Below are 110,107 nucleotides of genomic sequence, written 5' to 3' on the forward strand. Positions count from 1 at the left end.
CGGCGAGGGAGCGGGCGCCGGCTTGGCGCGATCGGTGCCGGCCACGTCGGGCAGGATCGAGGCGACATGGGCGGAGGGAATGCAGAAGCGCGCCTCCAGCCCTGCCAGCCGATAATTGACCTCCGCCCGTCCATCCAGATCATAGGGAATGGAACGCTCGATCACGGTCGAGCCGAAGCCCCGGCGCGAGGGCGCGACGACCGCCGGGCCGCCGCTTTCCAGCCAGTGGAGCAGCAGGCTGCCCTCGGCATCGACATGCCAGTCGATCGCCACCGATCCATTGTCGGACAGTGCGCCATATTTGGCGGCATTGGTCAGCAGTTCGTGAATGACGAGCGCCAGCACGGTGAAGGCGGCGGGGGTCAGCAGCACATTGGGACCGGTCAGCTTCACCCGGTCACGCCGGTCGCCGAGATAGGCGCCAGCCTCCACCTCGATCAGGTCATAGAGGCGCGCGGGCGCCCAGCGATCGGCGGTGATCTGGTCATGGGCGCGGGCCAGCGCATGGACGCGGCTTTCCAGCGTGCCGATGAACTGATCGACCGACATGGCGCTGTCGCGGGTCTGGGAAATCAGACCACGGATCAGCGCGAGAATATTGCGGACGCGGTGGTTGAGTTCCGCGATCAGCAATTCCTGCTTTTCATGCGCGCGTTGCCGTTCCTCGTCAGCGGAATCGGACAGGCGCAGGATCACTTCGAGCAGCGCCGTGCGCAGCGCTTCGGCGACACGCAGTTCGGCCGGCATGAAGGCGACGGCCGTGCCCTTCACCAGTTCCGACCATTCCTCGAAACTCTTGCGCGGGGTCAGGCGCGGGCCGTTGGGGCCATATTCGATATGCTTGTCCTGCTTGCCGGCCCAGCGGACCGAACGCAGCTGTTCGGCACGGAACAGCACGACATAGTCGCGCGGCCGGCGCGAGATCGGAATGGCGAGCAGGCCGGCGGCGCGATCGGCATGGGCCAGCGCTTCCGGCATGATGCGGGCGATGCTGTCGGTGGTATAGACCTGGCTGGCGGCGGTGCGGTTGAGCATCGAAACGATCGCGGCGAAGGACGGCTCGTCCGGGGTCAGGCCCGACAGGGTCATCTGCCCGTCGATATAGATGCCCACGCCATCGGCGGGAATCGTGTCAAAGATGATGTCACCCAGCCAGCGGGCGTTGGACATCAGGTCATGATCCTGCGCGACGGCGGAGAGCAGCCGGTCGGCGACCTGACGCGCCTTGCCCTCATAGCTGGCAGTCTCTGCCCGCTCGCGCCCTTCCAGCATCATCGAGAAGATCTGGCCGAACAGTTCGGCGGCGCTGCGCTGCGCGAAGCTGGGCAGGCGCGGCGCATAATGATGACAGGCGAACAGGCCCCACAGCTTGCCATCGACGATGATCGAGATGGAGAGCGAGGCCCCCACCCCCATGTTGCGCAGATATTCGATATGGATCGGCGACACCGCGCGGGTGACGCAGAGCGACATGTCGAGCGCGGCGCCGGCGGGATCGAGCGCCGGGATGACCGGCACCGGCGGCGCATTGATGTCGGCGATCACCCGGAAGATGTTGCGCATGTAGAGCGCGCGCGCCTGCGCCGGGATGTCGGAGGCCGGATAATGCAGGCCGAAGAAGCTGTCGATGCCGGGACGCAGCGCCTCCGCAACCACCTCGCCATCGCCATTGTCGGCAAAGCGATAGACCATCACCCGGTCGAAGCCGGTGAGCGCCCGGACCTGGCGCGCGCCATCGCGCAGGAAGGCGGTCATGCTGTCCGCCTGCGCCAGCCGCGCAACCATCGAGCGGACCATGGAACTGGCCTCCATCTCGTCGGGCACGGCGGGTTCCGCCTCGATCACCACCAGTTGGCCGGAGAAATGGACGGCCACGTCGAAGGGCGCACCGCCCTCCACCAGCGGCAGCGAGAAGACACGCTCCACCGAATCGGGGCCACGCAGCAGGGTGATGCGGTTGCGCAGCGTGTGGATCGCATCGGCGGAGAAGAGCGCGCTGATCGGCTGGCCCAGCATCTCGTCCGGCGCCAGGCCGATATGGTCGGCGCTGTTGGTCGAGACGCGCGACACCAGCCAGTCGGCCGTCAGGGCGACAAGAAAGCCGAACGGCTGGACCGTGCCAAGCACATGGATCGGCTCGCGATCGCAATTATTGATGTCGACGGTAAAGCCCTGGGCTTCCGGGCTGGTCACATCAGTCACAGGCGACCTCCCGCTCGGCGCGCGCGCCGGCTTCGAACAGGGTGAAGGCCGTCCGGGCGCCAGCGATCGCATCGTCCAGCCAGTCCTGATCGCCCTTAGCCGCTGCGTCATCGAGTTGCTGCTGGAAGGCGACCCAGCCGCCCTTGCCATGAACGGCGGAAAGATAGGTGCGGGGCAGATCCTGGGCGACCTGGCGCGCGAGCATCGCGCCGCCCAGACGCGATCCTTCGAGCGCATAGAGCAGGCCCCAGCGGAAGCCGTCGCCGCCCGTGGACGGCATCGACAGCGGCGCAGGCATAGCCTCCCCCAAGGCCGCCAGATCCTGCGCCATCAGCGCGAGGCGCGGCGAATCGGGCTGGGCGACCGGCTCCAGCGCGGCGATCGCGCGGGCATGAGCACGCAGGAACGCCCGGTAATCGGGCGCGGAAGCGAGCGAAAAATGGGAAAACAGGTCATCGACCCGTTGATGGCTCTCCATCGTCGCGGCGCGCAGGGCCTGTCTTATGCGGCCGGCATCGGCGGTTCTTATCACCCGTTGGTCCTAATGGTTGTTTGTCGGCACTGCACTGATCTGGATCAGCTTTGCGCCGAACAGCCCATTTACCGGGCTTTTCCGATGCAAGATGGTGGGATGGATGGAATGATCGAGATTGTCCATTGTTCCGGGACAGAATCTTTCAAATCGCTGACAGAAGAGTTCAGCATCGCGACATCGCCATCCGCGTAGAGATGCGGCATGAAGGGAACAGATGGTTCCCGCACGAGGAATCGGAACGATGCTTAGGAAATGGATGCTGGCCGGCCTGATGGGTGCGACGCTGCTGAGCGGCGTGGCACCGGCCTATGCGCAGCGGAACGACAATGGCGGCGACATGCGCGGCGCGCAAGGCAGCACGCGCTGGCAGGGTGGCGGCGATCGCGGCGGTAGTGACCGTGGCGGGCGCCCGCAAATGGCAGCGCCCGCACAGCGCTGGCAAGGCGGCCCCGAGCGCGTCAGCCGGCCGGACCAGCGGCCCGATCAGCGCGCTGATCGCCCCAATGGCAATTGGCAGCGCCCCGGCAATCCGAACCCCGGCATGCAGCCGACCGATCGTCCCGATGGGCGCGGCGATGGGCGCAGGGTAGACGCGCGACCGGATAGTCGCGCCGACTGGAATCGGCAGGTCTGGGACCGCAATCGCGACGGGAACGACCGGGATCGCAACGGCCGTGACTGGAATGATCGCAATCGCGATGGTCGCCCCGACGATCGGCGGTGGAGCGACAATGACCGGCGCGGCGATCGTCCCGGCTATCCCGGCAACTGGAACAATGGTGGCCGCCGCTATGACGATCGCACCCGTTGGGCCGACCAGCGCCGCTGGGACAATGGCTGGCGCCAGGACCGGCGCTATGACTGGTATGGCTATCGCAGCCGCTATGGCGACCGCTATCGCATGGGCCGCTATTATGCGCCGTCGGGCTGGAATTATGGCTATCGCAGCTTCTCGATCGGCGTGTTCCTGTCGGGTCCGCTCTATGGCAGCAATTACTGGCTGAACGATCCCTATTATTACCGCCTGCCGCCGGCCTACGGCACGATGCGCTGGATCCGCTATTATGACGATGCGCTGCTGGTCGATATCCGCGACGGCTATGTCGTCGATGTGATCCGCAACTTCTTCTGGTGACAGCCTCCTGAACTGGCCTTCAGGACACTGGGTCCGGTGCGACACCGCACCGGACCCTTTTTCATTGCGTGGCGCCGGCCGGAAATGGCAGGGAGGCGGCATGAACGAGATAGTGGATGATGGCGGCACCGCGTCGCCCGCCCGCGCCGCGATCGGCGATCGGGTGCGCGAGAAACTGAACCGCAACCCGCTGGTCAGCCGCATCGACAGCCCCCATCTGGAAATCTATGGGCGGCAGGATTTCCTGGGCGCCGAAGAATGCGCGGTGATGCGCGCGATCATCGATGCCGGCGCCCAGCCATCGACTTTGTTCACCGGGCGGGAAAATGCCGATTATCGCACCAGCCACAGCTGCAATCTCGACCGGGAAGACCCGCTGGTCCATGCAATCAGCGCCCGCATCTGCGCGATGACCGGGCTGGAGCCCGACCATGGCGAGACATTGCAGGGGCAGCGTTACACCCAGGGCCAGGAATATAAGGTCCATTGCGACTATTTCCCGGTCAATGCCAGCTATTGGCCCGAGATGCGCAAGACCGGTGGCCAGCGCAACTGGACGGCGATGATCTATCTGTCGCCGGTCGAGGGCGGAGGCGAGACCCATTTTCCGCGCTGCGAATTCATGGTGCCGCCGATCGAGGGGATGATCCTGATCTGGAACAACCTGAAGCCCGACGGTGCGCCCAACCCCTATAGCCTGCACGCCGCCCGGCCGGTGGCTCAGGGCACCAAATATGTCGTCACCAAATGGTTTCGCGAACGCCCCTGGGTTCGCTGACCCGAAACGTCGCGCGCCATTACACTTTGCGACATAAATGACTGGTTCCTGACAGCGCCGTTCCCGGACGGTTCAGCGAATCCACTCCATATTCAACATGTTGGTAAGGGAACCTGCCCCGCTTGAAGCGGTTGGAAGCGTCCCCGAGCCTCCAGATTGATGGGAGTAGAAATATGCGCAAGATCATCATCCTTGGCCTTCTTGCGGCCACCGTCGTCCCCAGCGTCGCTTCCGCCCAGTCCTATGGCGAGGCCCGCCGCAGCGAGCAGCGGCTGCGCGAAGACCAGCGCGACCTGCGCGCGGCCCAGCGCTATGGCGATCGCCGCGATGTCCGCGAAGCCCGTCGCGATGTCCGCGACTCCCGCCAGGAAGCGCGGGAAGACTGGCAGGATTATCGCCGCAGCCACCGCGACGTCTATCGCGCCGGCAACTGGAATGCACCCTTCCGCTATTCGCGCTGGAATGCCGGCGCCCAGCTTCGCCCCGCCTATTATAGCTCGCGCTATTATATCGCCGACCCCTATCGCTATCGCCTGCCCCGTCCGGCCGCCAATCAGCGTTGGGTCCGCCACTATAATGACGTGATGCTGGTGAATGTGCGCACCGGCCGGGTCATGACCGTCCATCGCGGCTTCTTCTGGTAAGCCGATCGAAACAGGAAAGGCCCCGGACAGCGATGTCCGGGGCCTTTCCTTACCCCCTTGGCCGCGCCCCCCGTTTCCGGGCGGGCGCGGCCGATGCCGTGCCAGGCACGCCATCAGTCCGAAAGGGGGGTGGACCGTTCGCGAAACGCCCTGCGCGCGCGATGGTTCCCCCGCTTCGTTCCGATCAGGCGGCCAGCGCCTGCGCAATCAGCTTGCGGCTGTTGTCGATGCCATAGAGCGCGATGAAGCTGCCCATACGCGGCCCCTGATCGGCGCCCAGCAGCGTCTGGTAGAGCGCCTTGAACCAGTCGCGCAGTTCGGCGAAGCCAAAGGCTTCATCCTTGCCGATGGCATAGACGATATTCTGGATATCCTCCGCGCTGGCATCGGCCGGCAAGGCGGCCAGTTCTTCGTCCAGTTGGCGCAGTGCGGCGGCTTCGTTGGCGTGCGGCGCGCGGCGCTGGAGCGTCGGCGCGACGAAATCGCGATGATAGGCCAGTGCATGGCCGATCAGCGCGTCCAGTTCCGGATAGGTTTCCGCACTAGCGCCGGGGACATAATTTTGGAGATAGCTCCACACCTGTTCACGGCTGGCATCGCCCATCACGCCGACCAGATTGAGCAGCAGGCCGAAGGTCACCGGCAGCTCGCCCTGCGGCAGCTTGCCATCATGGATATGATGGACCGGATTGCCCAGCTGCTGCTCGATCGCCTGCTTGGGATAATTGCCGCGGAACTGCCAATATTCGTCGACCGCACGCGGGATCACGCCCATGTGCAGCTGCTTCGCCTTCTTGGGCTCACGATAGGCGTAGAAAGCCAGGCTTTCCTGCGGGCCATAGGTCAGCCATTGTTCGAGGCTGAGGCCATTGCCCTTGGACTTGGAGATCTTCTCGCCCTTTTCGTCGAGGAACATCTCGTAATTGAAGCCTTCGGGCGGGCGGCCACCGAGCGCGCGGCAGATCTTCGACGACTGGGTGACCGAGTCGATCAGATCCTTGCCCGCCATTTCATAGTCGACGCCCAGCGCATACCAGCGCATCGCCCAGTCGACCTTCCATTGCAGCTTGGCGCCGCCGCCCAGGATCGACTGTTCGATCGTCTCGCCTTCGTCGACGAAGCGGACGATACCGGCCTCGGCGTCGACCACCTCGACCGGAACCTGCAGCACGATGCCGCTCTTGGGGCTGATCGGCAGCACCGGCGAATAGGTGGCCTGCCGTTCCTTGCGCAGGGTCGGCAGCATGATGTCCATGATCGCCTGATAGCGGCGCAGCACCTGGCGCAGCGCTTCGTCGAAGGCGCCTGCCCGATATTGCTCGGTCGCGGACACGAATTCATAGTCGAAGCCGAAGCTGTCGAGAAATTCGCGCAGCATCGCATTATTGTGATGTGCGAAGCTTTCATATTTCTCGAACGGATCGGGCACCTGGGTCAGCGGCTTGCCCAGATAGTCGGCCAGCATCGCCTGGTTCGGCACATTGTCCGGTACCTTGCGGAAGCCGTCCAGATCGTCGCTGAACGCCACCAGCCGGGTCGGGATGTCCGACAGCGCGTGGAAGGCGTTGCGGACCATGGTGGTGCGCAGCACTTCGTTGAAGGTGCCGATATGCGGCAGGCCCGACGGGCCATAGCCGGTCTCGAACAGGATATGGCCTTTCTCCGGCGCGCCATTGGGGTAACGCTTGAGAAGCTTGCGCGCCTCCTCATAGGGCCAGGCCTTGGACGCGTTCGCGGCGGTGCGGAGAATGTCGGATATGGTCATGATGCCAAAGCCCCTACCGCCGCGAAGGGCGAAAGGGAACGGCTTTTGGAGGCAAAAACGCGTTAAACCGGGCTTCATATTTAGATTTTGTTCACCCTGTTCCTCCATGGTCTGGTCATATGGAGGCTCCCATGCAGACACCCCGCAGCCGCGAACGGATTCCCGTCGACATCGCGATCACCATCACGACCGTGCTCGACAGCCTGGAAGGGACGATCGTCGACTTGAGCGCGGGCGGCGCGCAGGTCGTCGGCTGTTCGCTGCCGACCGGAAGCCAGTGTCAGCTGGATATTGACGGCTATAGCGTGTTCGGCACGGTGCGCTGGTCGGAAGAGGACCGGATGGGCATCCGTTTCCCCTATATCCTGACCGAAGGGCCGTTGTTCGAACAACTGGAAATGGCGCGCCTGGCTCGCCGCGCGCCGGTGGCGTTCCAGCCCCGACCGGCGGCGCCCGCCTTCACCTATTCCGGCCCCATGGGTTTTGGCCGCCGGACCAATTGATCGGCGCATTTCGGTTTCCCTTTTGTTCGCCTTGCCCTAAGCCGGGCGGGTGATCGATCCTGCTGCCCTGCCCGCCCTCCATGCCAGCCATGGCGGCATCTGGCTGCGCGAAGGCAGCCGCACCATGGGCGTCGCCAAGGGGCAGGCCATTGCCCGCACCGCCGAGACGCCGACGCTGCTGCTCAATGCACCGCTGACCGGCCAGCGGCTGGGCTATCCCGATCTCAATGGCCTCGACCTGCTGGAACTCTGGGCCTTCGTCCATCCCGCGCGTTTCCTGGTGCCCACGCCCAAGGGGCTGGCCGAGGTGCTGGACCTGCCGCAGCCGGCACAGGAAGGCGATATCCCGGCCCTGTTGCAGATGGCGGCGCGCGCCCTGCTCGACCGGCTCGATTCCCCGGAATGGAAAGAAAGAGAAGGCGGCTGGACCGCAGCGCAAGCGCTGCACCGGCTGCGCTGGCCCTGGTCGCCGCTGGTCGCGCCGCGCATCAGCCGCCCGGCCGAGGCGGAACGCTGGCTCTTTTCCAAGCTGCCCGAATGGGAGGAGGCTGCGCCCCGCCCTGCCCCGCGCACCGTAGCGATGGAGGAGGAGGACGTGCTGGCGCGGCTCGACAGCCTGACCGGACCGGGCGCCGAACCCCGTCCCGGCCAGCGCGCCTATGCCGCCGCCGCGATGGAGGCCTTTCGCCCGCGCACGCATCGCGACCAGCCCAATATGCTGCTGGCGGAAGCCGGCACCGGCATCGGCAAGACGCTGGGCTATCTCGCGCCCGCCTCGCTCTGGGCCGCGCAGGCGCAGGGCACGGTGTGGATATCCACCTATACCAAGGCGCTGCAACGCCAGCTCGACCGGGAATCGCTGCGCCTCTTCCCCGATCCGGCGACCGCCGCGCGACGCGTGGTGGTGCGCAAGGGGCGGGAAAATTATCTCTGCCTGCTCAATCTGGAAGATGCGTTGCAGGGCGGTTTTGCCGGCCGCGCCGCCATATTGGCGCAACTGGTCGCGCGCTGGGCCGCCTTCTCCAAGGATGGCGACATGGTGGGCGGCGACCTGCCCGGCTGGCTGCCCATCCTGTTCCGGCGCAACGGCTCCACCGCGCTGACCGACCGGCGCGGCGAGTGCATCTATGCCGGCTGCCCCCATTATCGGAAATGCTTCATCGAACGGTCGGCGCGGGCATCGGCCGAGGCGGACATCGTCATCGCCAATCATGCGCTGGTGATGATCAACGCCGCGCGCGGCCGCGAGACCGGGCAGCGCCCGCAGCGCATCGTCTTCGACGAGGGCCATCACCTGTTCGACGCCGCCGATTCGACCTTTTCGGTCGCGCTGTCGGGGCAGGAGGCGATCGAACTGCGGCGCTGGGTGATGGGACCGGAAGGCGGATCGCGCGGCCGCCGCCGGGGCCTGGCCGCGCGCCTGTCCGACCTTGCCAGCTATGACGAGGAAGGGGGCGAGGCGATCCGCACGGCGGTCGAAGCCGCGCGCGCTTTGCCCGCCGACGACTGGCTGAAGCGAATCGTGGCGGGCGAGCCTTTCGGTCCGCTGGAGGAATTGCTCGCCACGGTGCGCGGCACCGTCTTCGCGCGTGCCGCCGACAGTGGCGAGGCGGATGCTGGCTATGGGCTGGAGACCGAACTGGCCGAACCCGATGGCCCGCTGGTCGAGGCGGCACAGGAAGCGGCGATCGCCCTCGATGCGTTGCTGAAACCGCTTGTCCGCCTGTCGAAGCGGCTGGAAGCGGTGCTGGAGGATGCGCCCGACTGGCTCGACGGCGCGGCGCGGGCGCGGATCGAAGGGGCGATCGGATCGCTCGGCTGGCGCCGCGACCTGATCAGCGCCTGGCTGGCGCTGCTGGCGCGGATCGGCGGCCCGGCCGACCCCGATTTCGTCGACTGGATGACCGTCGACCGGGTCGAGGGGCGCGAATATGATATCGGGCTGCACCGCCACTGGCTCGACCCGACCCGGCCGCTGGCCGAGGCGGTGTTGCAACCCGCGCAGGGCGTGATCGTCACCTCCGCCACGCTGAAGGGCGGCGGCGACTGGTCCAATGCCGAGGCGCGCAGCGGCGTCACCCACCTGCCCCACAGCGCCGAACGGTTCGAGGCGGCGAGCCCGTTCGACTATCCCGATCGCGCCGAAGTGCTGATCGTCACCGACATCAAGCGCGGCGACATCGCTGCCATGTCGGGCGCCTATGCCCGGCTGATCGAGGCATCGGGTGGCGGCACGCTGGGCCTGTTCACCGCGATCCGGCGGCTGCGGGCGGTGCATGCGCGCATCGCCGACCGGCTCGCCCGCGCCGGCCTGCCGCTCTATGCCCAGCATGTCGATCCGATGGATACCGGCACGTTGGTCGATATCTTCCGCGACGATCCGCGCGCGTCGCTGTTGGGGACCGATGCGTTGCGGGATGGCGTCGACGTGCCCGGCCATTCGCTGCGACTGGTGGTGATGGAGGGCGTGCCCTGGTCCAAGCCGACCGTGCTGCATGCCGCCCGGCGTCTGGCGGGCGGCGGCAGCGCCTATGACGACCGGCTGATCCGAGCGCGTCTGGCGCAGGCGTTCGGCCGGCTGATCCGCCGCGCCGAGGACAAGGGCAGTTTCGTGATCCTGTCCGCCGCCATGCCGAGCCGGCTGCTGAGCGCCTTCCCGCCCGGCACGCCGATCCGCCGGCTGACGCTGGACGAGGCGATCATCGCCGTCAGCGCAAAGATGCAGGCGCGGGACATGCAGGACGCTGGTCTTGGCGACCGAACAACGTTAGGGCATCAGGGAAGCGAACCCGGCATGCGGTGACCCGACAGGGCACGGCGCCTTTGTTTTCTGCGTTTTTGCGAGTCGGCAGGAAATATTCCGCCGCGACAAGGCGCGAGGAGCTGGAGCGAGAATGAAGCGGTTGACCCTGTTGCGCCATGCCAAGTCCGATTGGGACGATCCGGTCGCGCGGGATTTCGACCGGCCGCTCAACCGCCGGGGGGAAAAGGCCGCGCTGTTGATGGGCCAGTTCGCCGCGCGCAAGGATATGCGGTTCGACCTGCTGGTCGCCTCCCCCGCTGCCCGCGTCGTGCAGACGCTCGATACCTTCTTCACCGGCTATGGCGAAACGCTGGACGCGCGCTGGGACCGGCGCATCTATCTGGCCTCTGCCCCGACCCTGATCGACGTGCTGCGCGATTTGCCGGACGAGGCGGACAGCGTGCTGATGGCAGGGCATAATCCCGGTTTCGAGGAACTGATCCTGAGCCTGGTCCCCGATGATGGCGCCAATCCGCTGCGCGAGGATGTGGAGATCAAATTTCCGACCGCCAGCATTGCGGTGATGGATCTCGCCATCGACCAGTGGGACGCGACGACGGACAAGTGCGGCACATTGCTGAGCTTCACCCGTCCCCGCGACCTGGACCCGGCCCTGGGTCCGGGATCGCGCTGAGCTTGACCACGCCGATTCACTGGCGGCCGGCCGTCGCCTCCGACGCCGCCGCATTGGCGATATTGGGCGGCGCCACCTTCCTTGCCAGCTTTGCCCATGACCATCCCGGCGAGGCGCTGGTCACCCATATCCGCAAGGCGCATGGCGAGGACTATTATCGTGCAGCCCTCGCCGATCCGGCCCAGACGATCCTTATCGGCGAGACGCCATTGGGCGCTCCGGTGGGCTATGCACTGATCACGCCGCCCGACCTGCCGGTACCGACCGACGACCGAACGGATGTGGAACTCAAGCGCATCTATCTGCTGAGCGGGTGGCAGGGTGGCGGCAATGGCGACGCGCTGATGGCGCTGGTGCTGGCGGAAGCCCGGCAACGCGGCGCACGTCGGCTACTGCTGGCCGTCTATCCACAGAATGATCGGGCGCGGCGCTTCTATGCCCGGCATGATTTTGTCGAGATCGGCGAACTGACCTTCATGGTCGGGGACGTGCCGTTCCGCGACCTTGTCTATGCCCGGACGCTCTGAGCGGGATCAGCGGCCCAAGGCGCGCGCCAGATCGGCCCGGATGGCTTCGAGCCGGGCGATCAGGTCCGGTTCCGGCGTCGCGGCGGGCAGCGGATCCACCGCTATATCGTCCGTGCCATCGGCCAGCGCCTTCTGCGCGCCCTTGACCGTGAAGCCCTCGACATTGAGCAACTGGTTGATGCGCCGTGCCAGCGCCACATCGGCAGGACGATAGTAGCGCCGGTTGCCCGATCGCTGGAGCGGACGCAATTGCGGAAAGCGGGTTTCCCAATAGCGCAAAATATGTTGGGCAAGACCCAGCTCTGTCGCCAGTTCGCTGATGGTCAGAAATGCGCCCTCGGCCTTTTCCATGGGCGCAATGTTGCACCCATAGTCCCGTAAAGGTCAACTACGGTAAATATACGCCAATATTACAAAAGCTGACCGAATTGCCTCAGGTCGAGGCAACGCGGTCCCGCATCGTCTGGCTCGCGCGGAATGTGAGCACCCGGCGCGGCTCGATCGGCACCTCGATCCCGGTCTTCGGGTTGCGCCCCATGCGCTCATTCTTGTCGCGCAGGACGAAGGTACCGAAACTCGAAATTTTCACATTTTCGCCGCGCTCCAGCGCAGTCGACATATGTTCCAGGATCGATTCGACCAGTGCCGCCGCTTCCGCGCGGGACAAGCCAATGTGACGATTGACGCTCTCCGCCAGATCAGCGCGGGTCAGTGTGCCAGTGCCGGTCATCGCAAATCCCCAATGTGCCCCCCTGCATCATCTGCCAGGGCAAATGATTGCGACACAAATGTGATGCATGTTGGGTGATTCGGCAAGCAGGTCAGATACGTAGGGGCGATCGTTTCGCCGCCGTATCAGACCCGCAGGACGCAGGCGCCCCAGGTGAAGCCACCGCCCATCGCTTCCAGCACGATCAGATCGCCGGCCTTGATCCGACCATCGCGGGTCGCCGCATCCAGCGCCAGCGGCACCGAGGCGGCCGAGGTGTTGGCATGCTGGTCGACGGTGACGACGACCTTGTCCGGGGACAGCTTGAGCTTGCGCGCGGTCGCGTCGAGAATCCGGGCATTGGCCTGGTGCGGCACCAGCCAGTCGATGTCGGCGGGCGTCATTTCCGCCATCGCCATCACTTCCTTGAGCACGGTGGCGAGATTCACCACCGCATGGCGGAAGACTTCCTGCCCCTTCATGCGGACCTTGCCCACGGTCTGGGTGGTCGAAGGACCGCCATCGACATAGAGAAGCTGGTTGTGGCGGCCATCGGCATGCAGCTTGGCGGCGAGGATGCCACGCTGGCCGTCCGCGCTTTCCTCCGCGCCGAGCACGACGGCGCCGGCGCCGTCGCCGAACAGCACGCAGGTCGCACGATCTTCCCAATCGAGGATGCGGCTGAAAGTCTCCGCGCCGATCACCAGCGCGCGCTGGGCCGCGCCCGAGCGGATCATCGAATCGGCGACGGTCATCGCATAGAGGAAGCCCGAGCAGACGGCGGCGACGTCGAAGGCGACGCAGTCATCGATGCCGAGCGCGGCCTGCACCAGCGTGGCGCTGGCCGGGAAAGTCTGGTCCGGGGTGGCGGTCGCCAGGATGATGAGGTCGATATCCTGCGCGGCGAGACCGGCCGCCTCCAGCGCGCGCTTGGCGGCATCGGTCGCCAGCGTGGTCGTGGTCTCACCCTCGCCGGCGATGTAGCGGGTGCGAATGCCGGTCCGCTCGACGATCCATTCGTCGCTGGTGTCGACGGTCTGCGCCAGTTCCGCATTGGTGACGACGCGTGCGGGCAGGGTCGAGCCCGTGCCCAGGAGAACGGATCGACGCATCACTTGACGGGCAGCTCCAATTTGGACGCGACGGCGGACAGATCCTGCACCCCGGCCATGTCGGCGGCGATGCGTCGCGTGATATCCTCTTCCAGCAGGCGGGCGGCGACATGCACCGCATTGGCCACGCCCTTGGCATCGGCGCTGCCATGGCTCTTCACCACGACCCCGTTGAGCCCGAGGAAGACGGCGCCATTATGATTGTTGGGATCGAGATGATGCTTGAGCAGGTGCATCGCCGGCTTCGAGATCAGGAAGCCGATCTTGGACCGCAGCGAGCTGGAGAAGGCGCGGCGCAGCAGGTCGGCGACGAAGCGGGCGGTGCCCTCGGCCGTCTTGAGCGCGACATTGCCCGAAAAGCCGTCGCACACGATCACGTCGGTTTCGCCGCGGCCGATCTTGTCGCCTTCGGTAAAGCCGTCGAACGAGAATGGCAGGGTATCGGCCGCGCGCAGCACGGCGGCGGCGTCACGAATCTCATCCGTGCCCTTGAGCTCTTCGGTGCCGATGTTGAGCAGGCGGACGCGCGGCCGCTCCAGATCGAGGGCGATACGGGCATAGGCCGCACCCATCACCGCGAACTGGACGAGATTGCGCGCATCGCACTCGGTATTGGCACCAAGGTCGAGCATGACGACATCATTGTCGCCAAGGGTCGGCAGCATCGCTGCCAGCGCAGGCCGATCGACGCCGGGCATGGTGCGCAGCGCCAGCTTCGCCATCGCCATGAGCGCACCGGTATTGCCGGCGGAAACCGCCGCACCTGCATCACCCGACTTCACGGCGTTGATCGCCATGCTCATCGAGCTGCTCTTCTTGCGAATCGCGACGCTGGGCTTGTCCGTGCCCTCGACGATCGTGTCGGAATGCACGACTTCCGACGCCGCCCGCAAATTGGGGTGGTTGTCGAGAGCCGCCTTGATCCGGGTCTCGTCGCCGAAAAGGGTGAAGCGGAGTCCTTCGTGCCGGCGACGGGCAAGCGCAACGCCCGCCATCATCACCCGCACGCCTTCATCCCCGCCCATCGCGTCAATTGCGATTCGCGGTTGGCTGGACACTGAGATCACCCCTTTGCGGAGATCGAAAAAGTCTTACGCCCCGACGGCGATGACTTCGCGGCCGTTATAATGGCCGCACGCGTCGCACAGATTGTGGGGACGCTTCAGTTCACCGCAGTTCGAGCATTCCTGGAATGCTTCGACGCGCAGCGAATCGTGGCTGCGACGCATGCCACGCTTGGACGGGGAAGTTTTCCTTTTGGGGACAGCCATGTCGGCACCTGTTTCCGTAATTAAATCTGGTTATGCGACTGGCCGGTTTCCAAATGAGACGCCGACGGCACGGGTGCCGCAGACCATGCGGCCCGGTTGATCGCGAAGCCCTGCGCCTATAGCCGTTTTTGCAGATGGTGCAAGTCCTTCCTTGCCCGCCGGCCCGCCGCGCCTATGGTGGCGGCCCGTCGAATAGGGGGATGCCCATGTTGTTGCCGATCACGCTTACACTGGCTGCGGCCTGTGCGCTCATCAATTTCTGGCTGGCGGTGCGCTGTGCGCGAATCCGCGTGGGTGCGAAGCTTTTGCACGGCGACTCGGGGAATATGTTGCTGGCACGGCGGATGCGCGCGCATGCCAATTTCATCGAATATACGCCAATCGTGCTGATTCTCTTCGGCCTGATCGAAATGGCGATCGGCGCGCCGCTATGGCTGTGGATCGGGGCGATGATCTATGCGCTGGCGCGAATCGCCCATGGCTTTGGCATGGACGCCGACAAGCCGACGGTCTGGCGCGCGGGTGGCGCGCTGCTCACCTGGATCGTGATGCTCGGCCTGGCGGTGGCGGCGCTCTATGTCGCCTATGGCGCGACTCGCGCCGTGCCTGCCCCGCCGGCGATGGCACGCGTTTAACCGAGAACGGAGTCGGCCACATAGGGATTGGTCCGCCGTTCATAGGCGAAATTGCTCATCTCGCCATGGCCGGGGACGAAGGCGGTCTGGCCGCCGAGCGGCCAGAGCTTGCCGGTGATCGCGTCGATCAGGTCCTGATGATTGCCGCGCGGGAAGTCGGTGCGGCCGATCGAGCCCTTGAACAGCACGTCGCCCACGATCGCGAGCTGGCTCGGCGCATGGTGGAAGACGACATGGCCCGGCGTGTGGCCAGGGCAATGATAGACGTCGAAGGTCAGATTCCCGACCGTCACCTGGTCGCCATCGACCAGCCAGCGATCCGGCTCGAAGCTCTCGCCGGGAATGCCCCAGCGTTCGCCATCCTGCGGCAGGCGGTCGATCCAGAAGCGATCCTCCTCATGCGGCCCTTCGATCGGGACGTCGAGGTCGCGGGCCAGTACGCCGGCCTGGCCGCAATGGTCGATATGGCCATGGGTGACGAGAATCTTCTCGATCGTGACGCCATGCTGTTCCGCCGCCTTCTTCAGCACCGGCAGGTCGCCGCCCGGATCGACAAAGGCGCCGCGCATCGTTTCCGTACACCAGAAGAGGGTGCAGTTCTGCTGCAGCGGGGTAACGGGGATCAGGGCGGCTTTGAGCGGCGGCGTGGTCATGCTGCCGATGTGGCGAAGCGGCGGGGCGAGCGCAAGGGCGTCGACACGCCTGCGCCTGCGGCGCCCTACCCCAGCCCCTCGGCCGCGAAGGGTTCGGCGAGGCTGATGCTGTCGAGCACCTTGGCGGTTTCGTCGCGGACGCGCAGCATCACCCGGTGGAGGCGGCATTCGCTTTCGGGCAGGCAGTTGGTGCAGCTTTCATGGGCGAAGCGGCTGGCGCAGGGGGTGAGCGCAAGCGAGCCGCGGGTCAGGCGCACGATGTCGCCATAGCTGATGTCGACCGGCGCCAAGGCCAGCCAATAGCCGCCGTCACGGCCGCGCTGGGTCGCCACCAGCCCTTCGCGCGACAATTCGGACAGGATCACCGTCAGGAATTTCGCCGGGATATTCTGGCGCGTCGCAATCTCGTTGAGGGGCACGGGCCCCTGGCGATAGCGGTCGGCAAGATGCTGGAGCGCGCGGATGGCGTAACGGGTCTTCTGGGACAGCATGGTCTGTTCGTTATTCGCCTGCGGCCCGGCTTTGGCAAGTCGAGCCGCAGGGTAGAGAAGGGAAAATCCGCTTTAATTTATGCGATGTTGCCGATCAGGGCTGCGTGCTGCTCAGAGCGTCGCGCGCCTGCCTGGGGAAATCGCTGAAAATGCCATCGACGCCGGTCGCGGCCATCGCCTGGACATAGCCGGCAAAGTCGCCCCGCCCCTGCGGATCGTCCGGTCGCTTATACTGGTCGGGCAGGAAGCTGTTTTCCATCCGCAGCGTCCAGATATGGACCTGAAGCCCGGCATCATGGGCACGGCCGACCAAAGCGGTCGCCCCTTCGGGCGCCAGTACCATGGCGGCCGACGGGCCGAGGCCGGTGGCATAGCCAGCGATCGCCTCCAGCCCGGAGACGCTCATCATGTCGGCATAGGTCGTGCCGGGTTCATCGGCGGGGCCGCCTTCGGCATCGACGAGCTGGATGAGGCGCAGCCGGGTCGCTTCATGCAGGGCCTTAAGATTGCCGACCTCGAACGACTGGATGAAGACCGGATCGTCGGCATTGGTGTAGCCATATTTGCCGAGCAGATCGAGCAGCGCCTGCTGGTGCGGCAGGCCGATGCCGGCGAAATAGCTGGGATGCTTGGTTTCGGGATAGAGGCCGATGCGACGATGCTGCTCCGCTTCCTTGGCGCGGACCAGCTTCAATATCTCCTCGAAGGTCGGGATGAGATAGAGATCGTTGAAGCGGACATTGGCCGGGCGCAGATCGGGCAGGCGCTCGCGGGCCCGCAAGGTGTGCAGTTCGGCGAGGGTGAAATCCTCGGTGAACCAGCCGGTCATTGCGATGCCGTCGATCGTCTTCGTCGTCTTGCGATCGGCAAATTCGGGATGGTCGGCGACGTCGGTGGTGCCGCCAATCTCATTCTCGTGCCGGGCGACCAGCACGCCATCCCTGGTCAGGACCAGATCAGGCTCGATATAGTCGGCGCCCTGATCGATCGCCCGCTCATAGCTGGCGAGCGTATGTTCGGGCCGCTCTCCGCTGGCACCGCGATGCGCGATGATCAGCGGGTCGGCGGCCCGGACGGCGGAAAGGGGGAGCAGGCCCATCATCAGCAATGCCCCGATGCCCAGCAGCCCCCGTCCGATCACGCCATCACGCCTTTCAGCGCATTTTCATAGGTCGTCGCCTTGAAACCGACGACCGTGCCCTTGCCGGTGTCGAGGATCGGGCGCTTGATCATCGAGGGGTTGGTGATCATCAGCAGGATCGCCTTGTCCGCGTCGATATGCGCCTTGTCCCCCGCGTCGAGCGCCTTGAAGGTGGTGCCGGAACGGTTGAGGATGGTTTCCCAACCATGTTCCATCACCCATTCCTCCAGCTTTTCCTTGTCGACGCCGGCGACCTTATAGTCGTGGAAATTATAGGCGACGCGCTCATTGTCCAGCCAGTTGCGGGCCTTCTTGATCGTGTCGCAATTCTTGATGCCGTACATGGTAATCATGATGATGTGTCCCTGTTACCCTTTGAAGGCGGTGACTTCGATTTCGATCTTCATCTCCGGCTTGATGAGGCCAGCGACGACGCAGCTGGCGGCCGGGCGGATCTCGCCAAAGATGGGCGCGGTGGCCTTGCCCAGATCGTCCCAATAGGCAGGGTCGGTGATATAATAGGTGACGCGGACGACATCGGCAAAGGAGAAGCCGGCGTCTTCGAGCGCCTTGCCGATCACCTTGAGCGCGTTGACGCCCTGATCGACCACGCTTTCGGGCATGATCTTGGTTTCGGGATCGGTGCCGGTGGTGCCGGCGACGAAGCACCAGTCGCCCTGGACGACGGCGCGCGAATAGCCGACCTGCGCCTCGAAGGGCGAGCCGGAGGAAATGAGCTGGCGGGACATGGAGGGATTCCTGTTGCGATGCGAAAAGGATCGGGGCGAAAAGGATCGCGACGGCCTTTGCCCCCTTGGTTCCGCCCTGTCCAGTGCGTTTCCGGACGCGCTTGCGCGGAACGGGAAAATGGGGTGATCGTTGGAGGGGGACATGCCCCTGCAAGGAGACGCGCCATGACGATGTCCGACAATCGCCCCTTCCCCGACGAGAGTGAGGAGAATAGCGAACAGGCCGATGCCGGCACCCAGGCGAACGACGTCGCCGACGATGCGCTGGGCCGGACCAGCGACCTGAGCGAAGAGAGCGAGCATGGCGGGCGGAGCAACCCGGCGCAGATCATCCCCGACGATGTCCCCGACCTGGTCGACAAGATGAACGAGATGGACCGGTCCGGCTGGATCGACGAGGGCGCGTTCGACGGCGAGCCGCGCATGGACGACGAGGATGATGGTGAGGAGGACGAAATCCTCAACGAGGATGACGTCTAGCCGCTAGGCGGGGTGCGCCTGCGCCGGCGCGAGGCCGAAATTGATCATGCCGCGCGCCATATGGCCGAGTGCTTCCGCCATGGCGTCGGCAATGTCGGGGTCGAGATCCTCCTGCAGGGCGATGGCGCAGGCGGCCGCGGTCGCCCATTGATCGGCCAGTTGCGGCGTGATCGGAAAGGCGCGGTGCAGCGACATGATGCAGGTGCCGCGTTGAAACCAGTCGCGCGGGCCGCCCAGCCAGCCGCACAGGAAGCGGGTGAGGCCATGACGCACCACGGACAGGTCGGCAGCATGGATGGCGCGCAGCTCGACATAGGCCGGGTCGCTTTCCAGCAGGTCATAGAAGCGATTCGCAATGGCGCGGACGACCGGTTCGCCGCCGATGCGGACATAGGGGCTGGGCGGCGCGGCGGCGTTCATGCGGCAATCTCCATGGGCTAAGGCCGGCGCACCCTGCGCATCCCCTGCGCTTGCCACATTGATCCCGATCAAACGCCGGTTCGCCCCGAAATGGCGACAAGCCGGATCAGATTTAACCCTCTGTTTTTCCTGAACCTGCTAGGGGCGCGCCATGTCCAGACGCCCCGACCGATTCACCCCCGACCGCATCGACACACTCTGGCGCCGGGAGGCGGCGCGTGCCGGACAAGCGCGCTTTCGTCGCCCCGCGCCCCAGCGCAGCGGCTTCAGTGGCAAGACGCTTGGATTGGTGCTGGCGCTGGGGATGATGATCGGCTGGCAGGCGCCCGACTGGTGGGCGCGGCTGGCGCCCGAGATCGCGATGCCGACGGCGTCGACCGGCACCGCGCCGTCGAGCGCCAGCGCCAGCGCCAGCGCCAGCGCCAGCGCCGACCAGCTATCGGCCGATTTCGGCTATTGCCATAGCGGCGGCGGGACCAATTGCGTCGTCGATGGCGACACTTTCTGGTTCCGGGGCGAGAAATATCGGATCGCCGACATCGACACGCCCGAAACCCATGGGCCGCGCTGCCCGGAGGAAGGCGCGCTGGGCGCGCGGGCAACCAGCCGGTTGCAGCAATTGATGAATGCCGGCCCCTTCTCGCTGGAGATCGACGGACGGGCGACCGACAAATATGGCCGGGCGCTGCGGATCGTGACGCGTGATGGTCAGTCGATCGGCCAGCAGCTGGTGGACGAAGGGCTGGCCCGGACCTGGGACGGACGCCGCCACCCCTGGTGCTGAAAAAAGGGGGCGTCCTAGCCCCCTTTTTCCGATCAGCGGCAGCTGAGGCTGCCGCGGTCGATCTCGCGGCCGAGCAGGGCGCCGGCGCCGCCGCCGATCAATATGCCCGCCGTGTTGGAATAGCCGCGATCGAGTTGGCCACCGATCAGCGCACCGATCGCGCCGCCGATGATGAGGCCGGTGGTCCCATCCGAACGGCGGCAATAATAGCGGTCGTCATAGCCGCGATAGATGCGCATGCTGCGGTCGACCCGGATCGGCGCATAGCCGCCGCGATAATAGCGGTCGGGGCGATAGCGGCCGCCATAGCGCGGATCGGGCCGGTTCCAGTCATAGGCGTAGACCGGCGGGCCGGGCCGGCGATAATTGCCACGGGGCGGCGGCGGGCGATGGTTGCCGGGACGGCCATATTGGGGCGGACGACCATTGCCGGGCCGGCCCGGCTGGGGCGGGCGGCCTGCCCCCGGCCGGCCGGGCTGGGGCGGACGCTGGGCACCGGGGCGACCACCCTGGGGCGGTCGCTGGGCATGATTGCCGCCATGGCTGGGCGGCCGATGCGCGTTGGAACCGCCGGGACGGCCATGCTGGCTGCCACCGGGGCGATGATCGTTCGGCCGATGCTGGGCAGCAGCAGGCAGAGTGGAAATGGCCATCGCCCCAAGGGCGAGCGTGGCGATCATGGCCTTCAGGGCATTGGGCATCGCATCGGTCCTCCACTTTCCGCATCGACGGGATGCGGGTCAGAACTGTTTGCCGGGAACAATGTTGCATGATCGAAACAGAATGACGAGACCAAGCGCAGCCCCCCTCTCCCGAAATAGGAAATGCTGCGCTTAACTTCGCATATTTCCCGCACATTCTGACATTTAATTTCCAACACTTGTCATTTTGGAACAAGTGAGCGTCAAAGACAGGCCCGACGCCGGACGGCAATATAGGCCGGCGAGAAGGAATAGGACAGCGCGCCCGCGACGCCCGCCCAGCACCTTTCAGAGCGCGTTGGCGATGATGGCGCGCTGGCTGTTGTCGAGGCCGTCCAGCGCCGCAGTCGCGGTCTGATCCGCGCCGGTCTGATCACCGCCATCGCTGCCCACGAACTGGATCGCGCTCAGCAGCACCAATATCGCCCAGAGCAGGGCCATCCAGCGGCTGGTGAAGAGGGAGCGGAGTCGGACGCCGAACATGGCGACCGGTCTGGCATGGCGGCGGTTAAGGAAGCGTCACGCCCGCTACGTCGATCAGCCCGGCGCGGGCGGGAAGGCCGGGGCGCGGGACGGCAAGCCGGACGGCGGGCTGGTCAGCAGCAGCCGGTCGAGCTGCGCATAGCCCAGGCAGCGATGGCAATAGGCAAAGTCGAAGGCCGTGTTGAGAATCCAGGCCTGGGTCGCGACGTCCCAGGCCGCCCAGGCTTCGCGCGTAACCTGATCGCTGCCGCAGACATTGCAGACGAAGACGTAGCATGGCGGAGATGGAGGATCGACGGGGCTGGTCATGACCGGACCATAGCCCAGGGCATCGCCATTCCGGCGCGAGACTGGTCCGTTATGGACGCGATGCGGGGGGCTGCAGCGGCGCACAAAAAAGGGGAGGCGCTCCCCGCGCCTCCCCTCCCCTCGACTTGGTCGGAGCCCTTTGCAAACTGCCGTGATGCTGACGCATCAGCAGCCTGAAACGCTCCAGCGCCGCGCGGGCTTGATCAAAGCGCGACGCGCATGACACGTCGCGCTTTGATCTTACTCCGCCGCGATGCCGGCGGCCTTGAACATGTCCGGATCGCTTTCGTCGACATTGGCCGCTTCAGCGCCCTTGAGCTTCTTGCGGCGGTCGAACGCGTCCCAGACGTCGTTCCACTGGCCACGGGTCGCGCCCTTCGAATATTCGGTCGCGCGGGTTTCGAAGAAATTGGCATGCTCCACGCCGTTGAGCAGCGGGGTCAGCCAGGGCAGCGGATGCTCGTCAATCATGTAGATGGGCTTGAGGCCCAGCTGGCCCAGGCGCCAGTCGGCGATGTAGCGGACATATTTCTTGATGTCCTTGGGCGTCATGCCGGGCACCGGCCCCATTTCGAAGACGAGATCGACGAACGCGTCCTCGATCCGGACGGTCTTCTGGCACATGTCCATGATGTCGTCCTTGACCGACGCGGTCAGGCAGTCGCGTTCCTTCACGAAGCTGTGGAACAGCTTGATGATGCCTTCGCAATGCAGGGTTTCGTCGCGGACCGACCAGGTGACGATCTGGCCCATGCCCTTCATCTTGTTGAAGCGCGGGAAGTTCATCAGCATCGCGAAGGAGGCGAAGAGCTGGAGGCCTTCGGTGAAGCCGCCGAACATCGCCAGCGTCTTGGCGATATCCTCGTCCGTGTCGACGCCGAACTGGGCGAGATAGTCATGCTTGTCCTTCATCTCCTTATATTGGAGGAAGGCCGAATATTCGCTTTCGGGCATGCCGATCGTGTCGAGCAGATGCGAGTAGGCGGCGATATGGACCGTTTCCATGTTGCTGAACGCGGTCAGCATCATCTTGATCTCGGTCGGCTTGAACACGCGGCCGTACTTCTCGTGGTAGCAATCCTGCACTTCCACGTCGGCCTGGGTGAAGAAGCGGAAAATCTGGGTCAGCAGGTTGCGTTCATGGTCGCTGAGCTTCTGCGCCCAGTCACGGCAATCCTCGCCCAGAGGCACTTCCTCGGGCAGCCAGTGGAGCTGCTGCTGGCGCTTCCAAAATTCATAGGCCCAGGGATATTCGAAGGGCTTGTAGACCTTGGAGGCTTGAAGAAGGGGCATATGGGTTACTCCGCGAAATCTTTTCTTCCCCTCTCCCATCGGGAGAGGGAGGGGCCCGCGCCGTCAGGCGTGGGAGGGTGAGGGCGAGAGACGCGCCGCGATGACCGCTACGACGCCTTCGGTATTTTCCATGACTTCATGGTTCCAGAAACGCAGGACGTGATAACCCTGCGCTTCGAAATAGCGGGTGCGGGCGGCGTCCTGTTCGATACTTTCCGCGTGGGTCGCGCCGTCAACTTCGACAATCAGCTTACCAGCAAAGCAGAGAAAGTCCGCGACGTAGGGACCATATGGCACCTGACGGCGGAATTTCACGCCGGGCAGCTTGTCGCGCAATGCGGTCCAGAGGCGCTTTTCCGCTTCTGGAGCATTGCGGCGGAGGGCCTTGGCTTTGTCGAGGGCACCGGAAGGAAGACCTTCATAATGGCGGCGGCTCGTCATCACCCTCACCCTTCCGCCGCTACGCGGCTCCCTCCCTCTCCCGATGGGAGAGGGATTCAAGTCACTGGCAGGCGAGGCACTCGTCATAGTCGGTGGTCTCGCCGATCTCGAACTTGGGGGCGTCGATCGTGTTGTCCGCTTCCACGCCACCGGCAAAGCCAGCGCGCTGCACCGACTTGGAGCGCAGATAATAGAGCGACTTGATGCCCAGTTCCCAGGCGCGGAAGTGGAGCATCAGCAGATCCCACTTCTCGACATCGGCCGGGATGAACAGGTTCAGCGACTGGGCCTGATCGATATAGGGGGTGCGATCGGCCGCCAGTTCGAGCAGCCAGCGCTGGTCGATCTCGAAGCTGGTCTTGTACACATCCTTTTCTTCCTGGGTGAGGAAGTCGAGATGCTGGACCGAACCGCCGCGTTCCAGGATCGAGTTCCATACAGCGCTCGAATCCTTGGCCTTTTCGACCAGCAGCTTTTCCAGATAGGGATTCTTCACCGCAAAGCTGCCCGAGAGCGTCTTGTGGGTGTAGATGTTCGCCGGGATCGGCTCGATACAGGCCGAGGTGCCGCCACAGATGATCGAGATCGACGCGGTCGGCGCGATCGCCATCTTGCAGCTGAACCGTTCCATCACGCCCTGATCGGCGGCGTCGGGGCACGGCCCGCGCTCCTGCGCCAGCATCATCGACGCCTCGTTCACCTTGGCATTGATATGCTTGAAGATGCGCAGGTTCCACGACTTGGCCATGGCGCCTTCGAACGGGATGCCGCGTGCCTGCAGGAAGCTGTGGAAGCCCATGACGCCCAGGCCGACCGAGCGTTCGCGGCTGGCACTATATTTGGCGCGGGCCATTTCCGGAGGGGCCCGGTCGATATAGTCCTGCAGCACATTGTCGAGGAAGCGCATGATGTCTTCCGCGAAGGTCGGATGATCCTTCCACTGATCCCAGGTTTCCAGGTTCATCGAGGAGAGGCAGCAGACCGCCGTGCGATCCTGGCCGAGATGGTCGCGACCCGTCGGCAGGGTGATTTCCGAGCAGAGGTTCGACGTCGAGACCTTGAGCCCCAGGTCGCGGTGATGCTTGGGCATCATCCGGTTCACCGTGTCGGAGAAGACGATATAGGGTTCGCCGGTGGCAAGGCGGACCTCGACCAGCTTCTGGAACAGCGCGCGGGCATTGACGGTGCCGCGCACCGACTGGTCCTTGGGGCTGCGCAGGTTGAAATCACTGCCGTCGCGCACCGCTTCCATGAACTCGTCGGTCAGCAGCACGCCATGGTGCAGGTTGAGCGCCTTGCGGTTGAAGTCGCCGCTCGTCTTGCGGATTTCAAGGAACTCCTCGATCTCCGGGTGGGAGACGTCGAGATAGCAGGCGGCCGAGCCGCGACGCAGCGAACCCTGGCTGATCGCCAAGGTCAGCGAATCCATCACGCGGACGAAGGGGATGATGCCGCTGGTCTTGCCATTGAGGCCGACCGGCTCACCGATGCCGCGCACACTGCCCCAATAGGTGCCGATGCCGCCGCCGCGCGAGGCGAGCCAGACATTCTCGTTCCAGGTGTTGACGATGCCTTCCAGGCTGTCGTCGACCGAGTTCAGATAGCAGCTGATCGGCAGGCCGCGGCCGGTGCCGCCGTTCGACAGCACGGGCGTCGCCGGCATGAACCAGAGCTTGGAGATATAGTCATAGACGCGCTGCGCATGATCGGCATCGTCCGAATAGGCGGCGGCGACGCGGGCGAACAGATCCTGATAGCTCTCGCCGGGCAGCAGATAGCGATCGTTCAGCGTGTCCTTGCCGAATTCGGTCAGCAGCGCATCGCGCGACGAATCCGTCACGACATGAAAGCGACGCTCATGAATCTTGGACGACGCGGACTCGGTCGCCTTGCCCTTGGCAGCCTTGGGCTCGGCCTTGTCCACCAGATCCTCGATACGCTCGTCCATTACCGTCGCCACGTCGCCGTTTCCACCTTGTTCACTATCTCGAAAGTCCATGCGAGCCCCCGATTGTTCCTGTTCCGTTCGATTCGGTCCAGCGATGCCGGGGCGCACCCAGACATCATAGCATGAACCCGATCGGGCCGGGACAGAAATGGGGTCAACCGATCCGATCGCAAGGACAAAAGCCCCATATCGCCGGAAGCAGGTCCGGCAATGCAATCACAATCTATTGGGTGACCCCCTTGGTCCCGATACCACAGATAGTGCCACAGCCCCGCCGGCACGCAAGAGGGTAAATGACAGTTCGGGGACTCGGTTCATCGACGCCTGGATTCGTTTCGTCGCTGACACGCCACCCCATAGCGCAGCGACGCGCGGACTTCCAAGGGCCTTGGAAAAGACAAGGGGGGCCCATGAAATTAAAAAATAAATTTGCCTTGCCACGCAAATGCGCGCGTCGCGCGATTGGCGACAAAATCATGGCATGGGGGCAGAGGCACGAACACGACCACAATCTGTTGAATCGCTGCCTTTATCGTCCCTGCATATCGCCGCGCGATACGCTATGATGATGGGAAGGCTGGCGAATCCATCCGCAGCGATCGGGAGGCAGGCATGATCCTCTATTACCATCCCCTCTCCTCCTATTGCTGGAAGGTGCTGATCGCCTTTCATGAAAATGGCACGCCCTTCACCCCGCGCATCCTGGAGGACGCGGCGGCGCTGGCCGAATGGCAGGCGCTCTGGCCGCTCGGCAAATTCCCCGTGCTGCATGACCCGGTGCGCGGCGCGACGATTGCGGAGGCGAGCATCATCGTCGAATATCTGGGCCGGCACGAACCCGGCACCTTCCGCCCCATCCCGGTCGATGGCGACGCGGCGATCGAGGTGCGGCTGATGGACCGGTTGTTCGACAATTATGTGATGGGGCCGATGCAGGCGCTGGTCGCCGACCGGTTGCGCCCCGAGGAGGCGCGCGATCCCCATGGCGTGGCGGCCAATGTGGCGGCGCTGCGCAGCATCTATGCGGTGCTGGAGGATCGGCTGGCCGGGCGGAGCTGGGCGGCGGGCGATCATCTGTCGCTGGCCGACTGCGCGGCGGCGCCCTCGCTTTATTATGCCGACAGGATCGTGCCGCTGCGCGCCGGCCATCCGGTGCTGGGCGCCTATCTGAACCGGCTGGAGACGCGGCCGAGCTTTGCGCGGGTGCTGCGCGAGATGCAGCCCTGGTGGCAGAATTTTCCCTTTGCCGACGGGCCGCTTGCGTCCTGAACCGCAACCCTCTTCTGGACTCATCGTCTCAAAGGCCTATAGCCCCGCCTTGCAGGGACCTGCCGTGCAGAGGCGGGCCGCAAGAATAGGGACCAGGGTAGATGACCGTCATCAAGACCGCCGACCTCATCGAGAGCGTCGCCGACGCACTCCAGTTCATTTCCTACTATCACCCGATGGATTATATCCGGGCACTGGGTAAGGCCTATGAGGCCGAAGCCAATCCGGCGGCGAAGGACGCCATCGCCCAGATCCTGACCAACAGCCGCATGTGCGCCGAAGGCCACCGCCCGATCTGCCAGGACACCGGCATCGTCAATGTCTTCGTGAAGTGGGGCATGGAGTGCCGGCTGGACGATAATAGCCGGTCGATGCAGGAGGTGATCGACGAGGGCGTGCGCCGCGCTTACCTCAACCCGGAAAACCGCCTGCGCGCCTCGATCCTGAAGGATCCCGCCTTCAGCCGCCAGAACACCAAGGACAACACGCCCTGCGTGCTGAACGTGGAAATGGTGCCGGGCAACAAGGTGACGATCGACGTCGCGGCCAAGGGCGGCGGCTCGGAAAACAAGACCAAGTTCAAGATGATGAACCCCAGCGATTCGATCGTCGACTGGGTGCTGGAAATGGTGCCGCAGATGGGCGCGGGCTGGTGCCCGCCGGGCATGCTGGGCATCGGCATCGGCGGCACGGCGGAAAAGGCCGTGGCGCTGGCCAAGGAAAGCCTGATGGACCCGATCGACATGGGCGAACTCAAGGCACGCGGTCCGCAGAACAAGATCGAGGAACTGCGCATCGAGCTGTTCGACAAGGTCAATGCGCTGGGCATCGGCGCGCAGGGCCTGGGTGGCCTGGCCACCGTGCTCGACATCAAGATCCACGACTATCCCTGCCATGCAGCGGGCAAGCCGGTGGCGATGATCCCCAACTGCGCCGCGACCCGCCACGCGCATTTCACCCTCGACGGTTCCGGCCCGGCCTATCTGGAAGCGCCCAAGCTCAGCGAATGGCCGCAGGTCGACTGGAAGCCGAGCAAGGAAGCGATCCGCGTCGATCTCGACAATCTGACGCCGGAACAGGTGCAGGGCTGGAAGCATGGCGACCGCCTGCTGCTGAACGGCAAGATGCTGACCGGCCGCGACGCCGCGCACAAGCGGATCGCCGACATGCTGGAGAAGGGCGAGACCCTGCCGGTCGATTTCAAGGGCCGCGTGATTTACTATGTCGGCCCGGTCGATCCGGTGCGCGACGAAGTGGTCGGCCCGGCAGGCCCGACCACTGCGACGCGCATGGACAAGTTCATGGACATGATGCTGGAACAGGGGCTGGCCGCCTGCGTCGGCAAGGCCGAGCGCGGCCCGGCCGCCACCGACAGCATCGCCAAGCACAAGAGCGCCTATCTGATGGCGGTCGGCGGCGCGGCCTATCTGGTCGCCCGCGCGATCAAGGAAGCCAAGGTCGTGGGCTTCGAGGATCTGGGCATGGAAGCGATCTACGAGTTCACGGTGGAGGACATGCCCGTCACCGTCGCCGTCGATAGCGAAGGCCAGAATGTCCACCGCCTCGCCCCGCTGGTGTGGCAGGAAAAGATCAGACAAGAAAAGCTGCTCGAAGGGGCGTAAGACCGCCCGTCAGCAACTATCCTATTGATACGGATCAAGGCGGCGCGCGAGACGGGAACCCCGTTTCGCGCGCCGCATTATGTCCGGCACCCAAAGCCGGAGTTCATCCATGTCCTTCACGCAGCTCGAACCGCCCTTGCCCGTCATGATCGAAGGCAAGGGCAAAGGCTATGCCTTCCCCGTCATCGACTATGGGCAGGAGCATAATCTGATCTGGGTGACGGGCCTCAGCGACAGCGGAGAAATCTGGTGTGCGCCCAACCCGCTGGTGCGACTGCAGAGCAACTGGACAATGGGGCGCGAGCCGCATCATGAGCCCGACTGGAAGAATGTCACGCTCGCGCCGATCAAGCCGAGCTGACGAAAAAAGGCACGCCATTCCATCGGATGACGCGCCTTTTTCTTTGGCCCCTCCCCATGCTGGGCATGGGGAGGATTAACCTTAGTCTTACAGCTTGCCGCTCAAGGACACGCCGATGATGCGCGGTTCGTTGAACACCGGCGCCATGTAGTTTTCGATCACGCCCTTCATATTCTTCTCGCCCGTGATGTTGCGGGCGAAGGCGGCGATCTCGTACTTGCCGTCCGGCGCGGTGTAGCCGATCTTCAGGCCACCTTCGAAGTCACCCTTCGAGTAGAACTCCTTCGTCTTGTAGAGGACGAAGTTGGTGTAGCCCTGGATGTTCCAGTCGGTCGCCGCGAAGATCTTGCCCCCATTGCCCAGCGGCACGTCATAACGAGCCGCGATATTGGCGGTGTATTTCGGCGCGTTGGGAAGCGGGTTGCCGTCGATCTGGGCAAAGACGCTGCGCGCGTTGGTGACGGTCGGGTCTTCCACGGTGCAGACGACCACGCCGTTCAACGTGCAGACCTGCGCATAGACATTCTTGTCGTTGATCTCGCTGTGCAGCAGGCTGAGGCCGGCCGACAAAGTGAGATTGTCGAACGGACGCGCTTCCAGATCGGCTTCCAGGCCATAGGCCTTGGCCGCGTCGGCGTTGAACAACACGCCATTGCCGTTCACGTCATTGCCGTTGAGCTGGATGTCCTTCACCTTCCAGGCGAAGCCCGACAGGTTGAAGCGCAGGCGGTTGCCCAGCAGGTTGGTCTTGATGCCGCCTTCGTACGACATGATCGTTTCCGAATCCGCCGTGGTGAAGTCGCTGTTGAACACGGCCGAGCGGCCCTGGATGGTCGGGCCACGGAAGCCGCGCGCGACGCGGGCGTAGAGGCTGACTTCGGGGGTCACTTCATAGAGGGCGCTGACGTCCCAGCTCGGTTCCTTGCCGGTCAGCTTCACATAGCGACGGCCGGCATAGGTCGAAACGCCGGCCGCATTGGCGGTCGCCTTGACCAGACGGGTTTCCTTCGTGTCCTTGGTGTAGCGGCCGCCAGCGGTGATGGTCAGGCCCGGCACGACTTCGTAGCTCGCCTGGCCGAACAGGCCCCAGCTTTCATTCTTGTTGCGCAGACGCACCCAGTTGTTGGGATTGTTGGCGGTGCCGGTCAGGAAATAGGCGCGCTGGTAGAAATCGGTGGTGTCGCGGCTGTCGAAATACATGCCGCCGACCTGCCATTTGAAGGCGCTGTCGCCATTGCTGGCAAGGCGGACTTCCTGGGTCAGCTGGTCAAGATCGCGGACATTGCCCTGGCTCTGGCCGAAGCCGTTGGCCACGCCGTTCACCGGATAGTCGGCGCCCGCGCCGCCATCGGTGTCGCCACGGCTGTAACCCGAGGTGGTTTCATAGGCGGTGATCGAGGTCAGGGTAACGGGGCCCATGTCGATCGCGATATTTTCCGACGCGCCATAGGTCTTGTAGGCCTGCGGGTTGTTCATCGCTTCGTCGAGGGCGATCTTCGAGCGGGGTTCGCCCGACACGCTGTTGCTGCCCTTGGTGAGGCCGGCGCGGTGGAAGATGGTCGAGGTGCCATCATAGTCGCGCGCATGGACGCTGGTCAGCATCGAGACATTTTCGGTCGGCGTCATCAGCAGCTGAAGGCGCACGTCCTTCTCATTATAGCCGCCCATCGCGTCCTTCTTGGGGGACACGGTGCCGTCGGCGCTGGGGCCGGTGTATGTATTGTCGACCCAGTCGTCGCGATGCTGGTAGAGGGCCGAGACGCGGAAGGCGAGCTTGTCCGCGACGATCGGGCCGCCGATGCCGCCGTCGAAGGTGACGGTGTTATAGCTGCCATAGCTGGCCTGGGCGCGACCTTCCCAATCCATCGACGGACGGATGGTGTCGAACTTGATGATGCCCGCCGTGGTGTTGCGGCCGAACAGCGAACCCTGCGGGCCGCGCAGCACTTCCACCTGGTTGACGTCGAACACCGGGTTCGACTTCAGCACGACATGTTCCAGCACGACATCGTCCTGGATGATCGACACCGGCTGCGACGCACCCAGATAGAAGTCGATATTGCCCAGGCCGCGGATGTAGAAGCGCGGGAAGATGCGGCCGGTGGTGGTTTCGGCATAGAGGCCGGGCACGCGGGCGGCGAGTTCGAGAATGTCGCCGCCGCCGGCGGTCAGGTTGCGCAGCGCATCGCCCTGCACGACGCCGACCGAGACGGGCACCTTCTGCAGATTTTCCGAGCGGCGCTCGGCGGTCACGACGATCTCGTCGAGCTGGCCGGCGTCAGCGCCCGCTTCCTGCGCATGGGCGGCGCCACCAAGGGCGAGCGCACCGAAGGCCGAGGTCAGCAGCAGCGCCGACCGTGCGAAAGTGAATTTCGACAAGGTTATTCCCCGATAATATTGCTTTTGCGTCCGGGACAGCGGCGCCCCTGCGCCTGCCGTCCGGGATGCCATCGCCGCTAGGCGCGATTTGTGGCGGGACGGTGACGCTCGCCCTGTCGATCTCGCCTACATGTCGGAATGTTGCCGAGCGTTGTAACAATGCAACACAATGCGATCCACGCGCCAAGGTGACTGGCAAGCGTCATACACCCTTGTTATCCTCCCCGCCCATGACAGGGGAAATCGAAGCAGCGGGTGACGCGATCACCGGGGGCATGCTGGCACGGGCGGTCGAGCCAGGCCATGGGGAAGCCCATGAAGCGGGCCATGGCGCCTGCCTGAATTGCGGCACGGCGGTGACGGGCAATTATTGCCCCGAATGCGGCCAGGCCGCGCATCTGCACCACAGCTTTGCCGCGATCGGCCATGACCTGGCCCATGGCGTGCTGCATTTCGAGGGCAAGATCTTCACCACCCTGCCCGAGTTGGCGCTGCGCCCCGGACAATTGACGCGCCGCTATATCCATGGCGAGCGGGCCAAGTTCGTATCGCCCTTTGCCCTGTTCCTGTTCAGCGCCTTCCTGATGTACGCGATCTTCTCGCTGACCAGCCATCATGGGCCGGAAGGCGCGCGCAACCAGGTGAAGATGAACAGCGAGGCAATCGCCGAGCTGAAGAAGGAAGAGGAAAAGGCCGATGCCCGCATCGCCAAGGTGCAGGCGCAACTGGCCGAGCCGGGGATCAGCGCGAGCCGGCGCGAGACGTTGCAGGAAAAGCTGAAGGACGCGCAGGACGAGCGGAAGGGCCTGTCGCTGGCGAGCGGCCTGACCGACTCGCTGACCGGCGAAGGCGTCAACAAGAACGTCGCCGATACGGTCGGCAAGGCGATCAGCGCGGCGGCCAAGGATCCCGAATTCGCCTATTACAAGCTCAAGGCCAATGCCTATAAATTCTCCTGGCTGCTGATCGTCATATCGCTGCCTTTCCTGTGGCTGCTGTTCCCGTTCAGCCGCCGGTTCAAGATCTATGACCATGCGATCTATGTGACCTATTCGATCGCCTTCATGTCGCTGCTCTTCTCGCTGTCGATGATCCTGACGGCGGTCGGCATCACCCATGGGCTGGTGACGGTCGTGCTGCTGCTGTTCGCGGCCTGGCACATGTATCGCCAGTTCAAGGATGCCTATCAGCTTTCGCGCAGCGGCACCTTGCTGCGGCTGCCGCTGCTGTACGGCTTTGCCTGTGCATCGCTGTCGCTGTTCTTCGCCTTCCTGATGATGATGGGGTGACGGGTCGCGTCCCTATTGTATAGGGCGCGCATGATTACGTCCCCGATCTGGTTGCCCGCCACCCTGATGGCCGGGGCCACGCAGGCCTGGCGCACCGCGGTGCAGCGGCGCGTGGGCAAGACGCTGTCGATCAATGCGGCGGGCCTGGTCCGCTATCTTTACGGCATTCCCTTCGCGCTGATCCTGCTTGGCGGCTATCAGCTGCTCTTCCCCGTGCCCTTCCCCGTGCTGGGGCGGCTGTTCCTGCCCTTCTGCCTGGCCGGCGGGCTGGCCCAGATCATCGCCACCAATTTGCTGATCATGGCCTTTGGCCATCGCAATTTCGTCGTCGGCACAGCCTATTCCAAGACCGAGGCGGTGCAGGGCGCGATCCTGTCCTTCCTGCTGATGGGCGAGCGGCTGAGCGCGCTGACCTGCGCCGGCATCGGCTGCGGCGTCGCCGGCGTGATGCTGCTGTCGACCGGCGGCAAGCGGATGGGGCCGATGGATTTCCTGCGCGCGCTGGGCCAGCCGGCGGCGATCACCGGCATTGCATCGGGATTCTTCTTCGCACTGACCGCGATCGGCATCCGCCGCGCGACGCAGCAAGTAGGCGGCGGCGATCCGATCCATGCCGCGCTGATCGTGCTGAGCGTCACGGTGCTGCTGCAGACGCTGTTGCAGGGCGGCTATCTGGCGCTGCGCGAGCCGTGCGAGATGCGCAAGGTGTTCACCAGCTGGCGCGTGTCGGGCCAGGTCGGCTTCCTGTCGGCGATGGGATCGGCCTGCTGGTTCACCGGCTTTGCCACCGCGCCGGTCGCGCTGGTGCGGATCGTCGGCCAGATCGAGGTCGCCTTCACCATGGCGTTCGGCCATTTCTACCTGGGCGAACGCATGGCGCGCAGCGAGGCGATGGGGCTGATGCTGGTGGCCTGTGGTGTGGTGCTGGCGCTGCTGGGCGCGCTTTAGGGGTGTGGGCCGGTGCGGAGGCATCATTCTGACGAAGCTGACATCCGTGTCAGTATGATAACCGATATTTTACCATCCATGGCTAGCCAGTTGCCGTGGGCACAGAAACGCAATCGGGAACCGTCGCACGAGCGGTAATGAAGGTCGCCAAATTATCCGGCGACCTGGGTATCCGTACGCTCGACCTTCAGGCAGACATCAGCGAACTCGCGGACCGGGTGACGCAGCAGGCGCGCACGATCGAGGCGATCAGCGGCGCCGCGTCGCAATTGTCGCGCGATGGCGAAAGCGTGTCGCTGGTCGGCCAGGACGCGCGCGAGAAGGCGGTCGCCGCCCGCGCCATCATCGATGATTCGGGACGGCAGCTGTCGACCGCGAACGGCAATTTCGTCGACCTGATCGAACAGGTGAGCCGCATCCATGCGCGCCTCGACGGCTTTGGCGAAGCGCTCAAGACCGTCGCCCATGTCACCAGCGTGATCAGCGGCATCGCCAGCCAGACCAATTTGCTTGCGCTCAACGCGACCATCGAGGCGGCACGGGCCGGCGACGCGGGGCGCGGCTTTGCCGTGGTTGCGGCCGAAGTGAAGAAGCTGGCGCAGGAAACGGCAAGCGCGACCCAGACGATCGAGCGGTCGATCGGCGCGCTGACCAGCGAGGCCGGCGGCATGCTGGACAGCATCACCCATGGCGCGCAGACCGCGCGCACGGCGCTGTCCGACACCAAGAATATCGAGGCGCTGGTCGACCGGCTGGGGTCGCTGATGCAGGGCCTGTCGAGCAACAGCGAGGCGGTGGCCGAGCGGATCGCGTCGATGGTCGGTTCCGCCAGCGAGATCCGCACCGGCCTGTCGGCGCTGTCGAGCACGTCGGGCGACAATGCCGACGGCCTGCAACGGCTGTCTGGCCGGGTGTCGATCGCCAGCGACGACACCAACATGCTGCTGCAATATCTGGCGGAAAGCGGCGTCGACATTCCCGATTCGCCCTATATCCGCTTCAGCCTGACCGCCGCACAGGCGGTGGGCCATGCGATCGAGCAGGCGCTGGATGACGGCCGTATCAGCGAGGACGATGTGTTCAGCGAATATTATGCGCCGATCCGCGGTACCAATCCGCCGCAATTCACCCATCCGATCCAGCCGATCATGCAGGCCGAGGCGCGCGCGCAGCAGGAAGTGGCGCGCGGCTACAAGGGCTTGTTCGGCATGACCTTTACCGATCGCAACAGCTTCGGCGCGATCGCCATGCCGGAACGCGCGCTGCCCCAGCGGCCGGGCGACGAGAAATGGAATGCGGAATTTTCGCGCCAGGGTGTGGTGTTCGATTTCCCCGACACGCGCGAACAGTGCAAGATCACCGAACCCTTCTGCATCAAGGCCTATCGTCGCCTGACCGCCGAGGGCGAGGTCATCCTGCTGAAGCAGGTGATCGCCTCCATCCACGTGCGCGGGCGCCACTGGGGCATCTTGCAAATGGCCTACAAGGATCAGGGCTGATCCGCGCCGCCCGGCGCGTCCGTTTCCTCCTATAAAAGAGGCTGCCCCGCAGCGACCATGGCCGCCCGCCCGATAGAGCAGGGCGGCCATTTTCCTGCCGATGGGGAGGCACGGATGAAGCGCATCGTGGTCTGTTGCGACGGCACCTGGAACGAGCCCGACCATAATGAGCAGGGCAAGCCCTGCCCGACCAATGTGGTGAAGCTGGCAAGCCTGATCCCCGCGATGGCGGAGGACGGCACGGCGCAGCGCGTCTTCTATCATAATGGCATCGGGTCGATGGCGTCGCGGACCAAGCGGCTGATCGACGGGGCCACCGGCTATGGCATCAGCCGCATCCTCCTGTCCTGCTATGCCTGGCTGGTGCGCACCTATCAGCCGGGCGACCAGCTCTATTTCTTCGGCTTCAGCCGGGGCGCCTATACCGCCCGGTCGCTGGCCGGTTTCGTGCGCAATTCCGGCATATTGCGGCCCGAGCATGACAGCCTGATCCCCGACGCCTTCGCGCTCTATCGTTCGCGCGATGGCACCCGCGCGCCGCGATCGGAGGCGTCGCGCCTGTTCCGGCAAAGCTATGCCTGGTCGGACGGCACGCCGATCCGGTGCGTCGGCGTGTGGGACACGGTCGGGTCGCTGGGGGTGCCCAACACCTTGTTCCAGGGGATATTGAAGCATCTGTTCCGGGTGAATCGGGAATTTCACGACACCGACCTGTCATCGAGCGTCGCCTTCGCCTTTCATGCGGTGGCGATCGACGAGCATCGCAAGCCGTTCCTGCCGACATTGTGGACGATCCCCGAAGGGCAGGGCGCAGGCCAGCATGTCGAGCAATGCTGGTTCCCCGGCTGCCATGCCGATGTCGGCGGCGGCAATCCCGATTCCGGCCTGTCCGATATCGCGCTGGAATGGATGGTCGAGCGCGCGCGGATCGCGGGACTGGCGGTGGATGATCCGTTCGGGCTGGTGCCGCCCGGTTTCCCGCCGCACCATCCCGATCCGCTTGGGCCGGTCAGCGAATCCCAGACCTTCTTCTATCGCCTGTTCGGATCGGGCGAGCGTGCGATCGACGTGCCGCATGACGCCGGACGGACCAATGAAGCCCTGTCCGATGCGGCGATCGAACGCTGGCACAAGCGGCCCGAATGGCGGCCGGCGGCGCTGGTCGACCTGGCGAAGCGCAAGCCCGACATGCTGGAGCCATAACACGCAAAAAGGGGCGGATCAGGGCCGGCCGGCGCCTGATCCGCCACCCCGTCGCATCAAGGGACGACGGGAAGCGGTCCGGGCACGACGCCATATTGCTGCAGGCCCGACATGATCGCGTGGATCGCCAGCGCCGCCTGCAGCACCGCGATCATCCAGCCGAACGCCATCAACGTGCCGGCATGGATGAAGCCCAGCAACTGGCGGGCAAAGATCATCGCCAGAAAATCGGCCATCATCATGCCCAGGAAAATCCCGAACACGCCGGTCAGGAAGGTCCGGGTATCGCCCGCCACGGCCGCGAACAGCAGCAGCGCCACGATACCATAGGGCGTGATGATGATCGGGAAGGTCACCGGCGACATGGCCAGCCCCTTTGCCGAGGTCGGCGGTGCGCCCGGCGCGGGAGCATGCTGCGCATTCTTGACCGCCTCCAGCGCGCCGATCAGCAGCAGCAGGCCGCCGGTCAGCAACAGGTCGGGCGATGCGATCTGCCAATTCTGGCGCAGATTGTCGCCGATGAACAGGATGAGGAAGCCGACGGCCGTGGCGATCAGGGTCGACCGGAGCGCCAGCGCGCGCCGCTCCCCATCGGGCAACTGGCTGGTCAACTGGGCAAAGGCGGCGATCACCTTGATCGGCCCCAGCGTGACGAAGAAGATGACCAGGACGAAACTCAGATCATTCATGGCACGCACCCCTATCTGCCGAGCCGTCCGAAGCTAGGTCGCAGATCGACCGGAGGCTATCGGGGTTATCCTTGATCCCGGAAAGGAAAGGCCGCCGGCCTGGGCGAGACCAGATCATGCTCCGCCCTTGCCCTGCCCCGCCGGTCCGCTATGGCGGCGCGATGACGGGCATGGGAGTTGGCATGGCGCGCGCGGTTGCAATGATGAAGGCTGTCGGTGTCGCGCTGCTGTTCCTGCTGATCGCCGCCTGTCTGGCGACGGTGATCGTGCCGCCCTTCCTCGACCGCATCTATTATGAGGGGCCGGCGAGCCGCCATTATGACGGCGCCCGCTTCTTCAACCCCGATGGCGCGATCGACATGCCCGCCCCGCCCGGCACCAGCCGCCAAGGCTTCATCGCCCGCTGGCTGCTGGGCAATGACGGTCGCCCCGACTGGCCCGATGCGGTGGCGGTCAAGCCGGCGCGCCCCGCCCCCTTTGCCGCGCCGCGCGGCATGGTCGCCACCTGGGTCGGCCATGCGACCGTGTTGGTGCAGGCAGCGGGCATCAACATATTGACCGACCCGATCTGGTCCGACCATGCCAGCCCCTTTCCGCCGCTGGGCCCCAAGCGGGTCGCGGAACCGGGCATCAGGATGAAGGATCTGCCCAGGATCGACCTGATCGTCATCAGCCATAATCATTATGACCATCTGGATATCCCGACGCTCAAGGCATTGTGGCAACGCGACCGGCCCAGGATCGTCACGGCGCTGGGCAATGACGCGCTATTGAAGGCGAACGGCATCCCGTCGGTGGCGCTCGACTGGGGCCAGTCGGTGACCGGCGCGCAGTTGAACGGACTGGTGCCCGAAGCGGTGATCCAGTGCGAGAATTACGAGCATTGCCCGGACTATCGGGTCCATGCGACGCGCAACCATCATTGGAGCAGCCGCTGGTTCACCGACCGCAACCGGGCGCTCTGGTCGAGCTTCCTGATCGAGACGCGGGCGGGCAATATCTATTTTGCCGGCGATACCGGCGCGGGCGACATGGGCTGGACCGGCGATGCGACGCGGTTCGGGCCGATCCGGCTGGCGCTGATCCCGATCGGCGCCTTCCGCTTCTGGCCGGGGCAGATGGAATCGGACGCGCATATCGGCCCGCGCCGCGCGGTTGAACTGTTCGAGCGGCTGGGCGCATCGACGGCGATCCCGATCCACTGGGGCACCTTCCGCCTCTCCTACGAGAAGCGCGACACGCCGCCGCGGATGCTGGAGCAATATCTGCGTTGCGAGGGGATAGAGCGAAAGCGCTTCGCCCCGGTGCGGATCGGCCAGGCGCTGCTGGTGCCCAATGTCAGCCCGGTGCCGCGCGGCCCCAGACATTGCGACCAGCGGGCGATCGACGCGCTGCAATAAGCGCCCCTCGGGCGACTCCGGGCAATATTGGGGTCAAGAAAAACTGGGGTGGCCTTTTCGCCCGTGGCGGCGCATGGGGCTGCGCCAAAGGAATATCCGCAATGAATCTTTTCAAGCCCCTGCTGGCCGGTGCCCGCCCGATCGACCGGATGATCGCGGGCCTGGGCGCGGCGATCGGCATCAGCCTGACCATATTGGTGTGCAGCCAGTTGCCGTTACATGCCGGCGACCTGCCGATCATCGTCGCGCCGCTGGGCGCGTCGGCGGTGCTGATCTTTGCCGTGCCGGCGAGCCCGCTGGCCCAGCCCTGGTCGGTGGTGGGCGGCAATATCCTGTCCAGTCTGATCGGCGTCGCCGCCTATCAGTTGATCCCCGACATGATGGTCGCGGCCGGCATGGCGGTGGGCGTGGCGATAATATTGATGAGCCTGCTGCGCTGCCTGCATCCGCCCGGCGGCGCGGCGGCGCTGACCGCCGTGATCGGCAGCCAGGGCATTCATGATGCGGGCTATGCCTTCGCCTTTGCGCCGGTCGGGATCAATTCGATCGCCCTGGTGTCCCTCGGCCTGTTCTTCCACCGCCTGTCGGGCCACAGCTATCCGCACCAGCCGGTCGCGCCGCCGGTGATCGCCGACAAGATGCGCGCGGAGGCGGGCTTTCATCTGGAGGATATCGACAAGGCGCTGGCCGAACTGCCCGACAATTTCGACATCAGCCGCGCCGACCTCGACCTGCTGCTGTCGCGGGCGGAAATCCATGCCCAGGCCCGCCGGGCGGGCTGAGGCCCACCCGGATCGGCGCCGTCGGTCAGGCCGGGCAGTCGCCGTCGCGCTTGCCGGACAGGTCGTGGGTGGTGCGCAGCACCGGCTTGCCTCCCTGCGTCTTGGTCATGGTGGTGCCGAAAGTCAGCGTATCCTCGGTAAAATTGCCCTCGACCACGATTTCGGAGGTGCCGGCGCCCGCCTTGCAGGCAAGGGTCGCGATCAGCCGGCCCTTGCGCACCATCTTGTCCTTGTAGCTGCAGTCGCTGCCTTCCGCGCCAGCCAGCGCATCGGCGTCGGGCACGCCGGCGGCATCGACCTTGATGCAGATCTTGTCTTCGCTCACCTGCTTGAGCGCGGCCTGATATTCCTCCGCCGTGACGGTGGGGGTGTTGTAGCCGGTGGTCTTGCGGCTGAGCGTCCATTGCCCGCTCTTCATCATCGCCGGCGCGGCCTCCTCCTCCTGCGCGGGCGGAGCGGCCGGTTCGCTGCCGCAGGCGGCAAGGGTCAGGCTGGTGGCCAGCAAGCCGCCCAGCGTCAGAATGTCACGCATATCCTCTCCCCGTTCGTTCCACGGCGGCACGCTCTACCGATGCGCGCGCGGGCGCAAGTAGAAATGTTGCGCGCGCGGATTCATCGCCGCCGGCGCCCGGCGGACAGGGTGGGCGCATGGAAATCGGCCGGCTTGTCGGCGATCCAGCCGAGGAAACGGGCGATGGCGGGATGGCTGCGCAAGGCCATGGCATCGGCATAGGTGCGGGCCAGTTCCGCGTTGGACAGGGTGGCATGGATGGTGCGGTGGCAGATCGGATGCACCGGCACCATCTGTCGCCCGCCCCTGCTCTTGGGCACGGGATGATGCCATTCGATCCGCGCGCCGAGCGGGCGGGCGCAGAGCCAGCAGGGTGTCCCGTCAGCCAGCGTCAGGGCTCGACCGGACCATCCTCGGCCTCTTCCGCTTCGCCCTCCGCCTGACCTATCGCCTTGACGAGATAACCGCGCTGCACCCGCCCCCAACGATTGAGCGGCATGTCATATAGTTCATCAAGAAACTGACTGTCCCAAAATGTCAGGTCATTGGCCGACGTCTTTTCGCCAAATATATTGAGGATCGACGATACCGGCGGTTTGGCTCGCCCCTTGATCTCTGCCAGGCCAACAAAAGCGGCATAAGCTGAAGCCGCAGTCAGTGAGATGCCTTCGGCTCGATTGACGTCGATCACCACAGTCGCCGCATCGATGGACCGTGTCGTCGCAGGCCGCACCAGACTGGAAGAATAATTGCGCACCGTCGGCACACCAGTGGGGAGGGCGGAACCGCCACCCTCGCTGTTACCGAAGCTGCCTGGCGGCGGCATGTCCAGCGCCTTGCCACCGGTACTGGCACTGTCGCCTATGGTATACCACCAGCGGATCGGCGCATCCCCCTGTTCCAGATCGCGACGATCAATGCCATGAACCTGCGACATCGCGTTGGGCATGTTCGTCGATATCAGTTTTGCGATATCGCGCCCGTTTTCCACAAAGGCGATCAGCAGATTGGTGTGGCACTGCTCATCTGCCAGCGGCGCCCCTATGTTGCTCGTGATCTTGCGCACCTTGGCCTCAACCAGTTTGGCGATTTCCGGCGCGACCCCCAGGACGCGGGGGCAAACACCGTCGACCCAGCGCGCGACACTGCGCTCTCCCTGAACGACGCCCAACGTCCTTACGAACCCGGTGGCGCGTTCACGCACCTCCTTGCGGGTCAGTCGCTGACCCTCGACAATAATCGTATTATTAACATCATCGGCCGGCTCGGGCGCCTGCGCCACAATAGCCGAAGGAGGTAGAGCCAGAGCGGCGACCATATATGCTATTGCGCGCATCGTCATTGACCCTCGGCACAGTCCGGACCGATCCAGCGGCCCTCCGACCGTGCCTTCATCGCCATCTCCATGCCATTGGGCAAGCCGGTCTGTCGCATGTCCATCTGCACCGCATAGCTGTCGGGTGCATAGATGCCGGCCATCGTCATGCTGCTGGTGCCGCCATCGCGTTGGCAGGTGACATTGCCCTTCACCGTGCCGCCGCGCACGGCGAAGTCGCTGTAGCGGCAATCCTTGCCAGGATCGCCGGAAAAGGCGCGGCCATCGGGATGGGCGGCCTGCTCGGGCGTGACGCAATAGCGCAGAGTGCGGTTCATCGCCTGCTGCATCTGCTGGCGCGCAGCCGCGGGCATCGCCTCCCCGCCGCTCATATCGATCCGCTCCATCACGAAGCGCCCTTCCCACTGGCCGGGCTTGATCTGCACCTTCTCGATCTGCGTGACGGCGGCGTCATGGCTCATCGCGTCGGTCGCGGCGATCTGTGTGTCCTGGCTGGCGGGCGGCTTGTTGCATCCGGCCAGCGCCGCGAGCGCGCAGGCCAGCAGGCCGTTGGTCAAGGCTTTGGTCATCACCGGCTTCCCCTGGCATATCTTGGCAGAAGCGACCCTTTATCTGGCCCAGACTTAGCAAGGGGCGGCGGGTCTGGATATCGGGATTATTGCGATGCAGGGCGTGGCAAGGTGCTGAGGTGCGCCCTTACATAGCTTGTTCTTGATTTGTTCCAGCCGTCATGATAGGCGATCCGGTGATCAATGGGGGAGGCGTGTCGATGACTGAGGGGGAGTCTATTCGATCCAATCGCGAAACCGCATTCAGTCTTTATCTCCGCACCGGTCGGCGTATCGGGCCGGACGCGATCGAGGTGAAATTCAATCCCTGGCATGACGAGGAAAACGGTCGCTTCACCTTCCGTGGACAGGGCCGCTATTTCGGCGCCACGGGTGGCAACGCAAATGCGCCTTCGTCCCGTCCCGGTGGCACCGGCGTCGCACGGCCATCGTCACCGTCGGCGACAAGGGGAAATGGTGCTCCTGATCGCGATCGCTTTCGCGCCGATCACCCCGCCAATCATTCGCTCTACATGGTCAAGCAGGGCGACACGCTCAGCCATATCGCCGCCCAGCGCCAGGGGCTGACGGCTGCGGACCTCGCCTGGCTGAACAACATGCCGCTCGATCAACCCTTGCAGATCGGACAGCGGCTGAAGCTGCCACATCAGGCCTATCTGGACGCGGGGCGGGCAGCCAAGAACAAGGTCGTCGCCCTTGCCCATTATATGGATACGCATGGCGGGGACTTGCCGCCCGATCCGGCTGATCCGCCGTCGCTGGAAAGCCAGCTACTGAACTCGAACTGGCAGCGGGAGGTGAGAAATGGCTATGCGTTCGATATCGACGTCATCGCTCGCCCAAGAGAAATTATTGCCGAACTTACGGATGGGCCGATCGCCAAACGCTCCCGCCAAGCGCAAGCTCAGGCAGGTCAGCCGGATCGTCGCCCCGGTGACGATGGTGGTCATTTCATTGCTGCCCGTTTCAACGGTCCCGGCGACAGCTTCAACCATTTCGCCCAGGATCGGAATTTCAATCGAGGCGCCTACCGCGCTATGGAAGACGGGTGGACGCAGGCACTGCGCGGCGCAAAGAAGGTCGTTGTTCATATCGTTCCCGTTTATGAGGGAGCGTCAAAACGGCCTTATCGAATCCATGTCACTTGGCGCATCAACGGCGTCGAAGAATTCCGGGATTTCTCGAACGAAAGAAAAGGCCGGCGTCATGAGCGATAAACTCGACACCCTGGGACCGCTCATGAACGAGATCGGTCAAGAATTGGCCAGCTTGGTCGGAGGCGATCCAGATGGCGTGTTTCTGTATGTGGAAATCGGAGACGGGTGGGTAAGCCCCAGCGTTTTCAAGGATGAAGGCGACGTCGTTCGTTATTATAATCCGCGCGACACAAATCTCAGCGATATGCTTTGGGAAGCCTGGTATCTGGAACCCGACGGCCCCAACATGCGCTGGTCAGTGTTGGAATATGAGGTCAGAGACAGGAAATTTCATGTCAGCCTGAAATATCCTGAAGAAGTGAATGTCGAGATTGTCGATGACGAGCGCCGCGAGACTGTCCTGCGGGCGCGGTTCGGCGACAAGCCGGTCGTCTATCCGCCGCCGCCCAAGAGCGCGTTCGAATTGCAGCCCTGACTTGCCAGGGCGCGGATTGCGCCCTTGCCCAAAGGCCCCATATTACGCCCATGTCGATTCAGATCCGAACCAGCCTTGACGAACCCGAAACCGGCCAGGACTTCGTGCCGCACCGGCCCGCGCGCCCGGAGAAGAGCGAGGGGGGACGCCCCTTCACCCTGGTCAGCGACTATGAACCGTCGGGCGACCAGCCGACCGCGATCGCCGAACTGGTCGCCGCGGCCGAGCAGGGCGAAAAGGACCAGGTGCTGCTGGGCGTCACCGGTTCGGGCAAGACCTTCACCATGGCCAAGACGATCGAGGCGTTGCAGCGGCCAGCGCTGATCCTGGCGCCCAACAAGATATTGGCGGCTCAGCTCTATGGCGAGTTCAAGAGCTTCTTCCCCGACAATGCGGTCGAATATTTCGTCAGCTATTACGACTATTATCAGCCCGAAGCCTATGTCGCGCGGTCGGACACCTATATCGAGAAGGAAAGCTCGGTAAACGAAAGCATCGACCGGATGCGCCATTCGGCCACCCGTGCGCTGCTGGAGCGAGACGATGTCATCATCGTTGCGTCCGTCTCCTGCCTGTACGGTATCGGGTCGGTCGAAACCTATTCGGCGATGACCTTCTCCATGAAGAAGGGCGGGATCGAGGACCAGCGCGAGATCATCCGCAAGCTGGTGGCGCTGCAGTATAAACGCAACGATGCGGGCTTCGCGCGCGGCAATTTCCGCGTGAAGGGCGACAATCTGGAAATCTTCCCGTCCCATTATGAGGACACGGCCTGGCGCATCAGTTTCTTTGGCGACGAGATCGAGGAGATTGTCGAGTTCGATCCGCTGTCCGGCAGGAAGGTCGCCAGCCTCGATTATGTGAAGGTCTTTCCCAACAGCCACCATGTGACCCCCGGCCCGACCTTGAAGCAGGCGATGGAGGCGATCCGCTTCGAGCTGACCGAGCGGCTGAAGGAACTGGAGGCCGAGGGCAAGCTGCTGGAGGCGCAGCGGCTGGAACAGCGCACCAATTTCGACCTGGAGATGATCGCGGCGACCGGCAGTTGCGCGGGGATCGAGAATTACAGCCGCTTCCTGACCGGCCGTTTGCCGGGCGAGCCGCCGCCGACTTTGTTCGAATATCTGCCCGAAAATGCGGTGCTGTTCGTGGACGAAAGCCATCAGACCGTGCCGCAGATCGGCGCGATGGCGCGCGGCGACCATCGGCGCAAGATTACGCTGGCCGAATATGGGTTCCGTTTGCCCAGTTGCATCGACAACCGGCCGCTACGCTTCAACGAATGGGACGCGATGCGGCCGCAGACGGTCAGCGTCTCGGCGACGCCCGGCCCGTGGGAGATGGAGCAGACCGGCGGCGTGTTCAGCGAACAGGTGATCCGCCCCACCGGCCTGATCGACCCGCCGGTCGAGATCAAACCGGTCGAGGACCAGGTCGACGACCTGATCAACGAATGCCGCAAGGTCGCGGCCCAGGGGTACCGCACGCTCGTCACCACGCTGACCAAGCGGATGGCCGAGGATCTGACCGAATTCATGCATGAGGCGGGGATCAAGGTCCGCTACATGCATAGCGACGTCGAGACGCTGGAGCGTATCGAGCTGATCCGCGATCTTCGCCTGGGCGTCTATGACGTGCTGATCGGCATCAACCTGCTGCGCGAAGGGCTCGACATTCCCGAATGCGGGCTGGTGGCGATCCTCGACGCGGACAAGGAAGGCTTTTTGCGCAGCGAGACATCGCTGATCCAGACGATCGGCCGCGCCGCGCGTAATGTGGACGGCCGCGTCATCCTCTATGCCGACCGGGTGACGGGCAGCATGGAGCGCGCGCTCAACGAGACGTCACGCCGCCGCGAAAAGCAGCAGGCCTATAATGATGCGCATGGCATCACGCCCTTCACCGTGAAGAAGAATATCGGCGACATCATCGCCCATGTCGCGAGCAAGGATCAGGTCACGGTCGAGACGGGGCTGGAGGATCGCCCGCATCTGGTCGGCCACAATCTGCGCGCCTATATCGAGGATCTGGAGAAGAAGATGCGCGCGGCAGCGGCGGACCTGGAGTTCGAGGAAGCCGGCCGCATCCGCGACGAAATCCGCAAGCTGGAGGCGGAGGAACTGGGCCTGCCGGCGGACCAGCAGGTGGCCGCCCCGCGCGGCCGCGCGACCGAGGGCAAGCCGGGCACACGGAAAGGACGGTTCGGGAAGACGACGCGGAAGTTCGGACGGTGATACGCCGCCGCCTGCTCCTGATCGGTGCAGCGCTGGGCATCGGCCTCGTCATCATGCTGGCCGAAAATGTGGCGGCCGATATCGTCGTCGGACGGACGCCCTTCACGAACGGACGCCTGGGCTTCATCGATGCGCCCGATGGCGTCCTATTTCATTTCGCCATCGCGGCGCTGCCCATGCTGGCACTCGCGCTGATCGGCAGTTCCCGGCGATGGCTCTGGGCGGTGGCGATCAGCATGACGGCGCTGTTCGCGACCTTTGCCGTCTGGCAATTGCGGCAGGACTATCTTGCCGACTTTGCCGGCGGCGCGAATATCGGCCTCGGCATCATCATGATGGCATCGCCCTGGATCACGCTGATCGTGATGGGCGTCATGGCATTGCTGGCGCGGATCATCGGCGCCCGATCAGGACCGGGCGCCGCCTAGAGCGTTTTCCAATCAGGTCGAACACCTGATGATTCGGAAAACGCGTCGAAACAGGAGGATAGAGCAGTCGAGCCGACGCAGTCGGATCGGAATCTGCTCTAGACGGGGATCAATGGGTCCGGCTGGTAACCTTCGCGGTGCCATCGGGCAGGATTTCGATCAGATGCGCGGTCTGGTTGTCGCACTGGGCCTTCCAGCCCTTGACGCCCGGCCGGATTTCGGCGCGTTCCGAGCCGGTGACCGAGGGGCAGGCGACGCCCGATGCCTTGATCGCCTTTTCCAGCACGCCGTTGCGCAGGTCGGGGTCGAGCTTGGCGACTTCAGCCGCTGCGCCGGTTTCGGGCATGTTCCGGTTCTCGACCGCCGCCCCCTCATCGCCGCCGCCACAGGAGGCGAGAAACAGCGCCGTCGCCAGCAACATCATAGTCCGCACGTCTTTTCCTTCCATCATGCCGCAAATCCGTCGGTCGCGCGGATCAGCGCATCCAATATACCCGGTTCGTTGAACGCATGACCGGCGCCTTCGATCATTTCGAAGCGCGCCTGCGGCCAGGCGCGGTGCAGTGCCCAGGCGGTTTCGGCCGGGCAGGCCATGTCGTAGCGGCCCTGGACGATGACGCCGGGAATGCCCGCCAGCTTGCCTGCCTCGCGGATCAGTTGGCCGTCCTCCAGCCAGCCGCGATGGACGAAATAATGATTTTCGATCCGGGCGAAGGCGAGCGCGAAATCATCGCCCTCATGGGTAGCGGACAGCGCGTCGTCGGGCAGCAGGCGAATGGTCTCCCCTTCCCAGACGCTCCAGGCCTTGGCGGCGGCGACCTGCGCGGCGCGGTCATCACCGGTCAGGATGCGGCGATAGGCGCCGACCATGTCGCCGCGCTCACCTTCCGGAATCGGTGCCACGAAGCGTTCCCACTTGTCGGGATAGATGCGGCTGGCGCCCTGTTGATAATACCAGTCGATCTCTGACTGGCGGATGGTGAAGATGCCGCGCAGCACCAGTTCGGTGACGCGCGCGACATGCGCCTGCGCATAGGCCAGTGCCAGGGTCGATCCCCAGCTGCCGCCGAAGACCAGCCACTGGTCGACGCCCATCATCTCGCGCAAGCGCTCGATATCGGCGACCAGATGCCAGGTGGTGTTGGCGTCGAGATGGGCATGCGGGGTCGATCGGCCGCAGCCGCGCTGGTCGAACAGCAGCACGTCATAACGGGCGGGATCGAACAGGCGGCGATGATCGGGCGATATGCCGCCGCCCGGCCCGCCATGCAGGAAGACCGCAGGCTTGGCGCCGGGCGTGCCGGACCGTTCCCAATAGAGGCTGTGGCCATCGCCTACGTCAAGATGACCAGTGGCGTAGGGTTCGATCGGCGGATAGAGGCTGCGCATGACACCGTCCTAACAGGCGGCGGGACGAAGCGAAATGGGGGTTTGACGCAATGCGGACGATGAAGATCATGCTGGGCGCGCTGGCGCTGATGCTGGGCGTGCAGGGCGCAAATGCGAAGCCCGCCGCGCCGGCAACGCCCAAGCGACTGGTGATCGTCGATGACGACATGATCGGCCTCAACGGCGTGCCGCTGCTGTTGCTGCAAAGCCCGGATGTCGAGGTGCTGGGCATCACCACCACCAGCGGATCGGTGTGGCGCGACACGGCGACCGCCTATGCGCTGCGCACGCTGGAGATATTGGGCCGGACCGACGTGCCGGTGGTGCCGGGCGCGACCTTCCCGCTGCTCAACAGCGCCGAGGCGACCAAGCGCTGGGAAGGCCAATATGGCCGGCTGGTGTTCAAGGGGCCATGGACCGATTACTGGCCGGGCGACACGATTCAGGAGCATCCCGGATCGACCGATCCGACCAAGGTGCCCGACCTGCCGATCGGCAACCCCAGGACGAAGCCGAGCGCAGAGGTTGCCGCCGCCTTCCTGGTGCGGATGGTGAAGGCGCATCCGGGCGAGATCACCCTGTTCGCGACCGGGCCGATGACCAATATCGCCATCGCCCAGAGTCTGGACCCCAGCTTCGCCGCCAATGTGAAGGAAATCCTCTATATGGGCGGCAGCCTGGCCCCGCATCAGGTGCTGGAAGGGCCGTCGGCCGAGCAGTTCGCCCGCGAATTCGTCAATTCGCCGCGCCGCGAGTTCAACATTCGCTGGGATCCCGAAGCGGCGAAGATCTTTGCCCATGCGCCGTGGAAGAAGATCACGATGATCCCGGTCGATCCGTCCACCGGCACGCAATGGACCCGCACCTTCCTCGACGGGCTGAAGCCCGCCCATACCCCGCTGAGCGAGCTGTTCCAGACCGGGCTGGAGCCGGGCTATCCGATGTGGGACGAGATCGTCGCCATGGCCTGGCTCAATCCGGAGATCGTGACGAAGGACGAGACTTTGTGGGTCGATTTCGAGACCAGCCAGACGGCGGCCTATGGCGACACGCTGTCCTGGACGGAATCCTATCGCCCGCATCTGGGCGAACAGGCACAGCGCGTGATCCTGTCGGTTGACCGGGCGAAGATGGAGGCGGCGATGGCGCGCCTCTATATGCGCCCCGTCGGCAAGGCCGCTAAATAAGCGCTATTTCCGTTTCTTCTTCGTGCCGGGCCTGGCCTTCGCCTTGGGGCAGGGCCACGCCTGGCGCGTGGCGGTGAAGACCAGGGCGGAGGCGGACTGGCTGCGCTTGTCCGGATTGGCGCGCAGATAGTCGACGGTGGCGCCCTTCAGCTGGTTGAGCGTCACATCGGCGGGGATGCAGCTTTTGAGGCCATTCACCTCGCGCGTGGTGTTGAACGCGTCGACAGCGCCGGCGACATAGCCGACGCATTCATAGCTTTTCTCGAAAAAAGCCTTGTCGGTGCGGTCAGCGGTGCAGCTTTCCAGCAGCGCTTCGCCCGAATAGAAGCCGGCCTGTGCGCTGCCCGGCGACAGGCCCGCCGCCGCAACCAGTATCAGGCCGCTTGCCCTCCGGATCATCATGCGCGTGGCTCCCGCCTTATGAGGATGCGTCCGCCTTCGGATAAGACTGGACATGCAGGGGAGGGAAAACCGCTTCGAGCGATTTTGTGTCCGGCAGCACATAGACATAGCCGCCCTTTTTCAGGAATTGCGGGCGCAGACCGCGATTGTAGAAGGCGATCGGCACGTTGATGCAGCCAAAGGTGATGCGATTATCGTCGATCGTCGGCGACAGCATGCGCTCCCGCCGCTTTTCCTTGGGATTGCCCTTGGGGATGGTGTGCATCGCGACCGAGGTCGCATAATCGACCCACAGCACGCGTTGCTTTCCCGCCGCCAGGCCGAATTTGGCGAGAAAACGGCCGGCCGGCGTGGTCTTTTCCGCCGGGCCGATCTCCGCCAGGCTCTTCTTGCCGACGCCCGGCGTGGCATCGTCTCCGGGCGCGATGCCGATCAGCACCGGCGCATCGGCCAACGCCTTGCCCCCAGCATCGAACAGGAAGACATGGGCCGCCTGCTTGTCGACGATGGCATAAGGCAGGCCGTGATTGTCGGCGGTCGCGGCAATCCAGTCGATCACCCGGCGCGCATCCGGCGATCGCGGGGTTTCAGACGCGGGCTTCTCGGACGCGGGCGCTGCGGGCGCGGCCGCCAGCGCGGGAGAGGCACCGAACAGCGCCAGCATCGCCAGCGCCCATGGGAATTTGTGCATGGATGAGCATATCCGGGAATGGGGCCGGCGCCCCCATGAAGCGGGGGCGCCAGCACGGGATCGGGACCAGCCCGACCGGATCGGTAGCTTGATCGGCTACGTGATCAGTTTCTGGCGCGCTTGGTCTTGGCTTCGCGCATCTGCTGCTCGACACCATCGACGCGGGCGTTCAGCTGATCGAGGCGCTGACCGTTATTCTGGGCCTGACCGGCGGCCGACTGGGCCTGGGCCAGAGCCTGCTGTGCCGTGCCGTCGGTGGTCTGCAGCTTGGCGTCGAGCGCATCGACGCGCTGGTTCACGGTCGCCACCTGTTCGCGCACGAAGGATTTCGTGGCACAGCCACCCAGCCCCAGCGAGCCCACCAACACCATGGCAATGGGGGCTAATTTCATCGGGTGCGACATCATTTTCTCCTTATCATCTGCCCCCGCGCCGTCCCAAGCCGAGCCCGTTAACCATGACAATATGATTGGGCCTGAACGTGCATGTGGAGAGCCGAGTGGACGCGGCAGGCCTGCCCCGCCCTTCGACCAACGACCGGAATCGATCGACCGGCATCGGCGCGGATCGTTGAACGGATGTGCGATCGGGCGCATGCTGGCCCGCCTTCCATGAGGGGAAAATCCATGCGCCTGATGCTTGCCCTGGCCCTGAGCGGCCTTGCCCTGTCCACGCCGATCATCGCCACCGCCAAGACCGATCTTGCCGCGGCCGTGGCTGACCCCAAGCGGCCCGCCGACGCACGGGCGCTGGACGAAAGCCGCAAGCCGGCCGAGACGCTGGCCTTCCTGGGTCTCAAGCCCGGCATGAAGGCGGCCGACATCATGACCGGATCGGGCTATTGGGCGGAGATCATGGCCGATGCGGTCGGCCCCAAGGGCAAGGTGACCGGGTTCGAGCCCAGCCAATTCTATGCCAGCGAGGAAGAGAAGCCCAAATGGGCGGCACTGGTCGCGCGCCGACCGGAGGTCGACTGGGTGCGCTATCCGTTCGAGGCCTTCGCGGCGGCGCCCGACAGTTTCGACTTCAGCATCATCAATCTGAGCTACCATGATCTCTACTGGCAGTCGGACAAGTTCGGCATTCCGCGCACCGACCCCGATGCCTTCGTGAAGACGCTCTATGCTGCAACGAAACCGGGCGGGATCGTCGGCATCATCGACCATGTCGGCCCGGCCGGCGACACCCGCGCGGTGGTGGACAAGCTGCACCGGATCGACCCCGCCGTGGTCAAGGCCGACTTCCTGCGCGCCGGCTTCGTGCTGGAGGCGCAAAGCCCGCTGCTCGCCAACCCCGCCGACGATCACAGCAAGCTCGTGTTCGATCCTGCCATTCGCGGCAAGACGGACCGTTTCCTCTACCGCTTCCGCAAGCCCAAATGATCCGCCGGATTTGAGCGCAAGGGGCGGGATGACGCCGCGCACCGCGCCGCCCATGCTGCGCGCCATGGACCTCACTGACCTCGACCTTCATGGCGCCGCGCGCCTGCCTGCCCTGCTTTCCCCGGGCCAGTGCGACGCGATCGTCGCGCTATGGGACCAGCCCCATGTCTTCCGCAAGGAGGTGGTGATGGCGCGCCATGGCTATGGCCGGGGGCGCTATCGCTATTTCACTTACCCGCTGCCCGAGCCGGTCGCCGCGGTACGCGAGGCACTTTATCCGCCGCTGGCGCAGGTCGCCAATCGCTGGGCGGCGATGCTGGGGAGCGATGCGCTCTACCCCGCCCGTCACGCCGATTTCCTGAACCAGTGCGCGCTTGGCGGCCAGGACAAGGCGACGCCCTTGCTGCTGCGCTATGAGGCGGGCGACTGGAATGCGCTGCATCAGGATGTCTATGGCGCGACCATCTTCCCGTTGCAGGCCGCGATATTGCTGTCGGAGCCGGAAGCGAACTTCACCGGCGGCGCCTTCATCCTGACCGAACAGCGCCCGCGCATGCAGTCGCGGCCCGAAATGGTGCCGCTGCGCAAGGGCGATGCCGTGGTCTTCCCGGTGCGCGAGCGGCCGGTGATGGGCACGCGCGGCATCCACCGGGTGCAGATGCTTCATGGCGTCAGCCGGCTCCTGTCCGGCATGCGCCACACGCTGGGCATCATCTTTCACGACGCCCAAAGCTAGGGCCAATCGACATTCAGCCCTGACGGCCTGCAAATGGCGGTTCTCCGCGCTTCCGGTGCTCACGTACTTTAAGTACGCTGCGCTCCGGGTCACGGAAAACCACCATTTTCGTCACGTCATCATCTGAATGTCGATCGCCCCTAGGCGGGGTGGCGACACCGCCGCCCCGCACCTCTTGAATCAATCCAGCGCCGGATCCTCATATTTGAACGGATCGCTGACCGCCGGCTGGGTCGGCAGCGGCATGCGCGGCAGCGTCTTGTCGCTGTTCGCCGCCTGCAGCAGCATGCCGGCGAGGACGACTGCGCCCTGGCGCATATCCTCCGCCTTCAGATGATCGAAGGTGTCGATGCCGCTGTGATGGACCCGGCTTTCATAGTCGAGCGGATCCTGGATGAACTGATAGCCCGGCACACCGATCGCCTGCATATATTCATGGTCGGTGCCGCCGGTCGGCTGCGACACGACATTGCCGGCGCCCATGCTGGCAAAGGGGCTGAGCCATTCGCGCAGCAGCGAGACGGCCGCGACGTTGCGCTCGGCATAGAGGCCGCGCAGCTTGCCCGAGCCATTGTCGATGTTGAAATAGGCTTTCAGGTCCGCATAGCCGGGCTTGGGCGTGATCGGGAAACGGGTCTTGTAGCGGAAATACATTTCCTCCCGCCCCTGTTCCTCCTTCGGCCCCGGCGCGCGGGTGGCGAGATATTCGTCGACATAGGCCATCGAGCCGAACAGCCCCTGTTCCTCGCCCGACCATAGCGCGAAGCGGATCGTGCGCTTGGGCTTGATGCCGAGCGACTTGAGGATGCGCGCAGCCTCCATGATCATGGCGCTGCCCGCGCCATTGTCCGCCGCGCCGTCGCCCGCGACCCAGCTGTCGAGATGCGCGCCAGCCATGACATAGCCGGCCTTGGGATCGCTGCCGGGAATATCGGCCAGGATGTTGTAGGCGTTGACGTCGCTGTCATCGAAACGGACGTCGCTGTTGATTTCCAGCACCGGCGCCGGGCCGGTCTTGGCGAGGCGGGCGAGACGGCGATAATCCTCCGCCGCGATTTCGACACCGGGCAGCGCGGGCGTGTCGCTGACGCCGAAATCATAGCCTTCGCCATGCAGCAGCTTGCCGTCGCGATAGGATTGCCGCGCCCATCCGACCGCCCCCTCGGCCTTGAGGAAGGCCTCCAGCTTGCGGGTGAAGCTGAGGCGCTTCATCAGCCGCTCCAGCGACGCTGGATCATTTTTCGGCTGCTCGAACCTGTCGAGCTTCTCGATATCCTCGCCCTTCAGCCGTTGGAAGGCAGCCTCGTTCGGCTCGTCGCCGGTGCCGGGCAGCGACACCAGTACGATCTTGCCGGCAAGCTTGCCGCGCCAGGCGTCGAAATCGCGCTCCTTCTTCATCGGCGCAACGATGATCGGCGCGCTCAGCACGCCATTGGTCGGCGGCGTCCAGGCAATGGGGATGGCGGTGAGCTGGATCGGGCGTGGGCTGATCATCTTCACCGAGGAGGCGGCAATCCACCAGCCGCGACCGAAGCGAAAGCCCTGCTTGCGGACATTGGACAGGCCCCATTGGCGAAACTGGTCGGCGGTCCAGCCCTCCGCCTGCCGCATCTGCGGCGAGTTGGTCATGCGCCCGCCAATATCGTCGGTCAGATGCTGGGCGATCTGCATCACCTGGCTGTGGTTCAGCCCTTCGTCGATGACGCGGTTGAGATCGTCGGCCTGCTGCGCGGCGACCGGTGCGGCCAGGCACAGCAAGGGCAGCAGGATGATGGAATGGCGCATATAATCCCCCTTCGTCCGGCCGTCAGGCGCGGCCGCGAAAGCCCGTCTATGCCCGACTGACGCGGGATCGCAAGTGAGGCCGATCACGCCCCGAACACGCATTTGTTGCACCATGTGACGCGCCGTTACACTTTGCGACAAAACTGTCTTTGCCTTGCCAGATTTTTGCGACAAGTGCGGCCTAAACGAGATCCTGTCAGGGTCCAGATTAGGGGTAAATTTCCGTGCGCCAGACGACGTCGCTGCTGCTGTTTTCACTGATGCTGGGCGCGGCGCCCGGCGCGCTGATGGCGCAGGAGGCCGAGCAGAAGGGGCCGCCGGCCCAGATGGACGAGGGCGACGAGATCGTCGTGACCGGCGCGGTCCAGCGCGGCGCGGTGCCCGGCGACATCAAGCCCGAACAGCAATTGTCGCCCGCCGATGTCCGGGCACTGGGCGTCACGTCGATTTCCGAAATCATCACCGAATTGTCGCCACAGACCAATGGCACGCCGGTCATCCTGCTGAACGGCAAGCGCATTTCCAGCTTCTCGGAAATTTCCGACCTGCCGTCCGAAGCGGTGTCGCGGGTCGACATCCTGCCCGAGGAAGTGGCCCTGTCCTATGGCTATGCGCCGACGCAGAAGGTGGTGAACATCGTCCTGCGTCAGCGTTTCCGCGCGACCACGGTCGACCTGCGCGGTGGCACGACCACCGATGGCGGACGCGAAAATGGCCAGGGCGAAGTCGGCGTGCTGCGCATCCGGGGCGACAATCGGCTGACGCTCAACGTCAAATATAGCCGGGCCGACGATCTGCTGGAGAGCGAGCGCGGCATCAATGCCGCAGCGCCCAGCATGCCCTATTCGCTGGCCGGCAATATCACCGCGATCGAGCGGGGGGCGGAAATCGACCCGGCCCTGTCGGCCGCCGCCGGCCAGACCGTGACGGTCGCCAGCGTGCCCGGCAGCGCCGCCAATGGCGCCCCCGCCCTCAATGATTTCGTTGCCGGCGCGAACCAGACCAGCGTCAGCAATCTCAGCAAATATCGCACGCTCAGCCCCGCGACCGAAAATTTCTCCGCCAACGCGACGCTTGCGCGCGCGCTGGGCGGCGTATCGGCGACGATCAACGGCCGGCTGGAACTGTCCGACAATGATTCGCTGCAGGGCCTGTCGGCCGCCGCCCTCACCCTGCCCGGCGGCAATCCCTTCTCCGCCTTTGGCGACGATGTCCGCCTCTATCGCTATCTGGAGCAGGCCGGCGCGCTGGGGCAGAAGATTCGCGGCACCACCGGCCATGTCGGCGTCACGCTGAATGGCCGGCTGGGCGGCACATGGCAATGGTCCTTCACCGGTAATGGCGACATTTCCGACACTCGCACGCGCACCGATCGCGGCGTCGACACGGGCGGCATCCAGGCCGCGCTCGATGCTGGATCGGCCAGCGTCAATCCCTATGGCGCCTTCACCGCCGACCTGCTGCAATCGCGCCTGACCGACCGCGCCCGGTCGCAATCGCGCGCGATCGGCGGCGACCTGCTGGTCAGCGGATCGCTGCTGACCCTGCCGGCCGGCAATGTCATGACGTCGGTGCGGGTCGGGGGATCGGCCAATGGCTTTGAAAGCCATTCGGTGCGGTCAGGCGTGGAACGCGGCCTGGACTATAATCGCGAGATTGCGAGCGGACAGGTCAGTTTCGACATACCGCTGACCAGCCGGTCCAAGGGGTTTCTGGGCGCGATCGGCGATGTCGGCGTCAACATGAACGCCGGGGCGCAGCATCTGTCGGATTTCGGCACGCTGTCGACGCTGGGCTATGGCCTGCGCTGGCGGCCGGTGCCGGCGGTGCAGTTGCTGGTGTCGGCCAATCAGGACAAGTCAGCGCCGACCGGCACGCAGATCAACGATCCGGTGATTTCGACGCCCAACGTGTCGGTGTTCGACTATGCCACCGGCCAGACCGTGTTCGTCACGCAATTTTCCGGCGGCAACCCGGACCTGCGATCCAGCACGCGGGATCAGTTCCGCATCAACGCGCGGATCAAGCCGTTCGAGAAGCCGAACCTGACGCTGACGGCGACCTATCTCAACAGCCGGACCAGCAACCCCATTTCCGCCTTTCCGACGCCGACGCCGGCGATCGAGAATGCCTTCCCGCAGCGTTTCATGCGCGATGAGGATGGCCAGTTGCTGAGCATCGACGGGCGGCCGATCAACTATCTGCGTTCGCAGAGCGAACAGCTGCGCTGGGGCTTCGACCTGTCCATCTCATTGAAGTCGCACATCCAGAAGGTGATCGAGGCGTGGCGCGCGGCCGGCGCCAAGCCCGAGGATCGGCCCAAGGAATTGCAGGACATGCGCGCCGCCTTCGGCAATCGCGGCCCGCGCGACGGCGCGGAGGGCAATCGCGAGGGCGGTCCGCCGCGCGGCGAGGGCAATGACAGCGCGCCCCGTGGCGACGGCGACAACAACCAGCGCGGCAATGATGGCCCCGGTGGCCAGAATGGTGGCCAGGGTGGTGATAATGCGCAGGGCGGTGGCGATGGTCCGCGCGGGCCCGGCGGTCCGGGTGGTCCGGGCGGCGGCTTTGGCGGTCCGGGCGGTTTCCGTGGCCCCGGCGCCGGCCAGGGCGGACGACTGACCTTCAGCCTCTATCATACCTGGCACCTGACCGAGAGCATCCTGATCGCGCCGGGCGTGCCCGAACTCAACCTGCTCGACGGCGACGCGGTCGGCTCCTCGGGCGGGCAGCCGCGCCACGAACTGAAGGCGCGGATCGGCTATGTGAACAATGGCATTGGCGGCCGGCTGGGCGTCGACTGGGAAAGCGGCACCCATGTCGATGGTGCCTTGGGCGGCAGTTCGCGGCTGGACTTTGCCAGCCTGGCGACCGCCAATCTGCGGCTGTTCGCCAATTTCGGCCAGATGCCCAGCCTGGTGAAGGCCCATCCCTTCCTGCGCGGCGCGCGCGTGTCGATCGGCATCGACAATATCTTCAACACCCGCCGCGACGTCACCGACGCGACCGGAGCAACCCCGGTCCGCTATCAGCCGGGCTATCTCGACCCGCTCGGCCGGACGGTGTCGGTCAGCTTCCGCAAGCTGTTCTTCTGAAAGGTCGGCCGGCTGGGTAATGCCCGGCCGGTCGTCTGTGTCGCTATCCGGCCAGTGCGCGCGCTTGCGGGCGAAGCAGGGCCAGATCGATCGGGGCGGCGAATTCCACCCCCATGCGGTCTTCGCGTGACCAGCGGGTGGTCGCGTCGACGCTCTGCCCCTCCGACAGGTCGATCGCGAACTGCGTGCCTTCCGGCACATTCCACAGCCCCTCGATCATCGCGCCGGTGGCGGAGATGTTGCGGATGCGGCCATTATAGACATGGCCGTCATGATGGACGGCGACCGTGCGCAGCATCGCCTTGCGCTCCGGCCGGCTCGACTGGAAGCCTTCGGACCGGGCGGAGACGCCATTGGCGCGCTGGCCTTCCAGCACCTGCGCGGCGGGCATCGGCCGGCCATAGATATAGCCCTGGATATGGCTGCACCCCAGTTGCCGGATCAGGTCCAGCTCGTCGCGGGTCTCGGCGCCTTCCGCGGTCGTATCCATGCCCAGCGCCTCGGCCAGGCTGACGATCGCCTTGATGATCGCGCTGTTGCGGCTGCCCCGGATCGCGGCACCGCGCACGAAGCTCTGGTCGATCTTGATCTTGTCGAACGGCGCCTTCTTCAGATAGCCGAGCGACGAATAGCCGGTGCCGAAATCGTCGAGCGCCAGCCGCACGCCCAGCCCCTTGAGCCGGGTGAACATGGCGTCGGTGCCGTCATTGTCGTTCAGGAACACGCTTTCGGTGATTTCCAGCTCCAGCCGTTCGGGCGCCAGCTGCGCGCTCGCCAGGGCCTGCATCACGGTGGTCGGGAAACCGGGATTGGCGAACTGCATCGCCGAGACATTGACCGCAACGCGGATGCCCGCGTCCCACTGGGCCGCGTCACGACAGGCGGTGCGCATCACCCATTCGCCGATCGGCGCGATCAGGCCGCTATCCTCCGCAATGGGGACGAACAATGCGGGCGAGATGGCGCCGCGCACCGGATGATCCCAGCGCAGCAGCGCCTCATAGCCGGTGATGCGCTCGGTCGTCGAACTGACGATCGGCTGATAGACGAGGTGCAGGCCGTCCGCGGTCAGCGCATGGCGCAGATCCTGTTCGAGCTGGCGGCGATCCTCCGCATCGGCGTGCATGTCGGCCGAATAGAAACGATAGACACCGCGCCCATCACCCTTCGCCTTGTAAAGCGCGAGGTCGGCATTGCGGATCAGGGCATCGGCGGTGACGCCATCTTCGGGGCAGAAGGAAATGCCGATCGACACGCCGATCACCACGCCCGTGCCCTCGATCGAATAGGGTTGCGACAGGGCGCTGATGATCGCCTGTGCCAGCAGGCCGAGCCGGTTGCGGTCATGGCGGCCATGCACCAGCACCTTGAACTCGTCGCCGCCCTGGCGCCCGACCAGCCCCTGATTGCCGACCACGCGCTGGAGCCGCTGGCTGACTTGGCGCAGCAGCGCATCGCCGGCCGGATGGCCGAGCGTGTCGTTGACGCTCTTGAACCGGTCGAGATCGAGCATCATCAGCGCGCATTCGCCCTGTTTGCCGCGGGAACCCAGCACCGCCTGTTCCAGCGCCTGCAGCATCTGCACGCGATTGGCGAGGCCGGTCAGCGAATCATATTGGGCCAGGCGCGTTACTTCCGCCTGGCTGCGCCGCATTTCGGTCAGGTCGGTGCCCGATCCACGGAAGCCGTGGAACTGGCCATATTCGTTGAACACCGGTTCGCCCGAGATCGACCACCAGCGTTCCTCGCGCGCGATCGCGGCCCGCACCGCAATGTCGGCAAAGCCAGTCCGGGCAGAGAGGTGGAAACCCAGCGTTCGCTCGCCATCGCCCTGTTGCCGGTCACCCTGCTGGATGATGTCGGTCAGCGACCGGCCGATCAGGCTGCCCGCTTCCACGCCCAGCGGTTCGGCCAGGGTGGCGGAGATATAGGTGATGTGGCCGTGACGATCGGTTTCCCAGAACCAGCCGCGGCCGGACTGTTCATATTCCTCCAGCAACCGGTCGGAACGCTGCGCCTTGAGATCCTGCCGATGCTGTTCGATCGCCCGTTCACGATCCGCCGCCGCCTGCCGCAGGGTGGCGATCGCCATCACCGCCAGGCAGCTGGCCAGCAGCCCCAGATGCACCATGCCCGCATGGGCGATGCCGGCCACCAGCAGCGCCCCCATGAAATAGCTGAGCCCCAGCAGGCGCCGATCGCCGACGATGCAGACCGCCAGCAGCGCGATCGCCATTTCCGGCACAGCGGACGGCATCGCCACGCCATTGCCCTGCGCCAGCCACAGGCTGAAGATCAGTCCCGAGCAGAAGAGCGCGGGCAGCATCAGCCAGTTCTGGACATGGGGGCGCAGATTGCGGAACAGCGCCCAGCGCGGCACCAGCATCAGCAGGCCGTCGATCAGCACTACGCCGCACATCAGGGCGCCATGTTCCGGCCGGGTGAAGGAAAGCATGCCGAGCAGCGCCGCAACGCACAGCTTGGCCAGCAGCATCAGCGGCCAGAGGGCGGCGACATGGGTGAAGCTGCGCGACAGCCAGTTGGCGGCGACTTCCGTGCCGCTTTCGGCCAGACCCAGCGAGACCAGCAGGCTCGCGGTCCTGGCCGGCGCATCAGTATCTGTTTTGCGGACAATAGCCATGCCGATCGTCTAACCGACAAAGCTTGAGAAGCGATTACCCGCCGGGTCCGGAAGATTCCCTGATATTCAGCGATCTCCCGGCAAGACCGGTCAGACGCGCATCGGCATCAGAACGTAAAGCGCCGGGCTGCGATCATTTTCGCGGATCAGCGTCGGTGCGGCCGCATCGGCCAGGTGCAGTTCGACGATGTCGGTGTCGATCTGGCCAAGGATGTCGAGCAGATAACGGGCGTTGAAGCCGATATCGAAGCCTTCACCCTGGAACGCGCCGGGCACTTCTTCGGCCGCCGTGCCATTTTCCGGGCTGGTGACCGACAGGGTGATCTTGTCCTTGTCGAGGCTCATCTTGACCGCGCGGGTCTTTTCGGTGGCGATGGTCGCAACGCGGTCCACGCCTTCCTCGAAGCTGCGCGGGTCGATCTTGAGCAGCTTGTCGTTCGCGGTCGGAATGACGCGGCTATAATCGGGGAAGGTGCCGTCGATCAGCTTGCTGGTCAGGATCGCGCTGCCCAGACCAAAGCGGATCTTGCTGGCCGACAGGCTGACCTGCACCGAACCCTCGACCTCGTCGAGCAGCTTGCGCAGTTCGGCGATGCACTTGCGGGGGATGATGATGCCCGGCATGCCATCGGCGCCGTCGGGACGCGGCACGGTGACGCGGGCCAGACGGTGGCCGTCGGTCGCGGCGGCCTTGAGCACCGGCGAGCCTTCGTCCGAGACGTGGAAATAGATGCCGTTCAGATAATAGCGCGTCTCTTCGGTCGAGATGGCGAAGCGCGTCTTGTCGATGATCTGCTTGAGCGTTTCGGCCGGCAGTTCGAAGCTGGTCGGCAGGTCGCCCTCGGCAATCACCGGGAAGTCGTCACGCGGCAGGGTCGACAGGTTGAAGCGGGCGCGGCCGGCCTGGATCAGCATCTTGCCGTCGGCCGCCTGCAGCGACACCTGGCTGCCTTCGGGCAGCTTGCGGGCGATGTCGAACAGCGTGTGCGCGGAAATGGTGGTGGCGCCGGCCTGTTCGACCTGGGCCGACACGCTTTCCACGACCTGCAGGTCGAGATCGGTCGCCATCAGCTTGATCGCGCCATCCGCCGATGCCTCGATCAGCACGTTGGACAGGATCGGAATCGTGTTGCGCCGCTCGACCACCGACTGGACGTGGCTGAGGCTCTTGAGGAGCGTTGCGCGTTCGATGGTGGCCTTCATGTCCCTGTTCTGTCCGTTCTTTTTGCGTCGATGGCGAGGATTCGGTCGAATCCCGGCGGCAATGATGGATGGTCCTTCATAACCGCTATGTCGGCGGCGGCAAGCACCTCGACGCGCTTTCGAAACGAAGCCGGGCTTGCAAATGACGATGGCTTGCGCTTTGCCCGGACCATGCGCCGCCTGCCCGCCCTGCTGATCCCGCTCGTCCTGCTCGCCAGCCCGGCCATGGCGCGCGATTCGCTCGGCATTTTCGAAAGCTGGGGGGCGTTTCGCGATCCCGGCGCCGGCCAGAACGGCCCGCGCTGCTACGCCATCGCCATGCCGGTGCCGCGCCGCGCGGGCGATGCGCCCAAGGGTTTTGCCGCCGTCGGCACCTGGCCGCGCCAGCATGTCCGCGGTCAGGTCCATTTCCGCCTCAGCCGCCCGCGCGCCGCCAATGCGCGGGTCTCGCTCAGCGTCGGCGACCGCCGTTTCGCGCTGGTCGCGGGCCAGGCCGATGCCTGGGCCGCCAATCCGCAGGACGATGCCGCGATCATCGCCGCGATGCGCTCCGCCAGCAGCATGAGCGTGCAGTCGACATCGGCCAAGGGCGGCGCCTTTGCCGACAGCTATGCGCTGCGCGGCGCGGCCACGGCGATCGACGCGGCAGCGCTGGGGTGCGCCCGTTTACGCTGATTGCAACGCCACTTTAAAAATCCGGCAAAATCGACTATGTGCGCGACCATGCATTCCGCCGCCAATCCCATCATGCCGATTCCCGGCCTTATCGACCCTGTGCCCGTGCCCCGCGCGGTGACGCCCCGTGAGGACGGGCGCGTCGATATGCTGGGCCTGACCCGCGCCCAGATGAAGGGCGTGCTGGAAGAAGCCGGACTCGATCAGAAGGCCGCCAAGCTGCGGTCCAAGCAGCTGTTTCATTGGCTCTATCATCGCGGCGAAACCGATTTCGAGAAGATGACCGACCTGGCCAAGCCGATGCGGCTGTGGATGGCGGAACGCTTCATCGTCGGCCGGCCGCAGGTGGTGGAAGCGCAGGTGTCGAACGACGGCACCCGCAAATGGCTGCTCCGTTCGGACGATGGCCAGGATTATGAGATGGTCTTCATCCCCGATGCGGACCGCGGCACCTTGTGCGTGTCGAGCCAGGTCGGCTGCACGCTCAATTGCAGCTTCTGCCACACCGGCACGATGCGACTGGTCCGCAACCTGACGCCCGGCGAGATCGTGGGCCAGGTCATGCTGGCACGCGACGCGCTGGGCGAATGGCCCAAGGGCAGCATGGCCAGCGCCAATGACGACGAGACGGACGAGGATTCGCAATATACGGCGGACGGCCGCATGCTCACCAACATCGTGATGATGGGCATGGGCGAACCGCTCTATAATTTCGACCATGTCCGCGACGCGCTCAAGCTGGTGATGGACGGCGATGGCCTGGCCCTGTCGAAGCGGCGCATCACCCTGTCGACCAGCGGCGTCGTGCCGATGATGGCGCGCGCGGCGGAAGAGATTGGCGTGAACCTGGCGGTCTCGCTCCATGCCGTGACCAAGGAAGTGCGCGACGAGCTGGTGCCGCTCAACCGCAAATATGGCATCGAGGAACTGCTCCAAGCCTGTGCCGACTATCCCAAGGCGAACAATGCCCGGCGCATCACGTTCGAATATGTGATGATCAAGGACAAGAATGACAGCGATGCCGACGCGCATGAGTTGGTCCGCCTGATCCGCAAATATAAGCTGCCGGCCAAGGTCAACCTGATCCCGTTCAACCCCTGGCCGGGCACCGACTATGAATGTTCGAGTCCCGAACGGATCCGCGCGTTCAGCACGATCGTGTTCGAGGGCGGCATTTCCGCGCCGGTGCGCACGCCGCGCGGCCGCGACATCATGGCGGCCTGTGGCCAGCTCAAGTCGGCGAGCGAGAAGAAGAGCAAGGCGGAACTCAAGCGCCTGGCAGAAGAGAAGCAAGCCGCACTCGGATAATCCGGGGACGACTGGCTGCGCGCATGCCGCGCGACGACAAGCCCCGCCCATACCGGCGGGGCTTTTCTTTTGGGGGAATGAGGATGACCGATGACGAGATCGATATGCTGGGCCGCGGCTTTTGCGCCTGCACCCTGCCCAAGGCGCACTGGACCCACGGCGCCCATTTCGCGACCGCGCTGTGGCTGATCCTGCGCCGGCCCGATATTGACGCCGAAATTGACATGCCCGGCATGATCCGCCGCTACAATGAAAGCGTCGGCGGGGTGAACAGCGACACGAGCGGCTATCATGAGACCATCACCCAGGCCTCGCTGCACATGGCCCGACAGTTGCTGGCCGGCCTGCCCGCCGATGTGACGCCGGCCGCAGCCTATGCCGCGCTGATGGCGTCGCCGCTGGGCGACAAGGACTGGCCCTTCGCCTACTGGACGCGCGAGACGCTGATGAGCCCGGCCGCGCGCCGGGCCTGGGTCGCGCCCGATCGGACGCCGCTGCCGGCATAAAAAAAGGGCGGTCCGAACGGACCGCCCTTCCCCATATTCCGATCGAGAGGGATCAGAAACGGAAGCCGATGCCGACGACGCCAGCGTCACGGCCACCGAAATTGTCTTCATACTCGGTGCGCTGATATTCGGCCGAGATGTAGGTGTTCGGGGTCACCGAATATTCCAGGCCACCGCCGTAACGCACGCCTTCCAGCGAGGTGTGGGCGCCAGCGGCTTCGATGCGGCTCGAAGCGTAGCCGACCTTGCCGAACGCCAGGATCTGCGGGGTCACGACATAGCCGAGACGGACCGAAGCAGCGAGGTCGCGGCTGGCGTCGAAGCCCTGGCCGTCGACGGTCGAGTCACCGAACGACACTTCCGGACCGAAGGTCACGCGGTTGGCAACGGCGAGGTCGTAGCCGGCGGTCACGCCGTAGCTGAAACCGTCTTCGCCCTGCGCCTTGTCAAAGCCCATGGTGACGCCAGCGCGCGGACCGGTGAACGGCGCAGCATCCTGAGCGAAAGCGGGGGCCGAAACAGCGGCGGCAGCAGCAATCGCTGCGAAAATCACAGTCTTCATAAAGTCCTCGATATTTATTATGACGCTACGACTTAATTGTTCATCTAGCGTTCAGGTTTGATGCTAGGAAAATATGAAATAGAGTCACACTTCCTCCTGCTTATTCTTCTCCGACACTTCGGATAGGAACTGCCCTCTCTGCATCATGAGAGCGCAGTGGCCATCTAGGATCGCCAAACTCACTTGCAAAGGGGCAAGGCCTTTATTTCAATCAATTTCAGGGCTTGTGTTGCAAAAGTGTGACAACGCGCCTGCAGCACGACCGACCGCAAAAAGGGGACGGCCCGACAGCCGCCCCCTTCGCGAAAGCCCCGGTTTCCGGGCGATCAGAAGCGCAAGCCGATGCCCGTCACCAACTGGTGGCGCGACACGCCTGCCTCATAATCGGAATAGCGATATTCCCCCTTGAGGAAGAGCTTTTCGGCGATCCGATATTCCAGACCCGCGCCCAGCCGCAGCCCGTCGCCATTGTCGCCGCCGCGGATCAGGCCGCCTTCGCCGTCACTGGCTTCATATTCCATCCGCGCATTGCTGTAGCCTGCCTTCACATAGGCGAGCGCCTTGCTGCCGAGCGGCACGCCGATCCGCCCGCCGACATACAGGTCGCGATCGGCCTCGCTCTTGCCGCCGGCGACATGCAGACGGGTGGTGGAATCGGAAATTTCGCCCTCGATGCCCAGGATCAGGCCGCCCAGGGCAAAGTCATAGCCGGCATTGAGGCCATAGAGCAGGCCGTCGGCCGATTTGACGCCCTTGGCATCGACCACATCATAGCCGGTGATGATTTCGGCATGGGCACCCGTGAAAGGGGCATAATCCTGCGCAAAGGCAGGCGCCGAAACAAAACATAGAACAGCCGAAGCGATAAAAAACGTGATACTCTTCATATTACCCATCCAATATCTGCGTCGAAGCGCCGAAAATCGTGACAGGCGACCTTATTTATACTCCCGTTTCGTGGAGGAATTTTATCAATTCAAATTTCTGTACGAAAATTCTTTGAAGTCGACTTCATCAGTCCCTTGCAGGGCCAGCCGTTGATCGCAATCGCACGGCGCGCACCATGGCCATTCGACCAACGACAGGCCTGGACATGCGAACGACCGCGATGCGGCTGGATATTTCGACGAAAGACAATAGGGTCATGGCCATGGAGCCGCCTTACGCCCCAGGGGACATGGTCCGCCGCCACCGCCTGGCCACCCGGCTGTGGCACTGGCTGAACGCGCTGCTGCTCTATATCCTCTTCACCTCCGGCCTTGGCATCTTCAACGCCCATCCCCGCCTCTATTGGGGGCAATATGGCGCCAATTTCGACCATGCCTGGCTGGAGCTGGACCGGTTCCCCGGCTGGATCACCCTGCCCGCCCTCTATAATCTGGCGCTGTCGCGCCACTGGCACCTGACCGCCGCGCCGATCTTCGCCTTCGCGCTGCTTTTCTACATGATCTGGAGCCTGGCCGGCGGCCATATCGCCCGCGACCTGGCTTTTCGCCGGGGCGAACTGGCGCCGCGCCATGTCTGGCAGGACATAAGGGATCATGCCCGGCTGCGCTTCCCCACCGGCGCCGCGGCACTGCGCTACAATGTGCTGCAGAAGGCGAGCTACATCGCCGTCCTCTTCATCGCCCTGCCGCTGCTGATCCTGACCGGCCTTACCATGTCGCCCGGCATGAACGCCGCCTGGCCCTGGCTGGTCGACCTTTTCGGCGGGCGCCAGTCGGCCCGGTCAATCCATTTCCTGGCCGCCTTCGCGCTGGTCGCCTTCTTCCTGGTCCATATGCTGATGGTGCTGCTGGCCGGCCCGGTGAACGAGATAGGATCGATGATCACCGGCCGCTATCGCCTGCCTAAGGACCGGCCATGATCCTGACCCGCCGCACCCTGCTGCTGGGCGCGACCGCGACGCTGGCGGGATGCGACCGGATCGCGCGCCAGCCGCTGGCCCGCGACATCCTCTTTTCCGCCGACAATTTCCATTCATGGGCGCAGCGCACAATCATGGCGCGCGACGCGCTGGCACAGGAATTCCGTGCCGATCAGATTTCCCCGTTCTTCCGCGCCAATGGCACCGCCAATCCCAACACCCCGGCCTACAAGGCGCTGTGGCGCAGCGGCTTTGCCGACTGGCGGCTGCGCGTCGACGGACTGGTCGCCCGGCCCCTGTCGCTTTCGCTGTCGCAATTGCACGCCCTGCCCCATCGCGAGCAGATCACCCGCCATGACTGTGTCGAGGGGTGGAGCGCGATCGGCAAATGGCGCGGCGTGCCGTTGAAGCTGCTGCTCGACGGCGCGGGGCTGCGCGACCGCGCCCGCTATATCGTGTTCCACTGCGCCGACGACATGGGCGGCGGCACCGCTTATTATGAGAGCATCGACCTGATCGACGCCTTCCATCCCCAGACCATCCTGGCCTTCGCGCTCAATGACCGGCCACTGAGCGTCGCCAATGGCGCGCCATTGCGACTGCGGGTGGAGCGGCAACTGGGCTATAAGCAGGCCAAATATCTGATGCGGATCGAGGCGGTCGAGAACCTTCTGTCCATCGGTCGGGGCAAGGGCGGTTTTTGGGAAGACCGCGCCAATTATGATTGGTATGCAGGTATTTGACGGCCGCGTAACGAGAAGGACCAGCCTGCTCCATGAAGATTTTCGACCGCGTTCTGAGACGTCTTGTCACCAAGGGTCAGTTGACCGTTTTCTATGCCGATGGCCGTAGCGTTACCGTCGGTTCGCCCGATCCCGACCTGCCCCCGCTGGCGCTGCGCTTCCTCGACAAGCGCGTGCCCCTCGACATCGTCAAGGATCCGCGCCTGGGCATGGCCGAGGCCTATATCGATGGCCGGGTGGCGATCGAGGGCGGCGGCATCATGGAGTTCGTGTCCATGATCCGCCAGAACAACGCCTGGGAAAATGGCAAGTCGATCGACGCCAAGGGGCCGGTGCAGCGCGCGCTGAAGACGGTGCGCCGCAAGCTGTGGAAGGCCAATCATCGCAGCCGGTCCAAGGCCAATGTCGCCCATCATTATGACCTGTCGGGCGCGCTCTACGCCCTCTTCCTCGACCGCGATCGCCAATATAGCTGCGCCTATTTCCCCGATGCGGAGAATGAGGCCGGGATCAGCCTGGAACAAGCGCAGGAAGACAAGAAGGCGCATATCGCCGCCAAGCTCTACCTGAAGCCGGGCATGAAGGTGCTGGACATTGGCTGCGGCTGGGGCGGCATGGCGCTGTACCTGCACAAGCATTTCGGTGTCGACGTCACCGGCATCACCCTGTCGGAAGAGCAGTTGAAGGTTGCGCGCCAGCGGGCGATTGACGCCGGCGTGGCCGACCATGTCCGGTTCGAACTGATCGACTATCGCGACATCGAAGGGCCGTTTGACCGGATCGTGTCGGTCGGCATGTTCGAACATGTCGGCACCGCCGACTATCGCGTCTTCTACAACAAGTGCCGCGACCTGCTGACGCCGGACGGCGTGATGCTGATCCACACGATCGGCCGGGTCGATGGCCCCGGCATCACCGATACCTTCACCACCAAATATATCTTCCCCGGCGGCTATATCCCCGCTTTGTCGGAAATGGTGGCGGGCAGCGAAGGCACGCGGCTGATGATCACCGACGTGGAAGTGCTGCGCATCCATTATGGCCTGACCATCCGCGACTGGTACAAGCGGACCATGGCGCACAAGGCGGATATCGTCGCCCTCTATGACGAGCGTTTCTTCCGCCTGTGGACCTTCTATCTGGCGGGCGCGGCGACCGTGTTCGAACATGGGTCGATGGTCAATTTCCAGGTCCAATATGTGCGCGACCGCCGGGCGCTACCGATCACCCGCGACTATATGATCGAGGCAGAGACCGCGCTGCGCGGGCGCTGAAACACCACCGCGCACCGATGATGCGAGGCAGAATTGCGACCGTCCGGGCGGGCTGAACAAAGCCTGTCAGCCCCGTTCCCGGACGGTTCAGTGACCGCCCCCCATTCTCCTCCCCACGTCCCCGCGCTGCCCCGGCAGCCGGGCCGGACAGAGGAGAAGCAAGATGAAATTCCTGTGGAAAAGCGCCGCGATGCTGGGCCTGGCCATGGCCGGCATCGCCGCCACGAGCGCGCCTGCCCAGGCGCAGCATTATCGCAGCGACGGCTGGCGCGGCGATCGTGACGGCCGCTGGGATGGCCGGCGCCATTGGGACAATCGCCGCTGGGACGACCGCCGTCGCTGGCGCGGCGACCGGCGCTATTATGACGGACGACGCGGCTATTATCGCTCCGCCTATCGCCAGCGCTGCTGGGACGAATGGCGCTATAATGCCTATCGCGACCGTCGGGTCCGGGTCCGCATCTGTCGCTGATCCCGCCTGAGCAAATCCATATCGCGGCCCGCCCCGATTGAACCCGAGGGCGGGTTGCGGCATTTCTGTGCCCATGAGCGATCCTACACCCGTCATCCAGAGCCTGTTGTCGGGCCTGCCGATCCTGCTTCTCCACCTCGCCTGCGCCACCCTGGTCTGGGCGGCCGCCATGGCGGTCTATATGTGGATAACCCCGCACGACGAGTTCAAGCTGATCCGCGCCGGCAATGAGGCGGCCGCCATTTCGCTGGGCGGCGCCTCTGTCGGCCTCGCCGTGCCGCTGGCCTTCTGCCTCGCCGGATCGGTCAATGTCTGGGATGTCGTCATCTGGGGCAGCGTCACGCTGGTGCTGCAACTCATCGCCTTTCGCCTGGTCGACCTGTTGCTGGGGTCGCTGTCGGGCCGGATCGAGGCGAATGAGCGTTCCGCCGCGATCTTCCTGGCGATGATGAAGGCCGCGGTCGCCTGCCTGACGGCTGCGGCCGTGGCGGGCTGACGCGATGGGGCGTGGGGGCTGTGGCTGCCTGCCCTGGCTGCTGGGCCTGATCCTGCTGCTCGCCTGGCTGGGCGAGATGCAGGCACCATCCTTGCAGGTCGAACAATATGATCCCCGGTCGCCCCGCCGCCCGCTACCACGCGGGGGCGAGGAACAATATATTATCGAGGATCGGCCCGGCGGCCCGGCGGACGCCATGGGCACGGCCTTTGCCGTCGATCGCAGCGGCGTGTGGATGACCGCCGAACATGTCACCCATGGCTGTTCGCGCGTCGGGCTGGAACAGCGCGGCCGCGCGCTGGAAGTGCCGCGCGTCATCGAAAGCCGGGAATCGGATGCCGCGATCATCCCGCGCGGCCCCCGCAGCCCCGCCGCCCTGCCACTGCGCAGCGGCGCGCCCTCGCCCGGCTCCACCGGCTATCATATGGGCTTCCCCGCCGGCGAACCGACATTGGTCCTGTCCGAACTGATCGGCCGGGCCGAAGCCCGGCGCGGCAGCAGCGGCATCGACCAGCCGGTGCTGGTCTGGGCCGAGCGTGGCCGCCTGCCCGAGGGCGACGGCACCCTGTCGGGGATCAGCGGCGGGCCGGTCTTCTCCACCGATGGCCGGGTCGTCGGCATCAACAGCGCATCGACCGACCGGCGCGGCCGCATCCTGACCGTGGCGCCCGACGCGATGATGCGCCTGACCGCCGCCAGCCGCGCCGTTGGCGACCAGCCGGTCGCCTATCCCTTTGCCGGGCTGACCGACGCGCAGGAACGTTTCGCCAACTGGCTGGACGATGGCGTCATCCGCCGCATCTTCTGCGATGTCGATGACGGGCGCGGCGGTTGACGCCTGCGGGCAGGAAAGAGTAGGCGCTGCGCAGCATTTTCAGGGAAATTGAGATCATGAGCGACACGCCCCCCGACCATCTGTCCACCAACCCGCGCAGCCCCCATTTCGACATGGAGGTGCTGCAGCGCGGCATCGGCATCCGTTTCAAGGGCCGTGAGCGCAAGGATGTGGAAGAATATTCGATTTCCGAGGGCTGGATTCGCGTCGCCGCCGGCAAGACCCGCGACCGTCATGGCAACCCGCTGACCATCAAGCTGTCGGGTGAAGTCGAGGCGTGGTTCGAAAACCCCGCCGAGGGCGACAAGGCCGCCGACGCCGAATAAGCAGATAAGGCCGGTCCCCGCTCGATCGCGGGGACCGGTCAGTTCATCAGGGATTCGCGCTTCACGTCGGCGATGACGTCGCCCAGCGAGCGATCCGACGGGCTGTTGTCCGCATATTCGATGATGAACGGGTCCGCCTCGATACGGGGCGCCACCTTGCGCCGGGGCGCAGCAGGCTTGGGCGAAACCGCCGCCACCATCGCATGCGTCTGGACCGACGCCATCCGTGTCGCCGCCCTGGGCAGCGGCGCAGCCTCCGCACCGTCCTCACCATCGCCTGTGTCGGCCGCGGCGCTGGCATAGCGAAGGCTGCTGCCCAGCGCCGGATCGGGCGTGAAGGGATGCAGTTTCGCCTTGGCCGGATAGATGAAGCCGAAGGTCGGGTTGATGCGGGCGCCCATCTGCCCGGTCGGGCTGTGCCAGACGCGCACCTGGCTCCAGTCGCCCGCATCCGACACGTCGATCGCCATCACATCCTCCTCGATCGCGCCGGGCGACGACCAGTTGGCGTGGCGGATCAGCACGCGGCGATCATCCAATATCCGGCTGACCACGGCGACATGGCCGAGGGTCATCGGCCCGACGGGCCGAAAGGCCAGCACTGCCCCCTTTTTGGGGGTGCTGCCGCGCTTGTAATGATCCTGTGCCTGGTCCCACCAGGTCAGCGCATCACCATAGATTTCCACGCCCGACACGATGCGCGCATAAGGAACGCACTGCAGCGCCGTGGCGCTCAGCACGGGCGCCGCCGTCAGGCCGGACAGCAACGCCATCCAGCGGACATATCGAAACATTTAATGCGACCTCTAAGCGTCGAGTATCGCCCCACCGCGATCGACCCTAGAGCCCCATCCGTAAGGATTGGGTTAACGGCTCAGAAAGCACCCTTGGCGCTGTCGGTGCCGGCGGTGGCGCGATCGGCCAGGGCGATCTGGACCGGCTGATCGATTTCCGGCTTGTCGGCATAGATGAAGCCGTTGGTCGGGTTCGAACGCAGGCCAACGTCGCCGATCGGGCCATACCATACGCGCACGTCGGTCCAGTCATTGTTGGGCGACACGTCGATGGCGCGGACATTGCGCTCGACACCGCCACGATAGGACCAGTTGGCGTGGGTCAGCAGCACTTCGCGATCATTGACGATCTTGCTGACCATGGCGACATGGCCGACCGGCATGGCGCGGCTGGAAGCGAAAGAGAGGACGGCGCCGACGCGGGGCTCATGGCCACGGTCGTAGCGACCGGCGGCCTGGTTCCACCAGGTGTTGGCATTGCCGAAAATCTCGATGCCCGAAACTTCGCGGGCGAAGGGCGCGCATTGCAGGACACCGGCGGTGGCGGGAACGGCAGAGAAGGCACCGAGCGCAAGCATGGCGGCTGCGAACAGCGCGCGAAAACCACCGATCATTCCTTGCGACCCCCGACTTGTAGGTAGGTATAATCCCCGATGACCTCCTTAGGGCAGACGCCGTTCGTCTTGAAAACCGCCGAGCGATGAGTCGTTGCTGCGATGCGTCATGCTGCGGAACGAAAAACATGCCCGGCCGTTACATGGAGCCGGGTTGCACCGTTCAACTCGTTGAAAAGACTATCTTCCGTGCCGGTCATCCAGACCTGGCCGCCGGTTTCGCGCAATCGGTCGAACAGCGCAGCTCGTCGCGACGGGTCGAGATGCGCCGCCACTTCGTCGAGCAGAAGCACCGGCGGCTGGCCGCGATCAGCCGACACCAGAGCCGCATGCGCCAGCAGGATCGAGAGCAGCAGCGCCTTTTGCTCGCCGGTCGAACAGAGCGCCGCCGCCTGATTCTTGGCGATGTGGATGACATCCAGATCATGACGATGCGGGCCAGAAAGGGTGCGGCCGGCCGCGGCATCACGTCGCCGCTCGCGGGCAAGCCGCTGGCCGAGCGGCTCGTCGCTGGCACCATCCTCCCGCGCGATTCGGATGAGGGGCCGGGCGAAGGGCTCGTCGGGCTGATCGACCAATTGCCGGTTGAGGCGCGCGACCAGATCGGCGCGGGCGGCCGCGAGCGCCGTGCCATGCTCGTCCATCTGCGCCTCCAGCGCGCCGATCCACGCCGGGTCCGCCCGGCGCAGATCGGTCAGCAGCCGGTTGCGCGCGCGCATCGCCGCTTCATAGCGGGCGCTGTGCGCGGCATGGCCGGGATGGAGCGCCAGAGTGAGGCGATCGAGGAAGCGACGGCGACCGCCGGGGCTGTCGAGGAACAGCCGGTCCATCGCCGGCGTCAGCCAGACGATCGAGAGATGGTCGGCCAGCGCATTGGCGGACGAGGCGACACCGCCGATCCGCACCTGCCGCCGGTCGGGCGCATCCGCGCTGACGCCGGTGCCCAGCACCACGCCATCCACCTCCGCAGCGATGCCGAAGCTGCCGCCGCCATCCTGCCGCGTCATCGCCCGCAGTGCCGCGCCGCGCAGCCCCCGGCCGGGCGCCAGCATCGATACCGCTTCCAATATGTTGGTCTTGCCCGCGCCATTGTCGCCGGTCAGCAGGACGAACGGCTGGTCGGGCACGATCAGCGCGTCCGCATGGTTGCGGAAATCACTCAGGGTGAGGCGGCCGATCATCGCGCCGCTGTAGCGAGGACTGCGCGCCGGGGGAAGCGGTTCAGGCCGCCGGGGTGCAGCGCTTGCGCACGATCGCCGTGCCGTCATTGGTGACGGTAAGCTGCTGCCCATCGGTCGAGGGACGCAGCATCAATGTCCGGGTCCAGCTTTCGCCCTCCCCCGTGAAATTGGCGACGACCGCCAGCCGCCCCTCCCCCTCGCGCGTGACACGCTGCACCGTGCCGACGCTTTCGTGGAAAATCAGGCTGGCCGCGGTCAGTTCCAGCGCCTGGGCCGCCGCCCGGTCGCCGCAGCGCTCATTGGTGCCGGTCCAGCGTCCCTGCAGCGCGATCGGGATCGCGTTGGCGTGGAGCGCCTCCCCCTTGGCCACCGGCAGGTCGGGCGCAGGCTCGACCGGGGTGATGGCATTGGCGCCGGGCGGGACATCGCGCGTGCTGGGCAAGGCCTGGTCCAGGATGTTGGTGACCATGCCGGACTGATTCTGTTCCTTGCTGCCGCAACCGGCGAGCAGCAGCAGCGGAAGGGCGAGGAGGAAATGGTTACGCATGCGATGCCAACCCGGCAGGGCGGCATCGGGTTCCCCCAACCCTCGCGTGACCGCCCATCGCGGCCATGCTATCACCACAGAGACAATCGAGGAGGGATGCCATGCCGGTCCTGGGAATGGGCGGACTTTTCTTTCGCGCGCGTGATCCGCAGGCGCTGTCCGCCTGGTATCGCACCCATCTGGGCGTCGGCGGCGGATGCAGCGCCGATCCCGACATTCCGGCGGTCAACGAATATGTCTGGCAGACGCTGGGCGGGCCGATGGTCTTTTCGCCGTTCAAGCAGGACAGCGACTATTTCGCCGCCGACAAGAGCTTCATGATCAATCTGCGCGTGTCCGATCTCGACGGGCTGCTGGCGGACTTGCGCGCGGCGGACGTTGAGGCCATCACCAAGCCCGAATGGGATCATCCCGATGTCGGGCGCTTTGCCCGCATCCATGATCCCGAGGGCAATGCCATCGAATTGTGGGAACCGCCCACCCCCGCCGCCTGACCGACCCATGGGAGCTAGATTATGAAGAGCGCGAAGATCATCCTGGCCCTGGCGGCCGCAGCTCTGGGCACGCAGGGCAGCATGGCGGCACTGGCGGTCGGCGCCAAGGCGCCGGAATTCACCACCCGCGGCGCGCTGGCCGGCAAGACCTTCACCGTCACCCTGTCGCACCAGTTGAAGCGCGGGCCGGTGGTCCTCTATTTCTTCCCAAAGGCCTTCACGCCGGGCTGTTCGGCCGAGGCGCGCGAGTTCGCGGAGAATATCGACAAGTTCAAGGCGGCAGGCGCCACCGTGATCGGCATGTCGGCCGACCCGGTCGATGATCTGGTCGCCTTTTCCACCAAGGAATGCGCCGGCAAGTTCGCGGTCGCCTCGGCCGGGCCGAACATCGTGTCGGGCTATGATGTCGCGCTCAAGATGCGGCCGGGCATGACCGACCGCACCTCCTATGTCATCGCGCCCAGCGGCCGCATCGCCTTCGTCCATAGCGAAATGAGCTATGCCGGCCATGTGAAGAGCACGCTGGCTGCGGTCGAGGCGATGAAGCAGAAATAAGACGAAACGGCGAAGGGGTGCCGGTCACCCCTTCACATATTTGTCGAACCAGCCGACCGTTTCGGTCCAGGCGGCCTTCGCCGCTGCTTCATTATAGCTGGGCCGATAATCGGCCATGAAACCATGGTCGGCGCCGGCATGGACCGTGATCGCATCGGGCGGCGACTTGCCCGCCGCCTTGAGCGCGGCCCGCATCGCCTCGACATCGGCCTGGGGTATGCCCTTGTCCAGCTCGCCATATTGGCCGAGCACCGGCGCCTTGAGCTGCCCCACCTCCTCGATCGCCGACAGGGTCTGGAGGTCGTTCTTCTGGGTCACGAGCCGGCCATAGAAGGCGACGCCGGCGTCGAGCGCGGCGCTGTGCGCGGCATAGAGCCAGACCACCCGGCCACCCCAGCAGAAGCCGGTAATGCCGCGCCGCGACGCGTCGCCGCCATGGGCGCCGGCAAAGGCATAGGTGGCATCGATGTCGGACAGCACCTGCGCGTCCGGTGCCTTGCTGACGATTTCGGCGACAAGCTGCTTGAAGTCGCTGACCCTGGTCGCGTCGCCATGGCGGGCGAACAGATCCGGCGCGACGGCATGATAGCCGGCTTTGGCGAAACGCCGGCACATGTCGCGCACCCATTCATGGACGCCGAAAATCTCATGCACGACGACGATCACCGGCGCCTTCATCTTGCCCGCCGGCCGGGCGACGAAGCCGGGCATGGCGAAACCGTCGCTGGTCGGGATCGAGACGGCTTCCTCCACCAACCCGTCGGCCGGGGTCTGGATGGTGCTGGCCGCGACCGGCTGGCAGGCGGCGGCAAAACCGGCGGCAAAGGCGCCGCCGGCCAGGATGTGACGCCGGCTGAGCCCGGTCGAGGCGATCCAGTTGCGATCCTCCGCCAGCCGCTCGACGGGGGACGGCACATCATCGCGATCGGTGGTCATCGGCGCTCTCCTGCTATGGACAGGCGCAGACTAGCCCAAGCCCACCGCCGCGCAAGCAGCCAGGACAGTCTCATGACGCCATCGCCGCATCAGGCGTTCCGATCGATCCAATTTTGGGCGAGACGCAGGAAATATGGCAGCTTGTCCGCAGCTTGTGGCGGACTTGATTTCGATCAGCATGATTTTTCGGAACATCGCTGCGCCGGCCCAAGTTGAGCGCAGGCGGGTTACAATGCCCGTTAGGAGAGTGTGAGATGGCAAACCAGAACCAGAATCCCGGTCAGCAGGGCGGTCAGCCCGGCAAGCCCGACCAGCAGAACCAACAGGATGAACAGCGTCGCCAGCAAGGCGGCGGCCAGCAGGAACGCCGCGACAATCAGGATCGCGAGCAGCGCTGATCCCTTCATGCATCCCATAGCATGAGCTGGGGCCGTCCCGCCGGGGCGGCCCTTTTTTTTGGGGGCGTCAGACATGCTGAAACGGCGCCCCATGCCTGAACATCGCGCCATCGCGCTTGGCATCGCCATCCCGGCAGGATAGCGCCTGCGCCATGATTGCCCCCGCCCATCCGCGCCGCACCGCCGCCATCGCCTTCATCCTGGTGACGGCGCTGCTCGACGTCATGTCGATGGGCATCGTCATTCCGGTGCTGCCGCAACTGATCGAGACATTGTCCGGCTCCAGCACCAGCGCGGGTCTGTGGAACGGGCTGTTCGTCGCGCTCTGGGCGGCGATGCAGTTTCTCTGCTCGCCGGTGATCGGCTCGCTGTCCGATCGCTTCGGGCGCCGGCCGGTCATCCTGATCTCGGTCGCTGGACTGGCGCTCGACTATGTGCTGATGGCGCTCGCCCCCAATCTCTGGTGGCTGGCGCTGGGCCGCATTCTTGCCGGCATCACCTCGTCCAGCTTCACCTCCACCTTCGCCTATATGGCCGACATCACCCCGCCCGAGGGCCGGGCGCGGGGCTATGGCCTGATCGGCGCGGCGTTCAGCGCGGGCTTCGTCGCCGGGCCGCTGCTGGGCGGGGTGCTGGGCGAGATCTCGCACCGCGCCCCCTTCTGGGCGGCGGCGGGCCTGTCCGGCCTCGCCTTCCTCTATGGCCTCATCGTGCTGCCCGAATCGCTCGCCCCGGAAAAACGCATGGCGTTCAGCTGGCGCCGCGCCAATCCTTTCGGCGCGCTGCAATTGCTGCGCTCGCACCCCGAATTGTCCAGCCTCGCGATCGTCAATTTCCTCCTCTATTTCGCCCATCATCTCTTCTCGGCGGTGTTCGTCCTCTATGCCGGCGACCGCTATGGCTGGGGCGCCTGGCAGGTCGGCACCCTGCTGGCGATGGTCGGCCTGCTCGACATGGCGGTGCAGGGCCTGCTGGTCGGTCCGGTGGTGAAGCGACTGGGCGACCGAACGACGATGGTCGTGGGCCTCGGCTTCGGCGCGGTCGGCATCGCCGCCATGGGCCTGGCGCCCACCGGCTGGCTGTTCGTCGCCGCCATGTTCCCCAACGCGCTCTGGGGCCTCGCCATGCCGACCATCCAGTCGCTGATGACGCAGCGCGTCTCCGAAAGCGAACAGGGCCAGTTGCAGGGCGCCAACAACAGCGTCGGCGCGATCGCCGGCATCGTCTCCCCGCTCTTCTTCGGCGCGGTCTATTCCGCCTCGGTCGGCACCCGTCCGATCCTGCCCTTCATCGGCAGCGCCTTCCTGATCGCGGCGCTGGTGCTGGCCGGCGCCGCCTTGCTCGGCCACGCGGCAGGACGCAAACAGGATGGTCCTGCGCCGGCCTAGAGCATTCTGAAGTCGGCTGGAACAGCCGACGACTCGCAGAATGCGGCAAACAAAAGGAAATCAGAGCATCATCCGATTTACCCTAATCGGATGATGCTCTGAACCGGGAAAACTGGACATATCGGGGCGGTGCGACTAACCGGGCGCGAATCCCTTCCCACGCTCGATATAAAGGCGATTCGATGACGCTGCCCCTTCAGGATTCCATCCTTATCGTGGACTTCGGCAGCCAGGTGACTCAGCTCATCGCCCGGCGCGTGCGCGAAGCCGGCGTCTATTCCGAGATCGCCCCCTTCACCCAGGCCCAGGCCGCGTTCGACCGCATGAAGCCCAAGGGCATCATCCTGTCCGGTTCGCCCGCCGGCGTGCCGGAGGAAGGCAGCCCGCGTGCGCCGCAGGCCCTGTTCGACGCCGGCGTGCCGATCCTGGGCATCTGCTACGGCCAGCAGGTGATGAGCCATCAGCTGGGCGGCGAAGTGCGCCCCGGTCACGAGACCGGCGAAGGCGGCGAATTTGGCCGCGCCTTCCTGACCGTGACCGAACCCTGCGCCCTGTTCGACGGACTGTGGGAAGTCGGCGAGCGGCATCAGGTGTGGATGAGCCATGGTGACAAGGTCACGAAATTCGCGCCCGGCTTCAAGATCGTGGCCGTGTCGGACGGCGCGCCCTTCGCGGTGATCGCCGACGAGGAACGGAAATTCTACGGCACGCAGTTCCACCCCGAAGTCGTGCACACGCCCGACGGTGGTAAGCTGATCGCCAATTTCGTCCGCCATGTCTGCGGCCTCGCCGGCGACTGGACCATGGCCGAGTTCCGGCAGGTCAAGATTGCCGAGATTCGCGAACAGGTCGGCAATGGCCGGGTCATCTGCGGCCTGTCGGGCGGCGTCGACAGCGCGGTGGCCGCCGTCCTCATCCATGAAGCGATCGGCGACCAGCTGACCTGCGTGTTCGTCGACCATGGCCTGATGCGCCTGGGCGAAGCCGAGCAGGTGGTCAGCCTGTTCCGCGAACATTATGGCATCAAGCTCGTTCATGTGAACGCCGAGGAACGCTTCCTGGGTGGCCTCGCCGGCCTCACCGATCCGGAAAAGAAGCGCAAGTTCATCGGCGGCGAATTCATCGCCGTGTTCGAGGAGGAAGCCGCCAAGATCGGCGGCGCCGACTTCCTGGCGCAGGGCACCCTCTATCCCGACGTGATCGAATCGGTCAGCTTCACCGGCGGCCCTTCGGTCACGATCAAGTCGCACCATAATGTCGGCGGCCTGCCCGAACGCATGAACATGAAGCTGGTCGAGCCGCTGCGTGAATTGTTCAAGGACGAAGTGCGCGTGCTGGGCAAGGAACTGGGCCTGCCCGACATCTTCGTCGGCCGCCATCCCTTCCCTGGCCCCGGCCTTGCCATCCGCATCCCCGGCGAAGTCACCAAGGAACGCTGTGACATCCTGCGCAAGGCGGACTTCATCTATCTGGAGGAAATCCGCAATGCGGGCCTCTATGACGCGATCTGGCAGGCCTTCGCCGTGCTGCTGCCGGTCCGCACCGTCGGCGTGATGGGCGATTACCGGACCTATGACAGCGTCTGCGCCGTGCGCGCGGTCACCTCGACCGACGGCATGACCGCCGACATCTACCCCTTCGACGCCGCCTTCTTGAGCCGCGTCGCGACCCGCATCATCAACGAGGTCAAGGGCATCAACCGCGTGGTCTACGACTACACCTCGAAGCCCCCCGGCACGATCGAGTGGGAATAAACCGGATTAAATGACCGTCCGGGGGACGGTCATCCGGTTTATTCGGCCGCGCAAGCGGCCGCCGCCCTTACCGCTCCGCCAGCACCGCCGCCATCTGCGCGACCAGTTCGGCGGTCGGCCCGGCATCGTCCCAGGCATAGAGCGACACGCGCATATCGGCCTCCGCCCCGAAGGGCGCATAGGGTCGCACCGCCCGCCCGGTCGCCGCGCGCATCGGCACCAGCGACAGGCCCATGCCCGCCTCCACCGCGGTCAGCACGCTGGTGAGGTCGCTGCCGGTGAAGGCGACATGGCAGCGCCGCCTTTCCCGCCCGATCCGGTCGAACATCGCATCGCGATAGAGACCGCCCGCCGGAAAGGCGACCAGCGGCAACGGATCGGGCCAGTCGCCCAGTCGATCCGCGCTTTCATGCCAGCCGATCGGCTCGGCGAAACTGGCGCGACAATCGGCGCTCGGCGTCGGTTCCTTGACAGCGATGATGTCAAACTCGCCCGCGCGGTATCGACGCGTGAGATCACGGCTGAGCCCGGTGGTGACGTCCAGCCGCACCGCCCGATATTGCTCGGAAAAACGGGCGAACACCCGCATCATGGCGCGACTGGCAATGTCGTCGGGCAGGCCGATGCGGATCGACGCGCTGCCGGCCGGATCGGCAAGCAGGCTTTCCGCCTCCTGCTGCAGCGACAGGATGCGCCTTGCATGGCCCAGCAGCCGCTCGCCCGCCGCTGTCGGCCGGACCGGCCGCGCCGCCCGATCGACCAAGACATGCCCCACCGCCTGCTCCAGTCGACCCAGTTGCTGGCTGATGGTCGACTGGGTCATGTGCAGCCGCTGCGCCGCGATGGTGAAGCTGCCGCTGTCGGCGATCGCGACAAAGGCACGGAGCAGGCGCGGATCGAGCATGGCATTCCATTTGGATCATGAATGATTACCATTCATATATGTTGTTTGTCGATGATGCAGCCCCTGCCTATCCTGCGCGCCGCACAAGAACCGGGGATTTTCATGAAGACGCTTCTCGCCGCGCTGCTGGCCGCCACTGCCCTGTTGCCCCTGCCCGCCGCGGCAAAGGCCGCCCCGGCCCGCGCCGACCTGCTGATCCGCCATGCGACGCTGGTCGATGTCGAGCATGGCCGCCTGGTCCCCGACCAGGCCGTCGCGACCAGGGGCGACCAGATCGTCGCGGTCGGCAACGACGCCACGATTGCCGCCGCCTGGCGCGCGGGCAAGAATGTCGAGGCGAAGGGCCGCTACCTGATCCCCGGCCTGTGGGACATGCATGTCCATTTCGGCGGCGGGCCGGACCTGATCGAAGAGAATAAGGCGCTGCTGCCACTCTATATCGCCAATGGCATCACCACCGTCCGCGATGCGTCGGGCGACCTGCCCTATGATGTGCTGCGCTGGCGCGGCGAGATTGCCGATGGCCGCCTGTTCGGCCCGACCCTGCTCAGTTCCGGCCCCAAGATCGAGGGGATCAAGCCGGTGTGGAAGGGCACGCTGGAAACCGGGTCGCAGGCGGATGTCGACCAGGCAATCGCCAGGCTCAAGGCGCTGAACGTCAATTTCGTCAAGATCACCGACAGCACCCTGAAACCCGAGCTGTTCCTCTATGCCGTGCGCCAGGCGCGCGGCGCCGGGCTGCGCGCGTCGGGCCATATCCCGATGGCGCTGACCGTCGGCCAGGCGATTGAGGCCGGGATCAGTTCGATCGAGCATATCGACTATGCGCACAAAGCGGGCGTGAAGGATGAGGCGCGGATCACCGCCGCTTTCGCCGCCGGCAAGATCGACCGGGCGCAGGCCAGCGCGCAGCTGGATGCCGGCTTTGACGAGCCCACCGCCATGGCGGCCTATCGCGACATGGCTGCACGCGGCGTGTTCGTGACGCCGACGCTCAGCATCTCGCGCACCGTCGCCTATCTCGACCAGAACGATCACAGCGCCGATCCCGAACTGGCCTATATCGGGCCGCGCCTGCGCAAGACGTATGACTGGCGGATCGAGCGCGCGGCCAAGGCGACGCCCGAACAGATCGCCCAGCGCCACGCCATCTACGAGCATAATGCCGCGATCCTGCCGCTGTTGCAGCAGGCCGGCGTCACCATCATGGCCGGCACCGATGCGGGCTTCCTCAACAGCTTCGACTATCCCGGCTTCGCCCTGCATCAGGAACTGGCGCTCTATGTCGATCGCGGCCTGACCCCGGCCCAGGCGCTGGCCAGCGCCACCCGCGCCGGCCCGGCCTGGTTCGGCCTGCTCGACCGCTATGGCGCGGTGGCACAGGGCAAGCAGGCGGATATGGTCCTGCTGACCGCCAATCCGCTGGAGGATATCCACGCGACCAAGGCGATCGACGCGGTGATCCTGCGCGGCACGCTGCAGGATCGCGCCCGGCTCGACGCGCTGCTGGCAGAGACGAAGGCGAAGGTCGCCGCCTGGAATGCGGCGGCAACCCGACCCTGACGGATCAGCCGCGCATCAGCATGTCGGCCGGCACCGGCAGCATGTCGACCTTGCCGGTCGCCACGTCATAGACGGCGGCCACCACCTTCAGCGTGCCCGCCTTCACCTTCTCCTCGATCACCGGCGAGGCGTTGACCAGAGTCGCCGCCTGCACCAGCGCATTGGTGCGGGTGACGATGGCCGCATCCTTGCTGCGGGCGAGATAGAGGGCGGGCAGGATCGCCGGGAAGAGCGCACTGATCTGGCCCGGCACCTCGGGATTGTCGATCGCCGCCTTCACCGCGCCGCAATTGCTGTGGCCCATGACCACCAGCGCCTTCAGCCCCAGCACCGCCACGCCATATTCCAGGCTGGCGACGATTTCGGGCGTGGTGATGTTGCCGGCGATGCGGGTGACGAACAGCCGGCCGATATATTCGTCGAACACCATCTCCACCGGCACGCGCGAATCGGCGCAGGACAGGACGCCGACCACGGGCCATTGCCCCTCGGCCGCGCGCGCCTTGATGATCGACAGGTCCTGCAAATGGGCGGTCGGCTTGCCGGCGACGAAGCGGGCGTTGCCGGCCATGATCTCGGCCAGGGCGGCGTCCGGCGTCATCGACGCATCCGGGCCGTCGGCGGGGGGCGCCGCCATCGCCGGCACGGACGGCAGGCAGCCATGGCCACCCCGCCCGCCATCGTCATCGCTGTCAGAAAGGCGCGGCGGGAGGGCGCGGCGCCATCCTCCTCCTGCGTCCCGTGCGGCTGGTCATGCATGCCATCGACGTCCGAACACATGGGTCTGTCTCCCTGTGAAGAGGAGGCGCCATGATGCCGGACCGGTTTGCGCAGGGCAATGGAAAGACCTAGACCGCTGGCACCGCCGACGATCCGATGGAGCCCCGCTTGCCCGACACCCGACTTGGCCATCCCGTCTATCGCGATATGCCGACCACCATCTTCGAGCATATGTCGGCCCGCGCACGCGAAACCGGCGCGATCAATCTGGGCCAGGGCTTTCCCGAGGGGCCGGGACCGCAGGAAGTGCTGCAGGCGGCGGCGGATGCGCTGCTGACCCGCTCCAGCCAATATCCGCCGATGCCGGGCCTGATCGAACTGCGCGCGGCGCTGGCCGATCATTATGCCCGGCGCCAGGGCCTCGACCTCAGCCCGCAGGAAATCATCGTGACCTCTGGCGCGACCGAGGCGATTGCCGCCAGCCTGCTGGCGCTGGTGCGGCCGGGGAACGAGGTGCTGATGCTGGCGCCGCTCTATGACGCCTATCTGCCGCTGGTCGAGCGGGTCGGCGGCGTGGCCAGGGTGGTGAAGCTGACCCCGCCCGACTGGCGCGTCACTCGCGACGCGCTGGAAGCGGCGATCACGCCCAGGACCCGCATCCTGCTGATGAACAATCCGGTCAATCCGACCGGCATCGTGCTGCGTGAGGCGGAACTGGCGCTGCTGGCCGACCTGTGCGTCAGCCATGACCTGATCGCGCTGTGCGACGAAGTCTGGGAGGAGACCGTCTATGACGGCGTGCCCCATCGCCCGCTGATCGGCTTTCCCGGCATGCGCGAGCGCACGGTCAAGATCGGGTCGGCGGGCAAGATCTTTTCCGTCACCGGCTGGAAGGTCGGCTGGATGTGCGCCGCGCCGCCGATCGCCACCCTGCTCGCCCGCGCCCACCAGTTCCTGACCTTCACCACCCCGCCCAACCTGCAATGGGCGGTGGCACAGGGGCTGGGCTGGTCCGATGATTGGCTCGGCAACCAGCGCGCCGCCTATCAGGCGTCGCGTGATCGGCTGGCGGCGGGGCTCATCAGGGCAGGCTATGTCGTGCAGCCCAGCGGCGCCACCTGGTTCCTGTCGATCGACCTGCCCGCGTCGGGCATCGCGATGGACGATGTGATCTTCTGCGACCGGATCATCGACGAAGCCGGGGTGGCGGCGATCCCGATCTCCGCCTTCTACCCCGACGATCCGGTCACCCATCTGGTCCGCCTGTGCTTCTCCAAGTCGGACGCGACGCTGGATCAGGCGATCGAGCGGCTCGCCGCCTTCCGCGCGAGCCTTGGCTGACGCAGGATCGCCGCGCCCAGGATCAGCATGACGATCAGCAGCAGCGCCTGCGCCGCAAGGAAGGGCGGCTCGCTGCCGGTCGGCGCCAGCCGATTGAGCGTCGGCACCTTGAGGAAGCCCTGCACCACCAGCACGAACAGGTTGAGCCACAGGGCGATGGTCGCGGTCACCGCATAGACACTTCGCGCCCGCCCCCGCAGGCCAAGGCCGTAAAAGGCGGCGAAGGCGATAATCAGTACCAGCGTCGAGAGGATGCCGACGCCGATCGCCGGGGTGAAGCCGCGAAAGGGAAAGAGGAAGCCGGTCAGGCTGGTGAGCAGGGTCGTCACCAGGAACAGGCCCTGCACTTTTGGCAGGACATGCCCCTTGGCCATGGCCGGCAGGGCAACCAGACCGCTGACGATGCCGATCAGGCTGATCGCGACATGCAGAGCGATGAAGGCGGGAATGGAAAGACCGAGGATCATGATGCTTCTCCCTGGAAAATTCCCGTCACCCCCGCGAAAGCGGGGATGACAAAAGAGGTCAGCCGCTCACCCGATAACGGGGTGCCGCATCCTTGAGCGACAGGTTGGGCCGAAGCGCAGCCCGCGCGGCGAGATAGGCGTCGAGATCGGCATTGTCCGGCAGGGCCGGGATGGTGATCGCCTCGCCCATGTCGAGCCCGGCCAGCGCCGCGTCGACCATCACCTCGACATCCATCATCATGTGCGGCGGCAGGCCGGCCATCTGTTCCGCCGTCCAGATGGCGGTGCGGGTGATGCCGGGCAGCACTGCCTGCACCTTCACGCCCTTGCTGCCCAGTTCGACCTGCAGCGCTTCGGTAAAGGCCAGCACATAGGCCTTGCTTGCGGGATAAACGGCGGTGAAGCCGTCCGGCATCAGCGCCGTGACCGACGTGATGTTGATCAGCGTGCCTGCGCCCCTGGCCGCCAACCGCGGCGCAATGGCGCGGGACAGCCGCGTCACCGCCAGGATGTTGAGGTCGATGAGACCGGTGAGATAGGCCGGATCGGTCTCGACAAAGGCCTGTTCCCCGGCGATGCCGGCATTGTTGACGAGGCCAGTGATCGCGTCATCGTCGCGCAGCCGCGCCTCGACCCGCGCCAGATCGTCAGCTTGTGACAAGTCGGCGGCGATCACTTCCACGCTGACGCCGGCATCGGCGCGCAGGTGAGCGGCCAGCGCCTCCAGCTTTTCGGCGCGACGGGCGACCAGGATCAGATTGGCCCCGCGCCTGGCGAAGCGATCGGCATAAACGGCGCCGATACCGTCCGACGCGCCGGTGATGAGGATGGTGTCTTGGGTCATGGGATGTCTCCTTTGAAAGACTATTTTCCCGTTCGGGCTGAGCGAAGTCGAAGCCCTTGCCTGAGCGAAGCGAAGGCACCTCGCTCCGCTCGGTGGAACCCTTCGACTTCGCTCAGGGCGAACGGTATTTGTGTCAGCCGTTGATGAAATCGAGCAGGTCGGCGTTGAACCGGTCCTGGTGAGTCTGCGTCAGCCCATGGTCGGCGCTTTCATACACGATCAGCACCGCATCCGTAACGATCTTCACCGTCGACAGGGCAGCTGCGCCGATCGGCACGATCTGGTCGTCGTCGCCATGGAGGACGAGGGTAGGCACATCGACCTTCGCCAGGTCGGCATGGAAATCGCTTTCGGAAAAGGCGCGGATCGAGTCGAGTTGCCCCTTGAGGCCGCCCATCATCCCCTGCCGCCAGAATTCTTGCACGATGCCTTCGGAGATGACCGCGCCATCCCGGTTATAGCCGTAGAAGGGGATGGTCAGATCCCTGAAGAACTGGCTGCGATTGTCGAACGTGCCCTTGCGGATGCCGTCGAACACGTCGATCGGCAGACCGCCGGGATTGGCTTCGGTCTTCAGCATCAGCGGCGGGACCGCGCCGATCAGCGCCAGCTTGGCGACCCGGCTGGTGCCATGGCGGCCGATGTAGCGGGTGACTTCGCCGCCGCCGGTCGAATGACCGACCAGGATGATGTCAGACAGGTCCAGCGCCGCGATCAGATCGGCCAGATCGTCGGCATATTGGTCCATATTATTATTGTCCCACACCTGGTCCGACCGGCCATGGCTGCGGCGGTCATGGGCGATGGTGCGGAAGCCCTGATTGGCGAAATAGACCATCTGCGCGTCCCAGGCGTCGGCGCTGAGCGGCCAGCCATGGGAAAAGACGATCGGCTGGCCGTCCCGCGGTCCCCAATCCTTGTAGAAGATGCGGGTGCCGTCCTTGGTGGTGACGAAGTTGCTCATGTGAAATTCCCTTCTTCTGTTCCAGAAGGGCGCCTTCACGCCCTGTGCTTGCAGAATTACGGGCAATGGCCGAGGATCGGGATTGGCGGTTCCGACATTAAGCGGGCCGATTCCGACAAAGGACCAGCATATGGCCGACAGCAGCCTTCCGCGCGCCGAAGTGGGCATCTTGCTCTATCCGGGCTGTCAGCAGGCGATGGTCCATGGCATGACCGACCTGATCGACATTGCCGGGCAGTTCTCGGTTCAGCATGGCGGCCCGGTGGTGCGCGTCAGCCATTGGCAGATGGGCGATGACGGCTGCTTTGCCCGCAGCCATGACACGCATGAAGGATTGGGCGGCACGCCCGACATCTGGCTGGTCCCCGGTCGCCTGACCGGCGTGCCCGAGGCGGAGGAAGCCGCGCCCTATGCCCGCTGGCTGCTCGATCGCCATGCCGCCGGCGCTACCCTTGCCTCCAATTGCGGCGGCGCCTTCCTGCTGGCGGCGACCGGCCTGCTCGATGGTCGCCCCGCCACCACCCACTGGTGGTTCGCCGACGCCTTCCGCACCCGCTTCCCCGCCGTGAAGCTCGATTGCGACCGCATCGTCATCGACGATGGCGATATCATCACCGCCGGCGGGCTGATGGCCTGGACCGACCTTGGCATGCGGCTGGTCGACCGGCTGCTCGGCCCGACGGTGATGCTCGACACCGCCAAATTCCTGCTGATCGACACGGCCGGGCGCGAGCAGAAGCATTTCGCCCGTTTCCTGCCGCGCCTGACCCATGGCGACGAGCCGATCCTGAAGGTGCAGCACTGGCTCGCCGCGCGGGAAGCGAAGGCGGTCAGCGTCACCGAGATGGCGGCGCAGGCCGCGCTGGAGGAACGCACCTTCCAGCGCCGGTTCAAGGCGGCGACCGCCATGACCCCGATCGAATATGTCCAGCATCTGCGCGTGGCGCGGGCGCGCGAGCATCTGGAATTTACCCGGCGCACGATCGACCAGATCGCCTGGAGCGTCGGCTATGAGGATGCCGCCGCCTTCCGCAAGCTGTTCCACCGCCTGGTCGGCCTGTCGCCAGGCGACTATCGCGCCCGCTTCGCCGCGCCCAGCGCGCAGGCGGCATGACGGCAGGCATGAGGAAGGTTCTTGCGACCTTCGACGCGCCCCGCTAGGTTCCCGTTTCGTTCCCAAAAAGGATAGTTATGGACAGCCTCGCCGCCCTTCTCATTCCCGTCGCGCTGCTGATCGGCCTCGCCGTCGGCTGGCTGCTCAGGGGCAAGGCGCTGGCGCCGCTGACCGCCGAAAAGGCCGATCTGGCCGGCAAGCTCGACATCGCCACCGCCCAGCGCAACGGCGCGATCGCCGAACTGGCGGTTGAGAAGGAACGGGTCGCCCAGGGCATGAGCCAGCTCGCCCGGCTCGAATCCGCGCAGGCCGCCTCCGAACAGCGGATCGAGGCGCTGCAGGCCGCCGCCAGCCAGCGCATCGAGGCGATCCAGACCGAGCGCGAGGCCGCGCTGCGCGAACTGGCCGCGCTCCAGTCCGACATCCATGCCCGCACCCAGGCGTTCGAGCAGCAGATTGCGGCGCTCAAGGATGCCAAGGAACAGCTCTCCGCCCAGTTCAGCGAAATCGGCGGCAAATTGCTCGAATCCGCCCAGACCCAGTTCCTGACCCGCGCCGACCAGCGCTTCGCCCAGGCGAGCGAGAAGAGCGAGGCGCAGTTGAAGACGCTGCTCAACCCGGTCGAAACCACGCTCAAGCGCTATGAGGAAGGCCTCGCCCGCGTCGAGAAAGATCGGGTCGGCAGCTATGCCGAACTGCGCGAAGCGGTGCAGCAGGTGCATCTGGGCCAAGGCCAGGTGCGCGAGGAAACCGCCAAGCTGGTCAACGCGCTGCGCGCCGCGCCCAAGACCCGCGGCCGCTGGGGCGAACAGCAGTTCAAGAATCTCATCGAAACTGCCGGCCTTTCTCCCTTCGTCGACTTCAAGGAGGAAGTATCGGTCGCGGTCGAGGACGGCCGCCTGCGCCCCGACTTCGTCATCAACCTGCCGGGCGACCAGCAGATGGTGGTCGACGTCAAATGTTCGCTGGTCGCCTATCTGAACGCGGTCGATCAGGTCGATCCGGCGCTGCGCGACGCCCATATGCTCGATCATGCCCGCGCGATGCGCACCCATGCCGACGCGCTGGGGCGCAAGGCCTATTGGGAACAGTTCGACAAGGCCCCCGACTTCGTCATCATGTATGTGCCGGGCGACAATTTCGTCACCGCCGCGCTGGAGGCGGACATGGAGCTTTGGGAACGCGCCGCCAAGAATCGCGTCATCATCTGCGGTCCCGCCACCTTCCTGCCGCTCGCCCGCACGCTGGCAGGCCATTGGCGCCAGGCCAAGATGCAGGAACAGGCGCAGCAGGTCGGCCAGCTTGGCAAGGAACTCTATGAGCGCCTGTCCGTCGCCGCGACCCATTTGCGCAAGCTGGGCTCGGGCCTCAACAGCGCGGTCTCCAATTACAACAGCTTCATCGGCAGCTTCGAGACGCGCGTTCTCTCCACCGGGCGCAAGTTCCGCGATCTCGACATCGAGACCGGCGGCAAGGAGATCGAGGCGATGGAGCCGCTCGACGTCCTCGCCCGCGACGCCCAGGCCGAAGAGGCGCGCGCGCTGCCAGCGGCGGAATGAGCGCGGCGCGCCGGCCATTGCCGCCGGCGCCCGGCGCTGGCATGGCTGCCCCCATGAAAAAGATCGGCCTGCTTGGCGGCTCCTTCAATCCGGCGCATGGTGGGCATCGCGCCATTTCGCTGTTCGCCAGGGACGCTCTGGGTCTCGACGAAATCTGGTGGCTGGTGTCGCCCGGCAATCCGTTGAAGCCCGCCAGGGGCATGGCGCCGCTGCCCGTCCGCCTTGCCCATGCGCAGAAGATCGCCCGCCGTGCGCCGATTCGCGCCAGTGCGATCGAGCGGCAATTGGGCACGCGCTACACCGTCGACTCGCTGCGCGCGCTCCGCCAGCGCTACCCCCGCAACCGCTTCGTCTGGCTGATGGGCGCCGACAATCTGGCGCAATTTGGCCAATGGCGCGACTGGCGCGGCATTGCGCGACAGATGCCCATTGCCGTTATCGCCCGTCCGGGCTATGATGACGCTGCCCGTGGCTCTACGGCCATGAGCTGGCTGCGGCGCTTCGTCCGGTCCGCGCGCCAGAGTGCAGACTGGACGAATTGGAGACCACCGGCGCTCGTGCTATTGCGCTTTCGCCCTGATCCAAGATCGGCAACCCTGCTACGGCAGGCGGACCCCCTCTGGCATCGCGAATATGAAGCAACGTGTGTGCGCGATCCGCTCACGCGCCGGATGATCGTCTAGATTGGAGTTTAATTGACTAACCTCGCCCCTGCCAACGATACGGCGCCCGCCGCCGATAGCGTGGCCGCCCTGCACGCCCTTGTCATGCAGTCGCTCGACGACGACCAGGCGCAGGAAACCATCTCCATCCCCCTAGAAGGCAAGAGCAGCATCGCCGATCATATGGTGATCGCGAGCGGCCGTTCGTCGCGTCAGGTCGCGGCGATCGCCCAGCATCTGGCCGAACGGATCAAGAAGGCCACCGGCCGCTCCGCGCGGGTCGAAGGCCTGCCGGTCGCCGACTGGGTGCTGATCGATGCCGGCGACGTGATCGTCCATCTGTTCAAGCCGGAAGTGCGCAGCTTCTACAATCTGGAACGGATGTGGGGCTTCGTCGACGCACCGGTCGCGGGCAACGCCTGATCCTTGCCGTCGCGCCCTTCGACATGGGCGCGATGACAGGCTAGGAAGGAGCCATGCTCCTCCACATCATCGCGCGCGGCAAGATCGGGCGCTCGCCTGAAGCCGACCTGGTCGACCGCTATGTCAAGCGGCTGACCATGCCGCACAAGATCACCGAAATGCCCGACCGGGGCGGCAAGCTGCCGCCCGTCGGCCCCGGCACGGTGACGGTCATGCTCGACGAGAAGGGCAAGCAGCTTTCCTCGATGGACTTTGCCCGGCGGATCGAGGGCTGGCGCGACACCGGCACGCGCGAGATCCGCTTCCTGATCGGCGCGGCCGACGGCTTCGACGATGCCGAACGGACCAATGCCGACCTGCTGATCGCCTTTGGCGCCATGACCTGGCCGCACATGATCGCCCGCGCCATGCTGGCCGAACAGCTGTGGCGCGCCTGCTCGATCCTCGCCAACCACCCCTATCACCGCGAAGGCTGAGGCTCGACATGCCCGCGGCTTGCGCCTAGTCAAAGCCCTATCGGGCGGGACAAGCGGTTGAAGCGCAGCATCATCAACAACAGCATCACGGGCATCGCACTGGCCGGCATCTTGGCCCTTGTCGCCACGCGCCTGCCCGCCGCTAACGATGCCGCGATCATCCTGCCTGGCACCGCCGGCACCACGCTGGCACAGGAACAGAAGGCGCTGCGCGACGCCCGCCGCCAGTCGGTGGAGGCCGCCGACCGTTCGGTCCGGCTGGAACGGCAGGCCGGCATGGCCCGTGACGAGGCCGAACAAGCCGGCCGCCGCGCCGCCGCCATGGCCGCCCGTATCCAGCAGGCCGAGGCCGATGTGCAGGCCGCCCAGGCCCGCATCGCCATCATCGCCCGCATGCAGCGCGCCCAGGCCGCGCGCCTCGCCGCCCGGCAGGAACCGGTGGTGCGCCTGACCGCCGCGCTGCAGATGATGAGCCGCCGTCCGCTCGCCCTTGCCCTCGTCCAGCCCGGATCGATCAGCGACGCCGTCCATATGCGCGCGGTGCTGGGACAGGTGCTGCCGGTGATCGAGCAGCGCACCGCCGGTCTGCGCGCCGAGCTGGACCGCAGCCGTGCGATCCGCGCCACCGCCCAGCAGGCCGCCGACGCCCTGACCAAGAGCCGCCGCGACCTCACCGATCGCCAGGCCGAGCTGCGCCAGCTCGAAACGCAAAAGCGCGTCGCCGCCCGCGACTATCGCGCCAATGCCGGGCTGGAGAGCGAACGCGCGCTGGCGCTGGGCGAGAAGGCGCGTGACATTGTCGACCTGATGGACCAGCTGGAGGTGGCGAGCGACCTGCGCGATCGCCTCGCGCAACTGTCCGGTCCGGTGCTGCGGCCCGCCCGCCCCGACCGGGCCGGCGCCCCTGCCCCCGACCGCGAGACGCTGGACAGCGGCCCGCCGCCCTATCGCCTGCCCGTCGTCGGCCAGCTCGTCACCGGCATGGGCGAGGTGAATGACGGCGGCGTGCGATCGCGCGGCCTGACCCTGGTGACCCAGGCCGGCGCCCAAGCAGTCGCGCCGACCGCCGGCCGCATCGCCTTTGCCGGCCCCTATCGCGGCTATGGCCAGATCCTCATCATCGACCATGGCCAGGGCTGGACCACCCTCATCACCGGCCTGCACCGTGTCACCGCTCAGGTCGGCGAGAGTGTGCGCCAGGGCGACCCGGTCGGCCTCACCGCCGCCCAGGGCCGCCCCACCGTCACCGTCGAACTGCGCCGCAACGGCCGTCCGGTGGACATCGTGCCGCTGGTGGGACTGGGCTAACGCAATCGCAAGACTTGCCGCTTACGCCTGCTTGGGTGAACGCTCATACGCCCTTGCCCTTGCCCGCACATGAGATCTGGCCCGATCTGTGGCAGAGCGCCAGTGCTTGGCGGGGACGAATGATCGAAGAGTTTGCTCGCGCCGAGGCCGCCGTGACCGAGGCGTTGATCCAGCTTTCCAATGTCCCGATCAAGGGCAAGAACATCAATCTGCCCCATCTTGTGGGCCAGCGATTTGCCGCACTGGCCAAGGCCATCGGCACCGACGGCCCATTTGCCGTTGAAGGCAAGGCACTAGCCAAGGCCCTGGAAGAGTTCATCGCCTTTGAAACGCTGCGCGCGACCTTGTGCCATGGCACGCAGACCGTCACCGTCGATCACAAGGGCCGATGGCACGTCACATTGCGCTTGCAGATATTGCGAGGCGGCAAAGCCTTGCGCGAGACGCTGGTGCTCGACGAAAACGAAGCCATCGAACGTTGCAAAATGATACATGCGGCGCGGCAACGGCTGGAGTCCAAGATCAGCCTCATGATCAGCGGCCTAGCCCGACAAGGGGGAAATCAAACCCATTAACCCCACGCTCATCGACGCCAGGCAACATTGGTCGAAGCGCGCTTTTGCGTTGGATAGCGAATCGACGTATATCGATCCCTTGATGCGGACTCCAAGGACAGCCATGAAATCCACCTTCCTGCAGGGCGCGGTCGCGCTCGGCGCGCTTGCGCTCATCCCCGCCACCACCGCGGCGCTCGCCGATGGCGAGGCATCGAGCTACAAGGCGCTCGACGAATTCATGGACGTCTTCCAGAAGGTCCGCAGCGACTATGTCGAGAAGGTCGACGACGAAAAGCTGATCAAGGGCGCGATCGACGGCATGCTCGCCAGCCTCGATCCGCACAGCAGCTTCCTCGATGCGCGCGATTTCCAGAATCTGCGCACCCAGACCGAGGGCAGCTATGGCGGCCTTGGCCTGTCGGTCACGCAGGAGGATGGCGCGGTCAAGGTGATCGCCCCGACCCAGGACACGCCGGCCTGGCGCGCCGGGATCAAGGCGGGCGACTATATCACCCATATTGACGGCCAGCTCATCTATGGCGGCACGCTGGACGAGGCGGTGGACAAGATGCGCGGCGCACCGGGCACCAGCATCAAGCTGACCATCGTGCGCACCGGCCGCGACAAGCCGATCGACCTGACCCTCACCCGCGAGATCATCGAGATCAAGCCGGTGAAGTGGGAAGTGAAGAATAATATCGGCGTCATCAACATCGTCAGCTTCTCGGCCAATACCGGCGCCGATGTCCGCTCGGCGATCCGCAGCATCGACAAGAGCCTGGGCCACAAGCCGACCGGCTATATCCTCGACCTGCGCTCCAATCCCGGCGGCCTGCTGGACGAAGCGGTGTCGACCAGCGACGTCTTCCTGGAGCGTGGCGAGATCGTGTCGCAGCGCGGCCGCAACAAGGGCGATGTCGAACGCTATTATGCCAAGCCCGGCGATGACGCGAAGGGCCTGCCGGTGATCGTGCTGGTCGATGCGGGCTCCGCCTCGGCCTCCGAAATCGTCGCCGGCGCGCTGCAGGACCAGCATCGCGCGCTCATCATGGGCGAACGCAGCTTCGGCAAGGGCTCGGTCCAGACCATGTTGCCGCTGTCGAACACCACCGCGCTCAAGCTCACCACCGCGCGCTACTTCACGCCATCGGGCCGCAGCGTGCAGGAAGGCGGCATCCAGCCGGACATCAAGGTGCCGCAGCTCAGCGACCCGGATTACAAGGATCGCCCCAAGTTCCGCGAAAGCGACCTGCGCCGGCACCTGATCAATGAGATCAAGACCGACGACGCCGCGCTGGAAGAGGACAGCAAGGAAGATCCGCGCTTCGCCCAGACCGCCGAGGAGCTGAAGAAGAAGGGGATCGAGGACTTCCAGCTCGATTATGCGCTCAAGACCATTTCCCGCCTCGCCGGCACGCCGGGCGCCACCATCGCCCAGGCGCAGCAGGCCGCTGCGCGCAAGCCCGGCGCGAAATGAATCGTGCCCGTTCGGATGACCGGACGGGCAAGTTCAGCATGACGAAAGGCGGACAAGGGTTTAAGCGGGCGATATGAACAGCTTGTCCCCCGCCCTGGGCCGCGCCCGCCTGCTTGCCCTGCTCGTGCCCGTGATCGCGCTGGGCACGGCCTATGCCTCCCAATATCTAGGCGGGCTGCATCCGTGCGAAATGTGCTGGTGGCAGCGTTATCCCCATATGGTGGCGATCCCGCTGGCGCTGGTCGCCTATGCGCTGCGCGGCCGCGCCTGCATGAGCGGCCTGTTCGCCGGTTTCGCCGGCATCGCCATCGGCATCAGCGGCGCCATCGGCCTGTTCCATGCCGGGGTCGAATATGGCTGGTGGGAAGGACTGACCGCCTGCTCGACCACGCCGACCGGCGGCAGCAGCACCGATATTTTGAGCCAGATCATGGCAACGCCGATCACCCGCTGCGATGTTGCGCCCTGGAGCCTCTTCGGCATTTCGCTGGCAGGCTATAACGGCCTCTTGTCGGGCGCGGCCGCGCTCGCCATCTTGGCCCTGCTGCTGAAAGCGAGGAAGGCATGAGCGCCACCAAGGATTTCCCGCGTCCCGGACGTCGCACCAACGTAACCGATCGCGCCTCCATGGTGCGCGTCGACCAGGCCGGCGAATTCGGCGCGGTGCGCATCTATGCCGGGCAGCTTGCGGTGATGGGCGATCGCCATCCCTATGGCCGGCTGATCGCCGGCATGGCCGCGCAGGAGGAACGTCATCGGGCCGCCTTCGACGCGCTGATCGCCAAGCGCGGCGTGCGCCCGACCGCGATCCACCCGATCTGGAATGTCGCCGGCTTCGCGCTGGGCGCCGTGACCGCCGCGATGGGACCGAAGGCCGCCATGGCCTGCACCGCCGCGATCGAGACCGAGATCGACCTTCATTATGAGGAACAGTTGCAGCAACTGGGCGAGGATGATCCGGAACTCTCTGCCCTGATCAAAGATTTCCAGGCGGAGGAGGTCGAGCATCGCGACGCCGCCATCGCCCATGGCGCGGAACAGGCCCCGGCCTATCCGCTGCTGTCCGGCGCGATCCGCCTGGGTTGCCGCGCCGCCATCGCGCTTTCGAAGCGCATCTGAACAAGGGACGGACCGATGATGAAGACCCCGTTGATCGCTCTGGCCGCCGGCCTGATGCTGGGCACCGCCGCCCCCGCGCTCGCACAGCAGGACAGCGCCCCCACGGCCGCCACCAGCACCGGCTCCGAAAAGGTCAATCTGGTCATCGTCTATGGCGATGATGCCTGTCCCCAGAGCCAGGGCGACGGCATCGTCGTCTGCGCGCGCAAGGGCGAGGAGGAACGCTACCGCATTCCCGAGCCGCTGCGCGGCGATCCGAACAAGCCCAGCAACCAGGCCTGGGGCGAGCGGGTGAAGTCGATGGAATATGTCGGCCGCGACGGCACCGAAAGCTGCTCGCCGGTCGGCGGTGGCGGCGCCACCGGCTGCTTCGCCAAGCTGTCGCGCCTGGCCAAGGCGGAACGGCAGCAGGCCGACAATGCCAGCTGGAAGGATCTGGTCGAAGCCGAGCGCGCCAGGCGCCTGTCGACTATCGACGCCGACAGCGAAGCGATCGAAAAGCGCGTTCTGGCCGAGGAAAAGGCCGACGCCGATGCCAAGAAGGCGCAGGAACAGGAAGTCCCGCCCCGGCCGTGACGGCATGGGGCGTCCTGCGGCGTCTGTTCATATCGATCCCGCGCCAGTGCAGCGCGGGACGAACGGGGTGCAACCGGGGCGAATGAAGGAATTGATGATGCGTCTCCCCCGCCCCCTGCTGATCGCCGGCCTGGCCGCGCTGGCCCTGCCCGCTGCGCCCGCCGTCGCCCAGGATGATCCGCCGCAGAAGATCTTCAACCTCATCGTCTATGGCGATGATCCCTGCCCGACCGGCGAGGGCGAGGAAATCGTGGTCTGCGCCCGCAAGCCCGAATCCGAACGCTATCGCATTCCCAAGAAGCTGCGCGAAAAGCCCGAAGAAGTGGGTGGCCCCGGCTGGGGCAGCCAGGTCGCGACGATGGAACAGACCCAGCGCCAGATCCTGCCCAACAGTTGCTCGGCCATCGGCAGCAACGGCTTCACCGGCTGCACCGCCCAGATGCTGCAACAATGGTTCGCCGAACGGCGGATGCAGCAGAGCAGCAGCACGCCCTGAGCGCTTTTCCTAGCGCGGATACAGCCCGTCCATATGCGCCAGGCTCTGCACGATCAGCGCCTCCAGCGCGCCCATGTCGATATCGGCCAGCCGCTTGACATAGAGGCAGCCCTTGCCGCGCCGATGCTTGCCCAATGCCAAGACATCGGCGTCGTCGAGACCGGCCAGATAGAAGACCAGTTCCGCCTTGCGCGGCGCAAAGCCGATCCGGCACATGTCGCCCTCGCGCCCGCTGTCATAGCGGTAATGATAGCGGCCAAAGCCGATGATGCTCGGTCCCCACAGCCGTGGCGGCTCGCCCGACAGCCGCGCCATCAACGCCGCGACGACCCGGCCATCCGCCTGCCGCTCGGCCGGTTCGACCGTGTCGAGATAGGCAGCGACATCCGCCGCCGTCTCCATGGTCTTGTTCTCACCCGTCGCCATCGGCTTGCCTTTCGCGGCCTGTCCGACTACAGGCTAGCGCGTCATCTGGGGAGTAGCCAGCCGTTCCGCTGACGGGACGGGCCATATGTCAACATATTTGGCCGAGAGGCCATGGCATATGGGATGCGGTATCAGCCGCATCGGGCGAGACCAATGGCATCGGCTTCCCAGTCCGGCCGGGCGGGGAAGACGGTGGCATTGTGTCTTTTGTCAGAGCCCGGCCCGGACGTTCTTCATGGAAGCCTTCCTCACCTCCACCGCCCTCGTCGCGCTTGCCGAAATGGGCGACAAGACGCAGTTGCTGGCCATGCTGCTCGCCACCCGCTTTCGCAAGCCGGTGCCGATCATCCTGGGCATCTTCGTCGCCACCATCGCCAATCATTTCCTCGCCGCGCTGGTCGGCCATTCGATCGCCGGGGTGCTGACCCAGCCCTGGTTCCGCTATGCCGTGGCGGGCAGCTTCATCGCCATGGCGCTCTGGACGCTGGTGCCCGACAAGATCGACGAGGATGCGCCGCTCAAGGCCCCGTCCAAGGCCGGCGTGTTCGTGACCACGCTCGTTGCCTTCTTCCTGGTCGAAATGGGCGACAAGACGCAGGTGGCGACCGTGGCGCTGGGCGCCCAGTTCGACAATCTGCTTGCCGTCACCGCCGGCACCACCTGCGGCATGATGCTGGCCAATGTCCCGGCCGTGCTGTTCGGCGAAGCACTGGCGAAGCGCGTGCCGATGCGCGCGCTGCAGATCGGTGCGGCCCTGCTCTTCCTTCTCTTGGGCCTTTGGATGATCGCCGGACTGCAGGGCTGGATCGGCTGATTGGCTGGTCGCGTTTTCGCAAGCGTCGGGTGATGCCACCCGATTAGAAAACGCTCCAGAAATCGGAACACCGCCGCCGGCGGGCGGTTGTCAGCGGGCGGCGGAAGTTGCAAGGGAAACGGCACGAACTTTCCCCTTTTCGAACAGCATGGGACGCGCGTGATGAAGGACAATCTGGTAACCATCTTCGGCGGCGGCGGCTTTCTCGGGCGCCAGGTCGCCCAGACGCTGATGGCACGCGGCGCGCGCGTCCGCATCGCCCAGCGCGACCTCGCCAATTCGGTCAAGGTGAAGGCGCTCGGCAATCTGGGCCAGACCCAGTTCGTCGCGGCCAATATCCGCAAGCCCGACACCGTCGCCCGTGCCTTGCACGGCAGCGACATCGTCATCAACCTGGTCGGCATATTGAGCGGCGATTTCGACGCCATCCAGCATGAGGGCGCCGCCAATGTCGCCCAGGCGGCGGCCGCTGCCGGCGTCACCGCGCTGGTCCATGTCTCGGCGATCGGCGCCGACGCCAACAGCCCCTCGGCCTATGGCCGGTCCAAGGCTGCGGGCGAAGCCGCCGTGCTGGCCGCCTTCCCGACCGCGACCATCGTGCGCCCGTCGATCATCTTCGGCCAGGAAGACCAGTTCCTCAACCGCTTCGCCGGCGTCGCCAGCAGCGGCCCGGTCGTGCCGGTGATCGGCGCCGCCACCAAATTCCAGCCCGTCTATGTCGGCGACGTTGCCGAGGCGATCGCCAACGCGGCGCAGCAGCCCGGCGTCTTTGGCGGCAAGACCTTCGAACTCGCCGGCCCGCAGGTCATGAGCATGAAGGAAATCAACGCCTGGGTCGCCAAGGCGATCGGCCGTGGCGACAAGCCGCTGGCCGAGGTGCCCGGTGCCTTCGCCTCACTGCTGGCGATGCTGCCCGGCGGCCCGATCACCCGCGACCAGCTTGCCATGCTGGGCCAGGACAATGTCGCCGCGCCCGGCACGCCGGGCCTTGAGGCGCTAGGCGTCGCGCCCACGCCGATGGCCGCGGTCGCCGAACGCTGGATGGTCCCCTATCGCAAGCATGGCCGCTTCGCCGGCCGCGTGAAGGCCTGATCCATTCCCGCCATCGGCTCGACGGGCCGATGATCGGCCACGACCGGCCGTGGCCATGCCGCTTTGCCTTTTCGCTGCACTGCGGCATGGTGCATCCCTGACATATAGGCATTGCCCGGCCCTCTCCCTTCGCGGGGGGAGGGCTTGGCTTATGCGCCCCCTGCTTGAGGATCCGACATCCCCATGGACATGCATTATCTGACGGTCATCCTGCTCGGCATCGTGGAGGGATTGACCGAATTTCTCCCCGTGTCCTCGACCGGCCATCTCATCCTGGCGAGCGAACTGCTCGGCTATGATGCGTCGGTTTGGGCGATGTTCAACGTCATGATCCAGCTCGGTGCGATCCTCGCCGTCGTCGTCCTCTACTGGCGCACCTTCTGGGCGGTGGCCATGGGCCTGCTCCGCCTCGACCCGGTCAGCATCCGCTTCGTGCGCAACCTGCTGGTCGCCTTCATCCCCGCCGTCGTCATCGGCCTTGCCCTGCACGATTATATCGACACGCTGCTCGGATCGCCCCGCGTGGTCGCGGTCGCGCTGGTGGTCGGCGGCGTCGCCATCCTGGTGATCGAACGCCTGATCAGGGAACAGCGCTTCCACGGCATCGCCGACATTCCGCTGGTCCGCGTCATCGGCATCGGCTTCATCCAGTGCCTCGCCATGGTGCCGGGCGTCAGCCGCTCGGGCGCGACCATCATGGGCGCGCTGACCCTGGGCGTCGAACGCCGCACCGCCGCGGAGTTCAGCTTCTTCCTCGCCATCCCGACCATGCTCGGCGCCTCGACGCTGGAACTGCTCAAGAAGGGCGACCAGCTCACCAGCGCCCAGGTCGGCTGGGACAGCATCGCGCTCGGCTTCATCGTCTCCTTCATCGTCGCGCTGCTGGTGATCAAATGGTTCGTCGGCCTGGTGTCGCGCCATGGCTTCGCACCCTTTGCCTGGTATCGAATCATGGCCGGCATCGGCGCACTTGTCTGGCTCAGCCTGAGATAAGGCCGATACGGACCTAATATTTGAAAGATAATTACAGCGCCGCGACAGTCTTTTCCCAAACCGCCAGATAATAGGTCAGCTTAACTGCCCTAAATGCCAGAATCCGCGTGACTCCGCGGGTTTTCCTGCTATGCGCACTGCAAACAATCGTTGCAGGGAAATGCCATGGCTGAAAATCCGATGCTGAAGTTCGTGGGCAAGGAACAGGCCTATCCGGAAAAGCGCGGCGCTGATGCGCGCGCCGAGGACTTTCTGGAAATCAGCAAGTCCTTCATTCTGGACAAGGCCGAGGAACAGGCGTCGCGCTGCTCGCAATGCGGCGTGCCCTATTGCTCGACCCATTGCCCGCTGCACAATCATATCCCCGACTGGCTGCGCCTGACCGCCGAAGGGCGCCTGCGCGAAGCCTATGAACTGTCGAACCTGACCAGCACCATGCCGGAAATCTGCGGCCGCATCTGCCCGCAGGACCGTCTGTGCGAAGGCAATTGCGTGATCGAATTTTCCGGCCACGGATCGGTCACCATCGGCTCGGTGGAAAAGTTCATCACCGACACCGCCTGGAAGGAAGGCTGGGTCGAACCGCTCGTCCCCGGCGCCGCGCGCGGCCAGTCGGTCGGCGTCATCGGTGCCGGCCCCGCCGGCCTCACCACCGCCGAATATCTGCGCGTCGCGGGCTATGAAGTCCATGTCTATGACCGGCATGACCGCGCCGGCGGCCTGCTGACCTATGGCATCCCCGGCTTCAAGCTGGAAAAGGATGTCGTCATGCGCCGCGTCCAGCGCCTCAAGGACGGCGGCATCATCTTCCACGAAGGGTTCGAGGTCGGCCGTGACGCCAGCATGGAACAGTTGCGTGCGAAGCATGACGCGATCCTGATCGCCACCGGCGTCTACAAGGCCCGCGACATCAAGGCGCCGGGCGTCGGCGCACCGGGCGTGGTCAAGGCGCTCGACTATCTCACCGCCTCCAACAAGGCGGGCTTCGGCGATGCCGTGCCCGGCCATGAGGATGGCACCCTGCTCGCCACCGGCAAGAATGTCGTCGTGATCGGCGGCGGCGACACCGCGATGGACTGCGTCCGCACCGCCATCCGCCAGGGCGCCAAGTCGGTGAAGTGCCTCTATCGCCGCGACCGCGACAATATGCCCGGCTCGCAGCGCGAAGTCGCCAATGCCGAGGAGGAAGGCGTCGAGTTCGTCTGGCTGACCGCCCCGATCGCCTTCGAGGGCACGGAGCATGTCACCGGCGTCAAGGTCACCAAGATGCGCCTGGGTTCGCCCGACGCATCGGGCCGCCGCGCGCCCGAGCCCGATCCGGGCAGCGAGCATACGCTGGAAGCCGATCTGGTCATCAAGGCGCTGGGCTATGATCCCGAAGACCTGCCTCGCCTGTTCGGCGCCGACGACCTGTCGGTCACCCGCTGGGGCACGCTGCGCGTCGATCACAAGACGATGATGACCAGCATGGACGGCGTCTTCGCCGCCGGCGACATCGTGCGCGGCGCATCGCTGGTGGTCTGGGCCATTCGCGACGGCCGCGACGTGACCGACCATATGCACAAATATCTCAAGGCCAAGGCCGTCGCCGCCGCCAGCGAGAAGGTTGCCGCCTGATGCGCCTCGCCTTCCTGTCCCTGTTGCTGCTGGCGGCCCCGGTCGCCGTGCAGGCGCAGACGCCGGTGGCGCCTGTAGCCGCCGAGCAGCCGGTCGATCCGGCGCTACTCGCCAAGGCGCAGCCGATCGCGACCCTCATCCTGCCCGACGGCACGATGGAAAAGATGATGGGCCCGATGATGCAGAAGATGATGGGCCCGATGATGGACAGCATGACCAAGATGCCCATCCGCGAGTTCCTGAAGGTCGGCGGCATCGACCCCGAACGGGCCGAAGGTCTGGGCGAAGGCACGATGGAGGAAATGATGGCGATCCTCGATCCCAATTTCCGCAAGCGGATGGACGTGATCGTCAACACCATGATGCCCGCCATGGGCCGCTTCATGGGCCGTTACGAACCGGACATGCGCGCCGGCATGGCGGAGGCTTTTGCCTATCGCTACAATGCCACCGAGCTGGATCAGATCGCCGCCTTCCTGAAGACGCCGACCGGCGCCAAGTTCGGCGAGGGCTTCATGCAGCTGGCAACCGACCCCCATTATATCGGCCGCATGCAGAAGATCATGCCCGACATGATGAAGGCCATGCCGGAGATCATGCAATCCTCCCAGGCCGAACTCGCCAAGCTACCCAAGCCGCGCACCTATAAAGACCTGACCAAGGCCGAACGCGACCGCCTCACCGCATTGCTCGGGGCGGACACGCAAAAGGCAAACTGACGATCGACGCCGGCACGCCGGCACCAACAGAATGAAGGCGGCCGTGCCCCAAGAAGGGGACGGCCAGATGCAAGGGTAAGTCATCATGACCGACACCAATTTCATGGCCAGCCCCGAAGAGCGCGCACGCATCGCTGCCGAGGGCATGTATCATCCCGAGATGGAGGGCGATGCCTGCGGCGTCGGCCTGGTCGCCGCCACCGACGGCCGGCCCAGCCGCCGCGTCGTTTCTTCCGCGATCGATGCGCTGAAAGCCGTGTGGCACCGCGGCGCGGTCGACGCCGATGGCAAGACCGGCGATGGCGCCGGCATCCATGTCGACCTGCCGGTCCGCTTCTTCGACGATGCGATCGCCGATTCGGGCCACAAGCCGCTGCCCAACCGCCTCGCCGTCGGCATGATCTTCCTGCCGCGCACCGACCTCAGCGCGCAGGAAACCTGCCGCACCATCGTCGAAGCCGAGATCATCGACGCGGGCTACACCATCTATGGCTGGCGCCAGGTGCCGGTCGACGTCTCCGTCATCGGCGAGAAGGCGCAGCGCACCCGTCCCGAGATCGAGCAGATCATGATCGCCGGCCCGATGCCGGAGGAACGCGACGTCGGCGAGTTCGAGAAGGATCTCTACCTGATCCGCCGCCGCATCGAGAAGAAGGTGATCGAAGCGCAGATCAGCGATTTCTACGTCTGCTCGCTGTCGTGCCGCTCGATCATCTACAAGGGCCTGTTCCTCGCCGAATCGCTGTCGGTCTTCTATCCGGACCTGCAGGATGAGCGGTTCGAGAGCCGCGTCGCCATCTTCCACCAGCGCTATTCGACCAACACCTTCCCGCAATGGTGGCTGGCCCAGCCGTTCCGCACCCTCGCCCATAATGGCGAGATCAACACGATCCGCGGCAACAAGAACTGGATGAAGAGCCACGAGATCAAGATGGCTTCGCTGGCCTTTGGCGAGCAGTCGGAAGACATCAAGCCGGTGATCCCGGCCGGCGCGTCGGATACCGCCGCACTGGACGCCGTGTTCGAGGCGATCTGCCGCTCGGGCCGCGATGCGCCCACGGCCAAGCTGATGCTGGTGCCCGAGGCATGGCAGGCGGAAAGCGCCGAACTGCCCAAGGCGCATGCCGACATGTATGAATATCTCGCCTCCGTGATGGAGCCGTGGGACGGCCCGGCCGCGCTCGCGATGACGGACGGCCGCTGGGTCGTGGCCGGCGTCGACCGCAACGCGCTGCGCCCGCTGCGCTACACGCTGACCGGCGACAATCTGCTGATCGTGGGTTCGGAAACCGGCATGGTCGTCGTGCCCGAAACCACCATCGTCCAGAAGGGCCGCATGGGTCCGGGCCAGATGATCGCGATCGATCTGCAGGAAGGCGAAGTCTATGACGACCGCGCGATCAAGGATCGCATCGCGGGCGAGCGCCCCTATGGCGACCTGATCAAGGACTTCCTCGACATCACCGACCTGCCCGACGTCCCCACCGCCCTGCCGGCATGGGACAAGGCGGAACTGACCCGTCGTCAGGTCGCGGCCAACATGACGCTGGAGGATATGGAACTGATCCTCGCGCCGATGGTGGAGGATGCCAAGGAAGCGATCGGCTCGATGGGCGACGACACGCCGCTGGCGGTCATCTCCGACAAGCCGCGCACCATCAGCCATTTCTTCCGCCAGAATTTCAGCCAGGTCACCAACCCGCCGATCGACCCGTTGCGCGAACGGCATGTGATGAGCCTCAAGACGCGCTTCTCCAACCTCCACAACATCCTGGAGGAAGATGCGCAGAACAGCCATGTGCTGGTGCTGGAATCGCCGGTGCTCAACAGCGCCGAATGGGCGCGGCTCAAGGCCTATTTCGGCCCGGCCGTGGCCGAAATCGACTGCACCTTCCCCTCGACCGGCGGCCAGGAACAGCTGCGCGCGGCGATCGCCCGCATCCGTGAGGAGGCCGAGCAGGCGGTGCGCGAAGGGCGCAGCGAACTGTTCCTGACCGACGAGCGTGCCGGGCAGGACCGGGTCGCGATCCAGGGCGTGCTGGCGGCCGCGGCCGTCCACACCCATCTCGTCCGCAAGGGCCTGCGCAGCTATGCGTCGATCAACGTGCGGTCGGCCGAAGCGCTCGACACCCATTATTTCGCGGTGCTGATCGGCGTCGGCGCAACAACGGTAAACGCCTATCTGGCCGAAGCCAGCATCGCCGATCGCCACGCCCGTGGCCTGTTCGGCGACCTGACCCTCGATCAGTGTTTCGAGCGTCAGCGCACCGCGATCAACGAGGGTCTGCTCAAGATCATGTCCAAGATGGGCATCGCGGTCGTCAGCTCCTATCGCGGCGGCTATAATTTCGAAGCGGTCGGCCTGTCGCGCGCCCTGGTCAACGATCTCTTCCCCGGCATGCCGGCGAAGATTTCGGGCGAAGGCTATGCCTCCCTCCACTATTCGGCGATGCTGCGCCACGACAAGGCCTATGACAGCGCGGTCGTCCGCCTGCCGATCGGCGGCTTCTATCGCCAGCGCAACGGCGGCGAGGCCCATGCCTATTCCGCCCAGCTGATGCACCTGCTGCAAACCGCCGTCGGCACCGACAGCTATTCGACCTATCTGCAATTCTCGCGCGGCGTGCGCGACCTGCCACCGGTCTATCTTCGCGACCTGATGGAGTTCAACTTCGCCCGCGAGGCGGTGCCGATCGACGAGGTCGAAGCCACCACCGAGATCCGCAAGCGCTTCGTGACGCCGGGCATGTCGCTGGGTGCGCTCAGCCCCGAAGCGCATGAGACGCTGGCGATCGCCATGAACCGCATCGGCGCCAAGGCGGTGTCGGGCGAGGGTGGCGAGGATGCCGCGCGCTTCAAGCCCTATGAGAATGGCGACAACGCCAATTCGGTCATCAAGCAGATCGCGTCGGGCCGCTTCGGCGTCCATGCCGAATATCTGGGCTCCGCCGAGGAAATCGAGATCAAGGTCGCACAGGGCGCCAAGCCCGGCGAGGGCGGCCAGCTGCCCGGCTTCAAGGTGACCGAATTCATCGCCCGCCTGCGTCACTCGACGCCCGGCGTGACGCTGATCTCGCCGCCGCCGCACCATGACATCTACTCGATCGAGGATCTCGCGCAGCTCATCTATGACTGCAAGATGATCAACCCGCGCGCCCGCGTCTGCGTCAAGCTGGTCAGCCAGGCCGGCATCGGCACGGTCGCGGCCGGCGTTGCCAAGGCGCATGCCGACGTCATCCTGGTCGCCGGCCATGTCGGCGGCACCGGCGCCAGCCCCCAGACCTCGATCAAATATGCCGGCACGCCCTGGGAAATGGGCCTGTCGGAAGCCAATCAGGTGCTGACCCTCAACGGCCTGCGCCACCGCGTGAAGCTGCGCACCGATGGCGGCCTCAAGACCGGGCGCGACATCGTCATCGCCGCGATCCTGGGCGCCGAGGAATTCGGCATCGGCACGCTGTCGCTGGTCGCCATGGGCTGCATCATGGTGCGCCAGTGCCACAGCAACACCTGCCCCGTGGGCGTCTGCGTGCAGGATGAGAAGCTGCGCCAGAAGTTCACCGGCACGCCGGAGAAGGTCATCAACCTGATGACCTTCATCGCCGAGGAAGTGCGCGAGATCCTGGCCCGCCTTGGCTTCCGCAGCCTCGACGAAGTGATCGGCCGCACCGAACTGTTGAAGCAGGTCAATCGCGGCGCCGAGCATCTCGACGATCTCGACCTCAACCCGATCCTGGCCAAGGTCGATGCGCCCGACGAGCATCGCCGCTTCAGCCTGCCCCAGTGGCGCAATGAAGTGCCCGACAGCCTCGACGCGCAGATGATGAAGGATGCCCGCGCCGTGTTCGAGCGCGGCGAGAAGATGCAGCTGACCTACACGGTGCGCAACACGCACCGCGCCGTCGGCACCCGCCTCTCCTCCGCCGTGACCGAAAAGTTCGGCATGTCGACCTTGGCGGACGGCCATCTGACCGTGCGGCTGCGCGGCTCGGCCGGCCAGTCGCTCGGCGCCTTCCTCTGCAAGGGCATCACCCTCGAAGTGTTCGGCGACGCCAACGACTATGTCGGCAAGGGCCTGTCGGGCGGCATCATCAAGGTGCGCACCACCGTCTCCTCGCCGCTCTCGTCGAAGGACAACACCATCCTTGGCAACACCGTCCTCTACGGCGCGACCAGCGGCAAGCTGTTCGCGGCGGGCCAGGCCGGCGAGCGCTTCGCGGTCCGCAATTCGGGCGCGAAGGTGGTGGTCGAAGGATGCGGCGCCAATGGCTGCGAATATATGACCGGCGGCACCGCCGTGATCCTGGGCAAGACCGGCGCCAATTTCGGCGCGGGCATGACTGGCGGCATGGCCTTCATCCTCGACGAGGATGGCAGCTTCCCGAGCCGCGCCAACCCGGAAAGCATCGTCTGGCAGCGTCTGGACAGTGCCCATTGGGAAGGCGAGCTGAAGGCGCTGATCGCCGAACATGCGGTCGCGACCGACAGCAAATGGTCGAACACCATCCTGGAGGATTGGGATCGCTGGCGCCGCTACATCTGGCAGGTCTGCCCGAAGGAAATGGTCAATCGCCTGGCCCATCCGCTGAGCGACGCATCGACCCCGGTCGCTGCCGAATAATTACTGCGGCAAGCCCGCCTCTGCCGGTTCTGCGGGGACCGGCGGGGGCGGCGCCGTCGTCGCCGCGACCGGCCTCAGCGCCGATCCCGGTTCCACCTCGCCCGCCGCGAATCGCTCGATCCGCGGCGGCAGGCGATCGACCCGCACCGTCGGCTGCGGCAGCGGCGGGTCACCCAGCGCCGCCGATTCGACCGGCTGTTCCTCTTCCGCCAGATAGTCGCGCACCGCCGGATCGCGCGATTCGCCAATCATGCCATCGGCATCCAGCCCCGCCATGTCGGCCTGCATCCGCCGTTCCTCCAGGGTCGGTCCGCATCCGGTGCAGGTCACGAATGCCGGTCCGCGCTCGGCCTCCGGCAAATTCGGCACCGCCGCCATGTCGCCGCTGTCCAGTTCCGCCTCCAGCGCAGGCCGCACCGGCTTTTGCGGGCTGGTGACATAGGCGCCCAGGCCCAGCCCCATCACGGCGGCGGCCACCATAGCGCCGCCCGATCCCACCCAGAAATGCAACGACATGGGGCCAGCCCCCTTTCGCAACCGACTTTCTGCCAAACAAAGATAACGTTGATGCCGATCACTGGTTGCATGACCCAAAAGCCTTTGCTAAGGGCCGCCTCCTACCAAGGCACCGGCCCCGCCGGTTTCCCTGTTGATGTGCGGTCGTGGCGGAATTGGTAGACGCGCAACGTTGAGGTCGTTGTGGCCGAAAGGCCGTGGAAGTTCGAGTCTTCTCGACCGCACCATCACTTTCCCGATAGCTGCAGATGATGATGACAGCCCCCTGCGGGCACGCCCCATCCTGCCTGCCCGGCCTTGGTTCTCCAGCCGAATTTTCCTATATCCGACGCGGGGCACCGCGATGATGTGGGACAGACGACCATGGACAAATCCGCCGAAGACCTGATCCCCGACACGGTGGAAGGCGTCTCCAGCTATGACGGCCCGGCCGGCGGCTGGGGCGCCCTGCGTGCAGTGGCCAAGACGGTCGCCGAACAGATGCGCGCCAGCCCCGACACCCGCGCCCTGCTCCAGATGAACCAGCCCGACGGCTTCGACTGCCCCGGCTGCGCCTGGCCCGACCCCAAGCACACCTCTTCGTTCGAATTCTGCGAGAATGGCGCCAAGGCCGTCACCTGGGAAGCGACGGTCAAGCGCGTCGATCCCGATTTCTTCGCCCGCCACAGCGTCAGCGAATTGTGGAACTGGACCGACCACAAGCTCGAAGATGCCGGCCGCCTGACCGAGCCGCTGCGCTATGATGCCGCGACCGACCATTTCGTGCCGATCAGCTGGGACGAAGCCTTTGCCCGCGCCGGCGCCGCGCTCCAGGCGCTCGACCATGCCGACCAGGCCGAATTCTACTGCTCGGGCCGCGCGTCGAACGAATCCGCCTTCCTCTATCAGTTGTTCGCCCGCGAGTTCGGCACCAACAATTTCCCCGACTGCTCGAACATGTGTCATGAGGCGACCAGCACCGGCCTCCCCAAGTCGATCGGCATCGGCAAGGGCACGGTGACGCTGGAGGATTTCGACCATGCCGACGCGATCTTCTGCATCGGCCATAATCCGGGCACCAACCATCCCCGCATGCTGAGCACGCTCGCCGCCGCCTCCAAGCGCGGCGTGCCGATCATCGTCGCCAACCCGATGCGCGAACGCGGGCTGGAACGCTTCAAGTCGCCCCAGCATCCCACCGAAATGCTCTCGCCCGGCGCCACCCCGCTCGCGTCCGCCTATCATCAGGTGCGGATCGGCGGCGACATGGCGATGCTCAAGGGCATGATGAAGGCGCTGCTGGCGATCGAGGCGCAGCAGCCCGGCACGCTCGACCACGGCTTCATCGCCCAGCATACAGAGGGCTTCGACGCCCTGCGCGCCGATATCGAAGCGACCCAATGGCCGTGGATCGAGCGCCTGTCCGGCCTCACCCGCGAGGCGATCGAGAGCATGACCCATGTCTATGCCAGGGCCGACCGGGTCATCATCTGCTACGGCATGGGCATCACCCAGCATCGCCACGGCACGCAAAATGTGCAGGCGCTCGCCAACCTGCTGCTGCTGCGCGGCAATTTCGGCAAGCCGGGCGCCGGCATCTGCCCACTGCGCGGCCATAGCAATGTGCAGGGCGACCGCACCGTCGGCATCACCGAACTGCCGACCGAAGCGATGCTGCAACGGCTCGACACCGCCTTTTCCATCCAGTCGCCGCGCAAGCATGGCCATAATGCGGTCGAGGCGCTGGCCGCCATGCATGCCGGCGAATCTAAAGCGCTGATTTCCCTCGGCGGCAATCTCGCCGTCGCCATGCCCGATCCCGATGCCTGTTTCGCCGCCGTGCGCCGGCTCGACCTGTCGATCAACATCCTCACCAAGTTCAACCGCACCTGCCTGCTGACCGCGCGCGAGACGCTGGTCCTGCCCTGCCTTGGCCGCACCGAACTGGATCTGCAGGCCGCCGGCCCGCAATGGGTGACGGTGGAGGACAGCATGTCGATGGTCCATGCCTCGCGCGGCAAGCTCAAGCCCCCCTCGCCCCATGTACGTTCCGAACCGGCGATCGTTGCGGGTCTGGCCAAGGCCGCCATGCCCGCCAGCCGCACCGACTGGGACGGCATGGTCGCCGATTATGACCGCATCCGCGACGGGATCGAGGCGGTCTATCCCGACTTCCGCGACTTCAACATCCGGGTGCGCGAACCGGGCGGCTTCCGCCTGACCATCGGCCCCAGCGACCGGATCTGGAACACGCCCAGCGGCAAGGCGCAGTTCATCACCCACCCGGCCGCGCCGGACGAGGGCGCGCTGCCGCTGCTGCTCACCACCATCCGCAGCCATGACCAGTATAATACCACCATCTATAGCTATGATGACCGCTATCGCGGCATCCATGGCCGGCGCGACATCATCTTCGCGAACGAGATCGATCTGGCGGAGATGGGCCTGGCCCATGGCGACAAGGTCGACGTGACGACGCCGGCCGGGCGCGAGCTGCGCGGCTTCACCATCGTCATGCACGCCATCGCGCGCGGATCGCTCGCCGCTTATTATCCCGAGGCGAACAATCTCGTCCCGCTCGACGATTATGATCCGGCCAGCGGCACCCCCGCCTACAAGTCGATTCCCGTTATGGTGCGCGCCGCCCGATGAGCGACGCCGACCGGCCCGTCCGCTTCACCCGGATCACCCCGGACGGCGGCCGGGCGCCCGTCACACGCGCGGTCGCGGTCGAATGCCCGGTCGCGCTCGAATATAATGGCATCGGCTATGCCGTGCTGATGGCGACCCCGGCCGATCTCGACGATCTCGCCACCGGCTTCGCCTTGTCCGAACGGCTGATCGATAGTGCCGCCGACATCATCGACATCGACATTCACGAAGCGCCCCAGGGCCTGTTGCTGCGCATCCGCCTGATCGCCGATTGCCATGACCGCATCCTCGCGCGCGTCCGCCACCGCGTCGCCGAATCCTCCTGTGGCCTGTGCGGCATAGAGAATCTGGAGCAGGCGCTGCGCCCGCTGCCACGCGTCACCGCCGTCACCCAGGCCAGCGACGATGCCCTGTTCCGTGCCCTCGATGCGCTCGACGCGCGCCAGCCGGGCAATCAGCGCACCGGCGCCCTCCACGCCGCCGCCCTCGCCGCGTCCAACGGCACGCTCCGCCTCGCGCGCGAGGATGTCGGCCGCCACAACGCCTTCGACAAGCTGATCGGCGCCATGGCCCGCGCCGGCCTTGGCTGGGATGGCGGCTTCGCCCTCCTCTCCTCGCGCTGTTCCTATGAACTGGTGGAAAAGGCCGCGCTCGCCGCCTGCCCGCTGCTCGTCACCCTCTCCGCCCCCACCAGCCTCGCGCTCGATCGCGCCCGCGAATCGGGCCTGCGCCTCATCACCCTCGCCCGGCGCGACGCCATGCTCGAACAGGCGGATGGACCGGCACAGCGCAATTTGGGCACGGCCAAGCAAAACTTGGTTGAGCCAGACACTCTATCTTATAAGTAGAGATTGCCTGAAACGGAGCGGACTGGTCCCCGCCCGGATGACGACATCGGCATCGGACCCGCGGCTTTTGATCGGGATGCAGCTTGCTCCGCGTCACCAACAGCTAAAGCGCACGATGCTCGGGCGACGACGCCAGCTTCGTGTTCCCCCCAACAGAATGGGGAATGAAACGATGTGCCATCCATCTGAAATCTAGGGCCTGACGCCCGCCACGCAACGCGCTGCCTGTCAGCGCGCCTCCATCCGCCCGTCCTCCGCCGATGCGTCGTGCGGGAAAGGGGGATCGCATGCCCGTGGAAGCTCGCGGCCGACGCGCGTCGCCGCACCCAGCCTATTCCGTGTCGCTGCTCCAGGCGGCCGCCGCGCTCTACGGCCTGAATGCCGTGCGCGACGATGCCCTGCGTCCGCAGCCCACAAGCAGAACAGACAAGAAATTCAGGGAGTAAGCCTCTTCATGTCCCAAGTCCTCGCGCCCAGCCGACCCCGGCACGGCCTGTCCCTCCGTCGCCTGCTGCTCGCCGGCGTCGCCATCGGCCTGTTGCCGAGCGCCGCTCATGCTGCCGACGAACCCGCCGCCGCGGCGCCTGCCCCGGCCCCCGAAGCCGCCGTCGATGAAGGCGATTATGGCGCCCCCATCCTGGTCACCGCCCGCCGCCGCGCCGAAAAGGCGCAGGACGTGCCGGTCGCCCTCTCGGTCGTCGGCGGCGATCTGGTCGAACAGCGCGGCGACTATACCCTCGCCGCCGTGCAGCAGGTCGCGCCCAGCCTCCAGCTGTTCAGCTTCAACCCCCGCAACACCAACATCAACATCCGCGGCCTCGGCTCCAATGTCGCGCTGACCAATGACGGCCTCGAAAATGGCGTCGGCGTCTATATCGACGATGTCTATTATGGCCGCGTCGGCGCCAGCCAGTTCGACCTGGTCGACCTCGAACGGATCGAGGTGCTGCGCGGGCCGCAAGGCACGCTGTTCGGCAAGAACACCACCGCGGGCGCGATCAACATCACCACCCGCCAGCCGAGCTTCGATTTCGGCGGCCAGGTGGAAGCGACGCTGGGCGACTATGGTTTCCATCAGGTGCGCGGCTCGGTCACCGGTGGCCTCACCGACTGGGCGGCGGTGCGCGTCAGCATTGCCGACACCCATCGCGATGGTTTCCTCACCAATGTCCATAACGGCAAGAAAATTCACGATTACGACAATTTCACCGCGCGCGGCCAGCTGCTGCTGACCCAGGGTGAGGGCTTCAGCCTGCGCCTGATCGGTGACTATGCCAAGCAGACGCTCAATTGCTGCGTCCGCCTGCCCAGCACCGTCTTCACCACCTATGATGACGGCAACACGATCGCGAACAATTTCGCGATCCGCGCCGCCCGCGCCGGCTACACGCCGCTCGCCACCGATCCCTTCGCCCGCAAGGTCGATGTCGACGGCCAGTTCCAGGCGAACATGAATCAGTGGGGCATTTCGGGCAAGGCCGACTGGGATGTCGGCCCGGTCACGCTCAGCTCCATCACCGCCTATCGCGCCTGGAACTGGTATCCGCGCAACGACAGCGACGCCACCTCGCTCTCGGTCAACACGCTCAACCACCAGGAAAATAACCAGCGCCAGTTCAGCCAGGAATTTCGCGTCGCCTCCAATGGCGACACCCGCCTCTCCTATGTGCTGGGCGCCTATTATTTCTGGCAGATCATCAACGGCTCGGGCGCCGCCGGCTATGGCG

General features: G+C 65.4%; 114 protein-coding genes, 1 tRNA gene and 1 riboswitch (2 of these 116 cut by a window edge). Of the genes, 66 read left to right on the forward strand and 49 right to left on the reverse strand.

Annotated features, from left to right (window positions below; translation table 11 throughout):
- Together AC0KVN_RS16115 and AC0KVN_RS16120 are read right to left on the reverse strand one after the other, a co-directional pair.
- On the reverse strand, positions 1-2,202 hold the 5' portion of the coding sequence (locus AC0KVN_RS16115) for an HWE histidine kinase domain-containing protein (RefSeq protein ID WP_483656210.1). 363 nt of this gene lie to the left of the window's left edge; 2,202 of the gene's 2,565 nt are visible here — the first part of the coding sequence; it begins with the start codon at positions 2,200-2,202; its stop codon lies beyond the left edge, outside the window.
- Positions 2,195-2,680, reverse strand: coding sequence for a biliverdin-producing heme oxygenase (locus tag AC0KVN_RS16120; RefSeq protein ID WP_435567322.1), 486 nt, complete (start codon positions 2,678-2,680; stop codon positions 2,195-2,197). Before AC0KVN_RS16120 ends, AC0KVN_RS16115 begins: the two co-directional genes overlap by 8 nt.
- A gap of 298 nt (positions 2,681-2,978) precedes the next feature.
- On the opposite strand from AC0KVN_RS16120, the gene AC0KVN_RS16125 reads away from it, so the two are divergent.
- The 3 genes from AC0KVN_RS16125 to AC0KVN_RS16135 all read left to right on the forward strand — a co-directional run bounded on the left by AC0KVN_RS16125 (position 2,979) and on the right by AC0KVN_RS16135 (position 5,294).
- Positions 2,979-3,872 (forward strand): RcnB family protein, encoded by an 894-nt coding sequence (locus tag AC0KVN_RS16125; protein ID WP_435567282.1) that lies wholly within the window; start codon positions 2,979-2,981, stop codon positions 3,870-3,872.
- Positions 3,873-3,972: 100 nt separating this feature from the next.
- Entirely contained in the window at positions 3,973-4,650 is a 678-nt protein-coding gene (locus AC0KVN_RS16130; protein WP_017499101.1) for a 2OG-Fe(II) oxygenase, read from the forward strand.
- A gap of 173 nt (positions 4,651-4,823) precedes the next feature.
- Positions 4,824-5,294 carry an RcnB family protein gene (locus tag AC0KVN_RS16135; protein WP_010336855.1) on the forward strand — a complete coding sequence of 157 codons (471 nt, stop codon included), beginning with the start codon at positions 4,824-4,826 and terminating at the stop codon, positions 5,292-5,294.
- 184 nt (positions 5,295-5,478) lie between these two features.
- Here AC0KVN_RS16135 and AC0KVN_RS16140 read toward each other — a convergent pair whose 3' ends face one another.
- Positions 5,479-7,059, reverse strand: coding sequence for a lysine--tRNA ligase (locus tag AC0KVN_RS16140; protein ID WP_313392923.1), 1,581 nt, complete (start codon positions 7,057-7,059; stop codon positions 5,479-5,481).
- A 131-nt stretch (positions 7,060-7,190) separates the two neighbouring features.
- Here AC0KVN_RS16140 and AC0KVN_RS16145 point away from each other — a divergent pair, with 131 nt between their 5' ends.
- From AC0KVN_RS16145 to AC0KVN_RS16160, 4 genes are all read left to right on the forward strand, one after another.
- A complete protein-coding gene (locus AC0KVN_RS16145; protein ID WP_004209958.1) occupies positions 7,191-7,562 on the forward strand; it encodes a PilZ domain-containing protein in 372 nt (123 codons plus the stop codon).
- Positions 7,563-7,611: 49 nt separating this feature from the next.
- Positions 7,612-10,365, forward strand: a complete 2,754-nt coding sequence (locus tag AC0KVN_RS16150) for an ATP-dependent DNA helicase (protein ID WP_435567284.1) — start codon at positions 7,612-7,614, stop codon at positions 10,363-10,365.
- Between the two features lie 91 nt (positions 10,366-10,456).
- Entirely contained in the window at positions 10,457-10,999 is a 543-nt protein-coding gene (locus tag AC0KVN_RS16155) for a SixA phosphatase family protein (RefSeq protein WP_017499105.1), read from the forward strand.
- 2 nt (positions 11,000-11,001) lie between these two features.
- Entirely contained in the window at positions 11,002-11,526 is a 525-nt protein-coding gene (locus AC0KVN_RS16160; RefSeq protein WP_435567285.1) for a GNAT family N-acetyltransferase, read from the forward strand.
- A gap of 6 nt (positions 11,527-11,532) precedes the next feature.
- On the opposite strand, the gene AC0KVN_RS16165 is transcribed toward AC0KVN_RS16160, so the two are convergent.
- The 5 genes from AC0KVN_RS16165 to rpmF all read right to left on the reverse strand — a co-directional run bounded on the left by AC0KVN_RS16165 (position 11,533) and on the right by rpmF (position 14,618).
- The gene (locus AC0KVN_RS16165; RefSeq protein ID WP_010336848.1) at positions 11,533-11,877 is read right to left on the reverse strand and encodes a MerR family transcriptional regulator; all 345 of its coding nucleotides are present in this window, start codon (positions 11,875-11,877) and stop codon (positions 11,533-11,535) included.
- Between the two features lie 82 nt (positions 11,878-11,959).
- On the reverse strand, positions 11,960-12,256 hold the full coding sequence (ihfA, locus tag AC0KVN_RS16170) for an integration host factor subunit alpha (RefSeq protein ID WP_004209953.1): 297 nt from the start codon (positions 12,254-12,256) through the stop codon (positions 11,960-11,962).
- A 125-nt stretch (positions 12,257-12,381) separates the two neighbouring features.
- Entirely contained in the window at positions 12,382-13,350 is a 969-nt protein-coding gene (locus AC0KVN_RS16175) for a beta-ketoacyl-ACP synthase III (protein WP_435567286.1), read from the reverse strand.
- Positions 13,347-14,372, reverse strand: coding sequence for a phosphate acyltransferase PlsX (gene plsX / locus AC0KVN_RS16180; RefSeq protein ID WP_010336845.1), 1,026 nt, complete (start codon positions 14,370-14,372; stop codon positions 13,347-13,349). The genes AC0KVN_RS16175 and plsX overlap by 4 nt, the downstream gene beginning before the upstream one ends.
- 66 nt (positions 14,373-14,438) lie before the next feature.
- Positions 14,439-14,618, reverse strand: a complete 180-nt coding sequence (gene rpmF, locus AC0KVN_RS16185) for a 50S ribosomal protein L32 (protein WP_004209950.1) — start codon at positions 14,616-14,618, stop codon at positions 14,439-14,441.
- A 206-nt stretch (positions 14,619-14,824) separates the two neighbouring features.
- Here rpmF and AC0KVN_RS16190 point away from each other — a divergent pair, with 206 nt between their 5' ends.
- The gene (locus AC0KVN_RS16190; RefSeq protein ID WP_026108754.1) at positions 14,825-15,253 is read left to right on the forward strand and encodes an MAPEG family protein; all 429 of its coding nucleotides are present in this window, start codon (positions 14,825-14,827) and stop codon (positions 15,251-15,253) included.
- Here the strand turns inward: AC0KVN_RS16190 and AC0KVN_RS16195 are convergent.
- The 5 genes from AC0KVN_RS16195 to AC0KVN_RS16215 form a co-directional block, all read right to left on the reverse strand.
- Positions 15,250-15,906, reverse strand: a complete 657-nt coding sequence (locus tag AC0KVN_RS16195; protein ID WP_333884485.1) for an MBL fold metallo-hydrolase — start codon at positions 15,904-15,906, stop codon at positions 15,250-15,252. The two genes, AC0KVN_RS16190 and AC0KVN_RS16195, sit on opposite strands and share 4 nt — an antisense overlap.
- 65 nt (positions 15,907-15,971) lie before the next feature.
- Positions 15,972-16,397 carry an RrF2 family transcriptional regulator gene (locus tag AC0KVN_RS16200; RefSeq protein ID WP_004209947.1) on the reverse strand — a complete coding sequence of 142 codons (426 nt, stop codon included), beginning with the start codon at positions 16,395-16,397 and terminating at the stop codon, positions 15,972-15,974.
- A 94-nt stretch (positions 16,398-16,491) separates the two neighbouring features.
- Complete coding sequence (locus AC0KVN_RS16205; protein ID WP_435567287.1) at positions 16,492-17,538, reverse strand: glycerophosphodiester phosphodiesterase; 1,047 nt, start codon at positions 17,536-17,538, stop codon at positions 16,492-16,494.
- Positions 17,535-17,891: an ArsC family reductase gene (locus AC0KVN_RS16210; protein ID WP_004209945.1), complete on the reverse strand. Its 357-nt coding sequence runs from the start codon at positions 17,889-17,891 to the stop codon at positions 17,535-17,537. The genes AC0KVN_RS16205 and AC0KVN_RS16210 overlap by 4 nt, the downstream gene beginning before the upstream one ends.
- A gap of 15 nt (positions 17,892-17,906) precedes the next feature.
- The gene (locus tag AC0KVN_RS16215; RefSeq protein ID WP_004209940.1) at positions 17,907-18,287 is read right to left on the reverse strand and encodes a RidA family protein; all 381 of its coding nucleotides are present in this window, start codon (positions 18,285-18,287) and stop codon (positions 17,907-17,909) included.
- A 165-nt stretch (positions 18,288-18,452) separates the two neighbouring features.
- Here AC0KVN_RS16215 and AC0KVN_RS16220 point away from each other — a divergent pair, with 165 nt between their 5' ends.
- The gene (locus AC0KVN_RS16220; RefSeq protein WP_435567288.1) at positions 18,453-18,767 is read left to right on the forward strand and encodes a hypothetical protein; all 315 of its coding nucleotides are present in this window, start codon (positions 18,453-18,455) and stop codon (positions 18,765-18,767) included.
- A 3-nt stretch (positions 18,768-18,770) separates the two neighbouring features.
- Here the strand turns inward: AC0KVN_RS16220 and AC0KVN_RS16225 are convergent, their stop codons facing one another.
- Positions 18,771-19,187: a globin domain-containing protein gene (locus AC0KVN_RS16225; protein ID WP_287430704.1), complete on the reverse strand. Its 417-nt coding sequence runs from the start codon at positions 19,185-19,187 to the stop codon at positions 18,771-18,773.
- A 151-nt stretch (positions 19,188-19,338) separates the two neighbouring features.
- On the opposite strand from AC0KVN_RS16225, the gene AC0KVN_RS16230 reads away from it, so the two are divergent.
- Positions 19,339-19,971, forward strand: coding sequence for a thermonuclease family protein (locus tag AC0KVN_RS16230; RefSeq protein WP_435567289.1), 633 nt, complete (start codon positions 19,339-19,341; stop codon positions 19,969-19,971).
- 32 nt (positions 19,972-20,003) lie between these two features.
- On the opposite strand, the gene AC0KVN_RS16235 is transcribed toward AC0KVN_RS16230, so the two are convergent.
- From AC0KVN_RS16235 to AC0KVN_RS16260, 6 genes are all read right to left on the reverse strand, one after another.
- Complete coding sequence (locus tag AC0KVN_RS16235) at positions 20,004-20,672, reverse strand: glycine zipper 2TM domain-containing protein (protein WP_048936270.1); 669 nt, start codon at positions 20,670-20,672, stop codon at positions 20,004-20,006.
- Positions 20,673-20,960: 288 nt separating this feature from the next.
- A complete protein-coding gene (locus AC0KVN_RS16240; protein ID WP_435567290.1) occupies positions 20,961-21,155 on the reverse strand; it encodes a hypothetical protein in 195 nt (64 codons plus the stop codon).
- 54 nt (positions 21,156-21,209) lie between these two features.
- Positions 21,210-21,464 (reverse strand): hypothetical protein, encoded by a 255-nt coding sequence (locus tag AC0KVN_RS16245; protein ID WP_435567291.1) that lies wholly within the window; start codon positions 21,462-21,464, stop codon positions 21,210-21,212.
- A gap of 240 nt (positions 21,465-21,704) precedes the next feature.
- Positions 21,705-22,757: a ribonucleotide-diphosphate reductase subunit beta gene (locus tag AC0KVN_RS16250; RefSeq protein WP_004209931.1), complete on the reverse strand. Its 1,053-nt coding sequence runs from the start codon at positions 22,755-22,757 to the stop codon at positions 21,705-21,707.
- 63 nt (positions 22,758-22,820) lie between these two features.
- Complete coding sequence (locus tag AC0KVN_RS16255) at positions 22,821-23,198, reverse strand: endonuclease domain-containing protein (RefSeq protein ID WP_314713096.1); 378 nt, start codon at positions 23,196-23,198, stop codon at positions 22,821-22,823.
- 61 nt (positions 23,199-23,259) lie between these two features.
- A complete protein-coding gene (locus AC0KVN_RS16260) occupies positions 23,260-25,146 on the reverse strand; it encodes a ribonucleoside-diphosphate reductase subunit alpha (RefSeq protein WP_010336832.1) in 1,887 nt (628 codons plus the stop codon).
- A 612-nt stretch (positions 25,147-25,758) separates the two neighbouring features.
- Between AC0KVN_RS16260 and AC0KVN_RS16265 the strand changes: the two genes are divergently transcribed.
- The 3 genes from AC0KVN_RS16265 (at position 25,759) to AC0KVN_RS16275 (ending at position 28,398) form a co-directional block, all read left to right on the forward strand.
- Entirely contained in the window at positions 25,759-26,415 is a 657-nt protein-coding gene (locus tag AC0KVN_RS16265) for a glutathione S-transferase family protein (protein WP_435567292.1), read from the forward strand.
- 101 nt (positions 26,416-26,516) lie between these two features.
- Positions 26,517-28,037 carry a fumarate hydratase gene (locus AC0KVN_RS16270; protein ID WP_185705992.1) on the forward strand — a complete coding sequence of 507 codons (1,521 nt, stop codon included), beginning with the start codon at positions 26,517-26,519 and terminating at the stop codon, positions 28,035-28,037.
- A 109-nt stretch (positions 28,038-28,146) separates the two neighbouring features.
- Complete coding sequence (locus tag AC0KVN_RS16275) at positions 28,147-28,398, forward strand: hypothetical protein (RefSeq protein WP_483656211.1); 252 nt, start codon at positions 28,147-28,149, stop codon at positions 28,396-28,398.
- Positions 28,399-28,485: 87 nt separating this feature from the next.
- Here the strand turns inward: AC0KVN_RS16275 and AC0KVN_RS16280 are convergent, their stop codons facing one another.
- The gene (locus AC0KVN_RS16280; RefSeq protein WP_483656212.1) at positions 28,486-30,777 is read right to left on the reverse strand and encodes a TonB-dependent receptor; all 2,292 of its coding nucleotides are present in this window, start codon (positions 30,775-30,777) and stop codon (positions 28,486-28,488) included.
- A 230-nt stretch (positions 30,778-31,007) separates the two neighbouring features.
- On the opposite strand from AC0KVN_RS16280, the gene AC0KVN_RS16285 reads away from it, so the two are divergent.
- The 4 genes from AC0KVN_RS16285 (at position 31,008) to AC0KVN_RS16300 (ending at position 35,716) form a co-directional block, all read left to right on the forward strand.
- Positions 31,008-32,066 carry a DUF3667 domain-containing protein gene (locus tag AC0KVN_RS16285; protein WP_435567294.1) on the forward strand — a complete coding sequence of 353 codons (1,059 nt, stop codon included), beginning with the start codon at positions 31,008-31,010 and terminating at the stop codon, positions 32,064-32,066.
- 30 nt (positions 32,067-32,096) lie between these two features.
- Positions 32,097-33,014 carry an EamA family transporter gene (locus AC0KVN_RS16290; protein ID WP_435567295.1) on the forward strand — a complete coding sequence of 306 codons (918 nt, stop codon included), beginning with the start codon at positions 32,097-32,099 and terminating at the stop codon, positions 33,012-33,014.
- A 137-nt stretch (positions 33,015-33,151) separates the two neighbouring features.
- Entirely contained in the window at positions 33,152-34,513 is a 1,362-nt protein-coding gene (locus AC0KVN_RS16295; protein WP_435567296.1) for a methyl-accepting chemotaxis protein, read from the forward strand.
- Between the two features lie 114 nt (positions 34,514-34,627).
- Positions 34,628-35,716 carry a DUF2235 domain-containing protein gene (locus AC0KVN_RS16300; RefSeq protein WP_435567297.1) on the forward strand — a complete coding sequence of 363 codons (1,089 nt, stop codon included), beginning with the start codon at positions 34,628-34,630 and terminating at the stop codon, positions 35,714-35,716.
- 56 nt (positions 35,717-35,772) lie between these two features.
- Here AC0KVN_RS16300 and AC0KVN_RS16305 read toward each other — a convergent pair whose 3' ends face one another.
- On the reverse strand, positions 35,773-36,405 hold the full coding sequence (locus tag AC0KVN_RS16305; RefSeq protein WP_435567298.1) for a MarC family protein: 633 nt from the start codon (positions 36,403-36,405) through the stop codon (positions 35,773-35,775).
- Positions 36,406-36,587: 182 nt separating this feature from the next.
- Here AC0KVN_RS16305 and AC0KVN_RS16310 point away from each other — a divergent pair, with 182 nt between their 5' ends.
- Together AC0KVN_RS16310 and AC0KVN_RS16315 are read left to right on the forward strand one after the other, a co-directional pair.
- Positions 36,588-37,805: an MBL fold metallo-hydrolase gene (locus AC0KVN_RS16310; protein WP_435567324.1), complete on the forward strand. Its 1,218-nt coding sequence runs from the start codon at positions 36,588-36,590 to the stop codon at positions 37,803-37,805.
- Positions 37,806-37,906: 101 nt separating this feature from the next.
- The gene (locus tag AC0KVN_RS16315) at positions 37,907-38,587 is read left to right on the forward strand and encodes an HPP family protein (protein ID WP_435567299.1); all 681 of its coding nucleotides are present in this window, start codon (positions 37,907-37,909) and stop codon (positions 38,585-38,587) included.
- Positions 38,588-38,612: 25 nt separating this feature from the next.
- Here the strand turns inward: AC0KVN_RS16315 and AC0KVN_RS16320 are convergent, their stop codons facing one another.
- From AC0KVN_RS16320 to AC0KVN_RS16335, 4 genes are all read right to left on the reverse strand, one after another.
- Positions 38,613-39,119, reverse strand: coding sequence for a DUF3617 domain-containing protein (locus AC0KVN_RS16320; RefSeq protein ID WP_004209910.1), 507 nt, complete (start codon positions 39,117-39,119; stop codon positions 38,613-38,615).
- An 80-nt stretch (positions 39,120-39,199) separates the two neighbouring features.
- Complete coding sequence (locus AC0KVN_RS16325; protein ID WP_435567325.1) at positions 39,200-39,493, reverse strand: HNH endonuclease; 294 nt, start codon at positions 39,491-39,493, stop codon at positions 39,200-39,202.
- On the reverse strand, positions 39,490-40,416 hold the full coding sequence (locus AC0KVN_RS16330) for a hypothetical protein (RefSeq protein ID WP_435567300.1): 927 nt from the start codon (positions 40,414-40,416) through the stop codon (positions 39,490-39,492). Before AC0KVN_RS16330 ends, AC0KVN_RS16325 begins: the two co-directional genes overlap by 4 nt.
- A gap of 20 nt (positions 40,417-40,436) precedes the next feature.
- Positions 40,437-41,003 (reverse strand): DUF3617 domain-containing protein, encoded by a 567-nt coding sequence (locus AC0KVN_RS16335; protein WP_435567301.1) that lies wholly within the window; start codon positions 41,001-41,003, stop codon positions 40,437-40,439.
- A 200-nt stretch (positions 41,004-41,203) separates the two neighbouring features.
- On the opposite strand from AC0KVN_RS16335, the gene AC0KVN_RS16340 reads away from it, so the two are divergent.
- From AC0KVN_RS16340 to AC0KVN_RS16355, 4 genes are read left to right on the forward strand one after another with little or no spacing between them, the layout of a single operon-like run.
- Positions 41,204-42,220, forward strand: coding sequence for a LysM peptidoglycan-binding domain-containing protein (locus tag AC0KVN_RS16340; protein WP_435567302.1), 1,017 nt, complete (start codon positions 41,204-41,206; stop codon positions 42,218-42,220).
- A complete protein-coding gene (locus AC0KVN_RS16345; protein ID WP_435567303.1) occupies positions 42,210-42,635 on the forward strand; it encodes a hypothetical protein in 426 nt (141 codons plus the stop codon). Before AC0KVN_RS16340 ends, AC0KVN_RS16345 begins: the two co-directional genes overlap by 11 nt.
- Before the next feature lie 50 nt (positions 42,636-42,685).
- A complete protein-coding gene (gene uvrB / locus AC0KVN_RS16350) occupies positions 42,686-44,869 on the forward strand; it encodes an excinuclease ABC subunit UvrB (RefSeq protein ID WP_017499141.1) in 2,184 nt (727 codons plus the stop codon).
- Entirely contained in the window at positions 44,866-45,297 is a 432-nt protein-coding gene (locus AC0KVN_RS16355) for a hypothetical protein (protein ID WP_435567304.1), read from the forward strand. The genes uvrB and AC0KVN_RS16355 overlap by 4 nt, the downstream gene beginning before the upstream one ends.
- 109 nt (positions 45,298-45,406) lie before the next feature.
- On the opposite strand, the gene AC0KVN_RS16360 is transcribed toward AC0KVN_RS16355, so the two are convergent.
- Entirely contained in the window at positions 45,407-45,721 is a 315-nt protein-coding gene (locus AC0KVN_RS16360) for a hypothetical protein (protein ID WP_048936252.1), read from the reverse strand.
- A 23-nt stretch (positions 45,722-45,744) separates the two neighbouring features.
- Positions 45,745-46,686 (reverse strand): prolyl aminopeptidase, encoded by a 942-nt coding sequence (gene pip / locus AC0KVN_RS16365; RefSeq protein WP_279731924.1) that lies wholly within the window; start codon positions 46,684-46,686, stop codon positions 45,745-45,747.
- A gap of 50 nt (positions 46,687-46,736) precedes the next feature.
- Here pip and AC0KVN_RS16370 point away from each other — a divergent pair, with 50 nt between their 5' ends.
- Positions 46,737-47,873 (forward strand): nucleoside hydrolase, encoded by a 1,137-nt coding sequence (locus AC0KVN_RS16370; RefSeq protein ID WP_435567305.1) that lies wholly within the window; start codon positions 46,737-46,739, stop codon positions 47,871-47,873.
- Positions 47,874-47,876: 3 nt separating this feature from the next.
- Here AC0KVN_RS16370 and AC0KVN_RS16375 read toward each other — a convergent pair whose 3' ends face one another.
- From AC0KVN_RS16375 to AC0KVN_RS16385, 3 genes are all read right to left on the reverse strand, one after another.
- Positions 47,877-48,275, reverse strand: a complete 399-nt coding sequence (locus tag AC0KVN_RS16375) for a Rap1a/Tai family immunity protein (RefSeq protein WP_435567306.1) — start codon at positions 48,273-48,275, stop codon at positions 47,877-47,879.
- 16 nt (positions 48,276-48,291) lie between these two features.
- Positions 48,292-48,966 (reverse strand): hypothetical protein, encoded by a 675-nt coding sequence (locus AC0KVN_RS16380; protein ID WP_435567307.1) that lies wholly within the window; start codon positions 48,964-48,966, stop codon positions 48,292-48,294.
- Positions 48,967-49,070: 104 nt separating this feature from the next.
- Positions 49,071-49,370, reverse strand: coding sequence for a hypothetical protein (locus AC0KVN_RS16385; protein ID WP_004209889.1), 300 nt, complete (start codon positions 49,368-49,370; stop codon positions 49,071-49,073).
- A gap of 222 nt (positions 49,371-49,592) precedes the next feature.
- On the opposite strand from AC0KVN_RS16385, the gene AC0KVN_RS16390 reads away from it, so the two are divergent.
- Together AC0KVN_RS16390 and AC0KVN_RS16395 are read left to right on the forward strand one after the other, a co-directional pair.
- Positions 49,593-50,348, forward strand: a complete 756-nt coding sequence (locus AC0KVN_RS16390) for a class I SAM-dependent methyltransferase (protein WP_435567308.1) — start codon at positions 49,593-49,595, stop codon at positions 50,346-50,348.
- Between the two features lie 28 nt (positions 50,349-50,376).
- Positions 50,377-51,084: a 2OG-Fe(II) oxygenase gene (locus AC0KVN_RS16395; RefSeq protein WP_435567309.1), complete on the forward strand. Its 708-nt coding sequence runs from the start codon at positions 50,377-50,379 to the stop codon at positions 51,082-51,084.
- 180 nt (positions 51,085-51,264) lie between these two features.
- Here the strand turns inward: AC0KVN_RS16395 and AC0KVN_RS16400 are convergent, their stop codons facing one another.
- On the reverse strand, positions 51,265-52,869 hold the full coding sequence (locus AC0KVN_RS16400; protein WP_435567675.1) for a M20/M25/M40 family metallo-hydrolase: 1,605 nt from the start codon (positions 52,867-52,869) through the stop codon (positions 51,265-51,267).
- 224 nt (positions 52,870-53,093) lie between these two features.
- On the opposite strand from AC0KVN_RS16400, the gene AC0KVN_RS16405 reads away from it, so the two are divergent.
- Positions 53,094-55,964 carry a TonB-dependent receptor gene (locus tag AC0KVN_RS16405; RefSeq protein WP_435567674.1) on the forward strand — a complete coding sequence of 957 codons (2,871 nt, stop codon included), beginning with the start codon at positions 53,094-53,096 and terminating at the stop codon, positions 55,962-55,964.
- Positions 55,965-56,007: 43 nt separating this feature from the next.
- Here the strand turns inward: AC0KVN_RS16405 and AC0KVN_RS16410 are convergent, their stop codons facing one another.
- Positions 56,008-58,605, reverse strand: coding sequence for an EAL domain-containing protein (locus AC0KVN_RS16410; RefSeq protein WP_483656213.1), 2,598 nt, complete (start codon positions 58,603-58,605; stop codon positions 56,008-56,010).
- Positions 58,606-58,695: 90 nt separating this feature from the next.
- Complete coding sequence (dnaN, locus tag AC0KVN_RS16415) at positions 58,696-59,808, reverse strand: DNA polymerase III subunit beta (protein WP_004209883.1); 1,113 nt, start codon at positions 59,806-59,808, stop codon at positions 58,696-58,698.
- A 171-nt stretch (positions 59,809-59,979) separates the two neighbouring features.
- Between dnaN and AC0KVN_RS16420 the strand changes: the two genes are divergently transcribed.
- The 3 genes from AC0KVN_RS16420 to AC0KVN_RS16430 all read left to right on the forward strand — a co-directional run bounded on the left by AC0KVN_RS16420 (position 59,980) and on the right by AC0KVN_RS16430 (position 62,297).
- Positions 59,980-60,483, forward strand: a complete 504-nt coding sequence (locus AC0KVN_RS16420) for a hypothetical protein (protein ID WP_170978346.1) — start codon at positions 59,980-59,982, stop codon at positions 60,481-60,483.
- A 48-nt stretch (positions 60,484-60,531) separates the two neighbouring features.
- The gene (gene rlmN, locus AC0KVN_RS16425) at positions 60,532-61,791 is read left to right on the forward strand and encodes a dual-specificity RNA methyltransferase RlmN (RefSeq protein WP_004209881.1); all 1,260 of its coding nucleotides are present in this window, start codon (positions 60,532-60,534) and stop codon (positions 61,789-61,791) included.
- Between the two features lie 83 nt (positions 61,792-61,874).
- Complete coding sequence (locus tag AC0KVN_RS16430; RefSeq protein ID WP_435567672.1) at positions 61,875-62,297, forward strand: hypothetical protein; 423 nt, start codon at positions 61,875-61,877, stop codon at positions 62,295-62,297.
- Positions 62,298-62,349: 52 nt separating this feature from the next.
- On the opposite strand, the gene AC0KVN_RS16435 is transcribed toward AC0KVN_RS16430, so the two are convergent.
- Both AC0KVN_RS16435 and AC0KVN_RS16440 read right to left on the reverse strand, forming a co-directional pair.
- The gene (locus AC0KVN_RS16435; protein WP_004209879.1) at positions 62,350-62,859 is read right to left on the reverse strand and encodes an outer membrane protein; all 510 of its coding nucleotides are present in this window, start codon (positions 62,857-62,859) and stop codon (positions 62,350-62,352) included.
- A 326-nt stretch (positions 62,860-63,185) separates the two neighbouring features.
- Entirely contained in the window at positions 63,186-63,746 is a 561-nt protein-coding gene (locus AC0KVN_RS16440) for an outer membrane protein (RefSeq protein ID WP_435567671.1), read from the reverse strand.
- Between the two features lie 290 nt (positions 63,747-64,036).
- Between AC0KVN_RS16440 and AC0KVN_RS16445 the strand changes: the two genes are divergently transcribed.
- The 7 genes from AC0KVN_RS16445 to AC0KVN_RS16475 all read left to right on the forward strand — a co-directional run bounded on the left by AC0KVN_RS16445 (position 64,037) and on the right by AC0KVN_RS16475 (position 68,872).
- Entirely contained in the window at positions 64,037-64,726 is a 690-nt protein-coding gene (locus tag AC0KVN_RS16445; protein WP_435567670.1) for a cytochrome b/b6 domain-containing protein, read from the forward strand.
- Positions 64,723-65,469, forward strand: a complete 747-nt coding sequence (locus AC0KVN_RS16450; RefSeq protein WP_435567669.1) for a molybdopterin-binding protein — start codon at positions 64,723-64,725, stop codon at positions 65,467-65,469. Before AC0KVN_RS16445 ends, AC0KVN_RS16450 begins: the two co-directional genes overlap by 4 nt.
- Positions 65,470-65,501: 32 nt before the next feature.
- Positions 65,502-66,743 carry an SAM-dependent methyltransferase gene (locus AC0KVN_RS16455; RefSeq protein WP_004209872.1) on the forward strand — a complete coding sequence of 414 codons (1,242 nt, stop codon included), beginning with the start codon at positions 65,502-65,504 and terminating at the stop codon, positions 66,741-66,743.
- A gap of 163 nt (positions 66,744-66,906) precedes the next feature.
- Positions 66,907-67,215 (forward strand): hypothetical protein, encoded by a 309-nt coding sequence (locus AC0KVN_RS16460; RefSeq protein ID WP_435567668.1) that lies wholly within the window; start codon positions 66,907-66,909, stop codon positions 67,213-67,215.
- 73 nt (positions 67,216-67,288) lie between these two features.
- Complete coding sequence (locus tag AC0KVN_RS16465; RefSeq protein WP_004209870.1) at positions 67,289-67,711, forward strand: DUF350 domain-containing protein; 423 nt, start codon at positions 67,289-67,291, stop codon at positions 67,709-67,711.
- Positions 67,712-67,715: 4 nt separating this feature from the next.
- Entirely contained in the window at positions 67,716-68,546 is an 831-nt protein-coding gene (locus tag AC0KVN_RS16470; RefSeq protein ID WP_004209868.1) for a S1 family peptidase, read from the forward strand.
- 56 nt (positions 68,547-68,602) lie between these two features.
- Positions 68,603-68,872: a DUF3297 family protein gene (locus AC0KVN_RS16475; RefSeq protein ID WP_037507265.1), complete on the forward strand. Its 270-nt coding sequence runs from the start codon at positions 68,603-68,605 to the stop codon at positions 68,870-68,872.
- A gap of 38 nt (positions 68,873-68,910) precedes the next feature.
- Here AC0KVN_RS16475 and AC0KVN_RS16480 read toward each other — a convergent pair whose 3' ends face one another.
- From AC0KVN_RS16480 to AC0KVN_RS16495, 4 genes are all read right to left on the reverse strand, one after another.
- Positions 68,911-69,666: a CHAP domain-containing protein gene (locus AC0KVN_RS16480; RefSeq protein ID WP_435567667.1), complete on the reverse strand. Its 756-nt coding sequence runs from the start codon at positions 69,664-69,666 to the stop codon at positions 68,911-68,913.
- Between the two features lie 80 nt (positions 69,667-69,746).
- A complete protein-coding gene (locus tag AC0KVN_RS16485; protein WP_004209865.1) occupies positions 69,747-70,280 on the reverse strand; it encodes a CHAP domain-containing protein in 534 nt (177 codons plus the stop codon).
- A gap of 107 nt (positions 70,281-70,387) precedes the next feature.
- Positions 70,388-71,461 carry a DNA replication/repair protein RecF gene (gene recF, locus AC0KVN_RS16490; RefSeq protein ID WP_435567666.1) on the reverse strand — a complete coding sequence of 358 codons (1,074 nt, stop codon included), beginning with the start codon at positions 71,459-71,461 and terminating at the stop codon, positions 70,388-70,390.
- Between the two features lie 40 nt (positions 71,462-71,501).
- Positions 71,502-72,008, reverse strand: a complete 507-nt coding sequence (locus tag AC0KVN_RS16495; RefSeq protein ID WP_435567665.1) for a hypothetical protein — start codon at positions 72,006-72,008, stop codon at positions 71,502-71,504.
- A 101-nt stretch (positions 72,009-72,109) separates the two neighbouring features.
- Between AC0KVN_RS16495 and AC0KVN_RS16500 the strand changes: the two genes are divergently transcribed.
- Both AC0KVN_RS16500 and AC0KVN_RS16505 read left to right on the forward strand, forming a co-directional pair.
- On the forward strand, positions 72,110-72,502 hold the full coding sequence (locus AC0KVN_RS16500; protein WP_004209861.1) for a VOC family protein: 393 nt from the start codon (positions 72,110-72,112) through the stop codon (positions 72,500-72,502).
- A 21-nt stretch (positions 72,503-72,523) separates the two neighbouring features.
- Positions 72,524-73,057 (forward strand): peroxiredoxin, encoded by a 534-nt coding sequence (locus AC0KVN_RS16505; protein WP_004209859.1) that lies wholly within the window; start codon positions 72,524-72,526, stop codon positions 73,055-73,057.
- 24 nt (positions 73,058-73,081) lie between these two features.
- On the opposite strand, the gene AC0KVN_RS16510 is transcribed toward AC0KVN_RS16505, so the two are convergent.
- Entirely contained in the window at positions 73,082-73,993 is a 912-nt protein-coding gene (locus AC0KVN_RS16510; protein ID WP_435567664.1) for a dienelactone hydrolase family protein, read from the reverse strand.
- Between the two features lie 239 nt (positions 73,994-74,232).
- Positions 74,233-74,400, reverse strand: a complete 168-nt coding sequence (locus tag AC0KVN_RS16515) for a hypothetical protein (protein WP_010336493.1) — start codon at positions 74,398-74,400, stop codon at positions 74,233-74,235.
- Between the two features lie 143 nt (positions 74,401-74,543).
- On the opposite strand from AC0KVN_RS16515, the gene AC0KVN_RS16520 reads away from it, so the two are divergent.
- Both AC0KVN_RS16520 and guaA read left to right on the forward strand, forming a co-directional pair.
- Positions 74,544-75,779 (forward strand): TCR/Tet family MFS transporter, encoded by a 1,236-nt coding sequence (locus AC0KVN_RS16520; protein ID WP_435567663.1) that lies wholly within the window; start codon positions 74,544-74,546, stop codon positions 75,777-75,779.
- A 182-nt stretch (positions 75,780-75,961) separates the two neighbouring features.
- Positions 75,962-77,533, forward strand: coding sequence for a glutamine-hydrolyzing GMP synthase (gene guaA / locus AC0KVN_RS16525; RefSeq protein ID WP_010336491.1), 1,572 nt, complete (start codon positions 75,962-75,964; stop codon positions 77,531-77,533).
- A gap of 67 nt (positions 77,534-77,600) precedes the next feature.
- Here guaA and AC0KVN_RS16530 read toward each other — a convergent pair whose 3' ends face one another.
- Positions 77,601-78,437 carry a LysR family transcriptional regulator gene (locus AC0KVN_RS16530; protein WP_435567662.1) on the reverse strand — a complete coding sequence of 279 codons (837 nt, stop codon included), beginning with the start codon at positions 78,435-78,437 and terminating at the stop codon, positions 77,601-77,603.
- Between the two features lie 102 nt (positions 78,438-78,539).
- Here AC0KVN_RS16530 and AC0KVN_RS16535 point away from each other — a divergent pair, with 102 nt between their 5' ends.
- The gene (locus AC0KVN_RS16535; protein WP_435567661.1) at positions 78,540-80,000 is read left to right on the forward strand and encodes an amidohydrolase family protein; all 1,461 of its coding nucleotides are present in this window, start codon (positions 78,540-78,542) and stop codon (positions 79,998-80,000) included.
- Positions 80,001-80,004: 4 nt separating this feature from the next.
- On the opposite strand, the gene AC0KVN_RS16540 is transcribed toward AC0KVN_RS16535, so the two are convergent.
- Positions 80,005-80,601 carry a carbonic anhydrase gene (locus AC0KVN_RS16540; protein WP_435567660.1) on the reverse strand — a complete coding sequence of 199 codons (597 nt, stop codon included), beginning with the start codon at positions 80,599-80,601 and terminating at the stop codon, positions 80,005-80,007.
- 275 nt (positions 80,602-80,876) lie between these two features.
- Between AC0KVN_RS16540 and AC0KVN_RS16545 the strand changes: the two genes are divergently transcribed.
- Positions 80,877-82,061 carry an aminotransferase gene (locus AC0KVN_RS16545; protein WP_435567659.1) on the forward strand — a complete coding sequence of 395 codons (1,185 nt, stop codon included), beginning with the start codon at positions 80,877-80,879 and terminating at the stop codon, positions 82,059-82,061.
- On the opposite strand, the gene AC0KVN_RS16550 is transcribed toward AC0KVN_RS16545, so the two are convergent.
- From AC0KVN_RS16550 to AC0KVN_RS16560, 3 genes are all read right to left on the reverse strand, one after another.
- Positions 82,016-82,528 (reverse strand): hypothetical protein, encoded by a 513-nt coding sequence (locus tag AC0KVN_RS16550; RefSeq protein WP_435567658.1) that lies wholly within the window; start codon positions 82,526-82,528, stop codon positions 82,016-82,018. The two genes, AC0KVN_RS16545 and AC0KVN_RS16550, sit on opposite strands and share 46 nt — an antisense overlap.
- Before the next feature lie 58 nt (positions 82,529-82,586).
- Positions 82,587-83,372 (reverse strand): SDR family NAD(P)-dependent oxidoreductase, encoded by a 786-nt coding sequence (locus AC0KVN_RS16555; RefSeq protein WP_435567657.1) that lies wholly within the window; start codon positions 83,370-83,372, stop codon positions 82,587-82,589.
- Positions 83,373-83,505: 133 nt separating this feature from the next.
- Entirely contained in the window at positions 83,506-84,336 is an 831-nt protein-coding gene (locus tag AC0KVN_RS16560) for an alpha/beta fold hydrolase (protein ID WP_435567656.1), read from the reverse strand.
- Between the two features lie 130 nt (positions 84,337-84,466).
- Between AC0KVN_RS16560 and AC0KVN_RS16565 the strand changes: the two genes are divergently transcribed.
- The 12 genes from AC0KVN_RS16565 (at position 84,467) to AC0KVN_RS16620 (ending at position 94,103) form a co-directional block, all read left to right on the forward strand.
- Entirely contained in the window at positions 84,467-85,450 is a 984-nt protein-coding gene (locus AC0KVN_RS16565; protein ID WP_069337461.1) for a GlxA family transcriptional regulator, read from the forward strand.
- 77 nt (positions 85,451-85,527) lie between these two features.
- On the forward strand, positions 85,528-87,009 hold the full coding sequence (locus AC0KVN_RS16570) for a DNA recombination protein RmuC (protein ID WP_435567655.1): 1,482 nt from the start codon (positions 85,528-85,530) through the stop codon (positions 87,007-87,009).
- A 53-nt stretch (positions 87,010-87,062) separates the two neighbouring features.
- Entirely contained in the window at positions 87,063-87,692 is a 630-nt protein-coding gene (locus tag AC0KVN_RS16575; RefSeq protein ID WP_037507245.1) for a nicotinate-nucleotide adenylyltransferase, read from the forward strand.
- 12 nt (positions 87,693-87,704) lie between these two features.
- A complete protein-coding gene (rsfS, locus tag AC0KVN_RS16580; RefSeq protein ID WP_004209841.1) occupies positions 87,705-88,094 on the forward strand; it encodes a ribosome silencing factor in 390 nt (129 codons plus the stop codon).
- A gap of 53 nt (positions 88,095-88,147) precedes the next feature.
- Positions 88,148-88,570: a 23S rRNA (pseudouridine(1915)-N(3))-methyltransferase RlmH gene (locus tag AC0KVN_RS16585; protein ID WP_004209840.1), complete on the forward strand. Its 423-nt coding sequence runs from the start codon at positions 88,148-88,150 to the stop codon at positions 88,568-88,570.
- Between the two features lie 57 nt (positions 88,571-88,627).
- A complete protein-coding gene (locus tag AC0KVN_RS16590) occupies positions 88,628-89,878 on the forward strand; it encodes a murein hydrolase activator EnvC family protein (RefSeq protein WP_435567654.1) in 1,251 nt (416 codons plus the stop codon).
- A gap of 119 nt (positions 89,879-89,997) precedes the next feature.
- Complete coding sequence (locus tag AC0KVN_RS16595; RefSeq protein WP_435567653.1) at positions 89,998-90,453, forward strand: hypothetical protein; 456 nt, start codon at positions 89,998-90,000, stop codon at positions 90,451-90,453.
- Positions 90,454-90,556: 103 nt separating this feature from the next.
- Positions 90,557-91,912 (forward strand): S41 family peptidase, encoded by a 1,356-nt coding sequence (locus AC0KVN_RS16600; RefSeq protein ID WP_004209836.1) that lies wholly within the window; start codon positions 90,557-90,559, stop codon positions 91,910-91,912.
- 73 nt (positions 91,913-91,985) lie between these two features.
- Positions 91,986-92,480 (forward strand): disulfide bond formation protein B, encoded by a 495-nt coding sequence (locus AC0KVN_RS16605; RefSeq protein WP_037518444.1) that lies wholly within the window; start codon positions 91,986-91,988, stop codon positions 92,478-92,480.
- Positions 92,477-93,031, forward strand: coding sequence for a demethoxyubiquinone hydroxylase family protein (locus AC0KVN_RS16610; protein ID WP_037518447.1), 555 nt, complete (start codon positions 92,477-92,479; stop codon positions 93,029-93,031). Before AC0KVN_RS16605 ends, AC0KVN_RS16610 begins: the two co-directional genes overlap by 4 nt.
- A gap of 15 nt (positions 93,032-93,046) precedes the next feature.
- Entirely contained in the window at positions 93,047-93,607 is a 561-nt protein-coding gene (locus AC0KVN_RS16615; protein WP_010336965.1) for a hypothetical protein, read from the forward strand.
- A gap of 97 nt (positions 93,608-93,704) precedes the next feature.
- Positions 93,705-94,103: a hypothetical protein gene (locus AC0KVN_RS16620; RefSeq protein ID WP_029547618.1), complete on the forward strand. Its 399-nt coding sequence runs from the start codon at positions 93,705-93,707 to the stop codon at positions 94,101-94,103.
- 9 nt (positions 94,104-94,112) lie between these two features.
- Here AC0KVN_RS16620 and AC0KVN_RS16625 read toward each other — a convergent pair whose 3' ends face one another.
- Positions 94,113-94,529, reverse strand: coding sequence for a DUF1801 domain-containing protein (locus AC0KVN_RS16625; protein WP_435567652.1), 417 nt, complete (start codon positions 94,527-94,529; stop codon positions 94,113-94,115).
- A gap of 34 nt (positions 94,530-94,563) precedes the next feature.
- A riboswitch (yybP-ykoY riboswitch) is annotated at positions 94,564-94,671 on the forward strand.
- A 93-nt stretch (positions 94,672-94,764) separates the two neighbouring features.
- Here AC0KVN_RS16625 and AC0KVN_RS16630 point away from each other — a divergent pair.
- The 6 genes from AC0KVN_RS16630 (at position 94,765) to gltB (ending at position 104,385) form a co-directional block, all read left to right on the forward strand.
- The gene (locus tag AC0KVN_RS16630) at positions 94,765-95,343 is read left to right on the forward strand and encodes a TMEM165/GDT1 family protein (protein WP_037507236.1); all 579 of its coding nucleotides are present in this window, start codon (positions 94,765-94,767) and stop codon (positions 95,341-95,343) included.
- 162 nt (positions 95,344-95,505) lie between these two features.
- The gene (locus AC0KVN_RS16635; protein WP_435567651.1) at positions 95,506-96,435 is read left to right on the forward strand and encodes a complex I NDUFA9 subunit family protein; all 930 of its coding nucleotides are present in this window, start codon (positions 95,506-95,508) and stop codon (positions 96,433-96,435) included.
- Positions 96,436-96,618: 183 nt separating this feature from the next.
- Positions 96,619-97,428, forward strand: coding sequence for an undecaprenyl-diphosphate phosphatase (locus AC0KVN_RS16640; protein WP_278392017.1), 810 nt, complete (start codon positions 96,619-96,621; stop codon positions 97,426-97,428).
- Positions 97,429-97,593: 165 nt separating this feature from the next.
- Complete coding sequence (locus tag AC0KVN_RS16645; protein ID WP_004209812.1) at positions 97,594-99,045, forward strand: NAD(P)-dependent oxidoreductase; 1,452 nt, start codon at positions 97,594-97,596, stop codon at positions 99,043-99,045.
- The gene (locus tag AC0KVN_RS16650; RefSeq protein ID WP_313392833.1) at positions 99,045-99,764 is read left to right on the forward strand and encodes a DUF2059 domain-containing protein; all 720 of its coding nucleotides are present in this window, start codon (positions 99,045-99,047) and stop codon (positions 99,762-99,764) included. Before AC0KVN_RS16645 ends, AC0KVN_RS16650 begins: the two co-directional genes overlap by 1 nt.
- Before the next feature lie 85 nt (positions 99,765-99,849).
- Positions 99,850-104,385, forward strand: coding sequence for a glutamate synthase large subunit (gltB, locus tag AC0KVN_RS16655; RefSeq protein ID WP_435567650.1), 4,536 nt, complete (start codon positions 99,850-99,852; stop codon positions 104,383-104,385).
- Here the strand turns inward: gltB and AC0KVN_RS16660 are convergent, their stop codons facing one another.
- Complete coding sequence (locus tag AC0KVN_RS16660; RefSeq protein ID WP_435567649.1) at positions 104,386-104,901, reverse strand: hypothetical protein; 516 nt, start codon at positions 104,899-104,901, stop codon at positions 104,386-104,388.
- Positions 104,902-105,041: 140 nt separating this feature from the next.
- Here AC0KVN_RS16660 and AC0KVN_RS16665 point away from each other — a divergent pair.
- The 5 genes from AC0KVN_RS16665 to AC0KVN_RS16685 all read left to right on the forward strand — a co-directional run.
- Positions 105,042-105,128, forward strand: a tRNA-Leu gene (locus AC0KVN_RS16665).
- 136 nt (positions 105,129-105,264) lie between these two features.
- Entirely contained in the window at positions 105,265-107,532 is a 2,268-nt protein-coding gene (locus AC0KVN_RS16670; protein WP_435567648.1) for an FdhF/YdeP family oxidoreductase, read from the forward strand.
- Complete coding sequence (gene fdhD, locus AC0KVN_RS16675; protein ID WP_435567647.1) at positions 107,529-108,380, forward strand: formate dehydrogenase accessory sulfurtransferase FdhD; 852 nt, start codon at positions 107,529-107,531, stop codon at positions 108,378-108,380. Before AC0KVN_RS16670 ends, fdhD begins: the two co-directional genes overlap by 4 nt.
- Before the next feature lie 287 nt (positions 108,381-108,667).
- A complete protein-coding gene (locus tag AC0KVN_RS16680; RefSeq protein WP_004209804.1) occupies positions 108,668-108,826 on the forward strand; it encodes a hypothetical protein in 159 nt (52 codons plus the stop codon).
- Positions 108,827-108,834: 8 nt separating this feature from the next.
- Positions 108,835-110,107, forward strand: the 5' portion of a protein-coding gene (locus AC0KVN_RS16685) for a TonB-dependent receptor (protein ID WP_278983572.1). Its footprint extends 1,163 nt past the window's final position; 1,273 of the gene's 2,436 nt are visible here — the first part of the coding sequence; the start codon lies at positions 108,835-108,837; the stop codon falls past the right edge of the window.

The sequence above is a fragment of the Sphingobium sp. SG1 genome, assembly GCF_057063145.1.

What these genes read in the sequence shown, in the direction of transcription:
- AC0KVN_RS16120 (WP_435567322.1), bottom strand. Translation starts at nt 2,680, where the DNA reads ATGGAGAGCCATCAACGGGTCGATGACCTGTTTTCCCATTTTTCGCTC.
- AC0KVN_RS16125 (WP_435567282.1), top strand. Translation starts at nt 2,979, where the DNA reads ATGCTTAGGAAATGGATGCTGGCCGGCCTGATGGGTGCGACGCTGCTG.
- AC0KVN_RS16130 (WP_017499101.1), top strand. Translation starts at nt 3,973, where the DNA reads ATGAACGAGATAGTGGATGATGGCGGCACCGCGTCGCCCGCCCGCGCC.
- AC0KVN_RS16135 (WP_010336855.1), top strand. Translation starts at nt 4,824, where the DNA reads ATGCGCAAGATCATCATCCTTGGCCTTCTTGCGGCCACCGTCGTCCCC.
- AC0KVN_RS16140 (WP_313392923.1), bottom strand. Translation starts at nt 7,059, where the DNA reads ATGACCATATCCGACATTCTCCGCACCGCCGCGAACGCGTCCAAGGCC.
- AC0KVN_RS16145 (WP_004209958.1), top strand. Translation starts at nt 7,191, where the DNA reads ATGCAGACACCCCGCAGCCGCGAACGGATTCCCGTCGACATCGCGATC.
- AC0KVN_RS16155 (WP_017499105.1), top strand. Translation starts at nt 10,457, where the DNA reads ATGAAGCGGTTGACCCTGTTGCGCCATGCCAAGTCCGATTGGGACGAT.
- AC0KVN_RS16165 (WP_010336848.1), bottom strand. Translation starts at nt 11,877, where the DNA reads ATGGAAAAGGCCGAGGGCGCATTTCTGACCATCAGCGAACTGGCGACA.
- ihfA (WP_004209953.1), bottom strand. Translation starts at nt 12,256, where the DNA reads ATGACCGGCACTGGCACACTGACCCGCGCTGATCTGGCGGAGAGCGTC.
- plsX (WP_010336845.1), bottom strand. Translation starts at nt 14,372, where the DNA reads ATGGGCGGGGATGAAGGCGTGCGGGTGATGATGGCGGGCGTTGCGCTT.
- rpmF (WP_004209950.1), bottom strand. Translation starts at nt 14,618, where the DNA reads ATGGCTGTCCCCAAAAGGAAAACTTCCCCGTCCAAGCGTGGCATGCGT.
- AC0KVN_RS16190 (WP_026108754.1), top strand. Translation starts at nt 14,825, where the DNA reads ATGTTGTTGCCGATCACGCTTACACTGGCTGCGGCCTGTGCGCTCATC.
- AC0KVN_RS16195 (WP_333884485.1), bottom strand. Translation starts at nt 15,906, where the DNA reads ATGACCACGCCGCCGCTCAAAGCCGCCCTGATCCCCGTTACCCCGCTG.
- AC0KVN_RS16200 (WP_004209947.1), bottom strand. Translation starts at nt 16,397, where the DNA reads ATGCTGTCCCAGAAGACCCGTTACGCCATCCGCGCGCTCCAGCATCTT.
- AC0KVN_RS16210 (WP_004209945.1), bottom strand. Translation starts at nt 17,891, where the DNA reads ATGATTACCATGTACGGCATCAAGAATTGCGACACGATCAAGAAGGCC.
- AC0KVN_RS16215 (WP_004209940.1), bottom strand. Translation starts at nt 18,287, where the DNA reads ATGTCCCGCCAGCTCATTTCCTCCGGCTCGCCCTTCGAGGCGCAGGTC.
- AC0KVN_RS16220 (WP_435567288.1), top strand. Translation starts at nt 18,453, where the DNA reads ATGACGATGTCCGACAATCGCCCCTTCCCCGACGAGAGTGAGGAGAAT.
- AC0KVN_RS16225 (WP_287430704.1), bottom strand. Translation starts at nt 19,187, where the DNA reads ATGAACGCCGCCGCGCCGCCCAGCCCCTATGTCCGCATCGGCGGCGAA.
- AC0KVN_RS16230 (WP_435567289.1), top strand. Translation starts at nt 19,339, where the DNA reads ATGTCCAGACGCCCCGACCGATTCACCCCCGACCGCATCGACACACTC.
- AC0KVN_RS16235 (WP_048936270.1), bottom strand. Translation starts at nt 20,672, where the DNA reads ATGCCCAATGCCCTGAAGGCCATGATCGCCACGCTCGCCCTTGGGGCG.
- AC0KVN_RS16240 (WP_435567290.1), bottom strand. Translation starts at nt 21,155, where the DNA reads ATGTTCGGCGTCCGACTCCGCTCCCTCTTCACCAGCCGCTGGATGGCC.
- AC0KVN_RS16245 (WP_435567291.1), bottom strand. Translation starts at nt 21,464, where the DNA reads ATGACCAGCCCCGTCGATCCTCCATCTCCGCCATGCTACGTCTTCGTC.
- AC0KVN_RS16250 (WP_004209931.1), bottom strand. Translation starts at nt 22,757, where the DNA reads ATGCCCCTTCTTCAAGCCTCCAAGGTCTACAAGCCCTTCGAATATCCC.
- AC0KVN_RS16255 (WP_314713096.1), bottom strand. Translation starts at nt 23,198, where the DNA reads ATGACGAGCCGCCGCCATTATGAAGGTCTTCCTTCCGGTGCCCTCGAC.
- AC0KVN_RS16260 (WP_010336832.1), bottom strand. Translation starts at nt 25,146, where the DNA reads ATGGACGAGCGTATCGAGGATCTGGTGGACAAGGCCGAGCCCAAGGCT.
- AC0KVN_RS16265 (WP_435567292.1), top strand. Translation starts at nt 25,759, where the DNA reads ATGATCCTCTATTACCATCCCCTCTCCTCCTATTGCTGGAAGGTGCTG.
- AC0KVN_RS16270 (WP_185705992.1), top strand. Translation starts at nt 26,517, where the DNA reads ATGACCGTCATCAAGACCGCCGACCTCATCGAGAGCGTCGCCGACGCA.
- AC0KVN_RS16275 (WP_483656211.1), top strand. Translation starts at nt 28,147, where the DNA reads ATGTCCTTCACGCAGCTCGAACCGCCCTTGCCCGTCATGATCGAAGGC.
- AC0KVN_RS16285 (WP_435567294.1), top strand. Translation starts at nt 31,008, where the DNA reads ATGACAGGGGAAATCGAAGCAGCGGGTGACGCGATCACCGGGGGCATG.
- AC0KVN_RS16290 (WP_435567295.1), top strand. Translation starts at nt 32,097, where the DNA reads ATGATTACGTCCCCGATCTGGTTGCCCGCCACCCTGATGGCCGGGGCC.
- AC0KVN_RS16295 (WP_435567296.1), top strand. Translation starts at nt 33,152, where the DNA reads ATGAAGGTCGCCAAATTATCCGGCGACCTGGGTATCCGTACGCTCGAC.
- AC0KVN_RS16300 (WP_435567297.1), top strand. Translation starts at nt 34,628, where the DNA reads ATGAAGCGCATCGTGGTCTGTTGCGACGGCACCTGGAACGAGCCCGAC.
- AC0KVN_RS16305 (WP_435567298.1), bottom strand. Translation starts at nt 36,405, where the DNA reads ATGAATGATCTGAGTTTCGTCCTGGTCATCTTCTTCGTCACGCTGGGG.
- AC0KVN_RS16310 (WP_435567324.1), top strand. Translation starts at nt 36,588, where the DNA reads ATGGCGCGCGCGGTTGCAATGATGAAGGCTGTCGGTGTCGCGCTGCTG.
- AC0KVN_RS16315 (WP_435567299.1), top strand. Translation starts at nt 37,907, where the DNA reads ATGAATCTTTTCAAGCCCCTGCTGGCCGGTGCCCGCCCGATCGACCGG.
- AC0KVN_RS16320 (WP_004209910.1), bottom strand. Translation starts at nt 39,119, where the DNA reads ATGCGTGACATTCTGACGCTGGGCGGCTTGCTGGCCACCAGCCTGACC.
- AC0KVN_RS16330 (WP_435567300.1), bottom strand. Translation starts at nt 40,416, where the DNA reads ATGGTCGCCGCTCTGGCTCTACCTCCTTCGGCTATTGTGGCGCAGGCG.
- AC0KVN_RS16335 (WP_435567301.1), bottom strand. Translation starts at nt 41,003, where the DNA reads ATGACCAAAGCCTTGACCAACGGCCTGCTGGCCTGCGCGCTCGCGGCG.
- AC0KVN_RS16340 (WP_435567302.1), top strand. Translation starts at nt 41,204, where the DNA reads ATGACTGAGGGGGAGTCTATTCGATCCAATCGCGAAACCGCATTCAGT.
- AC0KVN_RS16345 (WP_435567303.1), top strand. Translation starts at nt 42,210, where the DNA reads ATGAGCGATAAACTCGACACCCTGGGACCGCTCATGAACGAGATCGGT.
- uvrB (WP_017499141.1), top strand. Translation starts at nt 42,686, where the DNA reads ATGTCGATTCAGATCCGAACCAGCCTTGACGAACCCGAAACCGGCCAG.
- AC0KVN_RS16360 (WP_048936252.1), bottom strand. Translation starts at nt 45,721, where the DNA reads ATGATGTTGCTGGCGACGGCGCTGTTTCTCGCCTCCTGTGGCGGCGGC.
- pip (WP_279731924.1), bottom strand. Translation starts at nt 46,686, where the DNA reads ATGCGCAGCCTCTATCCGCCGATCGAACCCTACGCCACTGGTCATCTT.
- AC0KVN_RS16370 (WP_435567305.1), top strand. Translation starts at nt 46,737, where the DNA reads ATGCGGACGATGAAGATCATGCTGGGCGCGCTGGCGCTGATGCTGGGC.
- AC0KVN_RS16375 (WP_435567306.1), bottom strand. Translation starts at nt 48,275, where the DNA reads ATGATGATCCGGAGGGCAAGCGGCCTGATACTGGTTGCGGCGGCGGGC.
- AC0KVN_RS16380 (WP_435567307.1), bottom strand. Translation starts at nt 48,966, where the DNA reads ATGCACAAATTCCCATGGGCGCTGGCGATGCTGGCGCTGTTCGGTGCC.
- AC0KVN_RS16385 (WP_004209889.1), bottom strand. Translation starts at nt 49,370, where the DNA reads ATGTCGCACCCGATGAAATTAGCCCCCATTGCCATGGTGTTGGTGGGC.
- AC0KVN_RS16390 (WP_435567308.1), top strand. Translation starts at nt 49,593, where the DNA reads ATGCGCCTGATGCTTGCCCTGGCCCTGAGCGGCCTTGCCCTGTCCACG.
- AC0KVN_RS16395 (WP_435567309.1), top strand. Translation starts at nt 50,377, where the DNA reads ATGACGCCGCGCACCGCGCCGCCCATGCTGCGCGCCATGGACCTCACT.
- AC0KVN_RS16400 (WP_435567675.1), bottom strand. Translation starts at nt 52,869, where the DNA reads ATGCGCCATTCCATCATCCTGCTGCCCTTGCTGTGCCTGGCCGCACCG.
- AC0KVN_RS16410 (WP_483656213.1), bottom strand. Translation starts at nt 58,605, where the DNA reads ATGGCTATTGTCCGCAAAACAGATACTGATGCGCCGGCCAGGACCGCG.
- dnaN (WP_004209883.1), bottom strand. Translation starts at nt 59,808, where the DNA reads ATGAAGGCCACCATCGAACGCGCAACGCTCCTCAAGAGCCTCAGCCAC.
- AC0KVN_RS16420 (WP_170978346.1), top strand. Translation starts at nt 59,980, where the DNA reads ATGCGCCGCCTGCCCGCCCTGCTGATCCCGCTCGTCCTGCTCGCCAGC.
- rlmN (WP_004209881.1), top strand. Translation starts at nt 60,532, where the DNA reads ATGCATTCCGCCGCCAATCCCATCATGCCGATTCCCGGCCTTATCGAC.
- AC0KVN_RS16430 (WP_435567672.1), top strand. Translation starts at nt 61,875, where the DNA reads ATGACCGATGACGAGATCGATATGCTGGGCCGCGGCTTTTGCGCCTGC.
- AC0KVN_RS16435 (WP_004209879.1), bottom strand. Translation starts at nt 62,859, where the DNA reads ATGAAGACTGTGATTTTCGCAGCGATTGCTGCTGCCGCCGCTGTTTCG.
- AC0KVN_RS16440 (WP_435567671.1), bottom strand. Translation starts at nt 63,746, where the DNA reads ATGAAGAGTATCACGTTTTTTATCGCTTCGGCTGTTCTATGTTTTGTT.
- AC0KVN_RS16445 (WP_435567670.1), top strand. Translation starts at nt 64,037, where the DNA reads ATGGTCCGCCGCCACCGCCTGGCCACCCGGCTGTGGCACTGGCTGAAC.
- AC0KVN_RS16450 (WP_435567669.1), top strand. Translation starts at nt 64,723, where the DNA reads ATGATCCTGACCCGCCGCACCCTGCTGCTGGGCGCGACCGCGACGCTG.
- AC0KVN_RS16455 (WP_004209872.1), top strand. Translation starts at nt 65,502, where the DNA reads ATGAAGATTTTCGACCGCGTTCTGAGACGTCTTGTCACCAAGGGTCAG.
- AC0KVN_RS16460 (WP_435567668.1), top strand. Translation starts at nt 66,907, where the DNA reads ATGAAATTCCTGTGGAAAAGCGCCGCGATGCTGGGCCTGGCCATGGCC.
- AC0KVN_RS16465 (WP_004209870.1), top strand. Translation starts at nt 67,289, where the DNA reads ATGAGCGATCCTACACCCGTCATCCAGAGCCTGTTGTCGGGCCTGCCG.
- AC0KVN_RS16470 (WP_004209868.1), top strand. Translation starts at nt 67,716, where the DNA reads ATGGGGCGTGGGGGCTGTGGCTGCCTGCCCTGGCTGCTGGGCCTGATC.
- AC0KVN_RS16475 (WP_037507265.1), top strand. Translation starts at nt 68,603, where the DNA reads ATGAGCGACACGCCCCCCGACCATCTGTCCACCAACCCGCGCAGCCCC.
- AC0KVN_RS16480 (WP_435567667.1), bottom strand. Translation starts at nt 69,666, where the DNA reads ATGTTTCGATATGTCCGCTGGATGGCGTTGCTGTCCGGCCTGACGGCG.
- AC0KVN_RS16485 (WP_004209865.1), bottom strand. Translation starts at nt 70,280, where the DNA reads ATGATCGGTGGTTTTCGCGCGCTGTTCGCAGCCGCCATGCTTGCGCTC.
- recF (WP_435567666.1), bottom strand. Translation starts at nt 71,461, where the DNA reads ATGATCGGCCGCCTCACCCTGAGTGATTTCCGCAACCATGCGGACGCG.
- AC0KVN_RS16495 (WP_435567665.1), bottom strand. Translation starts at nt 72,008, where the DNA reads ATGCGTAACCATTTCCTCCTCGCCCTTCCGCTGCTGCTGCTCGCCGGT.
- AC0KVN_RS16500 (WP_004209861.1), top strand. Translation starts at nt 72,110, where the DNA reads ATGCCGGTCCTGGGAATGGGCGGACTTTTCTTTCGCGCGCGTGATCCG.
- AC0KVN_RS16505 (WP_004209859.1), top strand. Translation starts at nt 72,524, where the DNA reads ATGAAGAGCGCGAAGATCATCCTGGCCCTGGCGGCCGCAGCTCTGGGC.
- AC0KVN_RS16510 (WP_435567664.1), bottom strand. Translation starts at nt 73,993, where the DNA reads ATGACCACCGATCGCGATGATGTGCCGTCCCCCGTCGAGCGGCTGGCG.
- AC0KVN_RS16515 (WP_010336493.1), bottom strand. Translation starts at nt 74,400, where the DNA reads ATGAAGGGATCAGCGCTGCTCGCGATCCTGATTGTCGCGGCGTTCCTG.
- AC0KVN_RS16520 (WP_435567663.1), top strand. Translation starts at nt 74,544, where the DNA reads ATGATTGCCCCCGCCCATCCGCGCCGCACCGCCGCCATCGCCTTCATC.
- guaA (WP_010336491.1), top strand. Translation starts at nt 75,962, where the DNA reads ATGACGCTGCCCCTTCAGGATTCCATCCTTATCGTGGACTTCGGCAGC.
- AC0KVN_RS16530 (WP_435567662.1), bottom strand. Translation starts at nt 78,437, where the DNA reads ATGCTCGATCCGCGCCTGCTCCGTGCCTTTGTCGCGATCGCCGACAGC.
- AC0KVN_RS16535 (WP_435567661.1), top strand. Translation starts at nt 78,540, where the DNA reads ATGAAGACGCTTCTCGCCGCGCTGCTGGCCGCCACTGCCCTGTTGCCC.
- AC0KVN_RS16540 (WP_435567660.1), bottom strand. Translation starts at nt 80,601, where the DNA reads ATGACGCCGGACGCCGCCCTGGCCGAGATCATGGCCGGCAACGCCCGC.
- AC0KVN_RS16545 (WP_435567659.1), top strand. Translation starts at nt 80,877, where the DNA reads ATGGAGCCCCGCTTGCCCGACACCCGACTTGGCCATCCCGTCTATCGC.
- AC0KVN_RS16550 (WP_435567658.1), bottom strand. Translation starts at nt 82,528, where the DNA reads ATGATCCTCGGTCTTTCCATTCCCGCCTTCATCGCTCTGCATGTCGCG.
- AC0KVN_RS16555 (WP_435567657.1), bottom strand. Translation starts at nt 83,372, where the DNA reads ATGACCCAAGACACCATCCTCATCACCGGCGCGTCGGACGGTATCGGC.
- AC0KVN_RS16560 (WP_435567656.1), bottom strand. Translation starts at nt 84,336, where the DNA reads ATGAGCAACTTCGTCACCACCAAGGACGGCACCCGCATCTTCTACAAG.
- AC0KVN_RS16565 (WP_069337461.1), top strand. Translation starts at nt 84,467, where the DNA reads ATGGCCGACAGCAGCCTTCCGCGCGCCGAAGTGGGCATCTTGCTCTAT.
- AC0KVN_RS16570 (WP_435567655.1), top strand. Translation starts at nt 85,528, where the DNA reads ATGGACAGCCTCGCCGCCCTTCTCATTCCCGTCGCGCTGCTGATCGGC.
- AC0KVN_RS16575 (WP_037507245.1), top strand. Translation starts at nt 87,063, where the DNA reads ATGAAAAAGATCGGCCTGCTTGGCGGCTCCTTCAATCCGGCGCATGGT.
- AC0KVN_RS16585 (WP_004209840.1), top strand. Translation starts at nt 88,148, where the DNA reads ATGCTCCTCCACATCATCGCGCGCGGCAAGATCGGGCGCTCGCCTGAA.
- AC0KVN_RS16595 (WP_435567653.1), top strand. Translation starts at nt 89,998, where the DNA reads ATGATCGAAGAGTTTGCTCGCGCCGAGGCCGCCGTGACCGAGGCGTTG.
- AC0KVN_RS16600 (WP_004209836.1), top strand. Translation starts at nt 90,557, where the DNA reads ATGAAATCCACCTTCCTGCAGGGCGCGGTCGCGCTCGGCGCGCTTGCG.
- AC0KVN_RS16605 (WP_037518444.1), top strand. Translation starts at nt 91,986, where the DNA reads ATGAACAGCTTGTCCCCCGCCCTGGGCCGCGCCCGCCTGCTTGCCCTG.
- AC0KVN_RS16610 (WP_037518447.1), top strand. Translation starts at nt 92,477, where the DNA reads ATGAGCGCCACCAAGGATTTCCCGCGTCCCGGACGTCGCACCAACGTA.
- AC0KVN_RS16615 (WP_010336965.1), top strand. Translation starts at nt 93,047, where the DNA reads ATGATGAAGACCCCGTTGATCGCTCTGGCCGCCGGCCTGATGCTGGGC.
- AC0KVN_RS16620 (WP_029547618.1), top strand. Translation starts at nt 93,705, where the DNA reads ATGCGTCTCCCCCGCCCCCTGCTGATCGCCGGCCTGGCCGCGCTGGCC.
- AC0KVN_RS16625 (WP_435567652.1), bottom strand. Translation starts at nt 94,529, where the DNA reads ATGGCGACGGGTGAGAACAAGACCATGGAGACGGCGGCGGATGTCGCT.
- AC0KVN_RS16630 (WP_037507236.1), top strand. Translation starts at nt 94,765, where the DNA reads ATGGAAGCCTTCCTCACCTCCACCGCCCTCGTCGCGCTTGCCGAAATG.
- AC0KVN_RS16635 (WP_435567651.1), top strand. Translation starts at nt 95,506, where the DNA reads ATGAAGGACAATCTGGTAACCATCTTCGGCGGCGGCGGCTTTCTCGGG.
- AC0KVN_RS16640 (WP_278392017.1), top strand. Translation starts at nt 96,619, where the DNA reads ATGGACATGCATTATCTGACGGTCATCCTGCTCGGCATCGTGGAGGGA.
- AC0KVN_RS16645 (WP_004209812.1), top strand. Translation starts at nt 97,594, where the DNA reads ATGGCTGAAAATCCGATGCTGAAGTTCGTGGGCAAGGAACAGGCCTAT.
- AC0KVN_RS16650 (WP_313392833.1), top strand. Translation starts at nt 99,045, where the DNA reads ATGCGCCTCGCCTTCCTGTCCCTGTTGCTGCTGGCGGCCCCGGTCGCC.
- gltB (WP_435567650.1), top strand. Translation starts at nt 99,850, where the DNA reads ATGACCGACACCAATTTCATGGCCAGCCCCGAAGAGCGCGCACGCATC.
- AC0KVN_RS16660 (WP_435567649.1), bottom strand. Translation starts at nt 104,901, where the DNA reads ATGTCGTTGCATTTCTGGGTGGGATCGGGCGGCGCTATGGTGGCCGCC.
- AC0KVN_RS16670 (WP_435567648.1), top strand. Translation starts at nt 105,265, where the DNA reads ATGGACAAATCCGCCGAAGACCTGATCCCCGACACGGTGGAAGGCGTC.
- fdhD (WP_435567647.1), top strand. Translation starts at nt 107,529, where the DNA reads ATGAGCGACGCCGACCGGCCCGTCCGCTTCACCCGGATCACCCCGGAC.
- AC0KVN_RS16680 (WP_004209804.1), top strand. Translation starts at nt 108,668, where the DNA reads ATGCCCGTGGAAGCTCGCGGCCGACGCGCGTCGCCGCACCCAGCCTAT.